Origin of the sequence: Ancylomarina salipaludis (assembly GCF_004122035.1) — a bacterium.
Classification (GTDB): domain Bacteria; phylum Bacteroidota; class Bacteroidia; order Bacteroidales; family Marinifilaceae; genus Ancylomarina; species Ancylomarina salipaludis.
Genome location: NZ_SAXA01000001.1, coordinates 57,672 through 173,014, shown reverse-complemented (window position 1 = coordinate 173,014; position 115,343 = coordinate 57,672). Strand labels below are relative to the sequence as shown.

The following is a 115,343-nucleotide window of genomic DNA, read 5'->3' as shown; positions in this document are numbered from 1 at the left end:
TGTTTCGTGCATTCCTCAGAAAAGAACCATTTACATGCGCGATGTGAGTGGAAAGAAAAGTTATATCAACCTTTATACTAAAGCGGTTGAAGTTACTGAAGCTTATACGATTCAGCCAAGAGATTATATTTACATTAGAGTTTTAACACCTGATGAGGCTGTGGCTAGTCTGTACAATTTGGATGCCGGTCAAATGAATATGAATACCATGGGAGACCCTAGTTCTTTAAAGTTCCAAAGCTATCAGGTGAGTGATGAGGGTGATATTGATTTTCCCTACGTTGGACAGATTAAAGTGGTTGATTTAACATTAAAGGAGGTTAAAGTTAAAATGCAGGATATCCTTAAAAAGCATATTGACACTTTCACACTTCAGGTTCAATTGACGAATACGCAGTTTACAATTTTGGGAGAAGTGCATTCGCCAGGACAGTATAATATGAATAAGGATCAATTAACCATTTTTGAAGCGATTTCTTTAGCCGGAGATTTAACTATTTACGGTAAACGAAAGCGTGTTCGAATTGTACGTCCCACAACAGAAGGGACTAAAACGATAAATGTTGATTTGACGGATTTGAATCTGGTGGATAGTCAGAATTATTACATCCAGCCTAATGATTTGATTTATGTAGAACCTATAAAAGCTAAAATGTTTGGTTTTGGAGAAACCTTCTCTTTGGGTTTAGTAACCAGTATTATCAGTTTCTTTTTATTGGCCAATTCTCTTAAGTAAACTCGAACCGTATTGTTTTTTCTTAGGGAGTCATTTTTGTGTTCCATTTAGAATTTCTATTTAAACAAAGATCATGTATCATTCAAATAATCATAATAGATCAATCGCTGATGACGTATTCAGTCTTAGGAATGTTTCAAAGACAGAAAAGCCAAACATTAAGAAGTGGATTTATCTTTTTTTGAATAAGTGGATGTGGTTTGTGTGCTTCATCTTTATTGGGCTTTTGACAGCTTTCTTAATAAATAAATATACGACACCTGTATATAAAATCAATTCAACAGTTCTGATTAAGAGTGAGTCTAAGGGGCAATTGTCAGACGAAATGGCAATGATGAGTGGATTTTCGACTCCGGATATGCAAAATTTTGAAAATCAGGTTATTTTGTTGAAAACTGAATCTCAGATATTGCAAACACTGGAGCAGTTGGATTTTAATGTGAGTTATTTTTCCAGAAAAAATATTGATATAGAGGAATATAGCGCAGATAATATTTTTGATGCAATCAATGCTTTTTTATTTTCAACGGGGCAGCATGGGACTCATGAATTTTATTTAGACAAACCGTTTAAAGTTATTTTAGATCCGACTCAACCTCAGCTTATTGATGTGGAATTTCATATTAAAAAAGGAGAAGATGGGCAATTAAGATTGGTTGCCAAAGGTGAGGATCTGGTTGTTCATAGTTTTTTAAAGGATGAAGATGTTGATGAAGTCAATGATTTTAATTTGGATGAAAAGCTTGAATTAGGAAAAGTGATTGTGGGGAAGAATTTTGGTTTTTCAATTGAAAGTTTGTGGCCAGATTTTCTACAGTTAGTCGATGAGAATGATTTTTTCTTCGTCATTCGTGATAATAAACGAATGATTGAGGATTTCAAAGAGATTGATGTCTCATATGCAGCAAAAGGGGCATCAATTGCCAATATGTCAACTACAGGAACCTGCCTTGAAAAATCCATAGCTTTTCTAAATAAATTAATGGAAGTCTGGATACAGGATGGTTTGGATCAAAAGAATCTGATAGCGAACAATACAATCTCATTCATTGATCAGCAACTCTATGGTTTAGGTGATACTTTGGGACGAGTGGGTGCTAAGCTTCAACGTTTCAGAACTTCCAATAAGGTTGTGATGCCAACTGTTCAGGTCGAAGCGGCATATACGAGATTACAAGAAATTGATGCTGAGTTGTTGAAATTAGAAATGCAGGCATCCTATTTCAAACGTCTCAAAGGTTATTTAAATAAGAGAGAGGATTATAATAATTTAATTTCACCAGCATCAGTGGGATTGGAACAGACTGTTTTAAGTGAATATATAACTCAGTTGGCAACAGTTCGTTCAGCATTATTTCAGTATAAAGGGAAAGAGAAGTTGAATAACCCGTATTTGGAAAAATTGGAGAGGCAAGAGGCAACTCTTTTAGCTACTTTGTATGAAAATATCAATTCGCAACAAGAATATATTAGTCATCAGCAATCGGTTTTAAATAAACAAAAGACCAGTATTTCGAGAGAACAGAATTTGCTTCCAGGTAAGGAGCAACAATTTATGAATATCAAACGAAACTTTGATCTGACGAATAATCTTTATACAATGTTATTGGAAAAACGCGTTGAAGCTCAAATTCAAAAGGCGTCTAACCTGCCGGATAACGAGATTATTGAAAGGGCTTATTTTAAGGAGATAATCGAGCCTAAAACAGTTCTTATTTTTCAATTGGGAACTTTATTTGGGGTATTGCTACCAGCCTTATTCATCTTTTTAAAAGAATTTTTTAATAATAAAATTCAAACTAAAGAGGACATTGAAGAGATAACTTCTGTACCTATCATTGGCAATATCGCTCTTAGTAAGAAAGATGCAGGAGTGTTAACACAAATGTATCCACGCGATCCAATAACCGAAGCTTTTAGAGCCATGCGTACGCGTATGGATTATTTTAAAAATGGAAGTGATAAACAGACCATACTTGTCACTTCATCGACTGCCGGAGAGGGGAAATCGTTTTGTGCAGTTAACATCGCGGGAATTCTTGCACTTGCAGGAAGAAAAACGATTTTACTTGGCTTTGATCTTAGAAAACCCCAACTGGGAGAATACTTGAATATGTCGGATGAATCGGGAATAACCTCCTATTTAATAGGAACCAATAATCTAGATGAAGTGATTCATCCTACGGAATATAAAAATTTAGATTGTATTGTTTCAGGCCCTCTGCCACCTAATCCTGCTGAATTGATTGATTCAAAGCAAACACGGATTTTGTTTGAGGAGTTGGAAAAACGCTATGATTGTATCGTAATCGATACAAGTCCTGTTGGGATTGTAACTGATGCTTTGCTATTAAGTCCTTACGCCAACACAACAATTTTTGTTGTTCGTCACCAGTTTACTCATAAATCATTCTTAGAACATAATATGAAATTGTTGGGAGAAGCTAAAATCAACAATCTTGGACTTGTTTTAAATGGGATTAAAACGGCAAGGTACGGTTATGGTTACAGTTATGTTTATGGCTATAGTTTAAATAAAGAATATATCAATAGTTGAAAGTGAATATTTAAAACGATTTTCTTTATGATAGTTAACGTGCTAATTATAAGGATATAAATTTAATCACCTATGAAATATTACATTCCATAATGAGTCAGTTAAAGAAAGGTGCTTTACTTTCATATTTATCAATAATTCTAACCAATATCGTTGGTTTAGTACTAACCCCGTTTATAATCCATAAGTTAGGTGATGCAGAATATGGTTTATATACGCTTATTGGAGCATTTGTTGGTTACATCAGTGTTTTAGATTTTGGTCTGAATAATGCGATCATTCGTTTTGTTGCTAAATATCAGGCAGAAGGGGATAAAAAAGGCGAACAAAATTTTCTGGCCATAAGCATGTGGATCTATGGTGCAATTTCTCTTTTAGTTGTTTTATTGGGCGTTGCATTATATTTCTCTTTAGATGTCATGTTTGGCGATTCGCTAACAGATAGTGAGATTGGTAAGGCCAAGATCATGTTTATTTTGTTGGTATTCAATATGGCAATTACTTTGCCCGGAGGTGCATTCTCTGCAATTTGTTCTGCTTATGAGCATTTTGTGTTCCCCCGAATGGTAAACATCTTGCGTTATTTAGTTCGTTCATTACTTGTTGTCGGACTATTATTATTAGGTGGTGATGCCATTGGTCTTGTTGTCTTGGACACCCTAATGAATTTGATGGTTATACTATTTAATAGCTATTATGTTCTCAAAAAATTAAGGGTGACTTTCAAACTTCACAAGTTTGAAATGGGATTTGTGAAACAAATATTCTCATACTCAATTTGGATATTTGTTTTTGCAATCGTACAACAATTTCAATTGCGAGGCGGACAGGTTATTATAGGTATTAAATTAGATTCTGTATCTGTGGCTATTTATGCAGTCGGTATATTACTGGGGAATTATTACAGCAGTTTTTCAGGCGCAATATCCTCCGTTTTTTTACCTCGTGCAACTCAAATGATGGTTGCCAATGCATCAGGAGCCGAGTTAACTTCAATGATGGTCAGGATAGGACGTTTATCACTAATCGTACTATTGGCAATACTAGGCGCTTTTATACTTTTCGGCCAACAGTTTATCCTGTTATGGGTAGGCAGCACCTATCATATTGCCTGGAAAATTGGATTGGTTATTATGCTTGCGTATACAATACCTCTGGCTCAAAACTTTGCCAATTCGTTGCTTGAGGCAAATAATAAATTTTATTTCAAAGCTCTTGTTTACCTTTTATTTATTACGCTGGGAACAATCCTCGGTTGGTTTTTAATAGACTCATTAGGAATATTAGGTGTTACTTATGGTATTGTTTTAGGGTGGTTAATTGCCCTTGTTGTGGTTAATGTTTATTACAGTAGAAAATTGAAGTTAAATATACTGACATTCTTTAAGGGACTTCTAAAAAGGATATTACCAACATTTTTAATTATTCTGATAATTGGTTCTTTTATTAGAGAATTGCCCGGAACAGGTTGGTTAAATTTTGGAATTAAAAACATTTTATTCCTGGCCATTTATGCTTTGTTTATGTATCTGTTTGCAATAAATAGTTCAGAAAAGACCATTATTATAGATCTTTTGAAAGATTTAGTTTTGAAGTTTAAGTGGCAGGTTAAGAGTTGAGTACAGAGAGTTGTTTCTCTGGTTTATGTGAGAGTTTGAACTGTTGTTTTTAGTCGAGTCAAATTATTATCTTAATCTTATTTGTTATGATTAAAGTGGGCGGGGTTTATAAAAGTATTGATGGGGAAAAAATTAAGATTGCCTGTGATTTTTATTCTGATGGTAATAAACAAACATTATGGTTTGAAACTGCTTCAGAATTTGAAGATTATATTTCGATCGAAACTTGTAACCCATTTTTTATAATCCTATTTCTTATTGCATTTCATAATCAGGTGGATATCGAATTCGAAACACCTGTATCCAAGCGATTGTATTATGGACTTACAAAATATTTGCAGGAAATTAATCTTTTGGATCAGGATAAATTAAAAAGAATAAATGTAAAATGTGAACTTGTAACAACTCGGTATGAGAGTAATGGGATTGCAACCGCCATGTCATTGGGTGTTGATTCGTTCTATTCTTTACTTGAGAAAAATAATTCATTTGACGAGATTACCCATTTAGCGCTTTTTAATGCAGGAGCTTTTGGTCAGTACGAAGGCGAAATAAGCCGGCGATATTTTAATGTCATGAAGAATATTGTTCAGGATTTATCTGATGAACTGTCTTTGCCATTATTATGGGTTGATACGAATTTTAATGAAATTCTGAATATCCCCTTTGGGGTAACCTGTATTTATAGAAACATTGCTTGTGCTTTACTGTTTGAGAAGAAGATTGGCGTTTATTACTATTCTAATGCTGTTCCATTCCAGGATATGCAGGTTTTTTGTGATAGCCCCGAAGATCAGGAGCTTGTTCTCTCATATGGATTATCTACCGAATCACTGGAAGTTAGAATGTCCGGATTGTTTAAAAATAGAGTTGAGAAAACCAACGCAATAACAGATTTTGATATCACAAAGAAATATTTAAATGTCTGCATCGTAACATCAGAATATGAAAATGTAAATGAGACAGGTGGCACAATTGAGAATTGTTCAAAATGTTTTAAATGCAGAAGGACTATGGTCACTCTGGATATACTTGGCGAGTTATCCAATTACAAAAATGTATTCGATCTGAACCATTATAATAAAAATAGAAACAGGTATTTAGCCGAAACATTATACCACTTTTACAGATCAAGAGAAGTGTTTTCAGCAGAGATAATGAGCTTAATACGCGAGAAAAAATTTACAATCCCTCTTAAGGTGTATTATTATTTATTCATTCGGGGATTGCAGCCTGTTTTGAAATTTGCAAAGTTGAAATAGCTCATGCTTTATATTCTTATACTCTTAGTTATAATCTTGTTTACCCTTAATGTATTTCCCCTCTTAAAAAGGAAATATAAGAAGGAGAGCATTCTCAAATTTCAAGAGCTTAAACAGATTAAAGACATAGTCATCAGAGCATCGAAGAGTATGTTGTCTTCAAATAAAGTGCAGATGTCTTTTAATGATGAAGAGAATTTATATGTTTTATTGGCAGGTTTGAAGACTAAAATCCTAAATAGAGGAAATACCTATCAGTACTTTAATTTTCCAAGAGCCTGGTTAATGATTGGTTTGCTCGATGAATATGAAAAATCAGGTGAAGCAAATATATTAGCTAATGTAGAGCAACAGAGCGAAAAACTGATTGATAAAGATGGACGCTTACTTTTTAAATTTAATAAGATTGACCAGTCACTCTTTGGGGTGGTTTTCCTGAGGCTGTTTAAAATTACAGGTCATTCTAAATATTTGAATGCTACCAATGAAATCTATCAACTGATTTGTTCTGATTTTCTACTTGAGACCAAACAATTGGTTCTTTACAGAAAAGAGTCGAAGGTTTGTTTTGTAGATACTTTGGGAATGGTTTGCCCCTTTTTGTACGAATACAGTGAGCTTGGAAAGTGTCCTGAGGCGTCAGAATTGGCTGATAAGCAACTTGATTTTTATATTGATAATGCTTTTGAAAATGAAACACATCTACCATTTCATGCCTATGATTTAGAAAGTGGATTAAAAATAGGACCTGTGAATTGGTCTCGGGGTTTAGGCTGGTTTTTAATAGGTCTTTCTTATGCTATAAAATACTCAAATCAGAAAGATAAGAGCCAAAATAAAACTTTTGAACAACTATACGATACGATTAATAATAAACTGGAAAGCTTAAAAGTAAAGGGATTGTTCTGGCCTCAGTTTTTTGGGCATACCAATGATAATTCAATTGACACATCTGCGACGCTAATGTTTTATTATTCCAGAATGATAGCTTCCCGCAAGGTGGATTTCAAAGAATTTAATGTTTTGCTCCAGGGCTCGATCAATAAAAAAGGATACGTTTTTAATAGCACAGGCGATACCATATATATTAATAAATATTCAAGACAAAAAGGTTATTCTGAAATAACTCAGGGCCTTTTGGTATCGATTCTTTCAAATATTTGATTGTTATGAAAATAGGAACTCTAACGCTGCCACTTTGGTACAATTACGGAGGAATTATACAGGCTTATGTTTTACAGCGAATATTAGCTGAACTAGGGCATGAAGCCAGTTTGATCGATTTTCATCATCCTATTCCATCTTCGTTTCAATTGTTTCGGAATAAACTGGTAAGAGGTGTTAAGAAGTATCTTTTTCAAAATGGCAATACAGTTATTTACCCCGATTATTATCAAAGACAAATTATTTCGAAGCATACATTAGAGTTTATCAATAAGGAAATACAACCCATTACCGAAAAAGTTTACTCTTACGATGAGTTAAAAAAAATAGAGGCTGATTTTGAAGCTTTTATTGTAGGAAGCGATCAGGTTTGGAGACCCAATTACACACCTAATATTGAGAACTATTTTTTAGATTTTACTGATAAAATAAAAATCGCTTATGCTGCGTCTTTGGGTACTGATGTTTGGCAATATTCCGAAGCTCAACATGAAATTTGTAAATCGTTAATTCAGAAATTTAGAGCGGTATCGGTCAGAGAAAAATCAGCTTTATCCATTTGTAAAGACAAATTTGCAACCGAAGCCATACAGGTTTTGGATCCGACGATGCTCTTAACGAAACACGATTATCTCGAATTGTGCAGCAAGTATGATACACCTCCAAATACAGGTAATCTTTTTACTTATATATTGGATGAATCTGATCGAAACAAAACGATTATTGATCAGGTATCTGAGGTTTTGAATTTGCAAGCTTTCAGAGTGATGCCCAAGCCTTTTGACGATCAATTTCAGAAAGATGATGCTGCTTATGTGTTTCCACCTTTAACTCAATGGTTGAAGGCTTTTGATGATGCTGAATTCATTGTCGCTGACTCGTTTCATGGTTGTGTGTTTGCAATAATTTTTAACAAACCATTTATAGCCATTGGCAATAAAGAAAGGGGATTGACCAGGTTTCAGTCCTTATTCGAAATGTTTCATTTAGCAGATAGATTGATTTTATCGCCCGATGATCTTACTGAAGATTTGATAAATGCACCCATCGACTGGTTGTCGGTAAATGCCATTTTGGATGCTAATAAAAACAGTTCATTAGAATTTTTAAAGACCAATCTCGAATAGATTATGATGTCTGATTCTGTCGCTATTTCTATTATTGTTCCGATTTATAATGCTGAAGAGTTTCTGAAAGAGACTGTTGAAAGTATATTATCTCAGTCGTTTTCAGAATTTGAACTTCTTCTGATAAATGATGGTTCAACAGATCAAAGTCAAAATATCTGCGAAGCATTTATGGAAAATGATAAACGGGTCAGGTTGGTAAATAAGGCAAACGGAGGTGTTAGTTCAGCTCGTAATGTGGGAATTAAGAATGCTCTTGGAACCTATATCTTTCATGTTGATGCGGATGATATTTTGCGCCCCGATGCTTTATTAAATCTGTACAACGAAGCGAGCCGTACCCATGCAGATATAATCGTTGCGAATTATATTTTGAGAACCCTGAATAATGATGAAAAAGTCATAAAGCATAGAGTTGTTCATTCTGCTGAAGAATTTTTGAGGGGAATGCTTTTGGGGGAGTTTCATGCCGGTTTGTGGAATAAACTAATTAAGACAACCTGTTATGAAGGCTTATCTTTTGATGAGGATGTCAGCTGCATGGAGGATAAGCTGATTTTAACTCAAATTTTACTTAAAAGTCCTCGTATCTCATTTTTGGATGATGAGGTGTATATCTACATACAGAGAAGTTCATCTCTGACCAATAATATAAGTTTAAAAACACTTTCAAGTATCGAGAAGGTCATTGAGCAGATTGATAATTTGCTGAAAGACAAAAAACTATTTGAGAAGTCTTTGGCTAAGATTAAACTGGATTATAAGATCAAGCTACTTAATAACAGTCATATTTTAAAAACAGAACAGGTTAAGAATAAATTTAAAGAGGTTAATTCCAATATTTTAAATCGAGATATGATACCTCTTTATTATAGAGTTTTGTTGTGGTTTGAGTTTCGCAATATTTCTTTCCTAACACAAGTTTTTAAAATCTTACGATAAATATCCTGAGTAGAGAGTCCTGTGTCTTTTGTTTCATGCGTACTCTTAAGATTTATTAAATGAAAAAGCGATTCGTGTAAAATGGATTATTATGATCTTTTTAACTGGATTCTGATCGGATGCATCATCTTGTCATGTTTGGCTCTGATGTTTAGTCACAAATCTTATGAAGAGAGTGTTGTGAGTAAAGTTCTGATACTCTCATTCTGCTTGTTATGTATATTTTATTGGGGCGTTAGACCGAGTTTTGTTGGTACCGATACTGGTTATTATATAAGGCGATTTAATTTTGCGATAAGCTATTCATCTTTAGGTGATTATTTTAATTATATAAGCGGCGACTATTTTTTTGGATTTATTGTTTATTACATTTCGCGTTTGGGGAGTATTACTTTCTATTTTATTTCGATAGCTTTTTTTACAATGCTGGGCTTTTATGTGTTTTTTATGAAGCTCGCAAGGTATCATACCCATGCCATACTAGCTTTACTGATGGTTGCCAGTATGTTTTCATTTCCAGGTATGCTATCCAATATTATAAGAAATGGTCTTGCAATTTCGTTCTTTTTACCTTGTACTTACTATACTTTACAGAAAGATTATAAATATGCCGTTTTATGGGGATTAGCTTCTATTCTTTCTCATGAAAGCATCTTGTTACCCATTATTGGCTTGTTAGTGATTCATTTTGTGCGCTTGCCATTAAAGTATTATTTGCTTGGTTATTTGGCTTGTTCACTAATGGCTTTTGCAAATATTGGTTTGCATTCGTTTGGTTTCATCTTTGATTTTGATATCGAAAAACTAAACCATTACATGAATGCAGAAATTGATATTTATAAAGTCGGATTTCGGATTGATTTTTATCTCTTTAATACGCTATTCTTGTTAGTTTTTTTGGCTCTGAGAAATAGCAGTATAGCCTTTGATCGTTACTTAAAGCTTTACATTTTTTTAAGCTCTGTATTTTTTCTTTGTTTTCATATTCCTTTTTCAGATCGGTTTGGGATATATAGCTGGGTTTTTATTCCCATAGTCCTGTTTTTAGGTACTGAACATTACAATCCCAAGTTTAGATTTGCTTTTTCGACCTTGGCGACTTTCATGCTTTATTTTATAAATCAACTGGTTTATATGTATATGAATGTTCCAACACCAGATAATTAAACTTTGGGCGAGTATTTAGTTTTGGCTGTTTAGAATAAGGAATACAGACTTCTCTTCTGTTAAATTTAATATTCTATATTATGATTAAATTTCCTAAGAAAAAAGAGATTTTTGAATCTAAGTTTTGGAGTTTCCTATTTAGAATTTACTTCAAGATTGAGACTTTTCTGAGTAATGATATTTTTTATGCGAAAAAAAAATACAGAAAGGTCTATGGACGAAAACTCGATCTGAGAAAGCCCCAATATTTTCACGAAAAATTGCAATGGCTTAAATTGTATGATAGAAAAAACATTTATATACAATGTGCCGATAAGCTGGCTGTCAGAGATTATGTGAGGGAACTTGTTGGCGATGAGTATTTGATACCAATTCTTAGAGTTTATGAATCCTCAAAAGAACTGGATTATAGTAATCTGCCAGAGGAACAATTTATTTTGAAATGTAATCATAACAGCGGATCATATACGATTGTCAAAAATAAAGATGTAATTGATTGGTCTCTTCAACGAACCATCTTCCATAACTTGCTAAGACAGAATTATTACGAGCAAGGCAGGGAGTGGCAATATAGGGATATCAAGCCCCGGATTATTGCTGAAAAATTATTACTCAACGAAGATGGCAGTATCCCTTTTGATTTTAAATTGTTTTGTCTTAATGGGCATGTTGAATTGGTACAAGTTGATTTGGATAGAGAAGAGAATCATACCCGCAATTTGTATGATCTTGATTGGAATTTATTGCCTTATACGTATTGTTATCCTAACGGAAGACCGGTGAAAAGACCCGAACGATTTGATGAAATGGTTCGTTTAGCAGAACGGCTTTCTAAAGCTTTTCCCTTTGCTCGTGTCGATTTTTATTATTGTCAGGGGAAGGTATTTTTTGGGGAGATTACCTTTCATCCCGAAGGTGGCTTTGGCGTCTTTGATGATGATGAAGTCGAGTTGTCTTTAGGCAAAAAATTGTGTTTGGAATATACAAATAACTAATCGGTTATGATACCCAATAAAGTTAATTCAATTTGTTGTATTGGTGCAGGTTATGTTGGTGGTCCGACGATGGCCGTTATAGCCAAACAGTGTCCGCATTTAAAAGTCACAGTTGTAGATGTAAATAAGGATCGAATTGCAGCCTGGAACGATGAATGTCTGGATAATCTGCCCATATATGAACCAGGGCTTAGCGAAGTTGTAGCTGAAGCCAGAGGCAGGAATCTGTTCTTTTCTACTGATATTGTCAGTGCGATAAAAGAATCTCAAATGATTTTTATATCGGTAAACACACCGACCAAAACTTATGGTGTAGGAAAGGGAATGGCAGCCGATTTAAAATTTGTTGAACTGTGTGCGAGGCAGATTGCTGAAATTGCAAATGAAGATAAAATTATTGTTGAAAAATCGACCTTGCCTGTACGCACAGCTCAGTCGATTAAGCAAATTTTGTCAGCTTATCAAAATGGTTGTCAATTTCGTGTTCTATCCAATCCTGAATTTTTAGCGGAAGGGACTGCCATATCAGATTTGCTGAATGCGGATAGGGTTCTGATTGGAAGTGAGGATGATGAACTGGGAAAACGAGCTGAAGAAGCCTTGGTTGATATTTATTCCCACTGGATTCCTAAAGAGCGAATCATTAGAACCAGAATTTGGTCAAGCGAATTGTCTAAGTTAACTGCAAACGCTTTTCTGGCACAAAGGGTTTCATCAATTAATGCAATATCTGCTTTGTGTGAACAAACAGGTGCCGACGTTGACGAAGTTGCACATGCAATCGGAATGGATAGTCGAATCGGATCTAAATTCCTTAAAAGTTCAGTTGGTTTTGGCGGGTCTTGTTTTCAAAAAGATATACTGAATTTGGTGTATTTATGCCGTCATTTTAATCTTCCGGAAGTTGCTGATTATTGGGAACAAGTCGTTCATTTAAACGATTATCAGAAACATCGGTTTTCGAAAAAGATAATTGATACGCTTTTCAATACAGTTTCAGGTAAAAAGATTGCTTTTTTAGGTTGGGCATTTAAGAAGAATACGAATGATACGCGCGAGTCGGCGTCAATTTATATCGCTGACGAACTGCTGCAGGATCAGGCAGAAATACATATTTATGATCCTAAAGTCAGTGAACAACAGATCTTTTCTGATTTGGAATTTTTGCAGAATAACAGGAGAGAGTATCATTTGAATAATACAAGTCAGTTCGAGGCGATGAGTATGGATAAAATAAGAAAATTGGTTCATGTGCATTCTGATCCTTATGCAGCTATGCATAAAGCTCATGCGATAGCTGTATTAACTGAATGGGATGAGTTTAAGACTTACGATTGGCAAAGAATTTACAAGGATATGTTAAAACCTGCTTTCACATTCGACGGTCGGAATATTTTGTCGAAGAGGATGTTGGATGAGATTGGTTTTGAGACCTATAATATTGGAAAAGGCGATTAACCAGATTGTGTTCATTTTTATTTAAACGTGTTGTGATACAATGGTATACTTGAATGAGGAGTGAGAAAATATCTTTTGATATAAAAGGCATAAGCGTTGTACGGTATGAAAAGAATTTTACATGTGGTTGGAGGAATGAATCGGGCAGGAGCAGAGACCATGCTGATTAATTTGTTTAGGCATATTGATCGGAGCAAGTTTCAGTTTGATTTTATTTATTTCACAGATGATGAATGTGATTACGACAATGATATTTTGGCATTGGGTGGTCGGATTTTTAGAATTACAACGACGAATGCACTTGCTAAAATGTATCAGTTGTATAAGATTTTAAGAAAGCAAGGGCCATATATAGCCATACATTCGCATACCAACTATAATTCATTTATGTATCATATACCTGCTTGTTTGGCAGGGGTAAAGAATCGAATTACACATTCGCATTGTTCCAATTCTCTTTATTCTAAAAGCAGAAGTGGGAGAGCATATTTGCGAGTGTCTGAAAGATTGAATCAGTGGTTTACAAATCGGTTTATTGCCTGTGGTAAAGCAGCTGGACAATTTTTGTTTCCTAAGGTAGACCAATCGAAGATTACGATTTTACCTAATGCCTTAAATTTAAATACTTACATAAATCCGGATTTGAATCAGTATTTGAGTATCAAGGATGCATCTTTAACGGGTGAATCTACCCCTTTGATTGTTCAGATTGGTCGTTTAAGTACGGTTAAAAATTTTGATTTCACGATTGATTTCGCTGCATATTTGAAGGGTATTGGAAAGCCATATCAATTTGCATTTCTTGGTAATGGAGAATTATGGGAAGAGCTTTCTCAAAAAGTAAACAAGCTCGATTTGAATGATTGTGTTCACTTTATGGGTGTACGAGAGGATATTCCTCAGATATTAAATGAAGCTTCTTGTGTGATTATGCCTTCTCTGTTTGAAGGTTTCCCGGTTGTGCTTGTCGAAGCTCAGGCTTCTGGAACCCCATGTTTAATTTCCGATACAATATCCAAGGATGTTGACTTTGGTTTAGGGTTAGTTCATCGGTGTTCTTTAAACGCTTCTTTTAAGGATTGGGATATGGCCTTAGATCGTGTTTTGGCTGGCTCAACGGTTTCTAAGGATGAAATTGAAGAGGTTTTAACTGAGAAGGGCTTTTCGGTTACGAAAAGTGTCCGGCAATTGGAAGGTATTTATGAAGCATAACTCAAAAGTTTTAGTTTCTATTGGGATTCCGTTTTACAATTCAGAGGCATATCTGGATTTTGCGATACGATCGGTATTGAATCAAACTTACACGCATTGGCAGTTGATTTTACTAGATGATGGTAGTAAGGATTCTTCTCTTTCAATAGCAAAAAAATACCAGTCTGATCCCAGGGTCACTGTCGTTTCTGATGGGCTAAACAAGGGGCTTCCTGCCCGACTAAATGAACTCTCATTATTGGCGGAAGGGAAGTATTATGCCAGAATGGATGCCGATGATATCATGTTTCCCAATAGAATAGAAACTCAGGTGAAATTCCTGGAAGAAAATCCAAATTTGGATGTCTTGGGATGTTGTGCCATTTCTATTGATACTCAAAATAATATCGTGGGGAAACGTAATTGTCAGAAAAAAAATGGGTTTTCGAAACAGGAAATTATTCAGAATGGCTGTTTCATTCATCCTTCAGTTATGGGCAAGAGATCCTGGTTTGTTAAGAACACCTATAATATAGAATACCGAAGATCTCAAGATCTTGAATTGTGGATGAGAACGGTGGACTCCAGTGATTTTCATGTTCTCGATGAACCGATGATTTTTTACAGGGAGGTAGGGGTTCCAACTTTTAAAAAGTATTACCAATCCGTACGTGTAGTTTTGAGTATTTACAATAAATACATGGATAGAAAAAAAGTCCTTTTCTATTTTAAACTGGTGTTGAAGCTGCTTATTTATTTTCTGTTTTATGTGGCGAAGCAAACAGACTTTTTAATTAAAAAGAGGTCTGAAAATTTAAGCAATACGTCTAATTATTACGATATTCTGCATAGGAGTACTTTATGAAGAAGCCGATTTTTTTAATTGTAACAACTGTTCCGCAATCGCTGCAGTTTTTTCGTGGACAAATTCAATTCCTCAAACAAAAATTTGATATAGAAATACTGTCTAGTTCAGGAGAGTGGATGACTAGAATTTGTGAAAGAGAAAACGTGAAGGGGCATGTGGTTGAAATGGAGAGAGAAATCTCAATTTTCAAAGATATTTGCAGCCTGTTTAGGATGCTTGTGACCATGCATCGAATTCATCCTGATATTGTTCACGGCAACACACCCAAAGGGGGATTTATCTGTATGCTTTCAGCTTTTTTGTTGAGAATTCCAAAGCGTATCTATTACATTCATGGATTGAGATATGAGGGGACAACAGGATTGAAGAGAAAGCTGTTAATGAAGATGGAAAGTTTGTCCTGCTGGTTTGCGACGGATATTATTGTCGTTAGTAAAGGAGTGATGAAGAGTCTGAAAAAGGATGGTATCACCAAAAAACAGACGAATTTAATTCATCATGGTAGTATTAATGGTATAGATAGTAGTCAGTTTTCTTTAGAAACCATTAAGGATGTCAAATGTATAAGAGAACAATTTGGGATTCCACATGATGCTTTCGTTTTTGGTTTTGTGGGGCGTATTGTAAAAGATAAAGGCATTAATGAGTTGATTAAGGTTTTTGTTGATCTCAATCAAAAATATATGAACGTTTTTTTGTTGCTGGTTGGGAAAATTGAACTCAAAATAGATCCAATTTCGCTTGATAACCAAGAGGAAATTAAAAGCAATTCTCATATTATTTATGCGGGGGTTCAATCTGATGTCAGGCCATTTCTCCGAGCAATGAATGTGTTTACTTTCCCGAGTTACAGAGAAGGATTCGGAATTTCGTTGATGGAAGCTCAAGCTATGGAGATCCCGTGTATTTCATCAAATATTTCGGGTTGTAATGAAATTATCCAGGATATGGAGAACGGTTTTCTTATTGAGCCAAAAAATGAGATTGGCTTGTTTAAAGCCATGGAAAAATTATTATTAGATACCCACTTATATACTTCAATGAAGAGGTATAGCCGTAAAAATGTTGTTGCCAAATATGAACAACAAAAAGTCTGGCAAAAAGCATTGGAAACCTATACGTATATTGCTAACTATTAGAGTTTATCGTGTGTTTTTGGTTTTGATGTTTAATTGAATTTTATAAAATATTTCGAAGTCATATTTTTTCGTATCAATAATTTCGGGTATGTCCACTAAAGAAATTGGTTCAAATTTTCATACGTATACTTTTTCAAAAGAAACGGATTTTATTACTTGCCACGAGAATGCTTACTATTATGGCTGTGGCAGATGTGCTGTTAATGCATTGATTAAATATCATCTGAAAAAAAAACTTTGGAAAAGGCTTTTTGTCCCTGAATACTACTGTTATGAAGTAATTGATTCTATCAAATCAACAGGTATTGAAATTGTATTATATCCTGATTATCCTTTAGCAAATGACAATGCCTTGATAGAGGATATCAAATTTCGGGAAGGAGATGTCCTTTTAAGAATGAATTATTTTGGATTGCGAAATTTCCGGGATAATTCTACTATTGATGCAATTGTGATTGAGGATCATTCGCATGATTTGTTCTCAGATTGGGCATATAAAAGCAATGCTGATTGGTGTGTTGCATCATTAAGAAAAACAATCCCTATACCTGACGGAGGTATTCTGTGGTCAACTAAAAATGATATTTCATGCATTGAAGAACCCATTTCAAATTCAGATCATGCTAAACTTTCTGAAGATCGTTGTTTGGCAATGAATATGAAGAAAATGTATTTAGACTCTGTTGGGAATGTTGATAAAAAAGGATTTATGGAGATATTTCGTCGTACAGAAATGAAATTGGGGAGTTGTAAATGTCCGGCATTGTCATCTGTTTCCAAAGAAATAATTAAAAATATTCCAATTTCTATTGTCAAAAAGAAATATGATAATTACAGCAGGCTGGCTAAGATTCTATCTCTGGAAAAATGCACGATTTTAAAAGGCGAAAATCATGCATCACCTTTTTCTCTTGTTTTACTCTTCAATTCAATGGATGACAGAAATGCTATTAGAGAAGCATTAATAAAGAACAAGATCTATTCAGCAGTGCTTTGGGAAATAAAAAGTGAAAAGGCGAATCATGATATTATCAGTTTTTCGCAGAGAATGTTGTCCCTGCCGATTGATTTTCGTTATTCTGAATCTGATATATTCTGGATGAGTCAAATTGTGAATAATGAGTTGTTGAAAATATAGGTGATGATTTTTGTATGTACTTGAGATATTTTAAGCCAGTATTTGATTTCACGATAGCGTTTGTCTTATTGATTGCACTTTCACCTATTTTTCTAATCATATATTTCCTGTTGCTTTTAACAGGTATCCACAAGCCATTTTTTTTACAAGAGCGTTCAGGCTATAAAGGTCAATCTTTTTTGATTATCAAGTTTAGAACAATGACAGATAAAAGAGATCGTTCAGGTAAATTATTACCAGATAAAGATCGTTTGACTTTTATAGGAAAAATCATACGGAAATTATCGTTTGATGAAATTCCCCAACTCATAAATATATTAAAAGGTGATATGAGTTTAATTGGCCCACGCCCCTTATTGCCCAGATATTTACCTTATTATACAAAAAAGGAAAGTTTGAGACATACAGTCAAACCCGGTATGTCAGGTTTAGCTCAGATCAACGGGGGAAATACTCTCGACTGGGACACAAGATTGGCTTTGGATATTGAATATATTACTGATATCACTTTTAAAAATGATTGTATAATTCTGTTAAAAACAATAAAAATGGTTTTGTTCTCTGATGGAAGCTGTGTTGATCCCAGATCAGTTATAAAAGATTTAAATGATGAAAGGGGAGGTGACATTAATTAGTACAAATTAAGTAGAGACTTACTCTTGAACTGAGTACTAAGATTTGTTTTTTATGAAAATTCTTTTTTTTGGCATACACGAAATTGGACAAAGGTCTTTGGAAAAGCTACTTTGTAGAGATGAGGTTGAAATTGTTGGTGTTGTCACCAAATATGATACTGTTTTTCAAACATATTCGGTTTCTGATTTTGCAAAAAAAAATCATTTACTGTGCTATTCTTTAAGGTTTATCAACTGTCAGTATGTTTTTAATTTATTCAAGAAGCTTGAGTTTGATTTAATCGTAGTTGCAGGTTTTCATTTAATCATTCCGGAAGAAATTTTAAACTTAGCAAAAACAGCAGCTATCAATCTACACGATTCTCTACTGCCCAAATATAAAGGACCCAATGCATCCAAGTGGTGTATCATAAATGGAGAGAAAAAAACGGGTGTTACAGTTCATCAGATGTCCGGTAAAATTGATGAGGGAAAGATTATTGCACAAAAGGAAGTTGAAATTTTGCCTGTTGACACAGCGGGAACTCTTTTTAGTCGATTGGCTTCTATTGGATCTGATTTATTGGTTGAAGTGGTGTCTTTAATACAGAAAAACACACTCAGTTATCTTAATGTTAATGGAGCATCTCCTACTTACTATTCTTATCCAACAATAGACGATTTGAGAATAAAATGGAATTTATTGAGTGCTAATCAAATTTATTGTTTAGTAAGAGGACTGAATCCAAGTCCCGGTGCATTTTTCTTTTATAATAATGAAAAGTATAAGGTTTTTGAAATGCAGATATTATCCTCGAAATCTCACTTAAAAGAAGGAACTATTATAGAGTTGTGTGATGATTATTTCATTGTGAGTACGTTGACATGGAATGTTAAGATTAATAATTTAAGAAAACAGATCCATTCCGCTTATTCAATAAGGGAGTTTATTGATGAAAACCGTTTAAAGGTTTTTGATATTCTGATGTAAGTTATTGTATTCTAACCTAATGTTTTAGTTATGTATGTATCAGTTATAAAGCCTGTTATGGATTTCATTCTAGCCTTGTTTCTTCTTGTTTTATTTTCACCTCTTCTTTTAATCGTGTACATACTGATTGCCCTTAAAGGAAATGGTAACCCGATCTTCTATCAGGAACGACCAGGACTTCATGAAAAACCTTTTAAGATCATAAAATTTAAAACGATGACTGATGAAAAAGGAGCAGATGGAAACTTACTACCTGATGAAGCTCGTTTAACGTCTTTGGGAAGAATAATCAGAAAAACCTCAATCGATGAACTTCCGCAACTAATTAATGTGTTAAAAGGGGATATTAGTTTAATTGGTCCTCGTCCTTTGGTGATGAGGTATTTACCCAGATACAATAAAGAACAGGCACGGCGTCATAACGTAAAACCAGGAATTACAGGTTGGGCGCAAGTTAATGGACGAGATGCAATTTCCTGGAACGAAAAGTTTAGTTTAGATATTTATTATGTAGATCATGTCAGCTTTGGCCTTGATTTAAAGATATTTTTCAAAACAATTATTCTTGTTTTGCTAGGCAAAGATGAAAGTCCTGCAAATTCAGATATAATGGAGGAGTGGTATGGTAACTAAAAATAAACAATACTTATTGTATGGAGGTAGTGGACATGCTAAAGTCATTGCCGAATGTATTGAAGCGAACCATCAATTAGTGGGAGGTGTTTTTGATGATAATCCGGATTCAAAAGGATTAAAGAATTTACCTTTTTTGGGAGAGTATAAGATTAAAAATCATAATCATCCACTGATTGTTGCTATAGGTGACAATAAAATTCGGAAAATGATTGTCGAAGAGGTTAAAAATCTTTTCGGATCAATCTGCCACCCATCCTCGTGTATTTCACCAACAGTAAAAATTGGTGAAGGAACTGTCGTTTTTCATAATGTTATTCTTCAGGTTGATTGTGTTGTAGGCTCGCACGTTATTCTTAATTCAGGAGCTTCAATCGATCATGAATGTAGTTTAGGTGATTTTGTGCATATATCACCCAAGGCCACTTTATGTGGGAATGTGAAAGTCGGAGAAGGGACTCAAATAGGTGCCGGAGCGACAATACTACCGGGAATCAGGGTAGGCAACTGGGCTACCATTGGGGCTGGTGCTGTGATTATAAGAGACGTGCCTGATTTCGCTATTGTTGTTGGAAATCCGGGTCGGATTATCAGGTATTATGAACCTGCAAATAACAAATTTTGGCCTTTTGGCGAATCCATTAGAACCAAGTAGGATTGGTTTCAATAATTTTTTTAGAACGGTTTCTATTGTGAGGAAACATAAACAACACGTAATTATTATCTGAATAAAAAAAGATGAAAATACTTTCGGCTAAAATAGAAGGTGATTATTTGACTTGGTTAAATATTTGGAGGCAATGGGATGGTAAAGAAATATTTGCTCACCCTGATTATCTTAATCTATTTGATGATTATTCTCATGCGATGTGTGCTGTGGTTTCTAGGGATAATCAAATGGTCATATACCCTTTTTGTTTGAGAAGTCTTTCTGGGGATCTTAATATAAATATGGATGGTATTTCATATAGCGATATTATTTCGCCATATGGTTATGGGGGCTTGTATCAGATAGGTAATGGTAATTTTGAATATTTAATCGAAGAGTTTTATTTAAAGTTTAATGATTGGGCTGTTTCACAAAATGTGATTAGTGAATTTATTCGTTTTGATCTTTTTAGTCAGAGTCGTGAAAAGTATAATGGCGAAATTTCGTACAATAATGATAATGTTGTTTGTGACTTAAGTAAAGGCAAAGATGTCATTTGGAATGAATTTAAAGCAAAAGTTAGAAATAACGTGCGAAAAGCAGTTAAGAGTGGAATTAGCCTAAAATTAGACTTTAGCGGAGAAGATATTGAAGCATTTCTTGAGATCTATTATGCAACAATGGATAGGCGTCAGGCTGAAAAACAATATTATTTTAAGAAAGAGTTTTTTGAACGTATCCATGAAAAGCTAAAAGGCAACTTTGTTTATTTTTTGGCTATTAAAGATGATAAGCTTGTTTCAGCAGACCTGGTTTTAATCTCTGATCTACGTATTTATTCATTTTTATCAGGAACTGATAGCGATGCCTTTCAATATCGCCCCAATGATTTTATTAAATATCAAATCATTAACTGGGGGGTTGATGCGGGAAAAACGGATTATATCCTTGGTGGTGGCTATAAACCAATGGATAGTTTATTTAATTATAAAAAGGCCTTTGCTCCTGAAAGAATTTTACCTTTTTATGTTGGTAAAAAAATATACAATCCTGAAATGTATGATCTTCTTGTAGAATCTAAAGAACAGGAACTCCTTGATAATTTTAATGTCGTAGATAAAAAGTCAGAGTTTTTTCCATTGTATAGAAGGAATGGATAAGAGAAGTCTATCTGACTCGATTCAATTTAACTCAGTCTAAACTTATTTGTATGCAGAATAGAATATGGCTTTCATCACCTCATATGGGAGGTCGTGAGATGGCTTATGTGCAAGAGGCATATGATATGAATTGGGTTGCTCCTTTAGGGCAAAATGTGGATGAATTTGAGAAATCCATTGCTGCCTATACGCATTCGGCCTATGCTTCAGCTTTAAGTGCCGGAACCGCTGCCCTTCATTTGGCTTTAATACTCCTTGGTGTGGGAAGAGGAGATGAGGTGATTGCTCAGGATTTTACTTTTTCAGCCACAATTAACCCCATTTGTTATTTGGGGGCAAAGCCTGTGTTTGTCGATTCTGAAATAGATACATGGAATATATGTCCTGTGGCGCTCAAAGAAGCTATTGAAGATAGAATTTCAAACGGAAATAAGCCCAAAGCAATCATTCCTGTTCATTTGTACGGGATGCCGGCTAAAATGAAAGAAATTCATGATATTGCTGATTTTTATTCCATCCCAATTATCGAAGATGCGGCGGAAGCCTTAGGTTCCAGTTTGAAAAGTAAGATGATGGGAACTTGGGGGAAATTGGGTGTTTTATCGTTTAACGGGAATAAAATAATAACCACATCAGGAGGAGGTGCTCTTATTTCTGATGACTTGAATTTGATAGAAAAATCACGGTTTTTAGCGACTCAAGCTCGGGATAATGCCTTGCATTACCAGCATAGCGAAATAGGCTACAATTATCGGATGAGTAATATTGTAGCAGGTATTGGCAGGGGACAAATGGAAGTTTTAAATGATAGAGTTGCTAGACGAAGAGAGATAAATGCCTGGTATAAATCTTTATTAAAGGATGTGGCTGGTATCCGTTTCCAAATGGAACCCAATGCTAATTTTTACTCCAACTATTGGTTAACAGCCATTATTGTTGATCCTAAAATAACAGGTGGGATTACTAAGGATGATATTTATTTGGCTTTGGAAAAAGAAAATATTGAATCTCGTCCACTTTGGAAACCCATGCATTCCCAGCCTGTATTTTTTGATTTTCCTTTTTACAAGACTGGCGTTTCTTCTTATTTATTTGAACATGGTTTATGTCTCCCTTCAGGGAGTAATATGACCGATGAGGATTTGGCACGCATAGCTAAAACTCTGAAGGCAGTACTTAATTTTTAAAGTGCAATAGATTTTTATAGTTGTATCGTTGTAATCTGCCCCTCTCTTTTAATTTTCTTGTAATCATTCAGATAGATAATCTGTTTTGGATTATAGATTTTGTTTTTCACTGTACTCCCTCTTTAAGGGACAAAGCTTTCTACCTTGTCAGTTTATTATGTTATGAAAAAAAAGCTGTTTGATTTATTCAATAGACGTATTCTTTCTCCATGGTGGATCTATGTTATCGATCTGTTTCTGGTGTCTTTAGCTTTTATTATTGCTTATGTTGTTCGTCTGAATTTCAATTTGCCAAATATAAGCGTCTGGGACTTTTTGGTTGCTGGAGGGTGTTGTATAGGTGTTTACGCATTTTGCTTTTTGATTTTCAGTTCGTATAAAGGAGTTATCCGACATACCGAGCTTCGTGAATTGATTCGTTTGATTTATACCACGTTCAGTGCAGTAGTCTTACTTTTTATATTCGATTTTATTAATCAGATATTTAAAGGAGGAGTGATACATGTCCCTTATCTCGTTCTTGTTTTGCAATTTATATTTTCTCTGTTTTTTCTCACTGGATTTCGATTATTGGTTAGAGAAGTATATGCTTATCTCTCTAAGGTTGATAAGACTAAAAAAACCATAATTTATGGTGCAGGCGATTTGGGATTATTGGCATTGGAGATCTTGAATAAAGAAAGAAAAGAAAATTACGAAGTTGTTGGTTTTGCAGATGATGATAAAAATAAGTGGGCTACCCATTTGCGAGATATTCAGGTGAGTAGTTTTCCTAAAGCTTTGAAAAATGGAATGAAGAAAGGTGTGACGATGCTTGTTTTGGCTGTATCCAAAATGAGAAAAGAGAAAATCAGTGAAATCACAGAGCTTTGTTTGGAAAATAATTGGGAGGTAAAAGTATTACCCGCATTTGATGACTGGATTAATGGAAAGATGCCCCCTAAAAGTGTTAGAGATGTAAAAATTGAGGACCTTTTAGGACGAGACGAAATTCAGTTGAACTTGCAACGAATTAGTCAGTGTTTAACAAGGAAAACAATTTTAATTTCAGGGGCAGCAGGTTCAATTGGTTCCGAAATTGTAAGACAGTTGCTTCGATTTCCGGTTGGTAAATTGGTGCTTCTTGATCAGGCTGAATCTGCATTATACGACTTGGAACAGGAACTTAATTCCAAATACAATAAAGCATCATTCGAATTGGTGATTGGCGACATCTCAAATTCTGTACGAATGAGAAGAATTTTTGAACATTTCACTCCTGAAATTGTCTTTAATGCTGCTGCATATAAACATGTTCCCTTGATGGAGAATAATCCTTATGAGGCTTTAAATGTAAATGTAGGCGGGACTAAAATTTTAGCAGATTTATCCGTTGAGTTTGGTGTAGAGAAATTTGTTATGATCTCTACAGATAAGGCTGTAAATCCAACAAATGTGATGGGCGCTTCAAAGCGGATCTGTGAAATTTATATTCAATCCCTGGCTCAGCGTGGTGATATTCAAACGGCATTTATAACAACTCGTTTTGGGAATGTTTTAGGGTCAAATGGGTCGGTTGTTCCTTTGTTTAAAAAGCAAATCGAACAAGGTGGGCCTGTACGGGTAACACACCCGGATATCACTCGTTATTTTATGACTATTCCTGAGGCCTGTCAGTTAGTTTTAGAAGCTGGATGTATGGGGCAAGGAGGAGAGATCTTTGTTTTTGATATGGGGGAACCTGTTAAAATCCTCGATTTAGCTAAGAAAATGATTCGTTTGGCAGGCTTAAAATTGAATGTGGATATTCATATCAATTTTACCGGACTGAGACCGGGTGAGAAATTGTATGAAGAGTTGCTGGCAACTAATGAAAACACACTACCTACGCATAACGATAAAATTATGATTGGTCAGGTGAGACCTCATAAATATGCTGAAGTGAATACGGCCATTTCTCAAATTCTGTATTATCTGAATGTTGAAAACAATGAGATGATCGTAGCCAGAATGAAGGAATTAGTCCCTGAATTCAAATCGAATAATTCTGTTTACGAATTGTTAGATGCTACCAGTCACGAAACCGAAGATAAATTATTTCTTTTTTCAAATCCGAAAACAGAATCCAAAGAAAACGGAACTCAGGCTGTCAATTCAAATACTTTGAATAGGAGACGATCCAATATGGATTGGTTAACTAAAAAAGAAGTGCCCGTTGAAGTGGCCAGAAATAGTATTGTAAAACTTAGAAAAGAAAAGCTGATAGATCCCAGTTTATTAAATAATCACGACTTAAGAAATCGTTAAAATATAAGATAATGGATAAAAAAGATTTGACCTTAGGACGAAGAATTTTATTTATACTGTTAACAGTATTTTTTGTAATAATTATAATTTCTGTGTTAGGTGAAGTTTTGGTTCGTAATTTTTATCCTCAAGTGATAATGGGCCCCAGAGTGAAATATTCTGAGAAATATGGTATAATCTGGCCCAAAAATCAGGTGATAACGAATGAAATGCCGGGTCGGTGGAAATTTACCTATACAACCAATGAGGAACATTCGCGTGGAAAAGTTTTGGGTATATCGAATGTATATAATAAAGATAATATTGTTGTTTTAGGAGACTCCTATTCTTTTGGACAAGGCGTTAATGACAATGAGGACTATCCAACAATATTAGATCAAAAATTACAAGATCGGTTTAATGTTGTCAATTTGAGCGTATCGGGTTGGGCTCTGACCCAAGAAATAAGGCGATACTATGAATTTGGACAGTTATACAATCCCAAACTGGTTATTCTTCAATTTTGTGAAAACGACCCTTGGGGAAACTTGTATTTTAAAGTGACTGATATTGAGGATGGAAAGTTCGTTTTTCATAATTCAAATAGTTCTGCAAATAAATTGAAAAGATTACTGTCAAACTCAGTTATTCAATATAGTTGTCTTTATAGCTTGGGACGATCCTTATTTAGTGGTTCATTTTTAAATAAAAAGATGCTTAATAATGCTATGGGTGAAACCACCCAAGAGGATAGGAAAAGGATCAAAGATAATCGAGAGAAGTTTTATTCTGATTTGTTGGATCTTTTTTCCAAAGATTTAAAAGCTAAAGGTGTTGATTTGTTGATGATTGCTCCCAACCGGGAACTTGATCTTTTTCCGGGAATTAAAAGAAAGGTAACCGAATTGGATTCTTTGGGCTTTCTGACTTACTATGAAACGGAAGATTGGTTCGATGCTAATATCGATTACAGTTCACCGGAAGGACATCGTTGGGGAACGAAAGGGCATTATGTAATAGGTCAGCATTTGGCAGAAATTATTAGTTCTAATAAATTATCATCGAAATAAATATGAAGATAAGTGATTTTAAAACTTGTTGGACCAGTTCCGAAACAGACCTTAAACAATGGGATGCATTTTTAAGAGATAATCCGCGAGGTCATTGTCAGCAGGTGAGTCATTGGTTGTCATCATTTAAAATATACTGTCTGGATTTTGAGTTATTGGTGGTAAAAGATTCTAACTCGAAAATCGTTGCCGGGCTTGGAGTCGTAATTGTAGGAATTCCTTTTTTTCGGGTTTTGGTTGCTCCCAGCGGTCCGATTATATCGTCGGGATTCGAAGATTTATTTGAACCGATATTGAAATTGTTTTTAGACAGAGCAAAAGATAAGAAAGTATTTTATTGTCATATTAATGTTCCGGTACTTAAGAATAATGTAAGCCTTCTCGAAACATATTGTTTGAGTAATATTCCTCAGGAAAGTATACTCTTTACAGGGAAAGTCGGCAATGAATTTATACATGTTTATGGTATTAATGGGTTAAGACCTGTCTTTATTAAATACGATGAAGAATCCAGTCCTTATGATTATGTATTCAGCAAGTTTAATTCAAATACCAGAAGAAATATTAAAGCGGCATATAAAAATAAACTTGAGTTACGGTATGCAACGTCTGAAATTGATGTAACAGCGGCTTATGATGTGATTGAAAGGAATGCTAAAATTCAGGGATATGATATCAGATCGTGGGCAGATTCCAAGCGTATGATTATGGGAATGATTCAAGAAGGTTTGTGTCTTGTACCTTGTTGTTATTCTGACGGAGTTCTAAAAGGTGCCTTAATTGTTTTTGATATTGGTCAGCGATTAACCTATGTATATGGTGGAATTATTAGAGAAGAAAAGGATTTGAAGTTAGGGCATTTCATGCACAACGAAATGATTAAGTTGAGTATAGAAAAGGGCTATAAATTTTATGATATATCTGTAAATGGAAGTGAGGGAGTCACTCGCTTTAAAAAAGGCTTTGCTGGCAATCATGTCGAATTTATAGGAAATAGATACTGGGTTTTAAATAAATGGAAATTCTTCATTTATAAAAAGTTCAATTCTCTCATTGTTAGAAATAAATTTCTAATTGCTAGAATATTAAAGTGGCGTGTGTTTTAATCATAAATTTCATTATCATGAAAAAAAATATTTTATTAGTTGCGTTTTCGTTTTTAGTTGTTGTTTCATTTTTGTCTTGTCAAAAGCATAAAAGTGGAAATGATGATCCGGGAAATATTCCAGGAATGGGTGATGCCGGAGGAGAATTAGAGGTAGAAGACACTTTGTCTTTTCCTATTGAATCGTTTTTTGTAGGAGATATTGCTGGCTGTGAGGCTAATATCATACCAGCAGATAATCCTGTAGGTTCAGGAGGAGAATGGGTTATTTTAGATGTTTCAATACAGAATATAACTGGTAATGGCGCCGATTTTTATCTGTTGGGTGGTAGTGTTATTGAATGTCAAACAGAAGGGTATCAACATGCTATTTGTATCCAAAGGATTGATATTTTTGTTGAAGCTGAAACAACCAAGACTTGTAAGTTATTAGTTTACTGCATAAATAAAGGCAGGAGTGGCAGTAGTCCGGATATCACATATTTAATCAAAGGTGTTTCAAGTTCAAATCGGATGATGAGACTTGTTGAAGCCTTAGCGAATAAAAAAATTGATATCAGGGATTATTTACCTGACAATAAGAATGAATTCAAGGAAATCTCTAAGGAGATTCAAGATATTGTTTGGGCAATAACCAATGGTTCTGGTTTGAGTGATGAGGATTGGACCTTTATCAATTCATTACCTCTTATTGAAAAATAAATTTACCCGAATCAAATTAAAATCTATTATAAAATCTTACCTGCACATAGGGTTGGGATATTAATATGACCAAACCTCTTTGATCAATATTTCTTATTGTTTGGGACTTCTCTTTTGGAAATCTATGACTTCTAAATCCTTAACGATAGAGATACAGACCTCCTCAGCTAAATACCCTGATGAAAGACTAGCGTCTTTTAAATTTAAGCTTATGATACATGACTGTCATAAAGCCGGGTATGTTTTTTTAAGATTATCGGTTGTATTGATTAGACTTTAAGAAATCAATATGTTAGGTGATTTTTGTTGTTATTCAAACTTTTATGTGTTTAAATTATGAAGAAAATTAAATTTCTTTTTGTTGCATTGTTGAGTGTCTCAATTGCATTTGTATCATGCCAAAAAGACGACTCTAAAAATAATAGGGGGCAACCTGGGCACATCCCTGGAATGGGAAATGCGGGAGGCAAGTTAGAAGTTGTAGCTCCTTTTGTGCTGCCGGATGGGATTTCATTAGTCGGCGAGATTAGAGGATCTAGTGAAAATCCGGGCGTGGGAAACAGTCGTCCTTATGCCATGGATGTTAAAAAGTTGAAAAGCGATTATATAACTACTTTAGGTTCCGGTGGACAATGGCTGGCACTCGACTTAATTTTCTCTAATGCAACTTCAGTAAGTAAGGATGTTGTTATCCCCGCTGGATGTGTGTTTGAAGCTCAGCAGGAAGGTTATCAGCATGGTATTGCCTTGCAGGATGTTCGGATACATGTGTTGGGGAATGATCAAATTCAGATCAAATTATACTTGTACTGTATTAATAAAGGAAAGGAAGGGAGTTCGACTGTTGTGACTTACGTGATTCGAGGTGTTTCGACATCTGAATGGATAATGAAACTCGTTGAAGCATTGGAATATAAAATGATTGATGTGAGTGAGTTTACTCCGGAAGAAATGGAAGAGTACAACCGAATTACGAATGCCATTCAAGATATCCTATGGGGAATTACCAACGGATATGGTGTTAATGATAGAGATTGGGATTTTATCAATGCACTGAGAGATAAAATTAATGATGTTTCACCTTGATATTCTATTAGATAGATTATGACGGGAAATCTTTTTAATGTTTTTTTTAACCAACTAAATATAATAGCTATGAAGAGAATCTTTAAGTATCTGGCTCTGTTTCTAATAATTGGAGCAGTTGTTGTCGGATGTAATAAACAAAGTTCAGATGAGATATCGGAATTTATAGACTCGTCTGATGTTATGACACTAAAAAATGGATTTGTTGGTGAATGGATGCCAATGGAAAATCCGATGTGGTGGTATAGCGATGGAACAGGAGATATTGAGATGTGCAAAGAAGAAATGGTGTTGCCTTTCTTTGATGCAGGAATGGTGCATTTGTTCAATGACGAAAACTATATGTATGTTCAGGTTCAGGCAGAAGAAGGCTGGGGAATTCGTTATTTCTCAATGAATATATGGCCTATCGAAGATCCTGATATCAATTTCGACTATGCTTCCTTTCCATATCAAATGACTTTCCCATATGGAGAATTTCCAAATTCAATGGTTTACAAAATTCCTTATGATGAAGCATGGGGGGATTGTTTTATATTGAATATAAAATTGTTATTAAGAAATGCGGATGGAACATGGCATTTCTGGTGGTTAACCAATGACAATGTAGAAAACAGCAGGGATTTTTATCTCGAGTATTGCTGGAATGATTGTGATTGTACACCGGATGGTTATAGAACACAAACTCAAGGAGGATGGGGATCTAAACCTAGTGGGAATAATCCAGGTATGTATCGTTCAATGCATTTTGATGATACGTTCCCTGCAGGTTTAACTGTAGGAGGAGACTATACCTTACTTCTGAATTCATCACAGGCTGTTCAAGATTTCTTGCCTTCGGGTGGTACTCCGGCAGCTTTAGATATGGATTATGAAGATCCTACAAGCAAGGAGTTGAAAAATGCTTTTGCAGGGCAGGTTGTTGCATTGACATTGAGTGTTGAATTTGATAAGAACGATCCTGATTTTTCAGAATCAGATTTCCTATTGGAAGACTTAGTCTTTGCTGAAGGAACCGGTTTTGAAGGTTATACCGTAGGTGAAATTTTGGCTGATGCCAATAAAGTTTTAGGCGGTGGCGTTTCGGATTATGGATTTAGCTTGAATGCTTTACATGAGATATTAGATGCTGTGAATAATTCATTTGTTGACGGAAATGTTAATGAAGAATATTCCATTTTAGTTTGTCCATAGCGATTTGTTATGTGAGAATTTAAGGGGCTATTTTATAGCCTCTTTTTTTGTGCCTATATAGCACTGAAGTTTAGTTTAAATTCATGAATGAGAGCATATAAAAACCGATTTTAATAGGAGTTGAATGTTGTCATATTCTACAATATTTGTGGCTTAATTCCCCAAATTGATGTTTTTAAAAAGGGTTTTAAATATAGATCAAAATAGATTTTGAGTGGAAAATGGTCTCATTATTAATGATTTAGATGGTGGGTTTGATTTAGGATAACTTTCCAAAGAAAATGGAATGGAAATTGAAATAGAGGATGATCAATATTGCATATGAAATTTAAAATCAGTGTCTATTTATTCAAACTTTTAAGAAAATCATGGATTAAATTCATCAACAATTAATAGGACTTAATGTAATAAAAATGGCCATTCGTAAGGACTGAGTTGTTTCGGTGAAAATTTATTGTTTTTTGTTTAATGACTAGTGTGAATTATAATTTAAACTAGTTTGAATTTTTTTTGAGAAGGATTAGAAACATTAAGTGTAGTTGAAGGATGTGTTGCTTTCATAATGTTTTTAGTATAGATGTGTAAATTTGTTTACGCATTTGTATAGATGTAGATTTTTGATATTGATTTTAATGAAGATTTCATTATGCAATATGGGCTAATTATCAGTTAGTAATTATTGTTTAAAAACTTTATTAAGATTATTATGAAGAATCTAATTTATCTGTATTTTATTTCCGCGATTTTATTTGCAGCTTGCGATGAGGCTATAAGCATCGAAGAAGAAATTGTCACACCACCCAAAGAAGAGGTTATTCCGGACCCGGATGATAATGAAAATGGTAATGAGAATGTCGTTGGAGAAAAAGATCCTATCTCAGTAATGCCATACAGTCAAATCCCTGATAAAGATTATATTATTGATTTAGAACGTTGGGATATTCCAAATGATGGTACCGATCCTGTAAAAACGACTGATAATTTGCAAGCTGCTATTGATTGGGCTGCCACTGAAGGTTATGGGAAAATTCATTTACCAGCAGGACATTATTTAATTGGGAAGTTAGGAAATGCTGTTTTTCAAAGGGGTATTAATTTGAAAAGCAATATGGCATTTCTATTGGATAAAGATGCCATTATTGAGATGGCTCCCAATGACAAATGGAATTACTATGTTATAGAAATTAAGAAACAATCCAATGTTGTAATTTCCGGAGGAACAATAATAGGTGATCGTGATAATCATACATATACGCCTAACAAAAATGGAAGCGTTTATCATGATGGTGGTCATTTGATTGCCATTATTAATGAAAGTGAGAATGTAACGGTTGAGAATGTAGAATTGAGTAAGGCTACTGGTGATGGTATTCTTCTTCAGGGATACGAAGGTGAAGGCTCTTTTGTAAAGAACATTGAAATTAGAAAAAACAATATTTTTGAAAACAGAAGACAAGGCGTATCTATTGTTGGAGGCGTAAACGTATTGATTGAAGAAAATGAGATTCATCATATCAATGGAGTTGCGCCACAATATGGTATTGATGTTGAAAGTGAAATTTATTTTAGCGAAGACATCAAAATTTTGTCCAATTACTTTCATCATAACAAAGGCGGAGATATTGTCAATTTTGATGCGAAGAAATTGCTTATTGAAGACAATGTTTTCGAGGAAGGTGAGGGGAATTCCTATGTTGGCCCGGGAATTGTTTATTACAATAACACCGAGCAGATCATTCGTTTTAATACGATTACACATGTTGCTACTGATGCAGTAAACAAGGATAATGGTATTATTATGTATTCGAATGGTGAGCCCAAAACCAATCATGATGTGACTTACATATATGAAAATACCTGTTCAAATTGTGGTTTTTACATGTATGATGGTGCTGACTTGGAAATTCGAGATAACACATTAACAGAGGGGCATTTAATATTCAAGAATATGACTAATCTGACACTTCAAAATAACAAGGTAACACATCCTGATAAATGTAGAGCTATGATATTTAAAGGAGTTAGTGGTGATGCAAGTGGTAATACATTGAATGGCGACTCAGTTTTGATTCCATTAAATTCAGAGCCTATCGATGGTTATGGCTGTGATATGTAGGGGGATTAAATATATATTCTGGTTAAGAATAGGTATTTAATAAGATTAACTATTCGAAAGCTGAAAAAAGCATCAAGGTTTAAGGATCTTGATGCTTTTTTTCATGCAAAATGTCCCAGATTTAATAATATTGTGAAGCTTCTTGAGATTACAGTACTAAAGTCTCATAGGTCGTTCGACACACATAGGCACTATTATTAAAGGGTAAAAACACTAATAGCTGTGATTCCATAAGAGCTAGACCATACTACTAAAGGGATCACACAATTTTATCTTAATGCTTATAAAAACCATTTTTTTGATACTGGTAATGGGGGGATCTCATTTCATATAATGAGTGAAGTTTATTCATAAAAACATTTTTTATGAAGAGTTTAGTTCTATAGAATTTAAACATAAGGAATTTCGTTATTTATTTTTAAAAACGTATATTATAGATCAATACTAACCAAATTAGTAGTAAATATATTGATGTATTGAGAGAGAAGAAGGCTGTTTTATTATATTAATGAAGGGATTTTGTAGATGATTTTCTTAAATCATACCCCTCATGAATCTTCAGGAATTAAGGTAGCTTGTGTTGTAGGAAGCGGATATATATATAAGGAACCTAACTCTATAAGTGTTCTGTTTAATTCAAGAGCATACATTGATATGGGGTAGATTTTAAATTTATTTAATTGATATACCGAATAACATGAAGAACGTTAATGCTTGGAAAGCATGGTTATTATTTATCATGGCTTTATTTTTCTCGCTTATTGCTGCATTTCTTGTGAAGTTTGAAATTGATAAAAAAGATGAAGCTGAATTTAGGTTTGAATGTAATGAGATCAGTAGTAAAATAGATTTGCGATTGCATGCTCACGCACAACTACTTCGTAGTGGAGCTGCTTTTTTTGATTCTTCAGACACAATAAGTCGAGAGGATTGGCATAATTTTATAAAACAGTCTAAAGTTAATTTGAATTTGCCAGGAATCCTGGGAACAGGATTTTCGATGGCAATACCTTCAGATAAATTATCGGAACATATAAAAGAAATCAGAAATGAAGGTTTTTTAGATTATAAGGTATGGCCAGAATATTCTCGTGAGATTTATACGTCCATCGTTTTTCTTGAACCTTTTTCGGGTCGCAACCTTCGTGCTTTTGGTTATGATATGATGACTGAGCCGGTGAGAAGGGAAGCCATGGAACGTGCCCGCGATATGGATATTGCTGCCCTTTCAGGAAAAGTACTGTTGGTTCAGGAAACCGATAAAGATGTTCAAGCTGGTAATTTAATGTATGTGCCAGTATACCAAAAAGGAGTTACACTAAATACTGTTGAACAACGCAGAACTGCAATTAAAGGTTGGGTATATAGTCCATATCGGATGAATGATCTGATGCTTGGTATTCTGAGTAAGTGGGAGCAGGTTGATAACAAAAAAACATTTTACTTACATATTTTTGATGGTGTAAATTGCACCTCTAAATCCTTATTATATGAATCTCATCCTATCGAAGAGCAAAAGAAATCGGAAAGGATACGTTTCAGCTTAAAGGTCCCGATAAATTTTAATGGTCACCTGTGGACGTTGGAGTATTCACAGCGAAAAGAAAATATGATTATTGAGTATATGGCCTCATGGATCATATTTCTTGCGGGAGTAATTATTAGCATATTAGTATTGTTGCTCACTAACTCAATGCTTAGTACAAAATTTAAGGCTCAAAAGATTGCAGAGGTATTAACCTCCGAATTAAAAGAAAGTGAACGCTTACTGAAAGAGTCACAAGAGATAGCACGCTTGGGAACTTATTCTCTGGATATAAAAACGGGGATGTGGAGGAGCTCAGAAATACTCGATGCTATTTTCGGGATTGATGAAAATTATACACATTCAATTGAGGGATGGAGTGCTATTATTCATCCTGATTATAGAGAATTGATGCTGGATTATTTTCAAAATGAGGTTATTGCTCAGAGTCTACCTTTCAATAAAGAATATAAAATAATTAAAAACAGCAATAAGGAAGAACGTTGGGTGCATGGTTTGGGTAAATTAGAATTGGATAGCAATGACAATCCTATCCGGTTAATAGGAACAATAAGTGATATTACTGAACGCAGACTTGCTGAGGAGCAATTAAATTTAAGTCGAGAACAATACCGAAGCTTATTTGAGAATTCACCACTCGGGATCTACCGATCAACTCCTGATGGGGAAATTATTAATGCCAATAAAGCTCTCTTGACAATGTTGGAATATGAATCATTGTCTGAATTACAAAATAGAAATCTTGAAACCGAAGGGTACAGTGAAGAATCCACGATTAGCCGTAAGCAGTTTGTCGAAATGATTGAAAGAGATGGTTATGTAAGAGGTTTGGAGGAAAGTTGGACAACTAAAACTGGGCGAATCATTCCAATTCGGGAAAATGCACAAATCGTTAAAGGAATAAATGGTAAGGTATTTTTTGAAGGTACTGTGGAAGATATCTCCGAACGAAAAAAAGCGGAATTTGAAATTCAAAACATAACCAACCGTCTAAAACTTGCAACAAGTGCTGCCAATATTGGAATTTGGGATTTGGATGTCGTCAACAATACGTTGTTTTGGGATGATTCGATGTACAAACTATATGGAATTTCAGCCGAAACCTTTTCTGGTGCATACGAAGCCTGGGAGGCAGGTCTTCATCCAGACGATTTGTTAAGGGGGCGTGAAGAAATACAGATGGCTTTAAAAGGGGAAAAAGAGTTTGATACTGAATTCCGTGTGCTTTGGCCTGATAAGTCTGTTCATTACATAAAAGCAAATGGTTTTGTTACTCGTGATGTCTTAGGAGAGCCTATTCGTATCATAGGGACAAATATGGATATTACTGAACGTAAACTCGCGGAAAAACAGATCCGCTTGAGTCAGGAACAATATTCTATCGCTGTTGAAGGCTCCAATGATGGTATCTGGGATTGGAACACAATTTCCAATGAGGTGTATTATTCACCCCGATGGAAAAACATGTTGGGGTATAACGATGAGGAATTGGAAAACACCTTCAGTACTTGGGAAAGTTTATTGCATCCAGAAGATTATACCCAGGTTTTATCTGTTATTCAAGCTTACTTTGATAATGAGATTCCGGAATACAATGTGGAGTTTAGGATGAAACATAAGGATGGAAGTTACAGGTGGATACTTGCCCGTGGGAAAGCCTTGCGAAATAAAGACGGAAAACCTTATCGTATGGCTGGCTCACATACCGACATCACATCTCGAAAAATGGCTGAAGAAGAGATTAATAGATTAAATGAGCACAACCAATTAATCCTAAATTCTATTGGAGAAGGAATTTACGGACTGGATCTGGAAGGTCGAATGACCTTTGTAAACCCGGCAGCGGCAGCTATGATAGGAAAACCGGTTGAAGAACTCATTGGTAAACAAGGTCATGCTGACCACCATCACACCCGACAGGATGGATCTCAATACCCTCGTGAAGACTGTTTGATTTATAATGTTTTTCGTACAGGGGTAGCTAGTCATGTGGATAATGAAGTGTTTTGGCGGGCGAATAACACAAGCTTTCCTGTTGAATATACATGTACGCCAATAAAAAAAGACTCAGGAAATTTGATAGGAGCAGTTGTTGTATTTAAAGATATTACTGAGCGTAAACAAGTCGAGAAGGAATTGAAAGAAAGTGAAAAACGCCTTCGCACAATTATAGAAACATCTCCTGTTCCTATCGTTATCTCAAAGCTTTCTGAAGGGATTATTGTGATGGCAAATGAAAGCCTTGGTAAACTCTTTAGAATTTCGTTATCGGATGCGATTGGACAGAAAACACCTGACTTTTATGCAAATCCAGAGGATAGAAATAAACTGGTGGAGAAATTAATGAAGGATGGCATTGTGGATAATTATGAAATTATTTTAAAAAAATCAGATCAGGAATTATTTTGGGGTTCAGTATCGCTTAAATTAATGACCCTTGATAATGAAGAGGTCTTAATAGCAGGATTTCATGATATCACAGAAATGAAAAATGCTGAGGAAGAAATTCTGAAACATCGTGAGCATCTTGAAGAAATGGTCTCTGAACGAACCCGGGAATTAACCATTTCACAGCAACAGTTGGAACAAAGTCTTAAGGATATTACAGATTATAAATTTGCCCTCGACGAATCAAGTCTTGTTGCTATTACCGACTATAAGGGCGTTATTAATTATGCGAATGATATTTTCTGTAAAACTTCAAAATACAGTCGGGAAGAACTCATCGGTAGAACCCATAGAATTATCAATTCGGGTTATCATTCAAGTGATTTTTTTAGTGACTTGTGGCGTACAATTTCAAAGGGGAAAGTTTGGCGAGGCGAAGTTAGGAATAAAGCAAAAGACGGTAGTTTTTATTGGGTTGATTCAACAATCGTACCCTTTCTTGACAAGCAGGGGAAGCCGTATCAGTACGTATCTGTTCGATTTAATATTACAGACAAAAAACGTTCAGAAGAAAATCTAATCAAAGCCAGGGATGCAGCTAATTCTGCTAACCAGGCTAAGAGTGAATTTCTGGCTAATATGAGTCACGAGATTCGTACTCCGATGAATGCCGTTATTGGATTTTCTGAACTTTTATCTAAAACTGTGAAAGATGAAAAACAACGCTCACAGGTAGAGTCGATCCGTAGCAGTGGGAAAAATCTGTTGAGAATTATCAATGACATTCTGGATCTTTCGAAAATTGAAGCGGGTAAAATTGATATCAGACCTTTACCTGTTAATCTTTATAGTTTAATTAGTGAAGTCGAAAATATGTTTGCCCCCAAGGTGAATGAAAAAAAGATTGATTTCTCTATCGAATATGAAAGTACAATTCCCAAATTACTTCTTCTTGATGAAGTTCGTCTGCGTCAAATTTTGTTCAATCTCATTGGGAATGCTCTTAAATTTACTGATATGGGACATGTTGTTTTAACGGTTGATGCACAAAGGAATATAAACTTGAAAGATAATTATGACCTGATTATACATGTTGAGGATACAGGAATTGGTATCCCGACTGATCAACAGAAATTGGTTTTTGAGCCTTTCACCCAACAAGCAGGACAAAGTGCAAAATATGGGGGTACTGGTTTAGGTTTACCCATAACAAAAAAATTGGTTGAAAAAATGGGTGGTACAATTCATCTTGAAAGTGAAGTAGGTAAAGGGAGTAATATAACTGTAAAGATTCCAAACATATCTACTTCTGAGACTGAGATTGAAGCATCAGAGAGTCTGTTTGATCCAACTATCATAAAATTTAAAGAAGCGAAAATTTTGCTAGTTGATGACAATGAATTAAATCGAGAATTGATAAAGGACATGTTGGAACATTCTCAGCTTGATATCTTGGAAGCCGAAAATGGTGAAGAAGCTGTGCAGTTAGCAAGAATAAATCTGCCCAATTTAATCCTGATGGACTTGCGTATGCCAGTAATGGATGGTTATAGGGCCACCGAAATACTGAAGCAAACTAAAAAAACTGAATCAATCCCGATTATTGCAATTTCTGCTTCTGCAAAAAGAGTGATAACTGGAAACAGAAATAAAGAAATGTTCAATGAGTTTTTAATGAAACCATTGGATGCTTCTGAATTGTTTGACAAGATGAAGAAATATCTCACATACCAAGTTAAAGAAGAAGTGGTGACCGTTGATTCCAGACAAACTGAAATTGTACTGACTGAAGAACAATTAAATCAGATACCTGAACTTATATCAGTTCTTGAAAATAAATTTGGCCCTATTTGTCAGGAGGCTATTAAATCCCAGATGATTGACCAAATCGAAGAATTTGGTAAAGATTTAATTAAACTAGCTGAAGAAAGTAGAATTGAATATCTTAAAGATTATGCAAGCGAGGTTTGTCGTTTGGCGGAAAATTTTGAGATTGACAGATTATTGAAAACTTTAATGAGATTCCCGAAAATAGTAGAGCAACTTAAATTGAAAAGATATAACCTAAAACCTTATGGAAACAATTAGCAATAATAAAATTAAGATACTTGCAGTTGACGATAATCCTAAAAATATTCAGGTAATTGGTAGTATCCTGCGCGATGAGGGCTATTCTGTTGGATTTGCATATGATGGTCAGCAAGCCTTAAATCTTTTAAATAAAACAGAAGATTTTGATCTGGTCCTTTTAGATGTAAATATGCCCGTAATGGATGGTTTCGAGACCTGTAAAGCCATGCGTAAAAACGAAAGGATGAAGGAAATTCCTGTTGTATTCCTGACTGCACTTAACGAATCTAAAGATGTGGTTAATGGTTTTCAAGCTGGTGGGCAGGACTATATAACCAAACCTTTCAATTCACAAGAAGTGTTAGTGAGAGTGAAAACACATATCGATCTGAAAAGGAGTAAAGATCAACTTAAAAAAGTAAACCAATGGCTTGAAGATAAAGTAGAAGAACGCACCAAAGAACTCCGGAAAGCCAATAGTGAACTTGAAGAAGTCAATCAGGAATTAGGTGTTTTAGATAAAGCAAAATCAGACTTTTTGTCCCTTATCAGCCATCAAATAAATACACCTTTAAATGGTATTATTGGTTTTATTACAGTGCTGAAAAATGAACAGGTCGATGCTAATGTTAAAGAGATGTTACATTATCTTGAACTTTCTGCCAATCGGCTTCATCGGTTTGCTAAAGTCAGTTTGAAAATTACTGAGCTACGCATTAAAAAGCAGCCTCTTCAAAAAAGAGAAATTAACCTAAACGAATTAATTGAAATGACCAAATTTACACTTTCGGAACAAATTAAGACAAAAAGAGTAAATGTCGTTTTTGATGGTAATATTGATAATGCACATATAAATGGTGACCCAGAGCTGGTTGAATTTTGTTTTGAAAGTATTCTTGATAATGCGATTAAGTATTCTCCTGATGACGGGATTGTTCGTGTGAATATAGATTCTGATTCAGAAAAAACAACCTGTTCTTTTACTGATCATGGTGAGGGGTTTAATCCACAGATATTAAAAAACATGTTTAAACTTTTTGTTACAGGCTCTCAGTATGATGATGAAAATACTGGCCTCGATCTAGCTCAGGTGAAACTTATTATGGATGCTCATGAAGGAGAAGTTATCGCGACTAATAATGAAAAGAAAGGAGCCACTCTTGTATTAATTTACCCCAATTAAAATGAGATGAAAGTGACTGAATAATCTGTACGATTGACAGGATATAGGCTCATTAATCATCCTATAAATCGCTATAATGATATTGTTCGATATTATTAGGCAGCTCTTGTAAAAATGTTCCGGCTTATGAATTGCAGCTACATCTCAGTTATTCCCAATAAAAAAAGCAGCATGTGAAATGCTGCTTTGCTTGTTTTTACTGGCGGAGAGGAAGGGATTCGAACCCCCGGCACCTTGCGGTACACGAGCTTTCCAGACGTGAAATGTGCTATTGTATAATTCCTAAATATTTGCTGTTATTTGCTTACTTGTGTTGTAAATGCTGCGTTTACAGTGCTTTGTGTTGCTTTTGTTTTTTCTTTTATAAAGAAAGAAAATGTATATTTATGAAGCATTTGTTGCAACCATGTTGCAACCGGGATTATTTAAAGCTTTAAATATGGCATCAGTAAAAATTGTTTTTTATAAGCACAAAGTTCTTGACGATGGAACATCTCCTATCGTATTACAAATAATTCATAAACGGATACGAAGGATTCATTCACTCAAGTATTCATGTAAAATTGATGAATGGGATGATAATCAGAAAATAATAAAATCAAAGGATAAAAGCCAAAAGCATTTTATTCGGGAAATGAATATGCATTTTGAAGAGTCTCTTCTCAAAGTGAAAAAAATAATTCTGGAATTAGAACGTGAAGCTAAGAATTATACCGTTGACGATATAATTTCTAAACTAAAAGGAGTCGACTCAGCATCGGTTTTAGATTTCATTGAGAAAAGGATTGAAGAACTTTACAAGCAGAAAAAGGATGGAAATGCCCAGGCGTATAAAAATCATTATGGAGTTATAGGTCAATTTATAAAATCAAAAGATTTTACTTTCGATCAGATGACTTACAAGTGGCTGAAAAAATTTGAAACTTACTTGATCTCCAGAGGAAATAGCACAAATGGAATTTCATTCCAAATGAGAACGCTTCGTGCTATTTATAATCGGGCAATAAAAGAAAAACTGGCAAAGAAAGAGAATTACCCTTTTGATGATTATAAAATACATAGCACCAAAACTCAAAAGAGAGCACTAAAGAAAGAGGAGATAATTAAAATTCGCGACTTGGATCTAACAGGAAAACCTGCTGTCGAACGAGCAAGAGATATATTCATGTTTAGCTTTTATTGTATGGGCATGTCTTTTGTCGATATCGCCTACTTAAAAGTCGAAGACATTCGAAATGGGCGTTTATATTATTCAAGACAAAAGACTTCGCAGCAATATAATTTTGAATTGCTTCCCCCCGCTATGGAAATCATTAAAAAATATTCAGACTTAAGGAATCCGGATGAGTATGTTTTTCCTATTATAGATCCCGATAATGATGATCCATATAGGAGTTATCAAACTCAAAGACAAAAAACAAACCACAAATTGAAAGATGTAGCTAAGCTTCTCGAAATCTCTACTTCTTTAACTTCTTACGTGGCCCGACACTCCTGGGCAACTATAGCAAAACGTTCCGGCGTTCCTACTGCAGTTATCTCTGAGGGTCTGGGTCACACTACCGAAAAAACAACCCAAATCTATCTGGATAGCTTCGAGAATGAAGTTTTAGATGCAGCCAATAGATTGATTACCCTTTAGCTTGTACAATTGTTTATCAAATTTATAACAGAATAGAATTTGATTTTTGTCGCAAATTATTGCTATATTTGCGACAGAAAAGCTATGTAACTATGTGTGATTCTATAGAATATAAGATCTTACAACATTTAAAAAGATCGAAAAAAGGTACTATCTTCTTAACTGATGATTTTTTGCAATATGGAAGTGCTAAAGCAGTTTCTAAAGCGCTTGAACGTCTAGTTAATAAAGAGGAGGTAGAACGGATCGCTCGTGGTGTTTATTCACGTTTGGCAACTGATCCATTTATTGGAAAAGTACGTCCTTCTATCGAAAATGTTGCTCAGGCCATTGCAAAAAGAGATAAAGCCCGTATCATTCCAACTGGATCAATGGCACTCAATGCTTTAGGTTTATCTACACAGGTGCCTATGAAAATTGTGTATCTCACTGATGGTTCTCCTCGTACACTGCAAGTTGGAAAAAGAACGATAAAATTTAAAAGAGTGTCGCCCAGAAGCCTTTCAACGAAAGGCGTTATTAGCAGTCTAGTAATACAAGCTCTAAAAGAGATTGGTAAAGGGAATGTGACGGATAGTGAAAAAGAGATAATTATGAAACATTTACTCAATGAGGATGTTGAAAAATTAAAACATGATATTCTGTTGGCACCTGAATGGATAAGAATAATCATGAGAAAAGTTCTTGTTCAAGAATAACCTTTAACAATTTCTCTTCCTGGATTTCATTGAGTTTTAAAAATAACGACAAATAGAACAATAATGCGTAAATGGCATCAATTACCACTAGGAACAAGAATTAAGGCTTATACTGATATTTCATACGATGTTAAACTCCCGGCTTTCGCCATCGAAAAAGACTGGTGGGTTGTGCAAACACTTGCCATAATTTTTGAAATGGAAATTGGAAAGCATCTGGTTTTTAAAGGAGGAACCTCTTTGAGTAAAGCCTGGAATTTGATAGAACGGTTTTCTGAAGATGTTGATTTGGCTGTTGATCGAAGCTTTTTTGGTTTTAATGGAGAATTGACAAAGAGGAAGGAAATCACTAGACTTAGAAACGAATCCAACAAATACATTACAGAGAAGTTTTTTCCGGAACTATCAGTTAGGTTTATCGAAAAGGGATTAACAGATGTTAAGTTAGCCTTGGTTGATGCCAAAGACTCTGATCAGGATCCCCGTATTATAGAAATTTATTACCCCAACGTGATTCCCTCTCCAGGTTATATTCAGCCTAGAGTTCAAGTTGAAATCGGCTGTCGTTCTCTGAAAGAACCGTTCTCTGTTCGTTCATTCAAGTCCTTAATCGATCAAACCTATCCGGATACACCATTCGCTCAAAAACCGATTAATATTCCAACTGTTAATCCGGAGCGAACATTGCTTGAGAAAGTGTTTCTGTTGCACGAAGAGTTTAAACGCCCAATCGAAAAAATAAGAGTTGATCGTTTAAGTCGACACCTTTACGATGTGTATCAATTGTCTCAGACTGAGTTTGCAGATAAGGCAATCGCGGATAAAACCTTGTATGAGACCATTGTGAATCACAGATATCGTTTCGCTAAACTTGGCGGTGTCGATTACAATCTCCATCAACCCCAAACGATTTGTATTATACCGATTCCTGATGTTATAACCCTTTGGGAAAAAGATTATAAAGTCATGCAAGAGCAAATGATTCATGGTGCATCTCCATCATTTAAGGAACTGATTGAAAACTTAACGAGTTTCAACCAAAAGATCAATGGAATAGATTGGAAGATTGAGGGGAAATTCAAAAGCTTGTTATAGCTCATGAGTTGATAACTGCCTGATATACTGACTTGTATTTTTGGGGTTTTGAAAAACTTTGTTAAATTAAGTGACTAAAAATCACTTATATGATCAAAGATTCAAGCTTAATGGCCTTGGAGAATGAATTGTCTAAGACCGATATTGTTTTTAAAAATGAAGGTGGTATATCCACATTGCATTTCAACAGTTTTTCCAATCCGAATGATTTTAAGGGAAAATTAGAACGTCTCTACCTAAATTTCTCAAAAGAATTAAGTCAAAACTTAAAAGAATTGACAACTGGAGATTCTCGATTGCATCATTTGGAAATGATATTGAGAATTTTCGTTAGCCTTCAAGACAAATTAGGCTCAAATCTGACAGTACTTAATTCGCCTCAGGAGATCACAGTAAAGTCTGAAGTGGATCCAACCTGTATTTATACAAAAATAACGGACGTTCCGGATTTGATTTCATACTTCTGTTTTCAAAAGAATACCATCCTGGAATCAATCAGATTGATCAAGACCTACAGATTAAAATTTAGAAAGAACTCCAATGAATATTGGAAAGATATTTTAAAAGATTTTTATCCCCATTACTGTCGGTTGAGAGATGAATTGAGTGAGATTGTTTTGATCGAGGATAAAATGCAATTTTTAAAAGATCAGCGAAAAAGGCTTGATCTGGTATTTCAAGAGCAGGGGATAAATTTATTTGATTCTCCTTTAAATCTGTTCTTTGAGTTTCGTATTGATGCTCTTAAAGATTTGTACATCTCATCAAAACTAAATCCAGATTCAAGACCTAAACCAATAGAACAACCTCTGAAATGGATCGGAGATAAGGTGAACTTTGTTGAGTTGATCTTATCAATTGATTTATTAAAAGTTGTGGAATTTGTTGATGGTAGCCCCGTTTCAAGGAAAGAACTTTTCAGACGATTCGAAATCTTTTTTGATTTACTACACATTAACGATTTAGGAAGTCGAATCCACAAGTTAAAAATGCGTTGTGAATGCACTTCATTTCTCGATAAATTAAAAGAGGCGTGTGAACGTTTCCTAAATGACAAATAATGAGATATTTGGTGTGATTTTAGTGTTATGTTTTATATTTTAAGGCGTAACTGTCTGATAATCATATGCAGGTTGCATATAATCCTGAATTTGGCGAAGCAATTCGGTGCAAGCCTGCGAAAATCAAACATAGAGCAAAAAAAAATAAAGCGAGCGATCACTTGTTTTTAGGGATCTATAGCCTTTTTCCTTAAAAGCGATAAATTTTTTTTATAGGCAACCTGCATAATCTTTTTCATTTCCTTCTTTAAACTTGTTGCATCCATCCGCTGACTGATGTATTAGATTTCTGTAACAAAGACAGATATACGGTCACTGAGCGGTGTCGAAGTGTAATTATTAATTTGTAAATTTTTCGTTATGCATCAAGAACAAGAATTAGTAAAAGTCTTCTTAGAACTTACCGACAAGGTGAAATCCATTGAGACCCAACTCAAGCAGATTTCCCTAAATGAAAGAAACCCTTTGGGTGACATTTATCTGGATACCGATGAGGTTTGCGCCTTACTCAAGATCTGCAAACGCACCCTTCAAAAGTATCGCGATGAGTCCAGTATTTCTTTCATTCTGCTTGGAGGCAAAACCCTCTACAAAACCAGCGACATCAAAGAAGCCCTGGAAAAGAACTACCAGCCCGCACTGAACTCTTAATCAGCTATTCTTTTTTAACCATCTATCAATTTAACAGTTCGTCAATTGTATATTGACTTTTCAACCTTTTAACCTTTAACCTTTAACCTTTATCCTTTGGGACTTTATCCTTGCTTGTCTTTAACCTTGAATCACTTTAACCATGTTACCATTGACCAATGCCTATTGACTGATAACCGACAACAAGTTTTTTTTGGACTCTTTGACCTTTAGACTTTTCAGACTATTGGACTTTTCGTCTCTTGGACTATTTGACTTTTAAGACCTCTCAATAATTCATAATTCCTAACTCATAATTATTAGCTGTCATTCATAATTGTTTCGATGAAACCCATGAACATCCCCATAGAACTCCTGGTCTTTGCCCTTTCCAACCAAAAGGTCAATCCACTGCGACTTTTCTTGTACTTGAAAAGCCAGGGCTCGGGCTATGTCAAATGGGATGTTGAGTTTAAGGAAAAAATACTTTCAGACCTCAATCTGAAATCACCCAAAACCATAGAGGCCAATCTCACTTGGCTTTTAAAGAACGGCTGGGTGAGCATGAATACCAAACGAGGCTCTGTTCGCGTGGTGGGGTATTTAGTTCTGGCTAAAAAACTCCATTTTCAGTGTGCAACAGGTGCTGTTTGTGAACTACAGAATTTAAAAAACTTCCGCCCATTCATCTATGCAGCGGTGGTCACCTATTACCTTCATTACAAAGATAGGATAGCAAGGCAGTCGGCACGAAAAAAAGGGCGTACCACTACGAATTGTCGCTACCGTGATCTTCCAGCCGATTATCTGGCTAAGGTTCTGAATTTAGGAAAATCCACCATTGTCCGTTACCGGCAAAAAGCATGGGATGCAGGCTTTATAAAAATGAAACATCGCTACCAACCCCTGCTTCTGCCCATCGAGGAACTTGAGTTTTGTCGCATCTATGGCGATGAGGAAGCATGGCAATTGGTTATACACAACAACCAAGTCAAAATCCAGCTTTCCAACGCCATCACATCCTACATTCATTTGCGCACAAAACCCAGTCTGAAAAAGCATATTCAGGCAAGGAAAAAAGTGGACCCGTTATATGAAGGGTTTTAAAGGGAACGCTGCGCCCAGCAGCTTTTCCCTTTAAAACCCATCCCGACCAATCGGGAACAGATTTGACCTTTATTTTTTTTAGCAGTGAAACAGTTAAGCAATATATCAGTCATTCATTTAACCTTTCTCCTTTAACCTTCATTGTCCGCCGTAGCAGTTTTCTGCGAAGGAGGCCTTTAACCTTTTTCGACCTTTCGACTCTTGGACTTTTCCCCCGAGGCTTCGGGGTTTTGACCTTTCAGACCTCTCAATAATTCCTAACTCATAATTCTTAACCGTCATTCGTAATTATTAATTCGTAATTCATTTGCCATGCAACCAATTAACTATTGACCAATGCCTATTGACCAACAACCAATAACAGTTAATTACCAAATCATCACATCATCTTATCCTCAAATCACCTCATCATGAAATCAACAATCAAAACCCACCTCCACAACCTATCCCAACAGATAAATATCCTAATCAGCTTCTTTCTTGAAAACGAAGCTCTCTTATCTCCAGGCCTCATTCGAATCCTGGATCAAGCTCAATTGGAGTTAAAAGATCTTTTAGACCTCAAGTTCGAACTCGAGAGAAAGGTGGCCCTGTTCGAAGCCATTCAAATGGTGATACAACATCCCCGATATTTCATGTCTGATTCACCCAAGAAGTTGGTTGAAGCCTATTCTCAGGAAAAGCACTTCCGACGCTTCTCACCGGTCCTAAACACCTTCATGGTCTATGCCAACGACATCGCCAGAGAGATGCTCAACGCCAATCACCAGCTTGTTGAGAGCTTACCACCTTTGTATCAAAACATCCTTTCTAAGAGTCGAAGAAACAGGAGAGAGGGCTTTTGTAATACCCTGCATCAAATTGTCTACGAACAAGCCTATCCAACCAACCTAACCAAAGAATGTCATCGGATCTCTAACTTTATTACTGAGCAATGCCAGTCAAATAAATCATTTAAATTAATTGGATCAAGTTTAAATCAGAATATTTGAACATAAATTTCTACTAATGAAGCTTTGTCATATTCATATTTTGTTAATTTTGAATTCACCCTCTTAATTCAAGGAAAATAGCCTTGTATCTGAGGTGATAGCTACATATTGTAATTAAAAAATCAAATCCAATGGCAAAATCAAAGTCAAAACTTATAGCTGAAAAGACAATTTTCGCAGCCTTCAAAATCTTGAAAGAAGCGGGTGGCGAGATGAGAGGAAGAGATGTGGTAGATAAAATTAGAGAGACTCTTGATTTTAATGAATATGAGAAGCATGTGTATGAAAAGACGGGATATGTACGTTGGGAATCAGCCTTGCAATTCTATTCAATAGACTGCATGAAGGCAGGCTATCTTAGAAAGAAAAAGGGCCTTTGGATATTGACAGATGAAGGTCGGGCTGCAATAAAACTAGGACAAGAAAAACTATTGGAAACAGCATCAAAGAAATATCGTATTTGGGATGCAAAGAGAGTTAAGACAGATCAAAAACAAGATGATGTGGAGACCGATGACCTTAATGGAGAACAATCCCAACAACAACGTGCTCTATTAAATCAGTACGAACAAGATGCGAGTGTTGGATTACGTGCCTTTATTCTTAATAAAAACCCTTATGAATTTCAGGATCTTGTTGCTTCTCTATTGAATGCCATGGGATATCATATTTCTGATATCGCTCAGAGAGGACCAGATGGAGGTATTGATATTATAGCTTATACCGATCCTTTAGGAACTCAGCAACCACGAATTATTGTGCAGGTAAAACACAAGCCTAATGATTCGGTTTCTTCTGACGAAATTCAAAAGCTTTCGGGAACACTTAAGAGGACCACGGATGTGGGTATCTTTGTGACTTCGGGGCAGTTCTCAAAACCTGCTATAAAGGAGGCAAGAGGCTCTAGAGAGCATATTGAGTTGATTGATTTCGACAGGTTCATAAATCTTTGGGTTGAGTACTACTATAAAATGTCAGATGAGCAGAAAAACATGCTGCCATTACACCCAATTTACTTTCTTGGAAGTAATGAATAAGATGTTTTAGTTTTTATAAGAACAGATACTTGAAAATTGAATGATTAAACCGATGAAATTAGCAGTAGTAATATTAGGAGTACAGAATTCAGGAAAAACCGAAACCTTAAGAAAAATCGTTAAAAAATATACAGGCTTACCTCAAAAGCAAATGAAAGCTGGATGGCGTTTCCTTAGTATTTTTAAAGAAAAGATATGGGAATTAAAATTACATGCTTTTTTTGTGCCTGCATCACCCTCTGAAACTAAATATAAATTGGAAGATCGAATTTTAGATTTAGGACACTCGCCAGAAATAATTTTTCTTGCTGAACAAACTGATGGAGAAAACAGGAAAAGCACATTTGATTTTTTAGAAGAAAATAAATACAAAATATTGGACTTTGAATTATCCAATAAAAATGGTGGTGGAATCTGGGATCGATTCACTCCAGAAAGCAAAGAGGAAAAATTAGATACTAGAACCAAAGAAGTCATTACCAGACTAAAAGAAGAAATTAAAGCAGTACTTCTTAAAAAAAACTAACCCAGAATATGGCGCAAAAAGAAGCTAAAGCACGAATCAAGATCAATAAATTATTGGAAGAATCAGGTTGGCGATTATTGGATAATGGACAAATCAAAGCCAATGTGACTTTCGAAAACCATATGAAAATCACCGAAGAACTTTTAAATGACTTGGGTGAAAATTTTGAAAAAACGGAATCAGGTTATGCTGATTATGTTTTGTTGGATGATAAAGGATTTCCCGCAATTATTTTAGAAGCCAAATCTGAAGATAAGAATCCATTGGTTGGAAAAGAGCAAGCACGTAGATACGCCAAATCTCAAAATTGTCGTTTCGTGATTTTGTCAAACGGAAACTTGCATTATATGTGGGATGTTACCAATGGTAGCCCTTATATCATCACCAAATTTCCTTCTCCTGATTCAATTGATGAGTACAGTAAATTTAAACCAAGTAAGGATAAATTGATTAATGAGTTAGTGGATGATAATTACATTGCCACTACTCAAATGCCAGAATACGCAAAGGCACCTCTCTATCAGAATACTGAAACGAGAGTAGAGTTCTGTAGGGAAAATAACCTACGCTTCCTTAGAAACTATCAAAAAAGAGCAGTTCATGCTATTCAAAAAGCTGTAAGTGATGGTAGCAATCGTTTTTTGTTTGAAATGGCAACAGGTACAGGTAAAACATTAACGGCTGCAGCTGTAATAAAACTTTTTCTGAGAACAGGGAACGCGAGTCGAGTATTGTTTTTAGTCGATCGTTTAGAGTTGGAAGACCAAGCCAAAAAAGCGTTTGTTAACTATCTGAAAAATGATCATACAACAGCTGTTTACAAAGAAAATCGTGACGATTGGAATAAAGCTGATATCGTGGTGACCACTGTTCAGTCTCTACTTTTTAATAATAAATACCAAAGAATATTTAAGCCAACTGATTTCGATTTGGTGATTTCGGATGAAGCGCATCGTTCCATTGGAGGAAATGCCAGAGCCGTATTTGAATATTTTATAGGTTACAAGCTCGGATTAACGGCAACGCCTAAAGACTATTTAAAACGTTTCGATAAATCAAAGTCTGGAAGTAGAGATCCAAGGGAATCGGAGCGCCGATTGCTTTTAGATACCTATCGCACCTTTGGATCTGAGTCTGGAGAACCGACTTATCGATATTCTTTACTCGATGGTGTGAAAGATCCCGAAGGTCCATTCTTAATTAACCCACTGGTAGTTGATGCACGCACAGAAGTTACGACACAATTACTATCAGACGGAGGGTATGCCGTGATGGATTTTAATGAAAATGGTGAAGAAGAGGAGGAAGCTTATTTCAAAAGAGATTTCGAGAAGAAATTCTTTTCTGAAGATACCAATCGTGTTTTATGCCAAACATTTTTAGAGGAAGCCTTTCGTGACCCGATTAGCAATGAGATTGGAAAAACAATTTGTTTTGCTGTTAGTCAGAATCACGCAGCTAAATTAACTCAGATATTAAATGTATTGGCGGATAAAATATGGCCTGGAAAATACAATTCTGATTTTGCAATACAAGTAACATCCCAAATAAAAGACGCACAACAATTCACAATTAACTTCACCAACAATCAATTGTCTGGGAAAGCCAATTTCGAAGAGTGGTACAATACATCAAAGACAAGAGTTTGTGTAACTGTTGGGATGATGACCACGGGTTACGATTGTACTGATTTATTGAATTTGTGTTTAATGCGTCCAATTTTTTCACCAACCGATTTTATTCAGATAAAAGGACGTGGAACACGAAAGCATGCTTTTAATGAAGAAATAACCAATACAAACATGCAAGAGCAAATCGACTTACATGAAAAAAGTAGATTCAAATTATTCGATTTTTTTGCCAATTGTGAGTATTTCGAAAAAGAGTTCGATTACGATCAGGTCTTAAAATTGCCTGTTCAATCTAATTCAGAAAGAACAAATGGAGAACCTGTAGGTACAATTCCTGAGTTTGAGAATCATGATAAAGATTTTGTACAAACGCTTCAGGAAACAAAGATTGGGTACAATGGGATGAAAATCGATCGTATGTTCTTCGAGAAATTCGAAGATGCTGTAAAAGATGATGACTTTGTAAGTGAAAATGTAAAAGCGGAAAATTGGGATGTGGTAATCAACCATATCAACCAGGAGATCATGAACAAACCAAACGAATTTTTTACTTTAAACAAGCTGAGAAAATCCGTTAATGCAGACAGACGAATCTCACTCCGTGAAATATTGGAATACATTTTCGGAATGATTCCTAAGTTCAAATCAAAAGATGAATTATTGGATGAAGAGTTTACCAAATTGATTAGTGTTTTGAATGTAGAAGAAGATGTAGATTTTGGTGCTTTGAGGTATTTTTTCAAATCCTATATTATCGATGGGAAAGTTCGGGATATTATAGAAAACAAACGCTTTGCAGATCTGAATGTTAATCCATCTTTAAACATGGTTGACTACAAAGCGGTACCAAAAAAATGGAGAACCATCATACCCGAATATGTAAAAGATTACGTTTCTTTGAATCGTTTTATGAATTAATCGCAAAAGAAGAATGCTAGATAGTACCACAAAGAGAAGAATCGATTCAGCAAGGGATATTTTGGTAGGAAAAGTTCCTGATCCAAAATCGCAGGTAGAGCAAATCACCATAGCCTTAATTTACAAGTTTATGGATGATATGGATAATGAATCGGAAGAGTTGGGTGGAGAACGTACCTTCTTTAAAGGAGATTTTGAAAAATACGCCTGGCATAAGATTTTCGATCCGCAAAATGGGGGGTTCGACATGATCAGCCTTTATGCCGAAGCAATCGATAAAATGGACATCAATCCCAATGTACCACAATTGTTTCGTGATATATTCAAAAATGCCTATTTACCTTATCGCGATCCGGAGACATTGCGTTCTTTCTTAAAAGAGATCAATAAGTTTGAATATGAGCACAGTGAGCGTTTAGGGGATGCTTTCGAGTATCTGCTATCTGTAATGAGTTCTCAAGGCGATGCAGGTCAGTTTAGAACACCTCGCCACATAATTGATTTCATGGTCGATGTCATCGATCCGCAAAAAAATGAATCGATAATGGATCCAGCCTGTGGTACTGCAGGATTTTTGATCTCGTCATACAAACACATTTTAAAAAATAACTCTTCCAATTTCAATCCTGAAACAGAAGAGAAACTATATGCCAATCAGCATGCCTCAGCAACCGAAACGGTTGTAAATGGCAAGCAATACCGTGGAGATAAACTAACACCAGATGATAAAGTACGTTTAGCTAGGAATATTATTGGTTACGATATTTCGCCCGATATGGTGCGTTTATCTTTAGTGAATATGTATCTGCATGGCATTACAGAACCCTACATTTCAGAATACGACACTTTAACCAGCGAAGACAAGTGGAACGAATATGTAGATGTAATTTTGGCAAATCCGCCATTTATGTCTCCAAAGGGTGGAATCAAACCGCATAGCAAGTTCAGTATTCAAAGCAAGCGTAGCGAAGTGCTTTTTGTGGATTATATGGCAGATCACTTAACGCCTAATGGTCGTACCATGGTAATTGTACCCGAAGGTGTTATTTTCCAAGCAGGTACGGCATACAAGTCTTTACGTAAAAAACTAGTTGAAGAAAATTATTTAATAGGTGTCATCTCTTTGCCTTCAGGTATTTTCAATCCATATAGTGGGGTTAAAACCTCTATCCTTTGGTTTGATCGTTCTTTGGCAAAAAAGACAGATAAAATCCTTTTCCTAAAAGTGGAAAACGATGGTTTTGATTTGGGTGCACAACGTCGCCCAATCAAACTAAATGATCTGCCTGGAATTGCCCAAATCATCAAATCATACAAACAAGCTTTAATTGAAGATAAAGAGTTTATTTTGGAAGAGAAGGAAGGCTTATTGGTTGAGAAGGCAAAAATTGCAGAAGATGGAGAATACAATTTAAATGGTGGAAGGTATAGGTCAAAAGCAAAAATTCAAAGTTCGTTTAAGATAGTTGAAATTGGAGAAATTTGTAGTCTAATTAGTGGCGGCACTCCTTCAAAAAAAGAATCAAAATTTTGGGAGAATGGGGATTTTCCATGGATATCATCAAAATTTATTGATGATAAAGGCAATATTACAGGTTTTGATTTAATAACTAGATGTGCAATTGATGAATCATCTACTAAAGTAGCTCCTAAAGGTTCGACTGTTGTAATAACACGTGTTTCTGTTGGAAAGACTGCTTTTGCCCAGTTTGACTGTGCTATTAATCAGGATTTGACAGCTTTAGTCGTTAAAGATAAAAATGTAATTCATGAAGAATATCTATATTTAGTATCTTCTAAGATAGCTTCTATAGTTGAAGCAAATGCTGAAGGTATTGGAGTTAAAGGTGTAACAAGGAAATTTCTTGAAAAAATCCAAATTCCCCTTCCACCTTTAAATATCCAAGAAGAAATAATAGAAGAAATCCAATCCTACCAAAAAATCATAGATGGGGCTCGCCAAATTGTAGATAACTACAAACCTACAATTAACATCGATCCTGAGTGGGAAATGGTGAAGCTTGGAGATATTTGTAAACCAGAATATGGTTATACTGATACTGCAAAAGATTCTGGTGATGCAAGATTTATAAGAATAACGGATATTAGTTCTACAGGAGAATTAATTGAAGTTAATCCTAAATTTATATCACTTTCAGCAGACTCAGAAAAATATGTACTCTATAAGAATGATGTTTTGGTTGCGCGAACTGGAGCAACTTTTGGGAAAAGTATGATTTTTCAAGAATGTGGAACTCCTTCTGTTTTTGCGTCTTTTCTTATCCGATTAAGATTTGAAAAGTTAATCAATCCGAAGTATTATTGGGTTTTTGCTCAGAGCCAATACTATTGGGATCAGGCTAATAGGTTAGTTACTGGAGGAGGACAACCTCAATTTAATGGTAACGCAATTAAACAAATTATAATTCCTGTTCCACCAGCTGAGATTCAAGAAAAAATCATATCTCAGGTAGTTGAAGAATTAGCATTGGTTAATCAAAACAAACGCCTAATCGAAATCTTCGAACAAAAAATAACAGATAAAATCAATTCCGTTTGGGGTAACTAACCCAAATTAAAATACTTGGTGCTCTCACTCTTTTGTGAGGGTACCAATAATAAAAACTAACAACCATAATAATGAGTTATACACCACCACAAAAAATTGAAAACATCCTTGATGCCTTAAAACTAAGATCAAAAATCAATCCTGTGGATCTCTACTATCCTCAATTTCCAGATAAAAAAAGAAAAGCAGGTGTCGCTTACGGAAAATGGATTGAGATAATGAAAGAAATTAAGAGTGAAAATTCATTTCTATCCAGATTAGACAAATGTGTTTATACGGTTACATCAGATTCAGAAGAAGAAAGAAAGGCATTCCAAAAATGCAAAGATGACTATTACGAAATCATCAATGAAATCCATGAACTTGTAACCCGCAGATAAAAACAACCTGTCAGCGTCTTTCAGACCTGACAGCGTTTTTTTTTTATAATATGAACCGAAAGAACCTCTTGTCACTTCACGAAGCCATGGTAGTTGCCTTAATTACTTTTCCTGGTCGACAAGCCTCTTTCGAACAAATAGCAGAATTTATTGAAAAGCGTAACTTATTTCCTATTCGAAGAGGAAATATTACGCTTTCAAAACAAATAGAATTAAGAGCAATCCAAAGCAAGGGGAGATATCATCATTTATTTGAGGATTTGGGAGAGGATAGGATTCGTTTAAGAAATTTTTAATATCAGATTCATCTTAATTAATGAGTAATAATATCAAACCTAAAGCTTTTATCAGCTGTAGTGTTCGCGACGAAGATAAAAAATTCAATTTAGCAGTAGAAAAAATAGTCCGAAAGCATGGTTTTGAACCTTGTGGTACGGTAGGCAGGTACGTGAATTATGCAGAACCTGTTCCTGTTTCTATGAAAAAGGAAATTGAAGCATGCGATATTTTAGTTGTTGCTGCACCCCCTAGATTTAAACAAACAGAAATCTCTTCAAGTAATACGAACATCTCTGTTCCGGAAATGATTTATATAGAATCAGCAATGGCATATTCCAATGAGAAACCTGTAGTCGCTTTTATACAGGAAGGAGTATCTCCAGGCAATTTTATTTCTAGTATTACCCAATATTTTACTGTTGATTCAACAACATTAAAGGTGAAAGAAAAGAAACAACTTAAACCTTTCTTTACAGATTTACACAATAAAGTATCTGAAACCATTAAAGAGAATAAAAAAGAGACTGCTCTTGTTTTGGTAATATTTGGATTTGTTGTAATTGGTATTTGTACAGCAGCAAATTGGGTATATAAACAATTCAAACCTAAAGAGTAATGGAAGAAGCCTATCAAATACTCGATTATCTACCACAACGATTTAAAAACCCTAAAGAACAGGAATATATTGAGTTTTTGTGGAAATCTTTTGAGTCAAACTACAAAGAAGAAAACTATCAATTTGCTTTAATGGCTTATCATATGCTCTTCATGAGTTTTGTCTATTTCAATGTTTGGCAAATAAAGAACAATACGGAAGATGATTTTCAAAAATCATTGATTGGATTTGCTGATAGAATAGAGAAGAACTTCAACAATGCCTCTTCACCTTTTACCTTTAGCGAAGAACAGGAAGCTAAAATCTTTTCTTTCCTAAAGTTAATTGGAGTGGGAAAAGAAAAAATAGGTCAGTACAAGAAGCTGGTAAATGACCGTAATGATATCGCTCATAGTAATGGTAATATTTACTATCAGTCAACTGATGCTATAGATCAAAAGATTCATGATTATTTGCGATTTGCTGAAGAGATTCAGTCACACTCTAATGATTTAATTCAAGGATGTTTCACGAAATTCTTATTAGAAAGTGTTGACATAGAAGAACGTGAATATCCTGATGATAATGATCAGATCAATGAAATATTGATTAATGAACACTACTTATCGCAAAAAGACATTCAATTCTGTGCCAGCGTAGATATTACAAAATTTGAAGGATATGAAAACTCAGAATCCATTCAGAATCTATACAACAAACTAAAAGAAGATTACATTGAAGAAGAATAAAATCGTAAAATACATTTGTTTAGCATTTATAATCATTGTTATACTATCTCTATGGTTATCTTTTAGAAGCGAGGTAAAAAATGATTTCCATTCTTTTCCATATGAATTGAATGAAAATGAATCATTAAGTACGTTATCGTTACGTTCTCTTGAATCAAATAAGTTGTTATTAGATATTACATTAGAAGACACCAAAAGAGTAATTACTAATGTTCATCTAACTTCTTTTAATATTAATTCAGGAAAGAATAACTTGAAAATTCATTCCAAACAAATTGCACTTCCATTCCATTCTGAATGGGCTAATGGAAAAGGAAAATATTATTTCAAGGATATTGAAATTTACATTCCTACAAATCAATCATTTTATCCTTTTTCTTCAGTTCAAACTAATTTGCAGATTTCATTTAAAGATTCTGATAACAACTCTTTTGCTTCTAAAGAATTGATTTTGGTAGATTACTTACTCAATCATACTATTGAAGTGAATAAGCAATTTAAAGATCCATTCACAGAACAAACTAAAGGAAAAATAGCTATAGATTTAAAAAAGGGGGAATCTGGTTTTAGTATTGTTTTTAAATACTTATTTGCTTTTAGGTTGTTAGTAGGCGCGGTATTAATCATCTTATTCAGTGGCTTAATTTATATAACCTACACCACAATAAAATCCAAAACAGTAGAACTTAATCAGTTAATAATTACGATTACCATATTTTTAGGAATACCAGGTTTAATATCCTATTTAAAATTTGACAGTAACGGGGTAATGAATGGTGTTGATGTATGGATCATAATGGTAATTGTTTGGATACTAATTCTCTTTTTCCTACAAATAAATAAGCTTGCAATACTCAGGCACACGAGTAATCATAAAAGTAAAAAAAATGAAATTTTTCGATGATTTTCCATATAATATAAAAAATTCAAAAGAATATTATAACGTTGAAATTGAATTTCCTGCATATATTCCTGGATTAGGAAATGAAAAACTTTATTACCATGTTATGGGTTCTAGAGATATTGCAGATTATCTCGAAATGGTTAGGGATGGTAGTGTAGGAGATCAACATATTGGAGCACGAAGCTTTAAAATTGTTCAGCTTAAGGCAATAAGAATTTTTGATTTTTCTAAAGTAAGTGATTTTAATTCTCTTGATAACTATGGTGATTATCAGGAGGAATATCGTAAAGCTAAAAAGGTTGATTTAACTCCTCTAGAAGTTTATGAAAGCTTAGGTCGAGATGTTACTAATGACTTTAAAATTGACCTAAGAAAATTACATAACGTTTCAGGACAAACTAAAGAACAACTTATTGATGAGATAGAGAGCCATTTGCACCCCGAACAAATATCCAAACAGATGTCTAGTGGAGAATCTCGTACTTCTGGTCAGGGTAATGTATTAACTGACGCTATTGAACCATTTACATCTGGGAATGGTCAAGGAGAATCGCAAAATAATGATCCTCTTTACACAGAGTTAGAATTCATAAAATATAATTCATACAGTATAAAAGATTCCAAGCTACCTCCAGCATTCCAAGTAGAACAAATTGCTGAAGTTTTTGCTGATCACATTACAGAATTCAAAAAAGATAATGGACAAATGCTTTGTGTTACTGGGAAATGGGGGCGAGGTAAAACCTATTTTATTAATAAACTATGCGGTAAGTTAAATATCGATTATGAAACAGCAACTTCAGAAGATAAATCAAAATTTCACTTTGTAAAATTCCACGCTTGGAAATACCAGGACACGCCTGCTATTTGGGCTTATCTTTATAAAACTCTGATTTATTCATATACAGATAAAATTAGTAAAATTAGCTTTTGGAAACCTAGACAATATAATAAAAGTAAATATTGGCAGATATTTAAATTAACTGTTGCATCCAAAGGACATTGGAACACTTGGCTTAAATCAACTCTTTTAATTTGTTTTTCTTTTTTATGGTACTTCATTTTTTCTTTCAATGAAAAATTAGAAGCTTTCAAAGAAATAAGTCTATTGTTTGGAGGAACATTAGCATTATTACTTTTTATTTTCAAGGTGTTATCATTTCGTGCAAGTACTAAAAAGCCATTAAAAAATCTTCTTCAAAGCTTTAGTAAAGTTCCATCTTTTAATCAACTTTTAGGCTTTCAGGCGGAGATCCAAACTGAGTTAATACATCTTTTAAAAGCTTGGATAAATAAATCAGACGAGAAACGATTATTACTTTTTATAGATGATCTTGATCGTTGTTCGGAAGATCGAATGATTCAAATTGTCGATGCCTTGCGAGTAATGTTAGAAGATCCTGAAATAACAAGTAGAATGATCGTCTTGGTAGCGGTAGATGAAGAGAAATTAAAAAAGGCTATTCGTCATAAATACAAAGATTTATATAAGGATGATGAAGTGGAACTGGTGAAGCTGGAAAATGAATACATGGACAAACTTTTCATTTCAGGAATTAAATTAGCTTCACTAACAAAAGTAAATCGAGTCGAATTTTTCGAAACAATTTTGAAAGATGAAAATCATCCATCATTTAATGAAGATTCTAATTCTTCTGACTCTTCAGTTGAAGGAAATTCTTCAGGAGCAGAGAGAGTAAGAGCGACCTCTGATGGTGGTGCTACTTTCTCTCAAACTTCGGAAGAGTCTATCGGTAATAGTGGACATCCCAATACCTCACTTCCATTAGAAGAAGAATATGTTGAATTATCTGAACATGAGATAGAATTATTTAAAATAGAATTAGAAAAGAAAGAGGATTTAAGCCCTCGCCAAATACGTATTCTTTACTATCGTTATCGTCTGGCAAGGAATTTATGGGCAAAATCGCACCCGGCTGAACAATTTCCCTCAGAAGCAATTGTAACAAATCTATTTTTAGATAAACCTAAAATAAGCGAAGCACAAGGGAAAGATATTTTAGAAATGGTAAGGGCATACTAAAAAAATCCTGTCAGATATTAATCTCCTGACAGGATTCTTTCTTTTAACCTGACAGAGTGCTCAGCACCTGTCAGAGTTAATTTTGATCATGCTTATCTTAATTAACTTTTATGACAAGCTTCACAGCAATGCGCACATCCATCAGCTTTATTATAGTAATTCTTTGCTGCGGCCACAGCTGAAGCGCAACCATAATGAATTCCTAAATCGATCTTATCAGAAGGCATCCAATAACATCCTTCTTTATGTACTTCATGATCGCCATTTGGCTGTTGATTGTTATTCACGTAATATCTTGGCATTTTTATACATTTTACCATTTTCTGACTAAGTATCAGGTCTAGTCAACTAACCTATAAATCACATTTATTTTTCTTTCCGGACACCTTTAAAAGGTTTTCCGTCTTGCTTTACGTCCATAAAACGTCCAGTTTCAGTATCTCTTTTGACATATTGCTCCGTTTTAGGATTATAAGTCTGAGATCTTTTCCGAACTGCTCCATTTCTGTGTCCATCACCTTTAGGAGGATTTGTAGCCATATCTTAAAATTTATGGTTTCAAAAAGTAAAGTAGCTTACTTCAAGCAATTGTGATTTCTTTTTTACTTTCAGTCAAAAATGATATTTTTGTGTCGCTAAAAACAAAAGTCTTAAGTGACTAAACAGCAGACCAACACAATTTCTTCGGTCTGCTGTTATTTTCCAAAATCCTTGCCACAAATCAAGACTGACAGACTATAATGCTGCATTTTTGTTAAATGCACTATGTTTAGGGCTGAGTTGTCAATTGTCGTTGATGTTAAACAAGATTATTATTATGATCATTTGTCAGGTCTTAAATAGTTATCCTGACAAACTGTCTTTATGTAAATAATAAGGATGTTTTTGTCTTTTATTTATGGTTCTATACGCAATAGGTAGTTTGTAGAATAAAGCCTTGAGTCTTTCCCTCAAAGTGTGGTCACTGAGCGTCGTCGAAGTGGGGTATCAATAAATAGACTTAACCTGTCAGCGTTTTTTTCCCCCACTGGTGCGAGATTGTATCTCGTACCCTGCGAAGCAGAAAATCCACTTAATTCAACTTCAGTTGTTCCTAAGCCTCATCCTTTCTACTTTTAAACTAAAGAGATCCCACAGGCATTTGTCTCAGTCTTGCTAGCTTATATTCTTATCATCGTATTTTCTCCTTTTGGTATTTAGAGGGGTGCTTTTATGAGATTTTCGGGGTCTCACTTTTTTGTTGAGGCTCCGAATAAATTTCATAAAACCTGTCAGAGTCTATTTCCGACCTGACAGCGTTTAAAATAAAACCGAATCAATAAAACTCAAACTGTCCCCTTTAGAGTATAAAATTAATATCATAGCCTCACTATAAGTATCTCAAATTTGGGATCTAGCTTTTGTTTGAAAACTTCAGGATTTTGAGTTGTTGCTTTTTATCTGAATTTCTTCTTTATCCAATTTAAAAGATTAGACTGTTCACTTATCCCTATTTCATGTTCCTCTTTATTAGAGTAGACTATGAGATCCTTATGGCGTTTCATCTTTATGCCGTTCTCAAAAACAATATAACTTCGATTAATTTCATTAAAATCAATATGCTTCTCTCTTAACAGATCCTTCGCATCTTTAAGAAGTAAATTAACTTCTTTATCTGCTGGTTGATCAGTATAGTGCCAGGAAGTGTATTTGCCTTCCGCTTTTAAATAAGATAAATTGGACGGATCGATATACAATTGCTCCTTTTTCCCATTGGGAATAATAATCTTAGATGATACACTGTGATGAGATTCAGTTGTGTTATTTAGCTTGAGACATATCTTTTTCAATATTTCATTATCAATGGGCTTATTTAGATAGCCTTGAATTGTTGCAATGCCATCATGATTTATAACCTCTTGTATGGGATTTAGATGACTTGTAACAAAAACGATTTGAGCTTTGTATTTGATTTGATCAAGCACATCTTTCCCATTAAGCCCAGGCATGTCATGATCTAGAAAAATGACATCAGGCTTTGTTTGATTTATCCTTTGGATAGCCTCAAATGGATCGTCAATTAAAGCTGTTTCTCTGAGAAATGGATATACCTTGAGCTTCTCACTTAGCTCTTCTAAGAAAATAGCTTCATCATCAACGGCAATATAATTTAAACTCATCATACGGTCAGTTGTAATTTTGCGATATAGGTATTGTTATGGATGGTATTTGAAATATTGTACGTATTACTCGACTGATCAAGAAATTTGCTGTATTCCTGATCACCTAAGCCACCTAATAATTTTTTTTGGTTCATCTCAGGATGCATAGGTGTTTCAACACTGTATTCAAATATGTTCTGCCGGGATGTCAGATTGATTTTTAGTGCTTTTTTCTTAAAATACCCATGCTTAATTGCATTGTCAATATAATTGAACAAGACTGTAGGTGGAACTTGTATATCCGTGCGATTTAACTTGGTTATTATATCTACCTTAATGTTCTTATTCATCTCAATTAATGAACAGAACTTTTCAAGATGTGATATTTCAGTTTGCAGGTGAATATTCGAGATGCTATGGCTGTAAATTAGATAGTTTAAGATATCAATGAGGAGCGTAAGACTTTTCTCTAGCTTGTCATTGTATGTGTTAAGGTTCAACTTCAGATTGTTTAAGGTGTAGAGTTTAAAGCCAAACAATGAAAAACAATTTTTAATACTATAATCTTCTATTCTAAGCTTTGATTCAATAAAAGCGCTGTTGATTAAATTTTTTAGGAAATGAGGAGAAAGGCGATAAGCATGAAGTTGATTCTCGCTTGCTTTAAATTTCTCCTTTGCAAGCAGGAGTTCTTGGTATGCCTTTGAGTATTTATCTTGATAGTTTGTATTCTTCTCCTTGAGGTCACAAATTTCTTTTCGAAGCTGATTTTCGGAGTTTTGATACAATTCGATTTGCTTTTGATTCTCATTAACCTGCATTTGCAATTTATAGCGCTCAGCTTCTATCTCTTTAAATTTTTGCTCAAAAGCTAGTTTTTCACTTTCCAAATTCTCCGAATTTGAATCAGCAAATTTTCGTCTCAAATAGGATATTACAAGAAGAATTAAGAGGACAATAATTATGATAGCATACCCATTCATGTCCTGTGCATCATCAATTAAACGCTGAAAAAATCTCAAAATATGCATTTCATTCTTTTTTTATGGGGATTCATTCCTTTTTCAAAATTGACTCAGATGGCTTAGCTAGTTTTGAATTGTCAGGAGGATCAAAACTAGTATAAAATCACATTTTTTAAGTTAAATTTTAAAAATAAAATTATGAGTAAAACAAATTCTAATTCAACTTCAGGATCTAAGTCTAATTCAAGCACAAGACCTGCCAATGGGCCAAGTACAACAGGTAATCCTTCAGGAAAGGGTAGAGGAAATAATTCTCCTAAAAAGTAATTATTACATCAATTTTTAATCTTTAAAAAAATAGAAAACGATGTCATTAAATTCAGATTACGACTACACTCAGGATGAGCTAGATAATCATTCAAATCAATTAAATCCAAATAATGATGCCTATGAATCGAGTAGGAATCATGATTAATTCTCAGATTAAAGCTCAAAAAATGAAAACCGCAGCAATTCTGTTGCGGCTTTTCTATTACAGTCATTCTTATAAAGACCTTAAAACACTTCGGTTTCTATCTGTGATTCATTTTTGGCCCCACTGGTGCGAGATTGTATCTCGTACCCTGCGAAGCAGAAAATCAACTTAATTCAACTTCAGTTGTTCCTAAGCCTCATCCTTACTTCTTTTAATCTAAAGAGATCCCACAGGCATTTGTTACAGTGTTGCTAGTTCATATTCTTATCATCGTATTTTCACCTTTTGGAATTTAGAGGGTTGCACTTTTAGTATATTTTCGGGGTCTCACTTCAGTTGAGGCTCCGAATGAATTTAAAACTATACCCGAAAAGGTATAATTTACCTCACGAAATATATTTTTATACCCGATAAGGTATAGTTGTACTAAATTTTGCACACATGTCATTATCAATATTTATAAAAGAAAATTACTGAACCTAACTCAACAAGATCTAGCTGAAAAAGCAGGAGTTGGCTTGAGATTCGTTCGTGATTTAGAGCAAGGCAAATCAACTTTAAGAATGGATAAAGTCAACCATATCTTAACCCTTTTGGGTCAAGAGTTGGGGCCTGTACCACAAATAAGGAAATGAAAAGGAAATAAGGCGTTCTCTCCTCGGGCTGCTGCAAAAAGTTCGCCAGGGGTTTCCAAAATCCTACCAGCTGTTCCACTGTTTTAAAACCTCATCTTTTCTGCTTTTATTTCTAGAGATTCTACAGCCCACAGACATTTATTGTTGAATATGCTGTATTGAAGGATTAGATTTTAAATAATCTTATTCTCTAATTATAGTGATTTCTAAGCATAATATTGTTTTTCTGATATCATGCTAAAACAAGAAAATTCCTCAAGTGAATTATACTTGTAAATCTAATCACTGCCCATGATTAGGTAGTAATCAATAAATGAAAAGTATAGTTTAGTATTTTATATGAATTTACACTTTAGGTTTTACTCTTTATGTTTATGAATTTAAAGTATTTCTTTCCAGTATAGATGCAAGTTTGATTCAATTTTCATGAATATATAAATATTTCACTTCTTATATTATTGATATTAATATGTTTAGTGTTTAAGGATAGTCTTATGCTTAAAATATCCTCCTTTTTGCTTAAAATATCCACCCTGTGTATTGTTATTAATGCCAATTTCGACAAACATATAGTTCAGTATGGTTAGTGTTTGTGTTATTTGGATTGTTGATTTATGCTAATTAATGTTTTGTATGAATACATCTTATTGTAATTGTATTGGCTTGTTAGATAGTGATTAATCGTTGTCGTTACATTTAGTTTGTTATGAGGTAATATTTATATGAAAAGATTCTGAGTTTTGTGTTTGAATGCTTTATCAATATTCCATTGTATTAAGGAAAGGTAAATGTTTAAGTTATGAGTTATAGGGAGTATGTAAATAGAATCGAGTACCTAAAGTATCTCATTAACAATAAAAGAACTGGTACAGCGCAAGAATTAGCGCTGAAACTTGGTGTTTCACGTAGAACTGTTTTTGATTATTTATCACACCTAAGAGATGAAGGGCATCGGATATGTTATTGCCGAAAAACAAGAACTTATTGGTTTTTAGAAGACAATAATAGATGTTTAGTTGGTATTTAAGATAAATCACAAGAGTGCAATGGAAATGCACTCTTGTGATTTATTTTTGAACTGAAGTAAATGTTTTTATTGATTTGTTATAGAGGAATATGTTTAGGCATGAGTGAGGGAATTAAAAGTATAGTAGAAAATAGAACACTAAGAGTTGAGAATATGCTTTTATTAAACTCAAGTTTTATAAAGAATATTGGGTTGATGCATGGTAAGATGGGAATTTCTATATTTTTTTATCACCTCGCACAAAAATCTAGTCAGGATATTTATCAGAATTACGCAGAGGAATTAATTGATGAGATTTATGATGAGATTAATGATTCAGCATCTATAGATTTTGAGAATGGATTAGCGGGTATAGGGTGGGGGATAGAATATTTGGCTCAAAATGGTTTTATTGATGCAAATACAGACGACGTTTTAGAGGAATTTGATAGACTTTTATTTGAAGAAATAAGTAATGACACTTCGAAAAAGGTAGAATTATTAGATGGATTGATTGGAATAGGATTCTACTTTCTGAAGCGAGTTCAGAATTTAAAAGGAGATAGCTCAAAAACTAGTTTAAATATACAGGCATTAATCCACTTGTTTGAATTATTTGATAAAAAATTGACATGTCAACAAATTGAAGAATGGTTGTCAGATGATATAGGCGTTTCTGGAAATAACGAGTTTCTAAAAAACGAATTAGTTAAAGTTGATGTAAAGTCAATTGTGAAAGAGTCTTTCGATATAACTTGGAATTACACAGTTCTTCTCTGGTTTCTGATTGAAGGATACAATCAAGATGTCACCAACTTGAAGGCGAAGGAATTGATTTTACGCCTACTCAAACCGCTTATTGATCATAGACATTGGCCAAAATTGTACGGTAAGCAATTGTTAATTCTACTATGTATTGAGAAGTTGAAATCTCAATGTCAAAATATCTATGATGATCTTCATGATTTTCATTGTCGTCTTGAGCTCGAGATGTCAAAAGTCAGCCCAACTATATTAATTAATGTGTTCGACAAGAGTGTCAATAATTTAAGGTTTGGACTTGTTGGGGTAGCTTGGGTTTATCAACAGCTATTCTATTTGACAAACAAAATTGATTATCAACGTATGTCGAATTTCCTTCTAAAAAATAAACGGAGTTTAGATAGTCAGGAAAAGCTTTTCGAATTTGCAAATGGTCAACAATCATTGGGTGTGTTAGAGGGCTTGATGGGGATTCATGTTTTTACTCATTTATATAAATCAGTATAATTTCAATTACAGTGTTAAATAATAAGCTATGAGATTTTTTTTGTTATTAACGGTATTGTTATGTTCTGTTTCAGCAGTAAGTTCCCAAGTAACTTGGGACAAAGAGTACGATAAATATCTTTTTCCAATTGAAACAACAGATCCGAATGTTGCAACTAATGATGATCTTATAATAATTGACAATGTTCTTGGTGGTAGACAGATTGTCGCATTAGGTGAGGCAACACATGGAACAAAAGAGTTTGTAACAACCCGGCATAGATTAATCAAGCGTTTGATCACAGAACACGGCTTTAGAGTTTTTGTAATGGAAGATGACTTTACGAGTTCTTTAGAAATTGATCAACTCCTTACAGGAGAAGTTGACGGTGATATTACGAAGGTTATATCTAAAAACTGGATGGGTGCTTGGAGGAATAAGGAAATGGTATCTATTCTGAATTGGATAAAGGAGTTTAATAAAAATCGAGAAAAAGAAGAAATGGTGAGGGTATATGGATGTGATATGACCTGGTATTCATTTGCAGCAAAAAAGATGTTGTCTGAGCTGAGAGTTAATAATTTACTATCAAGAGATATTGAAATAGGTTTAGTAAGCTTGATGAAATACGACAGACGTAAAAAAATGAAAAAGTCTCAAAAGCAAACGATCAATAAAATGCTTGATTTATTACAGACTTTATTCTCTGATTTGGATATCGAAAATAATAAACAACTAGGAAAGCTCAATATTATGTCGAAAACTCTAGTTCAAAGTCTTGACTATTATTCTTCAAAAGGATTTATGAAAACAATTAAACGTGACAAGTATATGGCAGAAAATTGTAAATATATATTCCAATTAGAGAAGCATAAGAAAATGATAATATGGGGACATAATCAGCATATTGCAAATAAATCAGATAATTCAGCAAAACCACCTATGGGCAGTTATCTGAAAAAACAATTTGTTGATAAATATTATGCTCTCGGTTTTGCATTCTTTAAAGGTGAATTTACAACATATAACCCCACAGAAAGAAAAAGTATGGCTTGTCCAGCTGGTGAACCCAATGTGAATTGTGTTGATGTAGCTTTCGCCGATGCACAGTATCCAAATTTCTTTATAGATTTTATGAATCCTATTGTGTTAAAGCATATGCCAAATTTACTAGTCAAGAAGGTTTTGTCACGAAGTGGAGGGGCACTTTACTTTCCAGTTGATGACAACAGAAATTATCGAAAACACATTCTTAGTAAAAGCTATGATGGTTTGATATTCATAAGGAATAGCACTGCAACAACTCTTATTCCATCCAGCAACTAGATTTCTTTAGTCTATGACATTAATGATCATAGATAATGAAATTAATGTAAAGGCAATGGCAGTGATTAATACTGCTTGTTTATTAATAATTTCTAAAATTTAACAAAATGAAAAAAAAGCAATTAAAAAAATTAAATCTTAAAAAGACTGTAGTTTCTGAACTTTCAGACAATGATCAGTCAGAGTTGATGGGGGGACTTTCTTCTAATCGAAATTGTACAGGGTTTTTATGCTGTGATCCATATTTCACTGAGTATAATAATGATATATGTCAATGTCCTGGAAGAGACCCATATTCATGTCCAGTAGGAGGATATTAATTCCTGAGTGAAAAGAAAACAATTAAAGAAACTAAGTCTTAAGAAGACTGTAGTTTCAGAACTTTCGAATAACGATCAGTCGGAAATTATGGGTGGTGGTTCATCCAATAGAAATTGTACAGGATTTTTATGTTGCGATCAAACTGCGTCTTTTACAAATTGTGACGCCTGTCTTTGTACAGCACATGATCCTTACTCTTGTCCTACAGGATCGTACTAGTAACGAAAAGAAGAAGTTGAAAAACTTCTTCTTTTTTAATGGCATAGTTGATTTCATCTCTTAATTTAAAAATAAATAAGTGAGCTTAATTGAATTTGAAAATTTTGTATTTAGAGTACCAATAGAGCCAGTTTCTATTCTTAATGATGTATTCAGAATCGATAGTGTTGATAAGAATAAGATAAATAAAGCCTTGTTTCGTGAGGCCTTATTTCTAGCTACTCCAGAACTATCAACAAGGCTAACGAAATGGTTTAAAGATGATGTTAATACTCTGGAAAATTTTGGGAAACTTGATTTTTCTTATTTGAAATATCTGATTCGAATGAGTACACGGTGCACGCCGTTTGGATTATTTGCTGGCTGTAGTGTGGGAAAGATTGGTAGTGTAAATGATATTGAACTTAATGAAAAGGATAAATTCCAGAAAAAGATCCGTTTGGATATGGATGTCATTGGATCTTTATGCCAGGGCCTAAAGAAGCGAAAGGACGTTTTTTCTTATTTAGTATATCATGTGAACACCAGTCTTTATGAACTAGGTGATAGCTTACGCTATGTAGAGGTAAGCTACAAGGGAAGCCGTAGAAAATATCAACTCAGTTCTGTTGAAAGTGACGAGTATCTTCTGTTGATATTGGATAAGGCGAAACAAGGGAAAAGAATTGATGAATTGCTATGTTTATTAACTGATGAAGGGTTTGAGGAGGAAGAGGCTCTGGCCTATTTACATAGCTTGATTGATAGCCAGTTGCTGGTTAGTGAATTAGAATTACCGGTTATAGGGGATAATGCATTAAAAGATGTAATACATGTTATTAGAGATATTCCTGTATTAGGTGCTGTATGTGCTGAGCTTGAAAAAATAAATGGTCATTTGCAAAAAATATCTGAAATTTCACCTGGTGTAGATATTACCACTTATCAGACGGTTAAAAGTGATTTATCTCCACTCATAAAGAATCTAAATAGCAAATATTTATTTCAATGTGATTTATCCGTAACACCGAAACAAGCCACTGTAGATAGTAAGATATTAGATCACTTGAAAGATGCTTTTGGAATAATTAATAAACTATCTATATATCCGGAAAATGAATATTTAAATGCGTTTAAGAAAAAATTCTACGAACGTTATGAGGAGGAAGAGGTACCTTTAGTTGAAGCTCTGGACACCGAAAGTGGTATAGGTTTTGGACGTTTAACGGCATTGCTAACAGATGTTAACAGTTTAGTAGATGATTTGTATATGAAACCCCAGCAACAAGCTACTCAAGTTGCACTTGATAAGATTCAACTATTTCTAGTGAATAAATATGATGAATGTATTAAGGATAAATCTCTTGAAATTGTAATACAAGAATCTGAATTAAATGATTTTCCTGAAAACTGGAGTGACCTACCAAAGACGATGAGTGCTATGGTGGAAATTTTGGATAAAGGATCAGAAAGCAAGGAGCCTTTAATACATGTCGGTAGCTTTGGTGGTTCAACAGCTGCAAAACTTATGGGACGTTTTTGCCATTTGAGTCCTGAAATAAAAGAATTGGTTGAGGAAATTGTAAGTGTGGAAGAGAAAAATCAGGATGTGCTCCACGCAGAAATTGTTCATTTGCCAGAATCACGCGTAGGTAATATTCTTGTCAGGCCTGATATTCGTCAATATGAAATTCCCTATTTGGTGAATAGTCTTAAGGATCTAAAATCAGTCATCAATATTTCGGATATCATGATTTCTGTTAATAATGGTGAAAGAATTGTTCTCCGTTCCAAAAAGAATAATAAAGAAATTAACCTTTTTAACACCACGGCTCATAATTTTTCTGGGGGCTCTTTGCCTATATATCAATTTCTCAGTTCTATGCAGAATAATGGAAAAAGAAGCTTTGTTTCTTTTGGATGGGGAGCTTTCTTGACTAGAAAACCATTTTTACCTAGAGTTCGTTATAAAAATATAATAATTAGCCTGGCAAAATGGAATATATCGAAAGATGATTATGTTAATATTCCTGATGTCAATGAAAAGAACTTTATGGAAGAAGTTAATAGGCTGAAAAAACGTTTAAATCTACCCAATAAGTTCTATCTGATTAAAGGAGATAATAAGTTATATATTGATATTTCCTTATCGATATATGCAAAAATACTTTTTATGGAAGTGAAGAAAAATCCCTTCACTATCGAAGAGTTTTTATTTAATGAAAAAAACTCTCTTGTGACTAGGGATGGCAAAAGTTTTACCAATGAATGTATTTTCTTCTACAAAAACAATTCGAATTGAAATGACATTAAAACTTGAGAAACGAAGATTCTTCCTGGGAGATGAATGGTTATATTATAAATTATATGGTGGCCCAAAATTGTTGGAAGATATATTGGTGAATGATATTTATTCAGTGCTAGATGATTTGAAAAGTAAGGGTGAGATCGAGAATTACTTTTTTTTACGTTTTGCTGATCCTGAATACCATCTTAGATTAAGACTTTTTATTCCCCAAAAGGAAAATCTTGGGAAAATTATTTTGGTTGTAAATCAACTTCTATCAACATACGTTAGTAATAGATTAATTCATAAGGTTGAAAATGAAACATATGTTAGAGAGATTGAACGTTATGGAAAGAATACAATTGGATTTTCAGAAGAGCTGTTCGGATATGACAGTGATTTAATATTGAAATATCTGAATAAACAAGAAGGTGAAAAACAAGATAAATGGCGATGGTTATTTGGTGTAAGACTTGTCGATAACCTTTTAAATAATTTTAATTTAACTATAGCAGAAAAGAAGTCTCTTTTTGATCGACTTAGTCATGCTTATTTACAAGAATTTTCAGGAGGCAAGGTTCTTAAATTGCAGTTAGATAGGAAATTTAGAAAATACAGGCCTATGTTAAATTCCATACTTGGTCCTGATGAGTATTCTGATGAAAATGATGTGCTTATAAGAGACTTTCTAAATGTAACTAAAAATCTGTGTGAAAAAATAATTAGAACTGTAAACCTTGAAGGATCTGATTCAATGTTGGTTAGTTTATTGAATAGCTATATACACATGCATTATAATAGATTGATTCGAACTAAGCAACGTGCAAGTGAACTTGTGATATACTATATGTTAAGTAAATACTACGAATCGTATATGGCTCAAATGAAATATAGAAAGCGTAACTAATATGAGTAAATTCCCTGTATTTATACAACGCGATGCAACAGATTGTGGCCCATCTTGTTTAAAAATTATTTCTAAATATTATAAACAATATTTGGAAATTGATTTTTTACGTAAAATTACTCATAAGAGTAAATTAGGGGTTTCACTCTTGTCTATAAGTGATGCCGCAGAGAAAGTTGGATTTCGAACTTTAGCTTGTAAAGTTGATTTTGATCAAATAGCAGAAAACGAATTCCTTCCATGTGTTGCACATTGGAACCAAAACCACTTTGTGGTAATTTATAAAATCAAAAAAGGGAAAGTATTTATTTCTGATCCTAATATTGGTTTGGTTGAGTATAGCAAGGAAGAATTTCTAAAGTGTTGGGCAACCAAAGATGAAATAGGAGTAGTTCTTCTGTTCGAACCTACTCCAAAACTTTACACAGATGAGTTCGCAGCAAAGAAGAAAAAAAACTTTTCTTTTTTGTTGGATTACATTCTTCCCTATAAGAAACTTATCTATCATTTATTACTTGCATTTCTAGTTGGCAGTGGCTTAAGTCTCATCTTCCCATTTTTAAGTCAGGCCATTGTGGATATTGGAATATCATCTCAGGACTTAGATTTTGTGATCGTTATATTGATTGCACAGGTAATTCTTGTTGTAAGTCAAACAAGCATAGGATTTATAAGAAATTGGATTATGTTACATGTAAGTGTGCGAATAAGTATTTCTTTAGTGTCTGATTTCTTAATAAAATTGATGAAGCTTCCGATTAGGTATTTTGATACAAGAATGATTGGTGATATTAGGCAGAGAATTGATGATAATGAGCGGATTCAAACTTTTCTAACTCATAGTTTGATTAGTATGTCTTTCGGGTTTTTCACTTTTATTATATTTAGTTTTGTTCTGGCAATCTATAAAATTGAGTTGTTATTAATATTTTATTGTGGGAGTGCATTGTATATAGCATGGATATTATTGTTCATGAAAAGAAGAAGAATGCTGGATTATAAACGTTTTTCTGTTTTAGCTTCTGAACAGAGTAATATTTACCAGCTTATCACTGGTATGCAGGAAATAAAGTTGAATAATTGTGAGAAGGAGAAGAGGTGGGAATGGGAACGAATACAAATGAAATTATTCAAGGTGAAAACAGCTAGTCTCATGTTGAATCAAAATCAACAGGCAGGTTCCTTACTAATTAACCAATTAAAAAATGTATTGATTTCTTATATTACTGCGAGGAGCGTCATAACTGGAGAAATTTCGTTGGGTATTATGGTTGCAGTCCAATATATCGTTGGACAATTAAATGCACCAATTACTGAGTTTATAGGCTTTCTTCAAGCTGCCCAAGATGCTAAAATGAGCTTGGAGCGTATTGGAGAAATTCATGAAGAGGAAGAAGAACTTGTCTCTGAAGTGAGAAACTTGGATATATTTGAAGGTAGTAAAGATATAGTTATTAATGATCTATCATTTACCTATGATGGCCCTCATAGTCTTAAGGTGTTAGATAAGATATCTTTAAAGATACCCAATCAGAAAATGACTGCTATTGTTGGTGCTTCCGGTAGTGGTAAAACGACTATGTTAAAATTGCTGCTAGGCTATTACAAATTAAGCCCTAATACAATTCAGCTTGGGGATATGGATCTGTTCCAATATAACCTAAGTAAATGGAGAGAAAAGTGTGGTTGTGTAATGCAAGATGGCATAATTTTTTCTGATACAATAAGAAAGAATATAGTGATTAAAGAAGAGGAGGTGGATGAAGCCAAATTCATTTCTGCTATTGAAACGGCTAATTTACATGAGTTTGTTAGTCAATTGCCCTTAGGTTATAACACTAAAATAGGTCAAGAAGGAAAGGCTTTGAGCGAAGGTCAGAAACAAAGAATATTGATAGCAAGAGCTGTATATAAAGACCCTGATTATTTATTTTTCGATGAAGCTACAAACTCTTTAGATGCACAAAATGAAAAAGAAATTGTAGAAAAATTAAATAGTTTTATTCTTGGTAGAACGGTAGTTATTGTTGCTCATAGATTAAGCACTATTAGAAATGCGGATCAGATTATTGTATTGAATAAAGGAAAAATTTCAGAGATCGGATCACATTCTAACTTACTTGATCAGCAAGGAGATTATTATCATTTAGTCAAGAATCAATTAGAATTTCTGGAGGTATGAAATTAAAGAAAAATGATCCCTTCCAAGGTAGAAGTGAGGTGGTTCAGGAAGTTCTGGGACATGCTCCCAATAAGATTATTATTCGTAGCAATCTTGTTATGTTCATTATTATACTTGTTCTTATTATAGCTTGCTTTTTTATTAAGTATCCTGATAGTATTGAGGCACGTGCAACTTTATTGTCTTATTCTCCTCCCATTGAGGTAGTTGCAAAAAGTAGTGGGAAATTATGTCATTTATTCTATAAGGATGGTGACTTTGTCGACGCAAATGGATTGATTGGAGTGATTGAGAGTGCAACTAGCTTTCGGGATGTTATGGATTTAAAAGTGCTACTTGATACCATTGATTCTACTTTTCGAAGTAGAAATAATAAGTTGAATAATAATTTTAATCTCGGTAGTATGCATGTGCATTATTCAACTTTTGTTAAACGCTTAAATAAATTAATCGATTTTAAACAAGATATTAAGTTAAGGGTACAAATAGATGGGTTTGAGAAACAAAAGCAGAATAGTGAGAGGTATAAGCAAAACTTGCAGAAGCAGTTCGATATTTTAAGTGATGAAATTGAGATCAGAAACAAGTGGTACAGAAGAGATTCCATTTTATTTCAGGGTGATTTTATATCAAGTAATACGTTCGAAACTTCAAAGTTGCAATTTGTTAGTAATCAGAAAGCTCTGCATTCAGCAATTGGGCAAATATTACAAGTAGCTGGAGAAGAAAAAATGATAGATAACAAGATTTTGGAAATAACGGCCGAATATAAAGACCGCTTACGGCAATTAATTGCGGATGTTGAAGAAAGTTACATCATATTAAAATCACAAATAGATATTTGGGAAGAATTATACTTATTAAAAGCTCCAATAAGTGGTAAGCTTACTTTTACTAACGTATGGAGTAAAGAGCAATATATTAATGTGAGAGAAAAGGTTTTTACGATTGTACCCACTGATGATAATGTTATAGTGGGGAGGGTGTTAATACCCGTATCCGGAGCTGGTAAAGTGAAAAAAGGCCAATCTGTTATTTTAAGGTTGGATTCGTATCCATACATGGAATATGGTTTTATTAATGCCAAACTGGAAAAGTTTTCTTTAGTACCAGTAAATGAAGGAGGTATATTTTACTATATAGGTGAAATTCAATTACCAGATAGAATGGTGAGTAATTATGGGAATGATTTGCCTTTTATTCAAAAATTACAAGGTAATGCTGAAATCATGGTTAATAAAAAAAGATTAATCGAACGATTTTATGAGCCCATTAAAAATATAATTAATAAATAATTTCAATAATATATGAGTAAACTTAAAGAAGATATAGGTCGAGAAATTGATCGCATACTCTCAAACTATTTGACTGCAAGTAAAGAATATACTTGGAATGAAATTAATCTTTATGGTGGTATTGCAGGTCAAATTCTTATGTTAGGTGTAGCTGGAATTGTTCGGAATAACGCGAATGAATCAAATAAGCTCTTTGAAGATATTGAACATTCAATGGATCTTGTTGAAAAATATTTCCAACAAATTAATCCTACATTCTCAGGAGGTTTATCAGGTTGGGCATGGGCAATTCAATTTTTAGATAAAAAAAATATTGTTGATATTCCAGAAGGGTTTTTTATAGAAATTGATAATATGTTAGAAATTAAACTTAATAATTTCTTAGATAATGACGTGTATGATCAATTAAATGGTGCTTTAGGTATCGCAAGGTATTTTATCGCAAGGGGTAATCGTGATGTCCTAATTAGAGTTATCGATTATCTGGATAGGAAAGCTCATAAAATTAATAAGGAGGTTATTTGGACCCATGTTCCTTGGTATGATAAAAAAAATCCCTTCTATGATTTTGGGCTCGCACATGGTGTACCTGGTATTTTACATGTTGTTTCTAAATGTCATCAGTTGGGTATTAAACAAAACAAATGCTCGGAGCTGATAAGAGGCGGATTGAATTTCTTGTTTAATAATATTCAAAATGTAAATGAAGTTGGTTCATATTTCCCAAATAAAATAGAAGTATCTCAATATAAGCAAGGAAAATCTCCATTGCAATTGAGTCGTTTGGCTTGGTGTTATGGAGATTTGGGCACTTTTTATATTATAAATGAAATTTCAAGACAAATGGGACTTGAAGAATATTATCGAGAATCTGAGAATTATTTGTTACAAACTACACATAGAAGAACTTTTGAATCTACTCATTATTATGATGCCGGTTTTTGTCACGGTACGTCTGGAATTGCTCATCTATACAACAGGTTGTTTTTGAAAACTAAGAATATGCAATTTCATGAAGCCAGTGTTTTTTGGTTCAAGAAAACTCTGGAATATGTAACGAGAGATTCAGGTGATGGCAATTATAAATATTTACTTGGTAATTTTGAAGATAGGAAATTGCAGGAAAACAATCAGTTATTAGAAGGAGATGCCGGTGTAGCACTTTCGTATTTAGCATTCCTTTATCCAGATTTATGTGTATGGGATGAATGTATGATGCTAAATTAGAAATTTTATGAATGTTTTAATAGTGGTTTATCCTTTTTCAGGCGCGATGAGATATGTAGAGGAACTTACCTCTTTTCTGATTACAATTAAAGATATCAAAATATATAAGTTGCACCTTTGGTCTCAAGAAAAAAATGAATATTGTGTCGATTCTATTAAAGGAATTAAGGAAGTATATTTCCCATATCCAAAATATAAGTGTAATAATGTTGATAAATATTATAACAGAGTTATAGATGTCTTAGTGAAAGATTTTGACTTTGCTTCAGACACTATTTGTCATATAAATTCTTCTTATCATTTAGATTTTGGAATATGTGTTAAAACGCGATGTAAGTTTAAATTAATATTCACATTGCATTTTTTACATAAGGATCATACTTTGGGTGCATTGAAATATACTGACTCCAATGTGGTAGATCGTTTTGATGGAATTGATGTTGAAAAATTCAAGAAGTATGATAGAATTATTTGTGTAACTGAGTTTGCTAAAAAAATGTTAAATAATAAAAGTAATATTCCTAGTAGTAATGTTGTTACCGTTTATAATGGTTTTAAGGGTTATTTAAATATACCTGAGAGTGCAAGTAAAGACAAAATAAAATCTGATTTAGGGATTTCTAATCATGAGAAAATAATATTGTATGTTGGTCGAGTTATTGTAGATAAAGGAATAACACAATTAATTAAGGCATTTCAACTTTTAGATGATTGTATGGATAATTGCAGGTTGGTTGTTGTTGGCGATGGAGATTCAAATCTTATAGATAAGAATATTGAGAAGATTGTTTGGACAGGGAAAATTAGTCAGGAAGAATTGGCAAAATACTATACAGTAGCAGATATTGGTATTATTCCTTCACATTACGAACAATGCAGTTATGTCGTTTTGGAGATGATGAGTATGAAACTTCCTGTTATTATGTCAGATATTCCTGGTTTAAATGAACTGTCGAGTAATGGTTCTTCAGCATTTTTATCGAAAATAAATATGGAAAATAATATAATTGATGAGGTAGAGTTAAGTAATAATATAGCTCATTTATTAAAATACGAACAATTTAAGACTAGTTTGGGTGAGAGAGGGTATAAAGCTTGGGTGTCAAAATACACTTCAAATAGAATGGGGGCTGAAGTTTTAGATATTTATAATGAAACTATTTCTTAATATATGATAGGAATCGATAAGCTTAGTGGAATATTTTGGGGTTTAAAAATTTGTCAATTTTCTGTTTCAAAATTATTTTTAATTTGAGTGGAATAGGAAATATGGCGTTCTCTCCTCGGGCTGCTGCAAAAAGTTCGCCAGGGGTTTCCAAAATCCTGCCGGCTGTTCCACTGTTTTTTAACCTCATCCTTTCTGCTTTTTATCTAAAGAGATTCCACAGCCATCAGGCATTTGTAACCTAAAGTTGCTGGGCAGATATTGTATTTCGGAGTCTCACCTCAGTTGAGGCTCCGAATAAGTTTTTGTGCTCAGTTCTATTAACGCAACCCTGTCATACTTTTCGCGCTCCGCCCTTCGTCGTTCACAGCAATTCCCGGCCCTTTTGTCTCGTGTTTGTGTATAAGTTGTTTGATTGGTTTAAGTGAGGGAGGAGAGATGCTTAATGGCTTATTATTTATTGAAAGATTCACCAGTCAAAAGTGCCTCCATTGCTCACTTTAGGCTCGCCTGCTAGGTCGGCCGCTATCGGTTTTGTCATCTTTTTTGTTGGTATATACATTAGTGTTTAATTCAATTCAAGAAGGTCGGCTGTGTTTCTGAGCGAAGTCGAAGAACAAAAAAGCCGCCAAAGCCCGCTGGCTGTCAATCACATGTGCCTTGTTTTACTTGCCAGTCACGGCCTCCCACTCGCAGACGGCTCGCGCCTTTTATGAAGCCTCGGCTCAATGACCACCAACTAACCCCACCACCACCCATTTTTAATGCAGGCATTAAAAACAAAAAAAATGAAATAATAGTAGGTCATGTTTGTTGTAGCAGGTAGAATTCTCTTCATTTGACCTTTCTGACCTTTCTGACCTTTCTGACCTTTCTGACCTTTCTGACCTTTCTGACCTTTCTGACCTTTCTGACCTTTCGACTTTAATCAGGGATATTTTCCTCCTACCTGATAAACAAGATATTCCCTTGTCAGTAGCAGGGGTATCCAATTCCTCACGCACGAGCTTTTTAGCACCCCCAGCAAGTCAAGGTCGGGGCCTTCGGTTTTATCCGATTTTTTTCTTCAAGTTGTTTCTTTGTTGATTACAATACTTTGGTAGATTATTGAAATGTTTACTGCCGATACAGTATTGATGGGGCTTTGAAAGCGGAGTGCATCAGAGCTCCTTATCAATTCGTAATCGGTAAAAAATCAGATAAAAACCTTGACTGGGAAGCCCGTATCGCGGCAATTTAAAAGATGTTTAACAGGTAGCAGCAAAAGATCTGCAGGTGATTTTAGCCGTTGATGATTTCCAGAGCAATTTGCTTGCCCTGATTCTCAGCCTCCGCAATCCTTAAGCTCAGCTCTTTCTCGAGACTCCCCTGAATCAACTCTTTTGTAACCCGGTGTTTGGCGATCAGAATGCAGCCTTCTGTATCCGTGTGCCGGTTCCCCCCATGAAAACGTATGCCTTTAAATTGGATGCCCATGGCATTCACGCTCCCGTCACTTTGATTGAAGATCAGGGGCATCATCCTTTCATACTTGGGGCTGTAACTCAATTTGACCTGATATTGGTAGGCGGGTAGGGCGGTATGCCCTTTCACCTTGATGCCGAATGCCCGGACGGTATCCTCCAGGGTGTAGCCAAAAAATTGACCATCGATATACATTTTCCCCACAGTGGTTTGACTGGTAAATTCGTCTCGAATTATCCGTAGATGTAAAATTTCATGTGCTTTCATAATCAGACAATTATACAATTTGATGCAATTGGATGCAATGCGCTGTAAATCAACTCTATAGTTGTGTTTTTCGACATTAATGTATGTATTTTAAGTCTATGTTTAACCCTTAAAGCCCTTGAAAATGAAAAATATATCTTCTTTTTTGATTGGCACAGCATCAACCCTGGGCATGGCTGAATCCATCGGTATTCAGCCTGATGTTCTGGATGCGGCACAAAATATCCCCGTCGACAGCACCGAAGCCATCGTTTCGGTTGTTGGTGGAACGGTTTCGACCATTGTCATTGCTCTATTAAAGCGACTGTGGTCGAAAAAAGATAGAAAACGTGAACGCAAAAAGCGCGATCGTGGAGACAAAAAGGAGTAAGGACAAGTAGGTACCAGCTCCGTACCTGTCTCAATTCTATGTTAACTAATCAATTACTAACCCAAATTTTAAATGTCATGGGAAAATACACTCAAGGGATCCTGGGCCCATTCTCAGGAAAAGTGGGTGCCGTTGTCGGCAGCTCATGGAAAGGCGTGAATTACATCAAATCACTGCCTGGTCCAAATACCTCGAATACCGAAGCGCAGCAACAACAGAGAAGCCGCTTTAAGTCGGTGGTCAGCCTGGCCTCATCATTGATGTCAAGTCTGATCCGTCCGGTATGGAATTTAGTCGGTGGTAAGATGACCGGTTACAATCTCTTTGTGAAAACCAACATGCCAGCTTTTGATGAAAGCGGAACTTTGGTGAACTATTCTGATTTTCATGCTTCCCTGGGCGCTTTGCCACTTCCGGAGAACTTGACGATTCAGGATGATGCCGATGTGGTATCCGGCATTGAATTGTCCTGGAAAGACGACAGTGCTGTCGGTGTTGGCAATGCGGATGACAAACTGCATCTGTTGGTGATGACAGCTGATAAGGTTCACATCTTAAACACAGCTTCCGTTCGTTCGGATCAGTCAGCCGAAATTACCTTGCCGGCTCCAGCGGGCGAGGTGCATGTGTATGCTTTTTTCGGTACCGCAGAGGGTGGCCAATTTTCACCTGATCTTTACTCTAAGATCCTTTTATCTTAGAATCTCTCTAAATTCAAACTATTTTAAGCTGCTTCGCTATGCGTGGCAGCTTTTTGTTTTTTAGGCGTAAAAGTGAGAAAATTGTTGCAACTATGTTGCAACCAGAAGTTATTCCCAATAAAAAAAGCAGCATGTGAAATGCTGCTTTGCTTGTTTTTACTGGCGGAGAGGAAGGGATTCGAACCCCCGGTACCTTGCGGTACACGAGCTTTCCAGGCGCGCACAATCGACCACTCTGTCACCTCTCCAGTTTGTGAGAACAAAAGTAGAAGAAAAATCGGCATTACAAAACAGGAATGATGAGAAATCTGGTTAAATATGGATTAAAATGCAGCCCAAGTTCTTATTGGTGGCTATAATTTCTTCAATTTTCGTCATAAGATTTGATTAGAGAGTCGTATAAAGCATTGAATATCTTTCAAGAGATAATTGTATTCTGACGATCTCTTATATCTTTGCAGCTTGAAAATAAATATGGCTTACTGATCGTGATTTGAAATGAAGATCAGGTTTAAAAATAAAAAGAATGATTTCAGTTGATGGTTTGGCGGTAGAGTTTGGTGGCACTACCTTATTTAAAGATATTTCCTTTGTTATAAATGAAAAGGACAGAATTGCCCTAATGGGGAAAAATGGGGCTGGTAAATCAACGTTGTTGAAAATTATTGCTGGTGCTGATAAACCCACCCGTGGACGTATTGGTGCGCCTAAAGACGCGGTAATTGCATATTTGCCTCAGCATTTGATGACCGATAATACGAGAACTGTATTTGAGGAAGCTTCACAAGCTTTTTCCAGAATATTTGAAATGGAAAAAGAAATTGAAGAGTTGAATTTGGAGATGGCTTCGCGTACCGATTATGAGTCTGATGAATACTATCAGTTAATTGAGAAAGTTTCGTCTTTAAGCGAAGTTTTTTATTCAATTGAAGAAATCAATTATGATGCTGAAGTAGAAAAGACTTTGCTTGGTCTTGGTTTTATGCGTGAAGATTTTACCCGCCCAACTTCGGAGTTTAGCGGGGGCTGGCGTATGCGAATTGAGCTTGCGAAAATTCTGCTTCGTCAACCAGATTTAATTCTTCTGGATGAGCCGACCAATCACCTGGATATTGAATCGATACAATGGTTGGAGAATTTCTTAATGAATTCGGGCAAGGCGGTAATTGTGATTTCTCACGACCGTGCTTTTGTCGATAATATTACCACTCGTACTATTGAGGTGACTATGGGGCGTATCTACGATTATAAGGTTAATTATTCGGAGTATTTGGAGTTAAGAAAAGACAGACGCTTGCATCAGCAGAAAGCATATGAAGAACAACAACGAATAATTGCCGATAATCAGGCTTTTATTGATCGATTTAAAGGAACATATTCCAAAACCAATCAAGTTTCATCCCGTGAAAAGATGCTTGAAAAGATGGAGATTGTTGAGATTGATGAAGAAGATACATCTGCATTGCGTTTGAAGTTCCCACCTTCTCCACGATCAGGAAATTACCCGGTTATTGCAGATGGATTAGGCAAATCGTATGGCGATAATTTAGTGTTTGCTGATGCTAAATTTACCATTGAACGTGGTGAGAAAGTAGCTTTTGTTGGTCGAAATGGTGAAGGTAAATCGACATTGGTTAAGGCTATTATGAATGAGATTGATTTTGAGGGATCTTTAACTTTAGGGCACAATACCATGATTGGTTATTTTGCTCAGAATCAAGCGTCATTATTGGATGAAAATCTAACAGTTTTCCAGACGATTGATGATGTCGCAGTAGGTGATATTCGAACTAAGATTAAAGACATGTTGGGGGCCTTTATGTTTGGAGGTGATAATTCAACTAAGAAGGTTAAAGTGCTTTCAGGGGGAGAACGTACGCGTCTGGCTATGATTAAGTTGTTGCTCGAGCCTGTCAATCTTTTGATTCTTGATGAGCCGACCAATCATCTTGATTTAAAAACCAAGGATATCTTAAAGGATGCACTGATGGCTTTTGATGGTACATTAATACTTGTTTCTCACGATAGAGATTTCCTAAATGGCTTGGTTGACAAAGTGTATGAATTTGGAAATAAAAGAGTGAAAGAACACCTTTGTGGTATTTCAGAATTTCTTGAAACCAAGAAAATGGAAAACCTTACTGAGTTAGAAGTCAAGTAAGCGTTTTCTTTTATATAAGACTAATGAGCTTGCAGAATATATTTCTGCAAGCTTTTTTTTTTTGTTCCTGATATTGAGTTAATCATTGAGCAAAAAAAAAAGACCGTCAATACAGACAGTCTTTTTTGAAATATTGTTTTCAGTAAATTATTTTACTGAATCCATGTACTGGATTAATTCACATACTTTAGTAGAATATCCCATCTCGTTATCATACCAAGTAACAACTTTTACGAAGTTTGGAGACAATTGGATACCTGCTGTTGCATCGAAAATAGAAGTACGAGTATCACCGATAAAGTCGTTAGATACAACAGCATCTTCAGTGTAACCTAAAATACCTTTGAATTCGTTTTCTGAAGCTTCTTTCATTGCAGCACAAATTTCTGCATAGTCAGCACCTTTTTCAAGACGAACTGTCAAGTCAACAACAGATACATCAGGAGTAGGAACACGGAAAGACATACCAGTTAACTTACCATTCAATGAAGGAATTACTTTACCTACAGCTTTAGCAGCACCAGTAGAAGAAGGAATGATGTTTTGACCAGCACCACGTCCACCTCTCCAATCCTTAGCAGAAGGACCGTCAACTGTTTTTTGAGTTGCAGTAGTCGCGTGTACAGTAGTCATTAAACCTTCGATAATTCCCCACTTGTCGTTCAATACTTTAGCTACAGGAGCTAAACAATTAGTTGTACAAGATGCGTTAGAAACGAAAGTCATATCGTTTGAGTAGTCTTTGTTGTTAACACCCATAACGAACATTGGAGTATCATCCTTAGATGGAGCAGACATGATCACTTTCTTAGCACCTGCGTCAATATGACCTTGAGCGCTTTCTTTAGTTAGGAAAAGACCAGTAGATTCAACTACGTATTCAGCACCTACAGCACCCCAGTTAATGTCAGCTGGATTTCTTTCAGCAGTAACACGTACAACATTTCCGTTTACGATTAACTGACCATCTTTAACTTCAACATCACCGTTAAATTTACCGTGAGTTGAGTCATATTTTAGCATGTAGGCCATATAGTCTACATCAATAAGGTCGTTAATAGCTACTACTTCGATGTTACCTTTAGCAACAGCCTGACGGAAAACGAAACGTCCGATACGGCCAAATCCGTTAATACCAATTTTAATCTTTGACATTGTGTATAAAGTTTTAATTTATAAACCCTTTGTTTCTTGAATGGCAAAAGTAGAGAAATAAATATGAAAACGAGAGAAAAAAGTGAAAAAAAAACAGATGTTTTTTGATCATATCCGAGTTGGTGTTTGTTGTAAATCAGCTTGTTGTTTAAATCTGTAACGATTGCAATTAAGTGAAATAAAGGCAAAAAAAAATCTCATGAAATGAGATTTTTTATTCTTTATACCAATTTTAATGTTTTTTGCGTTTCTACTTTAGTGTATGCAGGACATTTTTTGTCAGTCGCACAAGAACTTAAAACGGTTCCTACCAAAAGAAGTAGGCATAGTGCATAAAGTAATTTTTTCATAGTGTTATTTTTTTCGAATCAGGCTCAAATTTAATATTTCTAGTTTAGACACAAGGATTATTAGAGAAAACAAAGCAATTTTGTTTAATAATTCGTAAAAGATAATGATATTCTTGCAACTACAGAAATTATCAATCATTTTTGAATTGAATTTTTGTCATAAGAATCTGGTTCTTCGTTTAAATAATATATGGACTCATCAAACTTTAAATTCTATTATTTCTTAAGAATAAGCTTTTTAATTCTGTTTCTGATCTTGGAAATTGGGGTTTTGTTTTCGCAAAATCAGGCTCATTATATACATGTTTCAGGAAGTCAACTTTCAATTTTTAAAAAGCAGGCTAAGCAATTGGCACGTTATCGTTTCGATGATGAAATAGTCTTAAAGCTAAAACTTGAAAACTTAAAATCTTATTTTATTAAACACGGGTATCTAGAGACGAATGTGGATCGTAGTTATAAAGTTGCTGATACACTTTTTGCTGTATTCCACTTGGGGAAATCCTATGTTTGGAAAGATCTAAAATTGATTTCGGATAAGAATTTTGCTTATGAGGGCATCGATTTTGATTTAGACGAACTTCAGTCTTATTCCATAAATGCCGGAATGAAGAAACAGATTGTGATTCTCGATTATTGTTTGGATCATGGCTATCCATTTGCCACTTTAAATTTATCCGAAATTAAAATTGACGATGGTGAAATTAGCGGTATTTGCAATTTGAACCTTCATCAAGCTGTTGTTTGGGATAGTATGCTGATTAGGGGGAATGTACTTATTCATCCAAAATTTATTGAAAATTATCTTGATATAAAGCCAGGTGAGGCTTATAGCGAAGAAAAATTCGAAGCAATTTCCGGATTAATAGACAAACTTGAATTTGTATCAGAAATTAAACCTGCTGAACTTGAATTTTTTGATGAAACGGCCAAGGTTTATCAGTATTTAAAAAAACAACCAGCAAATCGGTTTGATGGTATTGTTGGTTTTCAAAAGAATAATAAGACGGATAAATTTGAACTTACCGGGGAGGTTAATTTGGCTTTAGTCAACTCTTTTCGTAGGGGCGAACGGATTCATTTTAATTGGAGAAAATTGGATGAGAGTAGTCAGCATCTGAAAATTGCCTTTGAGTATCCTTATATTTTTAATTCAAATTTTGGAACTGATTTTGGTTTCCAATTATTGAAGCAAGATAGTTCTTATGTGAATACTAATTTGAGATTGGGTTTGAACTTTCAACAGGGCGCAAACAGTTGTTTAAAATTATATTACCAGTCGAAAGCTTCAAAATTAATATCGACTAAACAATTCGTGGGTTTGACTGTTTTGCCTGATTTTGCTGATTCAAAATCGAATTTTTTGGGTTTTGAGTATGATTATGAGAGATTTGACAGACAATATAATCCTCTTAGGGGGTGGAAACTGATTTTTGATGTGGCTGGCGGGCAAAATCGAATTCGAAAGAACAGGAATATCTCTGATGAGCTTTACAAGGATATTGAGCTGAATACACGAATTCTGGAAACTTCTTTGAGTTTGTCCAATTATATTCCGCTTGTTTCAAAATTCGTTTATCATTGGCAGTTGATGGGGGCATGGATGGAACGAAAAAACTATTTTGAAAACGATCTGTTTCGATTGGGTGGTTTGAAAAGTATAAGGGGATTTAACGAAGATGCCTTTAGAGCGTCGAAATTTGCAATTGCTAAACAGGAAATTCGTTTTGTTCCAAGTCGAAATACAAGCATTTACCTTTTTTGTGATTACGCATGGTATGAAAGGGAAATTCAAAGTAAGATCGTATCGGATCGCCCCATAGGTTATGGTTTTGGTTTTAATTTTTCAACAGGTTCCGGGATGTTTTCGTTAAATTATGCTTTGGGTAGGCAGGATGGGCAGTCTGTAGACTTCAAATCGGCTAAAATCCACTTTGGTTTTATTTCGAAATTTTAGATTCTGATTTTAAATCAAAAATGGCTGAACACGTGAATGAACAGCCATTTTAAACATCAAACTTCAAATTATTAGTCGCGATTTTGTCAGTACTCTGATTTAAAATCAACAGCCAAAACTAGTCATAAGTTTGGAGTTTGTTAGTCATTGAAAATAAGTTGTTAAACATGGCGCAAACGTTTGAAATTATTCTATATTTGCAAGTACATTAAGGTAGGTGGGCTTTGTTTTTGATCTAACTACCATGTGATGCGAATAAATATTTATAAAAAAACACCCACTAAAATAGTGAGTGTTTTGTGTTATAAGGCATTTAGTGACTGGGAATTGTTTTTTACAGATCAAATAGGTTTTTATAATCGGTTTTGATTAATTCATCTACTTTTTGGTAGAAAGCCTCCAATTCTTTTTTATTAAGCCCTTTCTTTCTCCAATTTTGAAGGTTTAGTTTACTTAATTCAAGTATTTTATTCTCTGTTTTTTCCAATTGTTGTACAATTCCGGTTTCCTCTTTATTGTAGGCAGCAGTGGTATTCATATAATCTTCACCGGCTCCTCTTGATACTGGGAAAAATTTCTTTTTTAGTTCTAGAGTTTTGCTGCATAGTTCAGCATTCTGGTCTTGTTTTGCAGACAGAGTTGCTGGTAAGTTAATATTCTTTATGCTCCAGGTTGGAACGGCAACCGAAGCCAGAGGAAAACCAAGCAAAGTCCACATGGTTGTTAGCTTGGGATCTTCTTTGTCTTTTACCCCCTGAATAACAAAGGATGATGTTGAGATATAACGATTAATACAATCTTTTACGACGATAAAGTTTTTCTGATTTTCAGATAAATTTTGATAGGACTTCACATCGTCTTCAGTCAGGAAATTTTCAAGCGATCGGCATTGGTTTTTAAGAATGAAAGTTGGATCAAGTTGATTGGTTCCCGCAGCAGCGAAGAATTCTTTTTCTGCATTCATATAACGAATGTAACCATAGCCTTCGTTCTCTCTACCAGTAAACGAATAATTTGCTCTGATGATATAGCCATTGGGAGCTGTTTTTTTATCGTTGGCATCAAATTTCACGAAGCCTTCATCATTTGTTTCAAAATATGCAGCGCCGCCTTTTGCATCTATAACACCAAAATTGGCTTCCAAACCCATTGGTTTTGGAAGGTTTGAAAGTAAGTTTTCAAAATCTTCAAGTGTCTTGCAGCTTTGCAGGGCTTTTTTCATGATAATACCTTCCTGATCTCTAAATGTAGCATCATTATTCGATCTGAGATTGAAAGAGGCTGAGTTCATAATTGCAAAGCCCATCTCGTTATTGCCACCCCAGATTTGCTCACCATTAGCATCGTTCGAATTAATTAGACCAAGGTAGGTGAATACACCATCATTGAAAAGGCGCAGTTTGTTTTGATAGCTTTCAGAGTCGCGATGTTTCCATAAAATAGGGCGTCCATCCTTAGTCGATTTTCCGGAAATAACTGCCGTGGTACAGGCCATAGAGGATCCATAAGCCAAGCCTAAAAGGAAGCTTAAAAGAGTGATGTGTTTAATCAATTTCATTCTAGTGTGAGTTGGTAGTCGAAAGTTTTGGTCAGATTTTCGATTGTGTTAGTTATCGGTTTTGTTTGTTTGGTTGAGTACATAGTTACAGAAAATAATACTCAACAGCGTAATTCCTGAGTTGGCCCATTGGGGCAGATCTGCAGGGAGGTAGATTTTAAAGGCAAAAATTAATAGAATGGCAATTAGAGTGCCCATGAAAAATGAAGCAATTAGATTTTTTTTGTTTTCGGTAAGAGCTTCGTTTCCAATCTGTTCAATTTCATCAATATCAACTTTGAAATTAAGCATGGCTTCGTTAAAAGCTTCGGCTTCTTTTGTGAAATACAGTTTTGTTTTTGGGGATGAAAATTGACCCGCAGAGCTGAACTTGTATTTTGCCAAAAGATCGTAATCCATTTTTTCAACTTTAATCACATCAAGTCGAACAATAGTACGCCATTTTAAGGGATTAAGTGAGGTGAAATTTCCCCACCATGATCCCTTTTTCAATGTCATTCCGTATGCATTCGCATCAATTAGCGTATAGCCTCTTGTTTCGTAATATTTAATAATGTCTGAAACGAGAAGTTTCTTGTTACGCTTGATGTTGCAAGTGCTCAATTTTTCCATAATTCAATTTTATTGATTACGAAAGATACTTAAAAATTGTGGATGGTTTCTATTATTTTCTATTGACGTCCCGGGCAGATGCCTGAGCTGAAGGCATGATCAAAATATCATTGATTGAAACATGTTCCGGACGTGTTGCTATAAAAAGTAAACTGTCCGCAATATCTTCTGCTTTCAATGGAATAAAACCTTCATAAACTTGTTCCGCTTTGTTTTCGTCTCCTTTAAAGCGAACAAGAGAAAACTCGGTTTCAACCATACCTGGAGCAATTGAACTTACTCGTATGTTGTGAGGTAATAAATCGATTCTCATTCCTTTGGTGATGGCTTCAACTGCATGTTTTGTACCACAATAAACATTTCCACCAGGATAAGCTTCCTTGCCGGCAATAGAAGAGATATTGACAATTAGACCTTTTTTTCGGGCAGTCATTAATGGGCTGACACAACGTGTTACGTAAAGCAGACCTTTTACATTGGTATCGATCATACGATCCCAATCATCAATTATACCTTGCTCAATAGGAGAAACGCCAACTGCCAAACCAGCATTGTTTACCAATACATCGATGTTTTTCCATTTTTCAGGTAATGCATTTATTGTTTGTTCAACATCTTCGTAGTTTCTGACATCAAGACAAAGACTTAATACTTCTTTATTGAATTTTTCCTTAATTTTTTTTGCCAGATTTTCTAAATTTTCAAGACGTCTGCCAGCAATAATTAAGTCAAATCCGTTCTCGGCTAATTTTAGCGCACAGGCTTCACCTATACCTGCTGAAGCACCCGTTACTAAAGCTATTTTATTCATATTGTGAGTTTTGTTGTTTTTTTCAGATCTCATTTATACTGTAAATATTAAATACAGAATCAGAGTTTTCGAGCCCTAAATTTAGAAACAAAGTCTCTAATTGATGTTAGGGTTCATTATTTTTTTATAAATTTAGTTAATCATCAAGCTTTCCAAACATAGATGTCTTGTTTTGAGATATGTCTGTTATGAGCGTGTTTTGATCTTTTACAATACTTATTTAAGTAAATAATAACAATAGATGTCAAATCTTGTTAATCAGATGAAACGAGCCATGATTAATTAGGTGTTAATTTGGCGACTTCCGTGTGCTGTTAATATGAAAATTATAAACACATGAAAAACAAAGCGAATACACTAAAGATTACGGAAAATTTAGAAAGCTATCAGGATGTTTTAATTGCAATATCCGAAAAGATGGGACGAGACCTGAATGAATTGGAGTTGCAAATTTATTCTGCCATGTGGGCTGAAACGATTTCCTACAAAAGTTCGTATCAATGGATTAAATCTTTGCCAACCAAAGATGATCGGGTTGTAGTTGCTGCTGGTGTTGCAAATTCAGGAGCTATTGACATTGGTAATGGTTTGTGTTGCGTTTTTAAGATGGGAAGTCATAATCATCCTTCGGGAATTGACCCATATGAAGGGGCGGCAACTTGTGTCGGAGATGTTATTCGTGATGTCGTTTCTCTCGGCGCGAAACCCATCGTTTCGTTGAATTCTTTTCGCTTTGGAAATCTAAATTTAGACAGAACGCAATGGCTGTTGGACGGAGTGAAAAAAGGTGTTTACGATTATTCGTCTTTACAATACGTTAAAAATATCAATAGTGATATTTGTTTTAACGCCTCTTATGATTGTAATCCTTTGGTTAATGTCATGGTTGCCGGTCTTGTTCACAAGGATAATCTTATATCGGATAGAAAAATTTGTGTTGGCAATGTTGTTTTTATTGTTGGCAAATTAACCAGTGATGATGGTGTTTCGATTGATATGGAGAGTGTTGATGTTGCTAAAAGTAGCCCGGATTTATCGAGTGCTCTGATAAAATCGATTTTGGAATTGACCAAGCAAAATGCTCTTTTGCATGTAGAGAATATGGATATGGCTGGTATTGTTACCGCCTCTGCTGCAATTGCTGCCAAAATTGATTACGGTATTGACATTGAATTGAATAAAATTCCTTTGCTGAAGGATGATCTGACCATAGAGCAAATCATGTTGTCGAGAACTCAGGAAAGGATGATGCTTGTTGTTGACCAGTCGAAAGTTGAAGATGTTAAGAATATTTTTAATCGATCAGAAGTGCTTTGTACACAAATTGGGACTGTTGTTGAGAATGAGACTCTGACATTTTTTGATGAAAATGATGTTGTTGCTGAATTCTTTCCTGAAGATTTAGTAATGGGTTCTGCACCTTTACAAAAGGAGAGGGTATATGTCCCTTCTGTTGAAGTTAATCACAGAGATTTTTTAGAGAAAATTCCTGAACCGGATGATTATTGGAAATTGATAAGGCATCTGTTAAAAGACAAAAATATAGGTGTTAAATTACACATTCAGTTGCACAATCAAATCGAAGAAGATCATTCGCCATCTGATGCTATTGTTTTGTATCATAAGGATGTTGCTCCTATGTGTTTCACGATTTCGGGAAACTCAAACTATTGTAATTCCAATGCCTTTGTTGGAACACAGATTAATATGGCTATGGCTGTCAGGCGGATTAGCTGTTCGGGAGGAAAAGCGCTTGCGATTAATGATTGTCTGAATTTTGGAAGCTTGTTGGATGAAAAGGTTTATGCTCAGTTGGTTGAATCAGTAAAAGGTTTGACTGAAGCCTGCAAGTTTTATGAAACGCCTGTTTTAGGTGGTAATGTTAGTTTCTACAACGAGAGTACTGTGCAGGGACGTCGCATTCCAATTCAACCAACTCCCGTTATTGCAATGTTGGGTATAATGGACACGCCTCAGGATCATACCTCATATATCTTTAGACAAAAGGGTGATATGATATTCTTAATCGGGCAGTCTCGTAATGATATTGCAGGGTCTCAATATTTGCAATGTATTAATAAAGGGGAGCCTTTGGGCATTCCTCATTTCTCTCTTTACGAAGAGAAAAAAGTGAATGAATGTGTGCAAAAATTGATTAAGCAAAGGTTGATTGTCTCTGCACATAGCGTTGATGAAGGTGGTTTATTTTTTAATCTGATTTCATCGGCCATGCCTTTAGGTTTTGGTTTTGATATAACTTCGCCTGCCGAAGTCAGAAAGGATGCTTTCTTGTTTGGTGAATCGCAATCTCGTGTAGTGGTTTCGGTATCTATGGAAAATGAAGACGATTTTATAGATGCGATGATGGAGTTTGGGGTATCATTCTCGACTCTGGGGCATGTTACAAAAGGAGAATTGCGAATTGATGATATTCCTTTTGGCTATATTGATGAGTATAAAATTGATTTTCAGCTGAGTTCTCCTTTTGATTGATTGAATACATGTAAATAAAAGTCAGTTTTGTAATCGGCTTATCTCGACAATTAATATATTTGCGTTTGGTTTCTCAACTTTAGTTTGTTGAGAGCATCTCAACTATCAGATTTATTAATCTTCAGAAAATATATTTTAGTGGTCAATCCATATAAAGATTTAGATAAAGGGAAGAAGGCTCAGGTTGCCTTAATGTTTAATAATATTGCAAGGAAATATGATTTCTTAAATCATTTTCTGTCTCTGGGAATCGATAAATTGTGGCGTAAAAAAGCCATTAAATTACTCCGGTCGCATCAACCTAAGCGTATGCTTGATATCGCAACAGGTACAGGTGATTTTGCTATTGCCGCATTAAAGTTAAATCCGGATTCGGTTGTTGGTATTGATATTTCTACAGAGATGTTGGCTGTTGGGCGTGAGAAAATTATTAAAAAAGGCCTGCAAAATAAAATATCGCTTTTCGAAGGTGACTCTGAAAATATACAATTTGGTGATAACTCATTTGATGCAATTACAGTAGCTTTCGGTGTGCGTAATTTCGAGAATCTTGAAAAAGGGATTGGCGAAATGTATCGTGTTCTTGATAAGGGAGGTAAGTTGGTTGTATTAGAGTTCTCAAAACCTCGTAAGTTCCCTATTAAGCAAATTTATAATTTTTATTTCTTTAAAATTCTTCCTTTTTGGGGGCGAATTGTTTCAAAAGATGTCTCTGCTTATACTTATTTGCCTGAATCTGTTGAAAATTTCCCTGATGGAGATAAATTTATACAAATCTGTAAATCATGTGGGTTTGATACAGTTCAAGAGCAAAGATTAAGTTTTGGTATTGCTTCGATTTATATTGGAACCAAATAGAACAATAATATTCAGATAATTGGGTTATTTACTGAAACAACATATTATAATTTGAAGAAATCACTTGTTATATTATTGCTTCTATTATCGTCGGGTTATATTTATTCACAAGGGGTGTATCGTCCCGGGGGAATTTTAAATAACCAAAGAATCGATCAGAAGCGTTTGCATTTTGGCTTTACTTTGGGCTTGAATGCCATGGATTATGCCATAAGGAATTCTGCCAAAGATAATATTAGAGCCGAACAAGTGACATTCTCACCTGGCTTTTCAGTAGGAATCATTTCTGATTTGAAACTACACGAGGATTTTTCTTTACGTTTTCAGCCTGGATTGGAATTTGGACAACGCACAATCTTATATTCAGATGACGATGATTTAAAAACGCCAGCCAATGAAAATATTCTTGAGAGTGTTGTCATAAATTTGCCATTATTATTAAAGTACAGAGCAAAGCGCCTGGATAACTATCGGCCCTATTGGGTTGGTGGCTTCAGTTATAAAATGGATGTTCAGGCACCCGGCCATTTAGACCCTGAAAACAATGTTATGGTTAGTTTAAAGCCTAACTTTTTTTGTTTGGAACTGGGAGCGGGAATCGACTTTTATTTGCCGTACTTTAAATTTGCGACTGAATTAAAATTATCTCTTGGTTTGCAGGATATTCTGAATCACAAACTTGATCCGGAAAACCCTGATGCAGACTTTTATACTTATTCTATAAACAGGATGAGTTCGAAGGTGGTGACACTTTCATTCCATTTTGAATAAAACACACCTTTTTTTAACATATCAATATGCTTACCGAAATTAATTTGGTTTTAAGTCCACGTGATGCTTCTGATGAAAGTTATTACAAATCCCTAGTAGCTAAGGATCTGAAGATTAACAGCGACAGGATAACCGGCATTCAAATATTGCGTCGTTCAATAGATGCTCGTCAGCGAAATATTAAAATAAATATGCGTTTTCGTGTCGCCTACGATGAAGCTTTCCCTGAATTGAAATTGTCTGATTTCACCTATCAGAATGTATCAGATAAGAAAAAGGTAATTGTTGTAGGAGCAGGGCCTGCAGGTTTATTTGCTGCTCTTAGACTCATCGAATTAGGTTATTGTCCCATTGTGCTAGAACGCGGGAAAAGCGTTGAAGACAGAAAAAAGGACTTAGCTGCAATTCATAAAAATAGAATTATTAACCCGGATTCGAATTATAGTTTTGGTGAAGGGGGAGCAGGAACATTTTCTGATGGCAAACTTTATACCCGTTCGAAAAAACGTGGAAATCTGAAGAAAATTCTTGAAGTATTACATTTTCATGGTGCTCAGGAAGATATTTTGATTGATGCACATCCCCATATTGGTACGGATGTGCTACCGAAAGTTATTGTTAAAATTAGAGAAAGTATTATCAGTTCTGGTGGTGAAGTGCGTTTCTCGGCGAAAGTCAATCACTTGCTTGTAAGCAATGATAAAATTTCAGGTGTTCGGATTGAGACTGGTGAGGAAATTAATGCTGAAGCTGTGATATTGGCAACCGGGCATTCGGCTAGAGATATTTATTATTTACTTGATTCACAAAAGATCGGGATCGAAGCAAAATCTTTTGCAATGGGGGTTCGTATTGAGCATCCTCAGAAACTGATTGATCAGATTCAATACCATAATCCGGAAGGGCGAGGAGAATATTTGCCCGCGGCAAGTTACAGTTTTGTACACCAGGTTGAAGGACGAGGAGTGTATTCTTTTTGTATGTGTCCAGGTGGAGTTATAGTGCCGGCAGCAACTGCTGATAATCAACAAGTGGTGAATGGTATGTCTTCTTCGCGACGAAATACGGCTTTCGCCAATTCTGGGATGGCAGTTGAGATCCTGGAAGAGGATTTGGTCGATTTTAAAGAACACGGTGCTTTGGCAGGTCTTAAATTCCAGGAAGATTTAGAGCGGCTTGCTTTTGAAAAAGGAGGATCGGACTTGACTGCTCCGGCTCAGAGAATGCTTGATTTTGTGAAAGGTTTTTCCAGTTCAGATCTGCCTGTTTCATCCTACCAACCCGGATTAAAAAGCTCAGCAATGCATGAATGGTTGCCTAAGCATATCCGATTCCGTCTGCAGGAAGGTTTTAAAGCCTTTGGGGAGAAATCTAAAGGATTTTTGACTAATGATGCCGTAATTCTTGGGGTCGAATCCAGAACTTCATCTCCGGTAAGAATTCCTCGTGATAATAAAACTATGCAGCACGTTCATGTTTCAGGCTTATTTCCATGTGGTGAGGGTGCAGGTTATGCAGGGGGAATTGTGTCAGCGGCAATGGATGGCGAACGCTGTGCTGAAGCTTTTCATAATATGATGCTTGAATAGATTTTCAAGCTTTAAATTTTGTTCATAAAAAAAGCTTCCAAATTATTTTGGAAGCTTTTTTTTTCGCACGGGCGGAGAGACTCGAACTCCCGACACCTGGTTTTGGAGACCAGTGCTCTACCAACTGAGCTACGCCCGTTTGTGATTGAGGCTTTATCCTCATTGTTCGCTGACAAAAGTAGAACAATTTTTGGTACCTGCAAGCACTTTCCGGAAAGAAAGAATAAGTTTTTTACGTTCTGTAAGTGTTGATTTTCCTAGTGTTTTAAGAATGAGCTTTTTAGTTTGAAGAAACACCCGGATATTTTTTTTGAAAAAAAAGACTAGGCTATTTTCAATTTAAAGTGTTAAATTATGACTTAAAGATTCAAACGGATTTGTTATTAAAAATTACTGATATGAAAGAGTCTAAAAAAGAGTACAGTAATGGTGAAATTACAGTGGTTTATCGAACAGATTTATGCATTCATTCGGAAGTGTGTTCTAAAGGTTTGCCCGATGTTTTTCAACCAGGTTCTCAGCCTTGGGTGAAAATTAATGCGGCAACTAATGAAGAAATTATGCAACAGGTGCAAAAGTGCCCAACCAAAGCACTCTCTTTTTATGTGAATATGCCTGAAGAAGAAAACAAAAATGAAGTTATGGCTCTTGAATCGGGATTAAAAGTTCAGGTTTTGAGTAAGGGGCCTTTGTTGGTTGAAGGGATTATAACATTAGTTGATGTTACCGGGAAACGTGAAGTTAAAATGGGGGAAACCTATTTTTGCCGATGCGGAGGCTCATCAAACAAACCTTTTTGTGACGGAACGCATAATAAGAATGGCTTCGAAGGTTAATGAAAAAGCCCTGATATGAACTATATCAGGGCTAAGTTTTATGTGTGTTGAGATTCTATTTCTCTTTGTTTTTTAAAATCTGAATTCTTAGAGCATCGGCTACAAGTTCTGCTGCAGCTTCAAAAGAATTCGATTGTTTTCTTGCGAAAAGTTCATTTCCGGGTACATTCACCTTTACTTCGACAACTTTATTAGCTTTTGGATCTGAATTTTCGATATTTAAAATGACATTGTAGTCGCAAATATTACTATCAAATTTATTTAATTTACTCAACTTCTGATTAATAAAAGCTTCAAGTTTCTTATCAGCTTTAAAACCTACGGATTGCATCTTCATATTCATCACAATTCCTCCTATATTTTATTGCTCAAGAGAGCATTAGTTAATATTTCGTTAAATAATAACCGATCGGTGATAAATGCGCACATTCGGCTTGTAATAGCCATTTTGATTAATCTTTCTACACTGAAAGTAGGTAAAAAAAGTCAATAAAGAAAGTAAAATTGGGTATTTATTATGATGAAAAAATAAGCTTAAAGCTTAAGCGCCTAATTTATAGATATGATAGCCTGATTTTTTTTCGAAAGTTTTTTAAATATTCAGTTATTTTTTGTTCTCGGCACCATTTCTGGAGACAGAATTTATGACATGATAGAGTTGGTCATCCAGAAAATAATTTTCGAAGTCGGCAATAATATCATTAAAAATAGGCAGTGTTGGTCCTTCCATTATAAGCAGCATATCGCCTAGCTCGTGATTCGCGATTCTGATGGGAACATATACGGCTCTTTTTCCGGATTTGAGTTTAAATTTTGTGATTGTATTTGACCTGAATTTCAAAATTTCTTCTCCGGAATTCTTGGTGTAGCTTTTACAATTGTTGAAATGAAAATTGCCACCAATAACATTTGCTCCCGGGTAATTAAAGAAATCAATAATGAAGTCGGCAACCTCTTTTTGAAAATCATCACAACTTGTATATGTTTCTAAGGCAACCTTATCTTTTATATGATCAAATTTTCGGGAAAGTTTATAAGGAATGGAGAGTATGGTGTAGAAATAGATGCCTGATACAACCGCTATAAGTGTCCCAATAATAGAAGCTGGAATTTGCCATACACTTACACCCATTAGTAATTCGATACCATACCACGAACCGATTGACCACATTAGAACCCAAAAACTCAAAAGGAGTTGCAAAGAGAATTTGTAGATAATCTCGAAAGAACTGAACATGATATTAAGAATTAAAGTGACTAATGTGTTTTAAAGTTAAATTGATAATCAAAAAAAAGAAAATATTTTACCAGTTTGATGTGAAATAGTTGGCTATTTCTTGTAACCATTCGCCTAAGCCTCCGGGTTGTCGCAAATATTTAATAAATGAGCCAGCAGTTTCTGCAAGATAAGATTTACTACCTGTATAATACTCTGCTGCTCCAATTGCATACAGAATAAATACCGCATAGAGAATCCCTAAGATCAAGACATGGCGTTTTTTTAGAGTTTTGCTGAAGTAAAAAATTCCAATTGTTATCAGAGTGACGATCAAGAGCACTACCCGAATATCAACCAAAGTGGCACCCGCTTCGGTGAATTCAATTTTTTGTCCTGTGATTAATAGAAACAGGGCAAGAGGTAACCCCAGACTAATGGATATGTCGAAAATGTTTGACCCCAGGATATTAGCCAGAGAATCATCGTAGTTTCCTTTTTTAGCATCTCTGATTGAGATAATCGTATCGGGAACACTACTGGCTGCCGCGATTAAAATTAGTGCGACAAAGAGTGGGTTGATACCCAGAGCATCTGAAATACCCTTGCAACCTTCAACTAAGCCTGCACAGGCGATAGCGATAACCAGGGTGGAAGCAATTAGTAATAACCAGCTTCGGCTTTTCCTGCCCGTTTTCGATTTTAAAACGTATTGTAGACACTTCCCCTCTTCTTCTGGAGAATCGCTTTGTTGTTCTGGTTTTTGCCCATTTTTCATCGAAAATATTGTATACACTATATAAACAAGATAAAAAAGGGTGAATGCCCACCCATGCCAATGCGTAATGTATTTGCTTGAAAGTAGTATGATTAGGAGAATTTCTGCCGCGATCAAAAATAAGCCATCTCTCAGGATGACTTTTTTGCTTATTTTCAATCCAACAACCCCAGGTACTGTTGCCAATACTGACCCAATGACGAGCATGGGGATTGCGATACTATTGAAAATGGCAGAACCCGTATTGCCACCTATACTGGCTGCTAAATCTCGTGCTAAATTGGCATGAGAAGCAAATGCCAGGAAAAATACGGTTGTTAAAAGTTCGGGGATAGACGATCCTATTGCATTTAACGATGCTCCTTTGACGCCTTCACTCATGTTTCGTCCCAGATAGTCTGTTGCTATTTCAAAAACATCACATGCTTTGGCAATGATCATGGAGCTGAGGATCATAATAGATAAACCACCATACCAGGTATGGAATGCAAGATTGTATAAATCCATGTCTTTTTTTAGTTGATTGCAGGTTGAGTTGTATTTACACCTCGAAAATAATGGTATTTTTTCAATTAAAATCAGTCATGTCCGTATTTAATTTAGTGTGGTGATCTATTTGTTTTGTCTACTTACGACTTTAAAATTCCCCTTATTTTTATCTGGTATTTCGTGGCATGTTTTTTTTCTCAGACCTTTATAATTTAAATAATCTATGAGAGAGTTGGGTTCATCGGTAATGATAATATTAGCTCCCAGATCAAGAGCCCAATCCCATTTCTTTTTTTGATCAATATGATTTTTTGTTTCGCCTCTGTAATTGATATTTTCGTTTGGCGTAGTGCTTACCCATATTCGACATGATTTCTTTTTCATTTTGTTGATCAGAGGCAGTAACAAAGAATCCGCTGGGCTTAATCGGATATCAAAGGCAATAGGTTCATGTTTTTTGATGAATTTTTCAACACGATAATCCAGATTCTTTTTATGATTATCAATCTTTGGAATATAGATGAGTTTGTTCTTTGAACACTTTTTATGAAGTTGAGTTCTCCAAAAATCAGTTTTTGTTTTTATGATGACTTGATTGAGTGTTTGGGTTTTAATAAGGAGTTTAGTGATTTCTTTGAGATGCTTTGTGCATTTATCCAGATTGAGTAAAACTTTACCTTTTGTAAGAATCAGAGCTTCTTCAAGAGTGGGTATTTTGTTTGAAGTTGCTTTTCCGGTGCGATCAGTAATAAATAGTGTTTTTAATGAATCCAGAGTCCAATGCGAAACTTTGCCGGTTCCGGTTGTTGTTCGTTCAAGCGTTTTATCATGGATCAAAACAAAGCGATTGTCTTTGGTCATTCTCACATCTATCTCTATAATGTCTACACCAACAGCCATTGCATCTTTAATGGCTTGAATGGTATTTTCAGGTGCCTGAGTCCAGTTTGCTCTATGCGCAGCAACCAAGACATACTCATCATTATTTGAATGTATTATTTTAAGAAGAGAATCTACTCTGGTCTCGTGATTTTCGGCTGAGTTAATTTTTTTTTGAATGTTGCTTCCTGTTGAGAACGTGTGCTGGAATATAATCAATAATATGAGAAGGTGTGTTTTCATATTTCTCTTGGAATTTAGGATGAAATGCCTGCCAGTTTCTAATTTGTAGGCTATATACTCTTAAATTTAAGATTTATATGTCAATAATAACAGTGTATTATGATTTGTTTGACTGATGTCCTTTTTTAACCTTCACAGGGTAAATAATAATCTTTTAAAGGATTAATAAGTAGAATTGGATTAGGATAGTTGCGTATATAGTGTTTTATCTTTTTTGAATTGAATCTGAGAAAGAAAACACCTTGCGTTTTCCCAGTCATCAAAATAACAAGATCTGATTCCTTGGTTGAAGGGTTTTTAAATGCTTCTTCGTCAATTTGTTTACTCGAAGTTTCCGATTTTAATATTTTATAATCGAAATTAAATTGAGTGAACATTTTCTTTGTGAATAAGAGCGTATTTCTGATGGTTTTCATATAAATATCATCTTTTTCCTGGGCGGGAATAAGATGAATAATAGCTTTGTTGAATCGTCCAAAATAGCTAGCCCAAATCATCTTCTCTTTTGATTCTTTTTTGTGATCTATAGGAATTATAATGTTTGAATAATCAGCTTTGTTCGATGTTTTATTACCAAGCAGAATAGTAGGGATTTTTGCTTTTAAAACCCAATTAAAAATATTGTTCTTAAGGAAAATTTTGAAGTCGGTTTTTTCATCAATTTGTATAAGCATAAAAATAATATTAAGTTTTTCTATGCATGAGTTTGGTTCATGATCTGATTGACTAAGCTTGATGAAACTAGCTTCAGGAGTATCCGAAATGTAATCTTCTATTTCAGTTTGTTGCAATTCTTTTTTTGAATAGGGGGAAGAAGCCATCAAAATTTTAGCATTGAAAATTTTAGTGAGTGCCAGAGCATGATGTAAGGTGTTTTTATTCGGATTTAGATTCTGAATAAGAATCAATATATGTTGGTCTTTTTTGTACATTAATTAGAGAAAAAAAGTATTAAACTTATGTGTTTTTTGATGCTTATTAATTGGCCAAATTATTAACTTAATGAAATAAAACAAATGTGATGTGTGAATCTTTAATGATTAAAATGGTTTTTGAAGTGTATTTTGTTGAGTATATCAATATAATAATTCAAATGGCTAAATATGAAATTCAATTTTATAAATCATACAATTTTGATTCAGTTTTAGTTCAGTTTAGTTTAATTTTAAGGGATGTCTAAGAAAATAAATAATTCAGTAAAAATGAGGTGTTCGGTGTGTTTTTTAGCAGCTATTATCTTCAGTAAGAAAAAGATTTTTATTAAGATCTAATTTACAGGAGTTTTCCAGATTCATTCTCAATAAAAGCTGCTGTGAAGCATAGTTATTTAGACTAAATATGTATTTTCTGTTTTTCGTTCTATTCAAGCTATCTCCGTTCATATATCTTACTCTATTTCTTATCTTAGCATCATCGTTTGTGCGATCAATTAAACATAAATTGCTAGTTTGGAATGGTGAAAGTCTCTCAGATATTAGATGAATTAAATGCCAAGCTTGTCTGTGGTAATACAGATTTAAATCAGGATATAAATTTTGGTTTTGCTTCAGATCTTATGAGTGATGTTTTGACGATTGATTCTGATAATTTACTGCTTGTTACAGGTTTGAATAATTTACAGACAATTCGAACATCTGAGATGTCTGATATCCCTTACATATTATTTGTTCGTGATAAAAAAGCCTCTGAAGAAATGAAAAGTTTAGCTGAAGAAAGTGGTATAACCCTAATTGAATGTGGTTATTCTATGTTTCGGGCTTGTTCGATATTGTGTAAGATGGGTTTAGAGCCTGTTTATTAATTCTGACTTATGGATTTTAAATTTGATATAGAAGGAGGTAATTTTTCAAAGGCAGGTTCAGCTTCAAGCGATGTGAAAAAAGTTTTGAAAAAACTGAATGTTGATCCAAAGCTTATCAAGCGAATTGTTGTTTCCATTTATGAAGCTGAGGTAAACGTTGTTGCCCATGCCTATGAGGGAGAAATGAATGTTTCGATTTTCCCTGAAAAAATAGTTGTTCGAATTGTAGATAAAGGCCCGGGTATTCCTGATATCGACTTGGCTATGCAAAAAGGTTATTCTACGGCCTCTCCGGCAGTTCGTGAAATGGGATTTGGCGCAGGCATGGGACTTCCTAATATAAAGAAAAACACCAATGAACTCAATATTAAATCAGAGGTAGGTGTTGGAACTGAAGTTGAACTAATTAATTATTTAAATTAGTACAGATGGAAAAGCTCCCCTTTTATCATGCACTAAAAGTTGTCGAAAACGTTTGTATTGGCTGTACGCATTGTATGAATGTGTGTCCAACAAAGGCAATTCGTGTGAAATCGGGGAAAGCTGATATAAATAAGCATGCGTGTGTTGATTGTGGAGAGTGTTTAAAAGCTTGTCCGGTTAATGCTATAATTGTTGAACAAGACGATTTCAATCAAATATTTAGCTATAAGCAACGAGTAGCTATTCTGCCTACCGTTTTATTAGGTCAGTTTCCTGATGACATTACTGAAGAACAAATTTATGCCGTAATTCGTGAAATGGGTTTTACTCATGTGTTTGAAGTTGACGAGGCTGTTGATCTTTTAATTGAAGGGACTAAGGAATATATGCGCAAACATTCCCAAATGCGCCCATTTATTTCCAGTTTTTGTCCTGCTGTTGTTCGTTTAATACAAGTTAGATTCCCATCATTGGTTGAAAATATCGTTAGACTAAAGCCTGTTGTTGATATATCCTCACAATTTTATCGTAAAAAGTTGATCGATGAGGGATATAAGAATGAAGAAATTGGAATTTTTTATGTGACCCCTTGTGCTGCTAAAATTGCGGCTGTGAAATCCCCCGTTGGCGAAGATGAAATGTTGATAGATGGTGTGATTAATATGGATTTTATCTATAATAAAGTTATGCTGAGTATTAAACAGACAGGTAAGGAAAAACAGGCTGTCTCCAATTACCGTCATTTATCAACGACTAGTATAGACTGGACACTAACAAATGGTGAAGCTTCTCAGTATTCGGGGCGTTGTTTGGCTATAGATGAAATTCATAATGTGATTGCATTTTTGGATAAGTTGGAAAACGAAGAGATAACAGATGTTGATTTCCTTGAACTTAGAGCATGTGACAGAAGCTGTGCAGGTGGGGTTTTAAGTACCGAAAACAGATTCTTAGCCGTTGAACGTCTGAGTAAGCGTGCTAAAAAAGAAATAAAAAGACAGGCAGAGACAGAGGAGATGTATTCGACTTATCGTCCCTATTTACTTAATAATATAGCTATTTCAGAAATTGAGCCCAGGTCAATTTTAAGTCTGGATGCGGATATGATGGTGGCTATGGATAAAATGAAAAAGATTCAGCGAATCATGCGTGTTTTGCCAGGTATTGATTGTGGTGCTTGCGGAGCACCAAAGTGTAAAGTACTTGCTGAAGATATTGTTCAGGGGCATGCTAAGATGACTCAATGCGTCTTCTTGCAAAAGATGCTGACCAAAGAAGAGTTGATCAGTCCACAGGAATCTTTTGATATTTCAGAAGAAACATGGGGAAAAGGTCGTTTTGAGAAAAAGAAATTTAATAGCTAATCAGAAACTATGAAAGTAAGTGATATTGTAAGTGAGTTAGGCTTAAAAGTATGTTCCGGAGAACAAGGTCTTGACAGAGAAATTAAGGGGGGCTATACCTCTGATTTGTTGAGCGATGTTATGGGAAATGCTGATGCTGATCAGGTTTGGGTCACTTTACAAACTCATAAAAATATAATGGCCATCGCTTCACTGAAGGAGTTGGCTGCTGTTATTTTAGTTAAAGGTTACGAGCCCGAAGCTGATGCAGCAGAGCAAAGTAACGTGGAAGGGATTCCAATTTTGTCATCAGAAGAAGAAGCTTTTGAGTTGACAGGAAAACTTTATAAACTAATTAGTGACTAATAATCATGCGAGTCTTTCGAGTCGATTTACATACACATACTGTACTTTCTCCCTGTGGAGATCTTGAAATGAGTCCGGTAAATATTGTAATGAAGGCTAAGGAGCGAGGTATCGATATTTTAGGAATAAGCGATCATAACACAACTCTTCATGCACCTTTAGTTAGGAAAATAGCTGCTAAGGAGGGGGTTATGGTGATGATGGGAGCCGAGGTGACAACAAAAGAAGAGGTGCATTGCCTTTGCTTTTTTGAGACCGAAGAGAAACTGGCTGTTTTTCAATCTTATCTCGAAAAACATTTGCCACATATTCCTTATGATAACAATAGGTTTGGTTATCAGGTTGTAGTTAATGAGGCTGAAGAAATTGTAAAAGAGGTTGAATGGTTGTTGATTTCAGCACTCAATCAAAGTATTGATCAGGTTGAACAAAAAGTACATGAGCTGGATGGTCTGTTTATTCCGGCGCATGTAAATAAAACTCAAAATGGCATTATCTCACAGTTGGGGTTTGTGCCTTTTGATTTAAATGTGGATGCACTTGAGATAAGCAAACATATTAGTAAAGAGTCATTCTTGGAAAAGAATGCGTATTTGAACAATAAAACATTTATACAAAGCTCCGATGCTCATTGTATTGATCTTGTTGGAGAAGTCTTTACAAAATTTCAAATGATGGAAACCAGTTTTAAAGAAGTAAAAATGGCTTTGAGAAATGAAGAAGGGCGATTTGTAGATTTATAAATTAAGAAGAAGTGAGGGATCTGTCAGAACATATTATGGATATTATTCAAAACTCGGTGAGAGCGAATGCAAGTTTCGTTGAGTTGGAGATATTCGAAGATGTGAAAAAAGACATCTACAAGCTGATATTTATTGATAATGGTTGTGGTATGTCGCCTGAGGTGCTTGCCAATGTTTGTGATCCATTTTACACTTCCCGAACAACAAGGAAAGTGGGTTTGGGTATTTCGCTTTTAAAACAAAATGCTGAACAAGCTGGTGGCGGACTTGATATTTGGTCAGAAGAAGGTAAAGGAACCCGACTTGAAGTGAATTTCTCGCATTCCAATATCGATAGACCTGTATTGGGAAATATTGCTGAAACTATGATGTTGTTGGTTGGAGCCAATCCGGAAATGGATTTTATATATAAGCACACAACATCCGAAGGTGAATATGTGTTTGACACCAGAGAAATAAAAGAAGTTTTGGAAGAGGTTGCTTTAAATGACCCAAATATTCTGGTTTATCTAAAAGAAATGATAAACGAGAATATCAATACGATTATATAAATTGAATTTTAGTTATTAACCTTTAATATTTGAGATTATGGCAAAAGTAAAATCTCTTGCAGATCTGAAGAGAATGAAAGAGGATCTTCAGTCAAAAATGGATCTTAGAGAAAAGAGTAATGCCCCTGATAGTATATTACAAGTTAAAGTAGGTATGGCTACTTGTGGTATTGCTTCGGGCGCAAAAGAGGTAATGAATTTCTTTATCGAAGAAAGTGCAAAGAGAGGAATTGCAGCTGTTGTTACCCAAACCGGATGCATGGGCTATTGTTATGCTGAACCAACTATCGAAGTAAAAATGCCGGGTAAAGATCCAATCGTTTTTGGCGATGTTGATGTAAAAAAAGCCGATGAGATTATTGAGAAATACGTTAAGCATGGTGAGTTGGTTGATGGAATTATTCCTGTAAACTATAATACTATTGACTAAACCTAACCCCAAACACTATTATGGAAAAGTATAAAATGCATATTCTTATTTGCGGAGGGACAGGGTGCCGCGCATCTAAGAGTGAGCTTATTCAAACAAATTTAGAGGATGCACTTAAAGCTAAAGGGCTTGAGGATGAAGTGCAGGTCGTAACAACAGGTTGTTTTGGTTTTTGTGAAAAAGGACCAATTGTAAAGATTCTTCCGGATAACACATTCTATATTGAAGTGAAGCCTGAGGATGCTACAGAAATTGTCGAGGAGCATATTGTAAAAGGACGTCAGGTAATGCGTTTGCTTTATACTGATCCTGACAAGAAAGAAACTGTAAGTGATGCGAAAAATATGGGTTTCTACAAGAAACAAATTCGTATTGCACTTAGAAACTGTGGATTTATTAATCCGGAGAATATTGAGGAGTATATTTCTCGTGATGGATATGGCGCATTGGGTAAGTGTTTCGAAATGACCCCACAGGATGTGATTGATATCATTAAGAAATCTGGTCTGCGCGGACGAGGAGGAGGAGGATTCCCAACAGGATTGAAGTGGGAGTTTGCTTCAAAGAATGAGGCGGATCAGAAATATGTTGTTTGTAATGCAGATGAGGGTGATCCTGGTGCATTTATGGACCGTTCTATACTAGAAGGAGATCCACATTCAGTACTTGAAGCAATGGCCATTTGTGGTTATACAATGGGTGCTGATAAAGGTGTGATTTATATACGTGCCGAATACCCATTGGCTATCGAGCGTTTGAAAGTTGCAATCGGACAAGCTCGTGAGTATGGTTTATTAGGAAAAGATATTTTAGGTTCTGGTTTCAATTTCGATGTTGAAATGCGTTACGGTGCCGGAGCTTTTGTTTGTGGTGAAGAAACAGCTTTGATTCACTCTATGGAAGGTCTTCGCGGTGAGCCAACTGTTAAGCCTCCGTTTCCAGCAGAATCGGGTTATAATGGCAAGCCAACAAATGTAAATAATGTTGAAACATTTGCAAATGTTCCTGTTATTATCAATAAGGGTGCGGATTGGTTCAGCGCTATTGGTACTGACAAATCAAAGGGAACAAAAGTGTTTGCATTGGCTGGAAAAATCAATAATGTTGGTTTGATCGAGGTGCCAATGGGTACCACGCTTCGTGAAGTGATTTACGAAATTGGTGGTGGTATTAAAGATGGTAAGAAATTTAAAGCCGTTCAGACGGGTGGACCTTCAGGTGGTTGCTTGACAGAGAGACATTTGGATACGCCTATCGATTTTGATAACCTGCTTGCAGTTGGTTCGATGATGGGATCGGGTGGAATGATTGTAATGGACGAAGACGACTGTATGGTGTCTATGGCAAAATTCTACCTTGACTTTACAGTTGAAGAGTCTTGTGGAAAATGTACCCCTTGTCGTGTAGGTAATAAGCGTCTTTATGAGCTTTTAGATAAAATTACAGAGGGTAAGGGTACTCGTGAAGATATCGATTTGTTACGAAACCTAAGTGCTGTAATTAAGGATACCTCACTTTGTGGTTTAGGTCAAACATCACCTAATCCGGTGTTGTCTACTATTGAGAACTTCTATGATGAATATATGGCTCACGTTGATGATCATAAATGTGTTGCAGGTCAGTGTAAAGCCTTAATGCAATATGTTGTTGATCCTGAGCTTTGTGTAGGATGTACGCTTTGTGCTCGTAATTGTCCGGTTGATTGTATTACCGGCGAGCGTAAAGAGGCTCATGTTATCGACGTTGAAAAATGTATTAAGTGTGGTGCTTGTATGGATAAGTGTAAATTTAATGCCATTAGCATACAATAAGGAGGATTGAAAATGGAACAAATGATAAAATTAACCATTGATAATAAGGAATTAGAGGTTGCTAAGGGCACCACTATTCTTCAAGCGGCAAAGGAGATTGGTATTGAGATACCAACACTTTGTTACATGCACCTTAACGATATGAATATCGAGCATAAACCTGGTGGATGTCGTATTTGTGTTGTTGAAGTTGAAGGCCGAAGAAATTTGGCTCCTTCATGTAACTCGAAATGTGAAGCGGGAATGAATATCAAAACGCATTCAATGAGAGTTTTGAATGCTCGTAAAACTGTAATGGAGTTGATGCTTTCTGATCACCCATTTGACTGTTTGGTGTGTGCAAAATCAGGAAACTGTGACTTGCAGACTATTGCACAGAATTTAGGTGTCCGTGAAATCCACTATAAAGGTGAGCAATCAACTTATAAGGTAGACTATTCGCCATCTATCATTCGTGATATGGATAAGTGTATCATGTGTCGTCGTTGTGAGACGATGTGTAATGATGTGCAGACTGTAGGTGCGCTTTCTGCTGTAAATCGTGGATTCGAGTCAGTAGTTGCTCCGGCTTTTGAAATGGATCTTCAGAAATCAACTTGTACTTATTGTGGACAGTGTGTTGCTGTATGTCCTACTGGAGCCCTTACAGAGAAAGATCATACAAACCAATTGATCAGAGATCTTGCTGATCCAAAGAAAACTGTAGTGGTTCAAACGGCTCCTGCTGTTCGTGCGGCTCTGGGTGAGGAGTTTGGTATGGAAGCTGGTACATTGGTGACAGGTAAGATGGTTGCCGCACTTCGTAACCTGGGTTTTGACAGTGTGTTTGATACTGACTTTGCTGCCGACTTGACTATTATGGAGGAAGGTACTGAATTGTTAGGTCGTTTAAGTGCTCATCTTGCTGGTGATAAAGATGTGAAATTACCAATCTTAACTTCATGTTGTCCGGGTTGGGTCAATTTCTTTGAACATCACTTCCCGGAGATGAAAGAGATTCCTTCGACTGCACGTTCTCCGCAGCAGATGTTTGGTCCTATCGCTAAAAACTATTTGGCAAAACAAATGGGTGTTAAGCGTGAAGATATGATTGTGGTTTCTATCATGCCTTGTTTGGCTAAAAAATACGAATGTCAGCGTGATGAATTCAAGGTTGATGGCGATCCTGATGTGAACTATTCTATCTCTACCCGTGAGTTGGCTAACTTGATTAAGCAAGCTAATATGGATTTCAAAACTTTACCTGAGGAAGATTTTGACAATCCTTTGGGAGAGTCTACTGGTGCCAGTGTTATCTTTGGTGCTACAGGAGGTGTGATCGAAGCTGCTGCTCGTACTGCCTATGAGGTTTATACTGGAAAAACACTTGAGAAAGTAGATTTCGAAGCGCTTCGTGGTATGGAGGGTATTCGTAGTGCAAAAGTTGATTTTGATGGATTAGAGCTGAATATTGGTATTGCACATGGATTAGGTAACGCTCGTAAGTTACTTGAAGAAATCCGTGATGGTAAGTCTGAATATCATGCAATTGAAATCATGGCTTGTCCTGGTGGATGTATTGGTGGCGGTGGTCAGCCATTACACCATGGTGATTCTTCTGTTCTGAAGAAGCGTGCTGCAGCTCTTTATCGTGAAGATGAGGGAAAAGCAATTCGTAAATCTCACGAGAATCCATACATTATTAAATTGTACGAAGAATTCTTGGGTAAGCCTTGCGGCGAATTGTCGCACAAGCTGCTTCATACACATTACTTCGACAAGCAAAATGAAATAGAGGTTGAATAGTATTACATAGATTTGAGAATTGGGATGTGGGGCTTTTGAAGCTTATATATTACTCACATCTCTATCGAATATCTCAGTCTTAAATATAAATATTATGGCAAAAATAAAATTGGCAAAGGACAAAGTTGAGAAGCTTATCGAAATTTGCAAATCATTTAATAATGAAGGCAGTGAGCTGATTAATGTGCTTCACAAAGCTCAGGGAACATTTGGTTATCTGCCGGCTGAAGTTCAGGAGGTTATCGCTCGTGAGCTTGGTGTTTCAGTAGCACATGTTTATGGTGTTGTTACTTTTTATTCTTTTTTTACAATGGTACCCAAGGGTGAGTTTCCGATTTCAATTTGCATGGGAACGGCTTGCTATGTGCGTGGTGCTGAAAAAGTGCTTGAAGAATTCAAGAAACAGCTTAAAGTGCCTATTGGGGAGACAACTGAGGATGGTAAATTCTCTATCTCTTGTCTTCGTTGTGTAGGTGCATGTGGTTTGGCTCCGGTAGTCACAATTGGCGAACGTACTTATGGTCGTGTTTCGGCTGGCGACGTTGCTGATATTTTAAAAGAATACCGAAACTAAAAAATAGGTTTATTCTATACCGAACGTCTCCGGAATTTTCGGAGACGTTTTTTTTTTGTTAAGATGAGGGACTTTGTATTGTGTTAAAAATAGCATAAATTTAATATGATAATTCAGGAGGGTAGCTTAAGTTAGGGTTTTATAGTTTTTACTTCAATTAGTTGTCATGTCTTTTAAAAAGAGTCTGAAAAGCTTTTTCTCTTATTCTGCTTCTGAAAGAAAAAGTTTAATGGTTCTCATTGCTATACTTTTATTTTTGTTTCTGTATCCGGTTTTTATTCCGGATAAAGTTGATGGTTGGAATCAAAGTTCGGAAAAACAAAAAAGATTAGATAGTCTGTTGGTTCTTTTGGAAAAGAAGTCAAAGAAAAAACAGGAGATATTTAAAACTCAAAATTTATTTTTCTTTGATCCCAATGCTATAGACAGCTCGCAGTTGGTATCTCTCGGTTTTACAAAATTTCAGATTAGCAATTTAATCAACTATCGTAAGAAGGGCGGAGAGATAAAGACTTGTGACGATTTGATGAAAATATATGGGATTACTGATGGGTTGTATAAGCGGCTACAACCCTATATTAGAATAAAAAAGAAACAACAGATCAGACCTGCAATTTCGAAGGTTAAACTTCGATTATTTGATCCCAATACAGTCTGTTATGATGATCTTTTAAGTTTTGGATTGACAAAGTTTCAAGCACAAAACATCTTAAATTACAGAAAAAAATCAGGAGTCTTTAAGCAAAAGAATGATTTTTTGAAGATATATGGAATTGATTCGACAGACTACAATAGATTGGAAAAGTTTATTCATATTAGTCCCACTAAAAAATCTGAGAATCAGCTTTTTGTTTTCGATCCCAATACCATTTCTGAAGCCGATTGGGATCGTTTAGGAGTTCAGTCCTATATCGTTACACGTATAAGTAAATATTTGACAAAGGGAGGCCGGTTTAAAAAGTCTGAGGATCTAATGGCTATTTATGGTTTTGATTCGTTAAAATATAAAGAATTATTACCCTTTATAAGGATTGAAACGATGAAGGAAGCTCAGATAGTTAAGCTGGATTTAAATAGTGCCGATACAAATCAACTCGTCGTTTTACCAGGCATTGGATCGTATTTTGCAAAAAAAATAATTGATTACCGGTCAAAGCTTGGAGGTTTTTATAATATATATCAGTTAGCCGATATTTATGGTTTACGTAAAAGCCGAGTCGATAGTTTAAGCTCGTATTTGTTATCTGATCTGGAAATTCAACGTTTTATAAATATTAATACAGCTACAGTTGAAGAATTAAATGCGCATCCATATATAAGCTTTCGGGAAGCGTCGGATATTATCCGTCTCAGAAAAAGAAAAGGGGAGATTTTAGACATGGAAAGCCTTTGTAAGCAGAAAATATTACGCCAATCGGTATATGAGAGGGTGAAACCTTATCTGATTTTAAAATAAATCTGTGTGAAATGACAAGTTTTTGACTTTAAGAATGGTCTAATTCCCTGTGTTTTGCACTAGATTCAATTAAAATGAAACTAATTGGTCAGATTTTTATAAATTTGTTTGAAATATCGTGAATGAATTAATAAGTTTGCGGCTCATTTAGAAATAATTAAATAAAAGAAGAAACTATGATTATTATTCCTATGAAGGAAGGCGAAAACATTGAAAGAGCCTTAAAAAAATTCAAAAGAAAATTCGAAAAAACTGGTGTAATTAAAGAATTACGTGGAAGACAAGTTTATGTGAAACCTTCTGTTAGAAAAAGAAAAGAGAAGATTCATGCAGTTTACGTTCAGCAAATGCAATTGAACGAAGATTAATTTCTTTTGAAAAAGGTTTCGATATCTTATTTTTATTTGTAATTTAGTTTATCTGGACTACGAATTAAAAGTGTATGAGATATAAGGAATCTTTTCTGTCTTATTTGCAGTACGAGAAACGATATTCTAAACATACTTTGGTATCATATGATTGTGATTTAAGTCAATTTTTTTCTTTTTTATCATCCTACGGGATTGAAGAGAGCGAAATTGTTGATTTGAATTTCAAAGATGTCAGAAAATGGATCGTTTTTTTAATGAATGACGGCTGCTCAGCCCGAACTGTAAATAGGAAATTATCTTCTTTGAAATCCTTTTTTAAATATTTATTGCGAGAATCGTTAATACAACACAATCCCATGGATAAGGTTGTTGGTCCGAGGCAAGGGAAGAAGCTTCCGAATTTTATTGCCGAAGACAGTATGCGACTATTGCAAGAAGTAGATTTTGGAGAAGGTTTTGAAGGGATTCGAGACAGACTGGTAATAGAAATGTTTTATCATACTGGCATGCGTTTATCTGAATTGATGAACTTGAAAGTGTCCGGTTTTGATCGTTCAGCCTCAGTCGTTCGGGTTTTAGGTAAAAGAAATAGGGAGAGAATTATTCCTGTTAGTAATAATCTCGAAACACTTCTTGATGAGTATCTGGAGCAAAGGTTGATGCTTTGTTCTAATGAGGATGGTTTTTTGATTTTGACAAATCAAGCAAAACCTGCTTACGAAAAGTTGTTGTATAGAATTGTGACAAAACATTTGTCTAAGATTACAACCCTTTCTAAAAAGAGTCCTCACGTGTTGCGGCACACGTTTGCAACACATTTACTTAATAATGGAGCTGAATTGAATGCTATAAAAGAGTTGTTGGGACATTCTAATTTGTCTGCAACTCAGATATACACTCACACAAGCTTTGAGAGGTTAAACGATATTTATAAACAGGCTCACCCCAGAGCTTAAAATTGGAGGATAGAGTATGAAAGTAAACATTCAGGCAGTCGGTTTTAATGCTGATGTTAAGCTAGAAGATTTCGTGAATAATCGAGTGAATAAATTACTTAAGCTTGATGACGATGTAACAAGCGTAGAGGTCTTTTTAAGAGCTGAAAAACCATCGGTTGTAGAAAATAAAGAAGTAGAGATAAAATTTAATATCCCGGGAGGTGATATATTTGCACAAAAGCAAAGCAAAACATTCGAAGAAGCAGTTGATTTAGCGGCAGATGCATTAAAACGCCAGATCACTAAGCGTAAAGAAAAACTTCGTGGAAAATAATTGGAAAAATTATTTGATAGTTTTGTTATATAGGTAAAATGTTTTTACATTTGCAGACCATTTGTGAGGGAAATGTATGTCCTAATGCGAATGGTCTGTTAATTGCCAGTGTAGCTCAGTTGGTCAGAGCAGCTGATTTGTAATCAGCAGGTCGTGGGTTCGAATCCCTCTACTGGCTCTTTGAATTGATTATTACTGGGGAGATACCAAAGTGGCCAACTGGGGCGGACTGTAACTCCGCTGACTTCGTCTTCGTAGGTTCGAATCCTGCTCTCCCCACAGTAAAATTTTCACAGTTGTATTTTATTTTACAGATTGTGAATTGCGGGAATAGCTCAGTTGATAGAGCATCAGCCTTCCAAGCTGAGGGTCGCGAGTTTGAGTCTCGTTTCCCGCTCAAAAGTTTTGCCGTTGTAGCTCAGGGGTAGAGCGTTTCCTTGGTAAGGAAGAGGTCATGAGTTCAAATCTCATCAATGGCTCATAAAATATAAAATATTGTTTTAATTGTTGTCTAATCATTAATTAACTTTTCGAGTTATGGCTAAAGAACATTTTGATAGGTCAAAACCACACGTAAATATTGGTACTATCGGTCACGTTGACCACGGTAAAACTACCTTGACTGCTGCTATTACAACTGTATTGGCAAAAAAAGGATTTTGTGAAATTAAATCTTTCGATTCTATCGATAATGCACCTGAAGAAAAAGAAAGAGGTATCACTATTAACACTGCTCACGTAGAGTATTCAACTGAAAGCCGTCACTATGCTCACGTTGACTGTCCAGGTCACGCTGACTACGTAAAGAACATGGTTACTGGTGCTGCTCAGATGGACGGTGCGATCCTTGTTTGTGCTGCTACTGATGGTCCTATGCCACAGACTCGCGAGCACATCCTTTTGGCTCGTCAGGTAAATGTGCCTAGAATCGTTGTATTCTTGAACAAAGTTGACATGGTTGACGATGAAGAGATGCTTGAGTTAGTAGAGATGGAAGTTCGTGAATTGTTGGATTTCTACGAGTTCGACGGTGACAATACTCCTATCATCGCTGGTTCTGCACTTGGTGGACTTAACGGTGAGCCAGAGTGGGAAGAAAAAATCATGGAATTGATGGATGCTGTTGATACTTGGATTCCACTTCCTCCACGTGATGTAGATAAGGCTTTCTTGATGCCAATCGAGGATGTATTCTCTATTACTGGTCGTGGTACTGTTGCTACAGGTCGTATCGAAACTGGTATTGTTAAAACTGGTGAAGAATTGCAAATCATTGGTCTTGGTGCTGAAGGTATGAAGACTGTATGTACTGGTGTTGAGATGTTCCGTAAGATTTTGGACGAAGGTCAAGCTGGTGATAATGTTGGTCTTTTGTTGAGAGGTATCGATAAAACGTCTATTAAGCGTGGTATGGTTATCTGTCACCCAAATACTATCAAACCTCATACTAAGATTAAAGCTGAGGTTTATGTATTGAAGAAAGAAGAAGGTGGACGTCATACTCCATTCCATAACAAATACCGTCCTCAGTTCTATATCAGAACTCTTGATGTAACAGGTGAGATTACTCTTCCAGAAGGAACTGAAATGGTAATGCCAGGTGATAACGTTACTATTAACGTTGAACTTATTACTCCAGTTGCTTGTGATTTAGGTCTTCGTTTCGCTATCCGTGAAGGTGGTAGAACTGTAGGTGCTGGTCAGATTACTGAAATTATTGAGTAATTACCATATAAAGATTGATCCGGAAAACGGATCAATCTTCTTTCTCTTACGGGTGTAGCTCAGTTGGTAGAGCACTGGTCTCCAAAACCAGGTGTCGGGAGTTCGAGTCTCTCCACCCGTGCAAAAGGATATTTTGTCTTATGAAATAAGTCTCACAAACTGGATTTATTTAGACTGTGAGACAACTTCCATGTGAATTAATAAAACTTTAATTGTAAGCACATGAAATTAGTTAATTATATTAAAGAAGTTTATATAGAACTTACTCAGAAAGTATCTTGGCCATCAAGATCTGAACTTCAAAGCAGTGCTATCGTTGTAATGGTAGCCTCTGTAATTATTGCAACTGCAATTTTTGTTATGGATTTGGGTTTCAAAAATTTGATGGACACTATATATAGTATGTTTTACTAATCACTGAGAATTTAAGATGGCTGAAATTGAAAAAAAATGGTATGTTCTGCGGGCTGTAGGAGGAAAAGAAAAGAAGGTCCAGGAGTATATCTTAAGTGAAATTTCTAATCTTGGACTTCAGGATTACGTATCACAGGTTCTCATTCCAACCGAGAAAGTGTTTGTGGTGCGCAACGGGAAAAAGATTAGCAAGGAAAGAATTTTCTTACCTGGCTATGTTTTAATCGAAGCAGCATTAACAGGCGAAATTCCTCACATCCTTCGTAGTGTTACGAATGTGATTGGCTTCCTGGGGGATACTAAAGGCGGCGACCCGTCTCCATTGCGACAATCAGAAGTGAATCGTATTTTGGGTAAGGTCGACGAACTTACTAATAAAGATGAGGAAATTAGTGTTCCTTATTTTGTTGGCGAGTCGGTAAATGTGACTGATGGACCATTTAATGGTTTTACGGGTGTGATAGAAGAGGTTAATGCAGAGAAGAGAAAGCTAAAAGTAATGGTGAAAATCTTCGGACGTAAAACACCTCTTGAATTAAGTTTCATGCAAGTAGAAAAAGAATAAAAAAACCTTTAGAAAAGTAAAACTATGGCTAAAGAAGTAGCAGGATTAATAAAGTTGCAGATCAAAGGTGGTGCTGCAAATCCTTCACCTCCAGTAGGACCGGCATTAGGTGCTAAAGGAGTAAATATCATGGATTTCTGTAAGCAATTCAATGCTAGAACTCAAGATATGGCTGGAAAAGTTGTTCCAGTTGTAATTACAGTTTATAAAGATAGCTCTTTTGAATTTATTACAAAAACTCCTCCTGTTGCTGTTCAGGTTTTGGAAGCTGCAAAATTGAAATCAGGTTCTGCTGAACCTAACCGTGTAAAGGTTGGTTCTATTACTTGGGAACAAGTAAGAGCAATCGCAGAAGGAAAGATGAAAGATTTGAATGCTTTTGAAGTAGAAAGCGCCATGAGTATGGTCGCTGGAACAGCAAGAAGTATGGGTGTCACTATTACTGGTGATAGTCCGCTTAATCAATAATTTTTAATACTGCATTTAAAATGGGTAAACTAACAAAAAATAAAAAGTTAGCTTTAGAAAAAGTCGAAGCAGATAAGATCTACACTATCGACGAAGCCGCAGCATTGGTTAAGGAGATTACCACTACTAAATTTGACGCTTCAGTGGATATGGATGTCCGCTTAGGAGTTGACCCTAGAAAAGCGAATCAAATGGTTCGTGGTGTGGTGACTCTACCTCACGGTACTGGTAAGAACGTTCGTGTTTTAGTACTTTGTACTCCTGATAAGGAAGAAGAAGCTAAAGCTGCAGGTGCTGACTATGTTGGACTTGACGATTATATTGCCAAGATCAAAGGTGGTTGGACTGATATTGATGTTATCATTACTATGCCAACTGTTATGGCTAAAGTAGGTGCACTAGGACGTGTATTAGGACCACGTGGTTTAATGCCAAATCCTAAGAGCGGTACTGTAACTATGGACATCGCTAAAGCTGTAAATGAAGTTAAGGCTGGGAAAATAGATTTCAAGGTCGATAAATATGGTATTATTCACTCTTCAGTTGGTAAGGTATCTTTTGAAGTAGATAAAATCAAAGGTAATGCTAAAGAATTCGTTGGTGTTATCAACAAATTGAAGCCATCTGCAGCAAAAGGGACTTACATTAAGAGTGTATACCTGTCAAGTACAATGAGTATTGGGATCCAAGTTGACCCAAAATCAATTCTTGACTAATCAAATTAATTTTTAATCGAGACCTTGGTAATCATGAAAAAGGAAGACAAAATTCAGATTATTGATAGCTTGACAGAACAAATCAACGCATCAAATCACTTTTATCTAGCTGACACTTCAGGAATGAACGCGGAAGCAACCTCTGCTATGCGTAGAGCTTGTTTTGAGAAGCAGATCAAAATGATTGTTGTGAAGAATACTTTACTTCGTGCTGCATTGCAAAATGCAGAAGTAGAGTGCAGCGATTTGACTGAAGTACTTAAGGGAGCAACATCTCTTATACTAACAGAGGTAGGAAATGCTCCTGCTAAGCTTATCAAAGAATTCAGTAAAGGCAAAGATTTACCAGCTCTAAAAGGTGCCTACGTAGAAGGTGCTATTTATGTTGGAGCAGGTGAGTTAGACACTCTTGTCGCTATTAAGTCTAAAGAAGAATTAATTGGTGATATTATTGCAGCATTGCAATCACCAATTCAGAAAGTTGTTTCTGCTTTAGAAAATGGTAAGGGTGAAGAATCTGACGCTGTTGAGGCAAAATCAGAAGAAGAGTAATATATTTAGAGTATTTAAATTTAAAAAATAACGAAAAATGGCAGATTTAAATAAGTTTGCAGAAGAATTAGTTAATTTGACTGTTAAGGAAGTAAGTGAATTAGCTCAAATCTTAAAGGATGAGTACGGAATTGAACCAGCTGCTACTGTAGTTGCAGGTCCAGCTGCTGGTGGTGCTGAAGGTGGTGCTGCTGAGCAAACTGAATTCGACGTTATTCTTAAGGCTGCAGGTGGTGCAAAACTTGCTATCGTAAAATTAGTTAAGGAATTAACTGGTCTTGGACTTAAGGAAGCTAAAGCGGCAGTTGACGCTGCACCAGCTCCATTGAAAGAGAAAGTTTCTAAAGAAGAAGCTGAAGCATTAAAAGCACAATTAGAAGAAGCTGGAGCTGAAGTTGAACTTAAATAGAAGCGCTAAGGCCTTTAAATAAGGTTATTATGGTTTAGAGTTTCATTCATTTGGAACTCTAAGCCTTTTTGTTGTTTATTATTGTTTAGGTTCAATTAATTTTAAGTAAATGTCTTCAAATACTATTAGTCAAAGAATTAGTTTTGCTTCAAATAAAGATCAGTTTTTATATCCTGACTTTTTGGAAGTACAATTAAAATCTTTTCAAGACTTTTTTCAGTTGGAAACAATTTCTGAAAAAAGAAAGAGCGAAGGATTATTTAAGGTATTTAGTGAGAATTTTCCAATTACGGATACACGTAATAATTTTGTGTTGGAATTTCTTGACTATTTTGTTGATCCACCACGTTACTCCATCGAAGAGTGTATTGAACGAGGCCTTAGTTACAGTGTGCCCCTTAAGGCTAAACTAAAGCTATATTGTACCGATCCTGAACATGAGGATTTTGATA

Annotated in this window: 104 protein-coding genes, 7 tRNA genes and 1 pseudogene (2 of these 112 cut by a window edge); 96 read left to right on the top strand and 16 right to left on the bottom strand. The window is 35.1% G+C overall.

Annotated elements, in window-relative coordinates; all coding sequences use genetic code 11:
* The 47 genes and pseudogenes from EO244_RS00765 to EO244_RS00540 all read left to right on the top strand — a co-directional run.
* Positions 1-736, top strand: partial view of a polysaccharide biosynthesis/export family protein gene (locus EO244_RS00765; RefSeq protein ID WP_129251982.1) — the 3' portion only. The gene continues 47 nt to the left of window position 1, outside the view; only the last 736 of its 783 coding nucleotides appear in the window; the start codon falls outside the window, past its left edge; its stop codon occupies positions 734-736.
* A gap of 73 nt (positions 737-809) precedes the next feature.
* Entirely contained in the window at positions 810-3,293 is a 2,484-nt protein-coding gene (locus tag EO244_RS00760; protein ID WP_129251980.1) for an exopolysaccharide transport family protein, read from the top strand.
* 92 nt (positions 3,294-3,385) lie between these two features.
* Complete coding sequence (locus tag EO244_RS00755; protein ID WP_129251978.1) at positions 3,386-4,912, top strand: lipopolysaccharide biosynthesis protein; 1,527 nt, start codon at positions 3,386-3,388, stop codon at positions 4,910-4,912.
* Between the two features lie 86 nt (positions 4,913-4,998).
* Positions 4,999-6,174 (top strand): hypothetical protein, encoded by a 1,176-nt coding sequence (locus tag EO244_RS00750; RefSeq protein WP_129251976.1) that lies wholly within the window; start codon positions 4,999-5,001, stop codon positions 6,172-6,174.
* A gap of 174 nt (positions 6,175-6,348) precedes the next feature.
* Entirely contained in the window at positions 6,349-7,338 is a 990-nt protein-coding gene (locus EO244_RS00745; protein ID WP_164977376.1) for a glycoside hydrolase family 88 protein, read from the top strand.
* A gap of 5 nt (positions 7,339-7,343) precedes the next feature.
* Positions 7,344-8,465: a polysaccharide pyruvyl transferase family protein gene (locus EO244_RS00740; RefSeq protein WP_129251972.1), complete on the top strand. Its 1,122-nt coding sequence runs from the start codon at positions 7,344-7,346 to the stop codon at positions 8,463-8,465.
* A 6-nt stretch (positions 8,466-8,471) separates the two neighbouring features.
* On the top strand, positions 8,472-9,407 hold the full coding sequence (locus EO244_RS00735; RefSeq protein WP_164977375.1) for a glycosyltransferase family 2 protein: 936 nt from the start codon (positions 8,472-8,474) through the stop codon (positions 9,405-9,407).
* A gap of 81 nt (positions 9,408-9,488) precedes the next feature.
* On the top strand, positions 9,489-10,574 hold the full coding sequence (locus EO244_RS00730; protein WP_129251968.1) for an EpsG family protein: 1,086 nt from the start codon (positions 9,489-9,491) through the stop codon (positions 10,572-10,574).
* A gap of 80 nt (positions 10,575-10,654) precedes the next feature.
* Complete coding sequence (locus tag EO244_RS00725; protein WP_129251966.1) at positions 10,655-11,569, top strand: ATP-grasp fold amidoligase family protein; 915 nt, start codon at positions 10,655-10,657, stop codon at positions 11,567-11,569.
* Positions 11,570-11,575: 6 nt separating this feature from the next.
* Positions 11,576-13,027 carry a nucleotide sugar dehydrogenase gene (locus EO244_RS00720; RefSeq protein ID WP_129251965.1) on the top strand — a complete coding sequence of 484 codons (1,452 nt, stop codon included), beginning with the start codon at positions 11,576-11,578 and terminating at the stop codon, positions 13,025-13,027.
* Between the two features lie 105 nt (positions 13,028-13,132).
* A complete protein-coding gene (locus EO244_RS00715; RefSeq protein WP_129251963.1) occupies positions 13,133-14,239 on the top strand; it encodes a glycosyltransferase in 1,107 nt (368 codons plus the stop codon).
* On the top strand, positions 14,229-15,083 hold the full coding sequence (locus EO244_RS00710) for a glycosyltransferase (protein ID WP_129251961.1): 855 nt from the start codon (positions 14,229-14,231) through the stop codon (positions 15,081-15,083). Before EO244_RS00715 ends, EO244_RS00710 begins: the two co-directional genes overlap by 11 nt.
* Positions 15,080-16,225 carry a glycosyltransferase family 4 protein gene (locus EO244_RS00705; RefSeq protein WP_129251959.1) on the top strand — a complete coding sequence of 382 codons (1,146 nt, stop codon included), beginning with the start codon at positions 15,080-15,082 and terminating at the stop codon, positions 16,223-16,225. The genes EO244_RS00710 and EO244_RS00705 overlap by 4 nt, the downstream gene beginning before the upstream one ends.
* A gap of 88 nt (positions 16,226-16,313) precedes the next feature.
* A complete protein-coding gene (locus tag EO244_RS00700) occupies positions 16,314-17,363 on the top strand; it encodes a hypothetical protein (RefSeq protein ID WP_129251957.1) in 1,050 nt (349 codons plus the stop codon).
* A gap of 14 nt (positions 17,364-17,377) precedes the next feature.
* Positions 17,378-17,998: a sugar transferase gene (locus tag EO244_RS00695; protein WP_129251955.1), complete on the top strand. Its 621-nt coding sequence runs from the start codon at positions 17,378-17,380 to the stop codon at positions 17,996-17,998.
* 52 nt (positions 17,999-18,050) lie between these two features.
* On the top strand, positions 18,051-18,968 hold the full coding sequence (locus EO244_RS00690) for a methionyl-tRNA formyltransferase (protein WP_129251953.1): 918 nt from the start codon (positions 18,051-18,053) through the stop codon (positions 18,966-18,968).
* 30 nt (positions 18,969-18,998) lie between these two features.
* Entirely contained in the window at positions 18,999-19,601 is a 603-nt protein-coding gene (locus tag EO244_RS00685) for a sugar transferase (RefSeq protein ID WP_129251951.1), read from the top strand.
* Entirely contained in the window at positions 19,591-20,256 is a 666-nt protein-coding gene (locus EO244_RS00680) for an acetyltransferase (protein ID WP_129251949.1), read from the top strand. The genes EO244_RS00685 and EO244_RS00680 overlap by 11 nt, the downstream gene beginning before the upstream one ends.
* A gap of 83 nt (positions 20,257-20,339) precedes the next feature.
* Entirely contained in the window at positions 20,340-21,410 is a 1,071-nt protein-coding gene (locus tag EO244_RS00675) for a GNAT family N-acetyltransferase (RefSeq protein ID WP_129251947.1), read from the top strand.
* Positions 21,411-21,460: 50 nt separating this feature from the next.
* Complete coding sequence (locus tag EO244_RS00670) at positions 21,461-22,597, top strand: aminotransferase class I/II-fold pyridoxal phosphate-dependent enzyme (protein WP_129251945.1); 1,137 nt, start codon at positions 21,461-21,463, stop codon at positions 22,595-22,597.
* 162 nt (positions 22,598-22,759) lie between these two features.
* Positions 22,760-24,883, top strand: coding sequence for a polysaccharide biosynthesis protein (locus tag EO244_RS00665; protein ID WP_129251943.1), 2,124 nt, complete (start codon positions 22,760-22,762; stop codon positions 24,881-24,883).
* A gap of 11 nt (positions 24,884-24,894) precedes the next feature.
* Positions 24,895-25,932 (top strand): SGNH/GDSL hydrolase family protein, encoded by a 1,038-nt coding sequence (locus EO244_RS00660; RefSeq protein ID WP_129251941.1) that lies wholly within the window; start codon positions 24,895-24,897, stop codon positions 25,930-25,932.
* A 2-nt stretch (positions 25,933-25,934) separates the two neighbouring features.
* On the top strand, positions 25,935-27,038 hold the full coding sequence (locus EO244_RS00655) for a lipid II:glycine glycyltransferase FemX (RefSeq protein ID WP_129251939.1): 1,104 nt from the start codon (positions 25,935-25,937) through the stop codon (positions 27,036-27,038).
* A 17-nt stretch (positions 27,039-27,055) separates the two neighbouring features.
* Complete coding sequence (locus tag EO244_RS00650; protein ID WP_129251937.1) at positions 27,056-27,739, top strand: hypothetical protein; 684 nt, start codon at positions 27,056-27,058, stop codon at positions 27,737-27,739.
* Positions 27,740-28,075: 336 nt separating this feature from the next.
* Positions 28,076-28,825 (top strand): hypothetical protein, encoded by a 750-nt coding sequence (locus tag EO244_RS00645; RefSeq protein ID WP_129251936.1) that lies wholly within the window; start codon positions 28,076-28,078, stop codon positions 28,823-28,825.
* Positions 28,826-28,894: 69 nt separating this feature from the next.
* Positions 28,895-30,019: a hypothetical protein gene (locus EO244_RS00640; protein ID WP_129251934.1), complete on the top strand. Its 1,125-nt coding sequence runs from the start codon at positions 28,895-28,897 to the stop codon at positions 30,017-30,019.
* Positions 30,020-30,725: 706 nt separating this feature from the next.
* A complete protein-coding gene (locus EO244_RS00635) occupies positions 30,726-32,135 on the top strand; it encodes a right-handed parallel beta-helix repeat-containing protein (protein WP_206734432.1) in 1,410 nt (469 codons plus the stop codon).
* A gap of 697 nt (positions 32,136-32,832) precedes the next feature.
* Positions 32,833-38,157 (top strand): PAS domain S-box protein, encoded by a 5,325-nt coding sequence (locus EO244_RS00630; RefSeq protein ID WP_129251932.1) that lies wholly within the window; start codon positions 32,833-32,835, stop codon positions 38,155-38,157.
* Positions 38,144-39,322 (top strand): hybrid sensor histidine kinase/response regulator, encoded by a 1,179-nt coding sequence (locus EO244_RS00625; protein ID WP_129251930.1) that lies wholly within the window; start codon positions 38,144-38,146, stop codon positions 39,320-39,322. The genes EO244_RS00630 and EO244_RS00625 overlap by 14 nt, the downstream gene beginning before the upstream one ends.
* A gap of 439 nt (positions 39,323-39,761) precedes the next feature.
* Positions 39,762-40,964 (top strand): site-specific integrase, encoded by a 1,203-nt coding sequence (locus tag EO244_RS00620; protein ID WP_164977374.1) that lies wholly within the window; start codon positions 39,762-39,764, stop codon positions 40,962-40,964.
* Between the two features lie 92 nt (positions 40,965-41,056).
* The gene (locus EO244_RS00615; RefSeq protein WP_129251927.1) at positions 41,057-41,662 is read left to right on the top strand and encodes a DUF6088 family protein; all 606 of its coding nucleotides are present in this window, start codon (positions 41,057-41,059) and stop codon (positions 41,660-41,662) included.
* A 63-nt stretch (positions 41,663-41,725) separates the two neighbouring features.
* Complete coding sequence (locus EO244_RS00610) at positions 41,726-42,757, top strand: nucleotidyl transferase AbiEii/AbiGii toxin family protein (RefSeq protein WP_129251925.1); 1,032 nt, start codon at positions 41,726-41,728, stop codon at positions 42,755-42,757.
* 89 nt (positions 42,758-42,846) lie between these two features.
* Entirely contained in the window at positions 42,847-43,818 is a 972-nt protein-coding gene (locus EO244_RS00605) for an RteC domain-containing protein (RefSeq protein ID WP_129251923.1), read from the top strand.
* Between the two features lie 360 nt (positions 43,819-44,178).
* Positions 44,179-44,469: a helix-turn-helix domain-containing protein gene (locus tag EO244_RS00600; protein ID WP_129251921.1), complete on the top strand. Its 291-nt coding sequence runs from the start codon at positions 44,179-44,181 to the stop codon at positions 44,467-44,469.
* Positions 44,470-44,793: 324 nt separating this feature from the next.
* Complete coding sequence (locus EO244_RS00595; RefSeq protein WP_129251920.1) at positions 44,794-45,555, top strand: hypothetical protein; 762 nt, start codon at positions 44,794-44,796, stop codon at positions 45,553-45,555.
* 410 nt (positions 45,556-45,965) lie between these two features.
* Positions 45,966-46,547, top strand: coding sequence for a hypothetical protein (locus EO244_RS00590; protein WP_129251918.1), 582 nt, complete (start codon positions 45,966-45,968; stop codon positions 46,545-46,547).
* Between the two features lie 131 nt (positions 46,548-46,678).
* The gene (locus EO244_RS00585) at positions 46,679-47,584 is read left to right on the top strand and encodes a restriction endonuclease (protein WP_129251916.1); all 906 of its coding nucleotides are present in this window, start codon (positions 46,679-46,681) and stop codon (positions 47,582-47,584) included.
* A 52-nt stretch (positions 47,585-47,636) separates the two neighbouring features.
* Positions 47,637-48,110, top strand: a complete 474-nt coding sequence (locus EO244_RS00580; RefSeq protein ID WP_129251914.1) for a hypothetical protein — start codon at positions 47,637-47,639, stop codon at positions 48,108-48,110.
* Between the two features lie 8 nt (positions 48,111-48,118).
* Positions 48,119-48,469 (top strand): annotated as a pseudogene (locus tag EO244_RS17175) (type I restriction endonuclease); the annotation flags it as partial.
* A complete protein-coding gene (locus EO244_RS00575; RefSeq protein WP_394343719.1) occupies positions 48,458-50,659 on the top strand; it encodes a DEAD/DEAH box helicase family protein in 2,202 nt (733 codons plus the stop codon). The pseudogene EO244_RS17175 and the gene EO244_RS00575, both read left to right, overlap by 12 nt.
* A gap of 13 nt (positions 50,660-50,672) precedes the next feature.
* Positions 50,673-53,228, top strand: a complete 2,556-nt coding sequence (locus tag EO244_RS00570) for an N-6 DNA methylase (protein WP_129251911.1) — start codon at positions 50,673-50,675, stop codon at positions 53,226-53,228.
* A 71-nt stretch (positions 53,229-53,299) separates the two neighbouring features.
* Positions 53,300-53,608 carry a hypothetical protein gene (locus EO244_RS00565; RefSeq protein WP_129251909.1) on the top strand — a complete coding sequence of 103 codons (309 nt, stop codon included), beginning with the start codon at positions 53,300-53,302 and terminating at the stop codon, positions 53,606-53,608.
* Positions 53,609-53,658: 50 nt separating this feature from the next.
* Positions 53,659-53,904 carry a hypothetical protein gene (locus tag EO244_RS00560; RefSeq protein ID WP_129251908.1) on the top strand — a complete coding sequence of 82 codons (246 nt, stop codon included), beginning with the start codon at positions 53,659-53,661 and terminating at the stop codon, positions 53,902-53,904.
* A gap of 20 nt (positions 53,905-53,924) precedes the next feature.
* Entirely contained in the window at positions 53,925-54,503 is a 579-nt protein-coding gene (locus EO244_RS00555) for a hypothetical protein (protein ID WP_129251906.1), read from the top strand.
* On the top strand, positions 54,503-55,231 hold the full coding sequence (locus EO244_RS00550) for a hypothetical protein (protein ID WP_129251904.1): 729 nt from the start codon (positions 54,503-54,505) through the stop codon (positions 55,229-55,231). The genes EO244_RS00555 and EO244_RS00550 overlap by 1 nt, the downstream gene beginning before the upstream one ends.
* On the top strand, positions 55,218-56,135 hold the full coding sequence (locus EO244_RS00545) for a hypothetical protein (RefSeq protein ID WP_129251902.1): 918 nt from the start codon (positions 55,218-55,220) through the stop codon (positions 56,133-56,135). Before EO244_RS00550 ends, EO244_RS00545 begins: the two co-directional genes overlap by 14 nt.
* Positions 56,119-58,179: a P-loop NTPase fold protein gene (locus EO244_RS00540; protein ID WP_129251900.1), complete on the top strand. Its 2,061-nt coding sequence runs from the start codon at positions 56,119-56,121 to the stop codon at positions 58,177-58,179. Before EO244_RS00545 ends, EO244_RS00540 begins: the two co-directional genes overlap by 17 nt.
* 101 nt (positions 58,180-58,280) lie before the next feature.
* Here the strand turns inward: EO244_RS00540 and EO244_RS00535 are convergent, their stop codons facing one another.
* The 4 genes from EO244_RS00535 to EO244_RS00525 all read right to left on the bottom strand — a co-directional run bounded on the left by EO244_RS00535 (position 58,281) and on the right by EO244_RS00525 (position 61,351).
* Entirely contained in the window at positions 58,281-58,481 is a 201-nt protein-coding gene (locus EO244_RS00535; RefSeq protein ID WP_129251898.1) for a hypothetical protein, read from the bottom strand.
* 64 nt (positions 58,482-58,545) lie between these two features.
* Positions 58,546-58,719 (bottom strand): hypothetical protein, encoded by a 174-nt coding sequence (locus EO244_RS16840; protein WP_164977373.1) that lies wholly within the window; start codon positions 58,717-58,719, stop codon positions 58,546-58,548.
* Positions 58,720-59,615: 896 nt separating this feature from the next.
* Positions 59,616-60,338, bottom strand: a complete 723-nt coding sequence (locus tag EO244_RS00530) for a LytR/AlgR family response regulator transcription factor (protein WP_164977372.1) — start codon at positions 60,336-60,338, stop codon at positions 59,616-59,618.
* A complete protein-coding gene (locus EO244_RS00525) occupies positions 60,338-61,351 on the bottom strand; it encodes a LytS family sensor histidine kinase (protein ID WP_129251894.1) in 1,014 nt (337 codons plus the stop codon). Before EO244_RS00525 ends, EO244_RS00530 begins: the two co-directional genes overlap by 1 nt.
* 132 nt (positions 61,352-61,483) lie before the next feature.
* Here EO244_RS00525 and EO244_RS17135 point away from each other — a divergent pair, with 132 nt between their 5' ends.
* From EO244_RS17135 to EO244_RS00465, 13 genes are all read left to right on the top strand, one after another.
* Positions 61,484-61,612 carry a hypothetical protein gene (locus EO244_RS17135; RefSeq protein ID WP_262707903.1) on the top strand — a complete coding sequence of 43 codons (129 nt, stop codon included), beginning with the start codon at positions 61,484-61,486 and terminating at the stop codon, positions 61,610-61,612.
* Positions 61,613-62,155: 543 nt separating this feature from the next.
* A complete protein-coding gene (locus tag EO244_RS17070; protein ID WP_317133210.1) occupies positions 62,156-62,395 on the top strand; it encodes a helix-turn-helix transcriptional regulator in 240 nt (79 codons plus the stop codon).
* 799 nt (positions 62,396-63,194) lie between these two features.
* Entirely contained in the window at positions 63,195-63,422 is a 228-nt protein-coding gene (locus tag EO244_RS17170) for a helix-turn-helix domain-containing protein (RefSeq protein ID WP_129251893.1), read from the top strand.
* Between the two features lie 60 nt (positions 63,423-63,482).
* On the top strand, positions 63,483-64,670 hold the full coding sequence (locus EO244_RS00510; protein WP_129251891.1) for a lanthionine synthetase LanC family protein: 1,188 nt from the start codon (positions 63,483-63,485) through the stop codon (positions 64,668-64,670).
* 28 nt (positions 64,671-64,698) lie between these two features.
* The gene (locus EO244_RS00505) at positions 64,699-65,976 is read left to right on the top strand and encodes an erythromycin esterase family protein (RefSeq protein ID WP_129251889.1); all 1,278 of its coding nucleotides are present in this window, start codon (positions 64,699-64,701) and stop codon (positions 65,974-65,976) included.
* Between the two features lie 107 nt (positions 65,977-66,083).
* Positions 66,084-66,296: a class I lanthipeptide gene (locus tag EO244_RS00500; protein WP_129251888.1), complete on the top strand. Its 213-nt coding sequence runs from the start codon at positions 66,084-66,086 to the stop codon at positions 66,294-66,296.
* A gap of 7 nt (positions 66,297-66,303) precedes the next feature.
* On the top strand, positions 66,304-66,516 hold the full coding sequence (locus EO244_RS00495; RefSeq protein ID WP_129251887.1) for a class I lanthipeptide: 213 nt from the start codon (positions 66,304-66,306) through the stop codon (positions 66,514-66,516).
* A 79-nt stretch (positions 66,517-66,595) separates the two neighbouring features.
* Positions 66,596-68,797, top strand: a complete 2,202-nt coding sequence (locus tag EO244_RS00490; protein ID WP_129251886.1) for a lantibiotic dehydratase family protein — start codon at positions 66,596-66,598, stop codon at positions 68,795-68,797.
* A complete protein-coding gene (locus EO244_RS00485) occupies positions 68,742-69,689 on the top strand; it encodes a thiopeptide-type bacteriocin biosynthesis protein (protein WP_129251884.1) in 948 nt (315 codons plus the stop codon). The genes EO244_RS00490 and EO244_RS00485 overlap by 56 nt, the downstream gene beginning before the upstream one ends.
* A 1-nt stretch (position 69,690) precedes the next feature.
* On the top strand, positions 69,691-71,871 hold the full coding sequence (locus EO244_RS00480; RefSeq protein ID WP_129251882.1) for a peptidase domain-containing ABC transporter: 2,181 nt from the start codon (positions 69,691-69,693) through the stop codon (positions 71,869-71,871).
* Positions 71,868-73,166, top strand: a complete 1,299-nt coding sequence (locus EO244_RS00475; RefSeq protein WP_129251881.1) for an HlyD family secretion protein — start codon at positions 71,868-71,870, stop codon at positions 73,164-73,166. The genes EO244_RS00480 and EO244_RS00475 overlap by 4 nt, the downstream gene beginning before the upstream one ends.
* A 12-nt stretch (positions 73,167-73,178) precedes the next feature.
* Entirely contained in the window at positions 73,179-74,393 is a 1,215-nt protein-coding gene (locus EO244_RS00470) for a lanthionine synthetase C family protein (RefSeq protein ID WP_129251879.1), read from the top strand.
* 7 nt (positions 74,394-74,400) lie between these two features.
* Positions 74,401-75,561 carry a glycosyltransferase gene (locus EO244_RS00465; RefSeq protein WP_129251877.1) on the top strand — a complete coding sequence of 387 codons (1,161 nt, stop codon included), beginning with the start codon at positions 74,401-74,403 and terminating at the stop codon, positions 75,559-75,561.
* Between the two features lie 1,278 nt (positions 75,562-76,839).
* On the opposite strand, the gene EO244_RS00455 is transcribed toward EO244_RS00465, so the two are convergent.
* Positions 76,840-77,289 carry a DUF5675 family protein gene (locus EO244_RS00455; RefSeq protein WP_129251873.1) on the bottom strand — a complete coding sequence of 150 codons (450 nt, stop codon included), beginning with the start codon at positions 77,287-77,289 and terminating at the stop codon, positions 76,840-76,842.
* Positions 77,290-77,413: 124 nt separating this feature from the next.
* Between EO244_RS00455 and EO244_RS00450 the strand changes: the two genes are divergently transcribed.
* Complete coding sequence (locus EO244_RS00450) at positions 77,414-77,659, top strand: hypothetical protein (RefSeq protein ID WP_129251871.1); 246 nt, start codon at positions 77,414-77,416, stop codon at positions 77,657-77,659.
* A 77-nt stretch (positions 77,660-77,736) separates the two neighbouring features.
* The gene (locus EO244_RS00445) at positions 77,737-78,360 is read left to right on the top strand and encodes a DUF6266 family protein (RefSeq protein WP_129251870.1); all 624 of its coding nucleotides are present in this window, start codon (positions 77,737-77,739) and stop codon (positions 78,358-78,360) included.
* 160 nt (positions 78,361-78,520) lie between these two features.
* Here EO244_RS00445 and EO244_RS00440 read toward each other — a convergent pair.
* Positions 78,521-78,608: transfer RNA gene (locus EO244_RS00440), tRNA-Ser, on the bottom strand.
* Positions 78,609-78,886: 278 nt separating this feature from the next.
* On the opposite strand from EO244_RS00440, the gene EO244_RS00435 reads away from it, so the two are divergent.
* Positions 78,887-80,521 (top strand): ABC-F family ATP-binding cassette domain-containing protein, encoded by a 1,635-nt coding sequence (locus tag EO244_RS00435; protein WP_129251868.1) that lies wholly within the window; start codon positions 78,887-78,889, stop codon positions 80,519-80,521.
* Positions 80,522-80,668: 147 nt separating this feature from the next.
* On the opposite strand, the gene gap is transcribed toward EO244_RS00435, so the two are convergent.
* Complete coding sequence (gene gap, locus EO244_RS00430; protein WP_129251866.1) at positions 80,669-81,676, bottom strand: type I glyceraldehyde-3-phosphate dehydrogenase; 1,008 nt, start codon at positions 81,674-81,676, stop codon at positions 80,669-80,671.
* 540 nt (positions 81,677-82,216) lie between these two features.
* Between gap and EO244_RS00425 the strand changes: the two genes are divergently transcribed.
* Positions 82,217-83,983 (top strand): ShlB/FhaC/HecB family hemolysin secretion/activation protein, encoded by a 1,767-nt coding sequence (locus tag EO244_RS00425; RefSeq protein WP_129251864.1) that lies wholly within the window; start codon positions 82,217-82,219, stop codon positions 83,981-83,983.
* 334 nt (positions 83,984-84,317) lie between these two features.
* Here the strand turns inward: EO244_RS00425 and EO244_RS00420 are convergent, their stop codons facing one another.
* From EO244_RS00420 to EO244_RS00410, 3 genes are read right to left on the bottom strand one after another with little or no spacing between them, the layout of a single operon-like run.
* Positions 84,318-85,541, bottom strand: coding sequence for a C45 family peptidase (locus EO244_RS00420; protein WP_129251863.1), 1,224 nt, complete (start codon positions 85,539-85,541; stop codon positions 84,318-84,320).
* Between the two features lie 48 nt (positions 85,542-85,589).
* The gene (locus EO244_RS00415; RefSeq protein WP_129251861.1) at positions 85,590-86,153 is read right to left on the bottom strand and encodes a hypothetical protein; all 564 of its coding nucleotides are present in this window, start codon (positions 86,151-86,153) and stop codon (positions 85,590-85,592) included.
* A gap of 52 nt (positions 86,154-86,205) precedes the next feature.
* The gene (locus tag EO244_RS00410) at positions 86,206-86,964 is read right to left on the bottom strand and encodes an SDR family oxidoreductase (protein WP_129251859.1); all 759 of its coding nucleotides are present in this window, start codon (positions 86,962-86,964) and stop codon (positions 86,206-86,208) included.
* 336 nt (positions 86,965-87,300) lie between these two features.
* On the opposite strand from EO244_RS00410, the gene EO244_RS00405 reads away from it, so the two are divergent.
* The 4 genes from EO244_RS00405 (at position 87,301) to EO244_RS00390 (ending at position 92,675) form a co-directional block, all read left to right on the top strand.
* Positions 87,301-89,457, top strand: coding sequence for an AIR synthase related protein (locus EO244_RS00405; protein WP_129251857.1), 2,157 nt, complete (start codon positions 87,301-87,303; stop codon positions 89,455-89,457).
* Between the two features lie 87 nt (positions 89,458-89,544).
* Complete coding sequence (gene ubiE, locus EO244_RS00400; RefSeq protein WP_241687918.1) at positions 89,545-90,315, top strand: bifunctional demethylmenaquinone methyltransferase/2-methoxy-6-polyprenyl-1,4-benzoquinol methylase UbiE; 771 nt, start codon at positions 89,545-89,547, stop codon at positions 90,313-90,315.
* Between the two features lie 51 nt (positions 90,316-90,366).
* Positions 90,367-91,086 (top strand): type IX secretion/gliding motility protein PorT/SprT, encoded by a 720-nt coding sequence (gene porT, locus EO244_RS00395; RefSeq protein ID WP_164977371.1) that lies wholly within the window; start codon positions 90,367-90,369, stop codon positions 91,084-91,086.
* A gap of 26 nt (positions 91,087-91,112) precedes the next feature.
* Positions 91,113-92,675, top strand: a complete 1,563-nt coding sequence (locus tag EO244_RS00390) for an NAD(P)/FAD-dependent oxidoreductase (RefSeq protein ID WP_129251853.1) — start codon at positions 91,113-91,115, stop codon at positions 92,673-92,675.
* A 66-nt stretch (positions 92,676-92,741) separates the two neighbouring features.
* On the opposite strand, the gene EO244_RS00385 is transcribed toward EO244_RS00390, so the two are convergent.
* A tRNA-Trp gene (locus EO244_RS00385) sits at positions 92,742-92,814 on the bottom strand.
* Between the two features lie 259 nt (positions 92,815-93,073).
* Here EO244_RS00385 and EO244_RS00380 point away from each other — a divergent pair.
* On the top strand, positions 93,074-93,511 hold the full coding sequence (locus EO244_RS00380; RefSeq protein ID WP_129251851.1) for a (4Fe-4S)-binding protein: 438 nt from the start codon (positions 93,074-93,076) through the stop codon (positions 93,509-93,511).
* A 55-nt stretch (positions 93,512-93,566) separates the two neighbouring features.
* On the opposite strand, the gene hpf (EO244_RS00375) is transcribed toward EO244_RS00380, so the two are convergent.
* From hpf (EO244_RS00375) to EO244_RS00355, 5 genes are all read right to left on the bottom strand, one after another.
* Entirely contained in the window at positions 93,567-93,848 is a 282-nt protein-coding gene (gene hpf / locus EO244_RS00375) for a ribosome hibernation-promoting factor, HPF/YfiA family (RefSeq protein ID WP_206734431.1), read from the bottom strand.
* A gap of 267 nt (positions 93,849-94,115) precedes the next feature.
* A complete protein-coding gene (locus EO244_RS00370; protein WP_129251849.1) occupies positions 94,116-94,748 on the bottom strand; it encodes a hypothetical protein in 633 nt (210 codons plus the stop codon).
* A 67-nt stretch (positions 94,749-94,815) separates the two neighbouring features.
* Positions 94,816-96,012 (bottom strand): sodium:calcium antiporter, encoded by a 1,197-nt coding sequence (locus EO244_RS00365; RefSeq protein WP_129251847.1) that lies wholly within the window; start codon positions 96,010-96,012, stop codon positions 94,816-94,818.
* Between the two features lie 105 nt (positions 96,013-96,117).
* A complete protein-coding gene (locus tag EO244_RS00360; protein WP_129251845.1) occupies positions 96,118-97,116 on the bottom strand; it encodes a glycerophosphodiester phosphodiesterase family protein in 999 nt (332 codons plus the stop codon).
* Positions 97,117-97,241: 125 nt separating this feature from the next.
* Positions 97,242-98,048, bottom strand: coding sequence for a hypothetical protein (locus EO244_RS00355; RefSeq protein WP_129251843.1), 807 nt, complete (start codon positions 98,046-98,048; stop codon positions 97,242-97,244).
* A gap of 521 nt (positions 98,049-98,569) precedes the next feature.
* Here EO244_RS00355 and EO244_RS00350 point away from each other — a divergent pair.
* From EO244_RS00350 to rpoB, 27 genes are all read left to right on the top strand, one after another.
* The gene (locus EO244_RS00350; protein WP_241687917.1) at positions 98,570-98,917 is read left to right on the top strand and encodes a hypothetical protein; all 348 of its coding nucleotides are present in this window, start codon (positions 98,570-98,572) and stop codon (positions 98,915-98,917) included.
* 9 nt (positions 98,918-98,926) lie between these two features.
* A complete protein-coding gene (locus EO244_RS00345) occupies positions 98,927-99,340 on the top strand; it encodes an ATP-binding protein (RefSeq protein WP_129251841.1) in 414 nt (137 codons plus the stop codon).
* A gap of 5 nt (positions 99,341-99,345) precedes the next feature.
* Complete coding sequence (locus EO244_RS00340; RefSeq protein WP_129251839.1) at positions 99,346-100,704, top strand: [Fe-Fe] hydrogenase large subunit C-terminal domain-containing protein; 1,359 nt, start codon at positions 99,346-99,348, stop codon at positions 100,702-100,704.
* Positions 100,705-100,713: 9 nt separating this feature from the next.
* A complete protein-coding gene (locus EO244_RS00335) occupies positions 100,714-101,049 on the top strand; it encodes a serine kinase (RefSeq protein WP_129251837.1) in 336 nt (111 codons plus the stop codon).
* A gap of 5 nt (positions 101,050-101,054) precedes the next feature.
* Positions 101,055-101,792, top strand: coding sequence for a PHP domain-containing protein (locus EO244_RS00330; RefSeq protein ID WP_129251835.1), 738 nt, complete (start codon positions 101,055-101,057; stop codon positions 101,790-101,792).
* Between the two features lie 11 nt (positions 101,793-101,803).
* Positions 101,804-102,343 (top strand): ATP-binding protein, encoded by a 540-nt coding sequence (locus EO244_RS00325; RefSeq protein ID WP_129251833.1) that lies wholly within the window; start codon positions 101,804-101,806, stop codon positions 102,341-102,343.
* 37 nt (positions 102,344-102,380) lie between these two features.
* Positions 102,381-102,773: a (2Fe-2S) ferredoxin domain-containing protein gene (locus EO244_RS00320; RefSeq protein WP_129251831.1), complete on the top strand. Its 393-nt coding sequence runs from the start codon at positions 102,381-102,383 to the stop codon at positions 102,771-102,773.
* A gap of 20 nt (positions 102,774-102,793) precedes the next feature.
* Positions 102,794-104,584 (top strand): NADH-ubiquinone oxidoreductase-F iron-sulfur binding region domain-containing protein, encoded by a 1,791-nt coding sequence (locus EO244_RS00315; protein WP_129251830.1) that lies wholly within the window; start codon positions 102,794-102,796, stop codon positions 104,582-104,584.
* 21 nt (positions 104,585-104,605) lie between these two features.
* Positions 104,606-106,369 (top strand): NADH-dependent [FeFe] hydrogenase, group A6, encoded by a 1,764-nt coding sequence (locus EO244_RS00310; RefSeq protein WP_317133207.1) that lies wholly within the window; start codon positions 104,606-104,608, stop codon positions 106,367-106,369.
* A gap of 94 nt (positions 106,370-106,463) precedes the next feature.
* A complete protein-coding gene (locus tag EO244_RS00305; RefSeq protein WP_129251826.1) occupies positions 106,464-106,943 on the top strand; it encodes an NADH-quinone oxidoreductase subunit NuoE family protein in 480 nt (159 codons plus the stop codon).
* A 166-nt stretch (positions 106,944-107,109) separates the two neighbouring features.
* On the top strand, positions 107,110-108,399 hold the full coding sequence (locus EO244_RS00300) for a helix-hairpin-helix domain-containing protein (protein ID WP_129251824.1): 1,290 nt from the start codon (positions 107,110-107,112) through the stop codon (positions 108,397-108,399).
* A 176-nt stretch (positions 108,400-108,575) separates the two neighbouring features.
* Positions 108,576-108,767, top strand: a complete 192-nt coding sequence (gene rpsU / locus EO244_RS00295) for a 30S ribosomal protein S21 (protein ID WP_129251822.1) — start codon at positions 108,576-108,578, stop codon at positions 108,765-108,767.
* A 74-nt stretch (positions 108,768-108,841) separates the two neighbouring features.
* Positions 108,842-109,726 carry a tyrosine-type recombinase/integrase gene (locus EO244_RS00290; RefSeq protein WP_129251820.1) on the top strand — a complete coding sequence of 295 codons (885 nt, stop codon included), beginning with the start codon at positions 108,842-108,844 and terminating at the stop codon, positions 109,724-109,726.
* A gap of 16 nt (positions 109,727-109,742) precedes the next feature.
* Positions 109,743-110,042 carry a ribosome hibernation-promoting factor, HPF/YfiA family gene (gene hpf, locus EO244_RS00285; RefSeq protein ID WP_129251818.1) on the top strand — a complete coding sequence of 100 codons (300 nt, stop codon included), beginning with the start codon at positions 109,743-109,745 and terminating at the stop codon, positions 110,040-110,042.
* 104 nt (positions 110,043-110,146) lie between these two features.
* A tRNA-Thr gene (locus tag EO244_RS00280) sits at positions 110,147-110,220 on the top strand.
* Between the two features lie 19 nt (positions 110,221-110,239).
* A tRNA-Tyr gene (locus tag EO244_RS00275) sits at positions 110,240-110,321 on the top strand.
* Positions 110,322-110,366: 45 nt separating this feature from the next.
* Positions 110,367-110,439: transfer RNA gene (locus EO244_RS00270), tRNA-Gly, on the top strand.
* Between the two features lie 10 nt (positions 110,440-110,449).
* Positions 110,450-110,521, top strand: a tRNA-Thr gene (locus tag EO244_RS00265).
* Between the two features lie 58 nt (positions 110,522-110,579).
* Positions 110,580-111,767 (top strand): elongation factor Tu, encoded by a 1,188-nt coding sequence (tuf, locus tag EO244_RS00260; RefSeq protein WP_129251817.1) that lies wholly within the window; start codon positions 110,580-110,582, stop codon positions 111,765-111,767.
* Between the two features lie 48 nt (positions 111,768-111,815).
* A tRNA-Trp gene (locus EO244_RS00255) sits at positions 111,816-111,888 on the top strand.
* Between the two features lie 101 nt (positions 111,889-111,989).
* Entirely contained in the window at positions 111,990-112,181 is a 192-nt protein-coding gene (secE, locus tag EO244_RS00250) for a preprotein translocase subunit SecE (RefSeq protein ID WP_129251815.1), read from the top strand.
* Positions 112,182-112,197: 16 nt separating this feature from the next.
* Entirely contained in the window at positions 112,198-112,746 is a 549-nt protein-coding gene (gene nusG, locus EO244_RS00245; protein ID WP_129251813.1) for a transcription termination/antitermination protein NusG, read from the top strand.
* Positions 112,747-112,770: 24 nt separating this feature from the next.
* Positions 112,771-113,214 carry a 50S ribosomal protein L11 gene (rplK, locus tag EO244_RS00240; protein WP_129251811.1) on the top strand — a complete coding sequence of 148 codons (444 nt, stop codon included), beginning with the start codon at positions 112,771-112,773 and terminating at the stop codon, positions 113,212-113,214.
* Between the two features lie 20 nt (positions 113,215-113,234).
* A complete protein-coding gene (rplA, locus tag EO244_RS00235; protein WP_129251809.1) occupies positions 113,235-113,930 on the top strand; it encodes a 50S ribosomal protein L1 in 696 nt (231 codons plus the stop codon).
* A 33-nt stretch (positions 113,931-113,963) separates the two neighbouring features.
* Positions 113,964-114,482, top strand: coding sequence for a 50S ribosomal protein L10 (gene rplJ / locus EO244_RS00230; protein ID WP_129251808.1), 519 nt, complete (start codon positions 113,964-113,966; stop codon positions 114,480-114,482).
* 37 nt (positions 114,483-114,519) lie between these two features.
* Positions 114,520-114,891 (top strand): 50S ribosomal protein L7/L12, encoded by a 372-nt coding sequence (rplL, locus tag EO244_RS00225; protein ID WP_129251806.1) that lies wholly within the window; start codon positions 114,520-114,522, stop codon positions 114,889-114,891.
* A gap of 109 nt (positions 114,892-115,000) precedes the next feature.
* Positions 115,001-115,343, top strand: partial view of a DNA-directed RNA polymerase subunit beta gene (rpoB, locus tag EO244_RS00220; protein ID WP_129251804.1) — the beginning only. The gene runs 3,470 nt beyond the window's last position; 343 of the gene's 3,813 nt are visible here — the first part of the coding sequence; it begins with the start codon at positions 115,001-115,003; its stop codon lies off the right edge, out of view.

What these genes read in the sequence shown, in the direction of transcription:
- EO244_RS00715 (WP_129251963.1), top strand. Translation starts at nt 13,133, where the DNA reads ATGAAAAGAATTTTACATGTGGTTGGAGGAATGAATCGGGCAGGAGCA.
- EO244_RS00335 (WP_129251837.1), top strand. Translation starts at nt 100,714, where the DNA reads ATGAAAGTAAGTGATATTGTAAGTGAGTTAGGCTTAAAAGTATGTTCC.
- EO244_RS00585 (WP_129251916.1), top strand. Translation starts at nt 46,679, where the DNA reads ATGGCAAAATCAAAGTCAAAACTTATAGCTGAAAAGACAATTTTCGCA.
- EO244_RS00570 (WP_129251911.1), top strand. Translation starts at nt 50,673, where the DNA reads ATGCTAGATAGTACCACAAAGAGAAGAATCGATTCAGCAAGGGATATT.
- nusG (WP_129251813.1), top strand. Translation starts at nt 112,198, where the DNA reads ATGGCTGAAATTGAAAAAAAATGGTATGTTCTGCGGGCTGTAGGAGGA.
- EO244_RS00670 (WP_129251945.1), top strand. Translation starts at nt 21,461, where the DNA reads ATGCAGAATAGAATATGGCTTTCATCACCTCATATGGGAGGTCGTGAG.
- EO244_RS00320 (WP_129251831.1), top strand. Translation starts at nt 102,381, where the DNA reads ATGGCAAAAGTAAAATCTCTTGCAGATCTGAAGAGAATGAAAGAGGAT.
- hpf (WP_206734431.1), bottom strand. Translation starts at nt 93,848, where the DNA reads ATGAAGATGCAATCCGTAGGTTTTAAAGCTGATAAGAAACTTGAAGCT.
- EO244_RS00700 (WP_129251957.1), top strand. Translation starts at nt 16,314, where the DNA reads ATGTCCACTAAAGAAATTGGTTCAAATTTTCATACGTATACTTTTTCA.
- EO244_RS00590 (WP_129251918.1), top strand. Translation starts at nt 45,966, where the DNA reads ATGAAATCAACAATCAAAACCCACCTCCACAACCTATCCCAACAGATA.
- EO244_RS00530 (WP_164977372.1), bottom strand. Translation starts at nt 60,338, where the DNA reads ATGAGTTTAAATTATATTGCCGTTGATGATGAAGCTATTTTCTTAGAA.
- EO244_RS00330 (WP_129251835.1), top strand. Translation starts at nt 101,055, where the DNA reads ATGCGAGTCTTTCGAGTCGATTTACATACACATACTGTACTTTCTCCC.
- EO244_RS00615 (WP_129251927.1), top strand. Translation starts at nt 41,057, where the DNA reads ATGTGTGATTCTATAGAATATAAGATCTTACAACATTTAAAAAGATCG.
- EO244_RS00345 (WP_129251841.1), top strand. Translation starts at nt 98,927, where the DNA reads ATGGATTTTAAATTTGATATAGAAGGAGGTAATTTTTCAAAGGCAGGT.
- EO244_RS00745 (WP_164977376.1), top strand. Translation starts at nt 6,349, where the DNA reads ATGTCTTTTAATGATGAAGAGAATTTATATGTTTTATTGGCAGGTTTG.
- EO244_RS00760 (WP_129251980.1), top strand. Translation starts at nt 810, where the DNA reads ATGTATCATTCAAATAATCATAATAGATCAATCGCTGATGACGTATTC.
- EO244_RS00605 (WP_129251923.1), top strand. Translation starts at nt 42,847, where the DNA reads ATGATCAAAGATTCAAGCTTAATGGCCTTGGAGAATGAATTGTCTAAG.
- EO244_RS00360 (WP_129251845.1), bottom strand. Translation starts at nt 97,116, where the DNA reads ATGAAAACACACCTTCTCATATTATTGATTATATTCCAGCACACGTTC.
- EO244_RS00310 (WP_317133207.1), top strand. Translation starts at nt 104,606, where the DNA reads ATGATAAAATTAACCATTGATAATAAGGAATTAGAGGTTGCTAAGGGC.
- EO244_RS00710 (WP_129251961.1), top strand. Translation starts at nt 14,229, where the DNA reads ATGAAGCATAACTCAAAAGTTTTAGTTTCTATTGGGATTCCGTTTTAC.
- EO244_RS00420 (WP_129251863.1), bottom strand. Translation starts at nt 85,541, where the DNA reads ATGAAATTGATTAAACACATCACTCTTTTAAGCTTCCTTTTAGGCTTG.
- rpsU (WP_129251822.1), top strand. Translation starts at nt 108,576, where the DNA reads ATGATTATTATTCCTATGAAGGAAGGCGAAAACATTGAAAGAGCCTTA.
- EO244_RS00645 (WP_129251936.1), top strand. Translation starts at nt 28,076, where the DNA reads ATGAAGAAAATTAAATTTCTTTTTGTTGCATTGTTGAGTGTCTCAATT.
- EO244_RS00405 (WP_129251857.1), top strand. Translation starts at nt 87,301, where the DNA reads ATGAAAAACAAAGCGAATACACTAAAGATTACGGAAAATTTAGAAAGC.
- EO244_RS17135 (WP_262707903.1), top strand. Translation starts at nt 61,484, where the DNA reads ATGAGTAAAACAAATTCTAATTCAACTTCAGGATCTAAGTCTAATTCA.
- EO244_RS16840 (WP_164977373.1), bottom strand. Translation starts at nt 58,719, where the DNA reads ATGGCTACAAATCCTCCTAAAGGTGATGGACACAGAAATGGAGCAGTT.
- EO244_RS00540 (WP_129251900.1), top strand. Translation starts at nt 56,119, where the DNA reads ATGAAATTTTTCGATGATTTTCCATATAATATAAAAAATTCAAAAGAA.
- EO244_RS00640 (WP_129251934.1), top strand. Translation starts at nt 28,895, where the DNA reads ATGAAGAGAATCTTTAAGTATCTGGCTCTGTTTCTAATAATTGGAGCA.
- EO244_RS00660 (WP_129251941.1), top strand. Translation starts at nt 24,895, where the DNA reads ATGGATAAAAAAGATTTGACCTTAGGACGAAGAATTTTATTTATACTG.
- EO244_RS00655 (WP_129251939.1), top strand. Translation starts at nt 25,935, where the DNA reads ATGAAGATAAGTGATTTTAAAACTTGTTGGACCAGTTCCGAAACAGAC.
- EO244_RS00480 (WP_129251882.1), top strand. Translation starts at nt 69,691, where the DNA reads ATGAGTAAATTCCCTGTATTTATACAACGCGATGCAACAGATTGTGGC.
- EO244_RS00600 (WP_129251921.1), top strand. Translation starts at nt 44,179, where the DNA reads ATGCATCAAGAACAAGAATTAGTAAAAGTCTTCTTAGAACTTACCGAC.
- EO244_RS00410 (WP_129251859.1), bottom strand. Translation starts at nt 86,964, where the DNA reads ATGAATAAAATAGCTTTAGTAACGGGTGCTTCAGCAGGTATAGGTGAA.
- EO244_RS00555 (WP_129251906.1), top strand. Translation starts at nt 53,925, where the DNA reads ATGAGTAATAATATCAAACCTAAAGCTTTTATCAGCTGTAGTGTTCGC.
- EO244_RS00510 (WP_129251891.1), top strand. Translation starts at nt 63,483, where the DNA reads ATGTTTTTATTGATTTGTTATAGAGGAATATGTTTAGGCATGAGTGAG.
- EO244_RS00750 (WP_129251976.1), top strand. Translation starts at nt 4,999, where the DNA reads ATGATTAAAGTGGGCGGGGTTTATAAAAGTATTGATGGGGAAAAAATT.
- EO244_RS00300 (WP_129251824.1), top strand. Translation starts at nt 107,110, where the DNA reads ATGTCTTTTAAAAAGAGTCTGAAAAGCTTTTTCTCTTATTCTGCTTCT.
- EO244_RS00610 (WP_129251925.1), top strand. Translation starts at nt 41,726, where the DNA reads ATGCGTAAATGGCATCAATTACCACTAGGAACAAGAATTAAGGCTTAT.
- EO244_RS00475 (WP_129251881.1), top strand. Translation starts at nt 71,868, where the DNA reads ATGAAATTAAAGAAAAATGATCCCTTCCAAGGTAGAAGTGAGGTGGTT.
- EO244_RS00680 (WP_129251949.1), top strand. Translation starts at nt 19,591, where the DNA reads ATGGTAACTAAAAATAAACAATACTTATTGTATGGAGGTAGTGGACAT.
- EO244_RS00500 (WP_129251888.1), top strand. Translation starts at nt 66,084, where the DNA reads ATGAAAAAAAAGCAATTAAAAAAATTAAATCTTAAAAAGACTGTAGTT.
- EO244_RS00340 (WP_129251839.1), top strand. Translation starts at nt 99,346, where the DNA reads ATGGAAAAGCTCCCCTTTTATCATGCACTAAAAGTTGTCGAAAACGTT.
- rplA (WP_129251809.1), top strand. Translation starts at nt 113,235, where the DNA reads ATGGGTAAACTAACAAAAAATAAAAAGTTAGCTTTAGAAAAAGTCGAA.
- secE (WP_129251815.1), top strand. Translation starts at nt 111,990, where the DNA reads ATGAAATTAGTTAATTATATTAAAGAAGTTTATATAGAACTTACTCAG.
- rplL (WP_129251806.1), top strand. Translation starts at nt 114,520, where the DNA reads ATGGCAGATTTAAATAAGTTTGCAGAAGAATTAGTTAATTTGACTGTT.
- rplJ (WP_129251808.1), top strand. Translation starts at nt 113,964, where the DNA reads ATGAAAAAGGAAGACAAAATTCAGATTATTGATAGCTTGACAGAACAA.
- EO244_RS00305 (WP_129251826.1), top strand. Translation starts at nt 106,464, where the DNA reads ATGGCAAAAATAAAATTGGCAAAGGACAAAGTTGAGAAGCTTATCGAA.
- EO244_RS00485 (WP_129251884.1), top strand. Translation starts at nt 68,742, where the DNA reads ATGGCAAAAGTTTTACCAATGAATGTATTTTCTTCTACAAAAACAATT.
- EO244_RS00730 (WP_129251968.1), top strand. Translation starts at nt 9,489, where the DNA reads ATGGATTATTATGATCTTTTTAACTGGATTCTGATCGGATGCATCATC.
- EO244_RS00425 (WP_129251864.1), top strand. Translation starts at nt 82,217, where the DNA reads ATGGACTCATCAAACTTTAAATTCTATTATTTCTTAAGAATAAGCTTT.
- EO244_RS00525 (WP_129251894.1), bottom strand. Translation starts at nt 61,351, where the DNA reads ATGCATATTTTGAGATTTTTTCAGCGTTTAATTGATGATGCACAGGAC.
- EO244_RS00560 (WP_129251908.1), top strand. Translation starts at nt 53,659, where the DNA reads ATGAACCGAAAGAACCTCTTGTCACTTCACGAAGCCATGGTAGTTGCC.
- EO244_RS00390 (WP_129251853.1), top strand. Translation starts at nt 91,113, where the DNA reads ATGCTTACCGAAATTAATTTGGTTTTAAGTCCACGTGATGCTTCTGAT.
- EO244_RS00450 (WP_129251871.1), top strand. Translation starts at nt 77,414, where the DNA reads ATGAAAAATATATCTTCTTTTTTGATTGGCACAGCATCAACCCTGGGC.
- EO244_RS00685 (WP_129251951.1), top strand. Translation starts at nt 18,999, where the DNA reads ATGTATGTATCAGTTATAAAGCCTGTTATGGATTTCATTCTAGCCTTG.
- EO244_RS00690 (WP_129251953.1), top strand. Translation starts at nt 18,051, where the DNA reads ATGAAAATTCTTTTTTTTGGCATACACGAAATTGGACAAAGGTCTTTG.
- EO244_RS00725 (WP_129251966.1), top strand. Translation starts at nt 10,655, where the DNA reads ATGATTAAATTTCCTAAGAAAAAAGAGATTTTTGAATCTAAGTTTTGG.
- EO244_RS17170 (WP_129251893.1), top strand. Translation starts at nt 63,195, where the DNA reads ATGAGTTATAGGGAGTATGTAAATAGAATCGAGTACCTAAAGTATCTC.
- EO244_RS00445 (WP_129251870.1), top strand. Translation starts at nt 77,737, where the DNA reads ATGGGAAAATACACTCAAGGGATCCTGGGCCCATTCTCAGGAAAAGTG.
- EO244_RS00565 (WP_129251909.1), top strand. Translation starts at nt 53,300, where the DNA reads ATGAGTTATACACCACCACAAAAAATTGAAAACATCCTTGATGCCTTA.
- EO244_RS00290 (WP_129251820.1), top strand. Translation starts at nt 108,842, where the DNA reads ATGAGATATAAGGAATCTTTTCTGTCTTATTTGCAGTACGAGAAACGA.
- EO244_RS00695 (WP_129251955.1), top strand. Translation starts at nt 17,378, where the DNA reads ATGTACTTGAGATATTTTAAGCCAGTATTTGATTTCACGATAGCGTTT.
- EO244_RS00735 (WP_164977375.1), top strand. Translation starts at nt 8,472, where the DNA reads ATGTCTGATTCTGTCGCTATTTCTATTATTGTTCCGATTTATAATGCT.
- EO244_RS00505 (WP_129251889.1), top strand. Translation starts at nt 64,699, where the DNA reads ATGAGATTTTTTTTGTTATTAACGGTATTGTTATGTTCTGTTTCAGCA.
- EO244_RS00355 (WP_129251843.1), bottom strand. Translation starts at nt 98,048, where the DNA reads ATGTACAAAAAAGACCAACATATATTGATTCTTATTCAGAATCTAAAT.
- tuf (WP_129251817.1), top strand. Translation starts at nt 110,580, where the DNA reads ATGGCTAAAGAACATTTTGATAGGTCAAAACCACACGTAAATATTGGT.
- EO244_RS00580 (WP_129251914.1), top strand. Translation starts at nt 47,637, where the DNA reads ATGAAATTAGCAGTAGTAATATTAGGAGTACAGAATTCAGGAAAAACC.
- EO244_RS00630 (WP_129251932.1), top strand. Translation starts at nt 32,833, where the DNA reads ATGAAGAACGTTAATGCTTGGAAAGCATGGTTATTATTTATCATGGCT.
- EO244_RS00365 (WP_129251847.1), bottom strand. Translation starts at nt 96,012, where the DNA reads ATGGATTTATACAATCTTGCATTCCATACCTGGTATGGTGGTTTATCT.
- EO244_RS00315 (WP_129251830.1), top strand. Translation starts at nt 102,794, where the DNA reads ATGGAAAAGTATAAAATGCATATTCTTATTTGCGGAGGGACAGGGTGC.
- EO244_RS00550 (WP_129251904.1), top strand. Translation starts at nt 54,503, where the DNA reads ATGGAAGAAGCCTATCAAATACTCGATTATCTACCACAACGATTTAAA.
- EO244_RS00465 (WP_129251877.1), top strand. Translation starts at nt 74,401, where the DNA reads ATGAATGTTTTAATAGTGGTTTATCCTTTTTCAGGCGCGATGAGATAT.
- EO244_RS00755 (WP_129251978.1), top strand. Translation starts at nt 3,386, where the DNA reads ATGAGTCAGTTAAAGAAAGGTGCTTTACTTTCATATTTATCAATAATT.
- EO244_RS00740 (WP_129251972.1), top strand. Translation starts at nt 7,344, where the DNA reads ATGAAAATAGGAACTCTAACGCTGCCACTTTGGTACAATTACGGAGGA.
- EO244_RS00650 (WP_129251937.1), top strand. Translation starts at nt 27,056, where the DNA reads ATGAAAAAAAATATTTTATTAGTTGCGTTTTCGTTTTTAGTTGTTGTT.
- EO244_RS00625 (WP_129251930.1), top strand. Translation starts at nt 38,144, where the DNA reads ATGGAAACAATTAGCAATAATAAAATTAAGATACTTGCAGTTGACGAT.
- EO244_RS00720 (WP_129251965.1), top strand. Translation starts at nt 11,576, where the DNA reads ATGATACCCAATAAAGTTAATTCAATTTGTTGTATTGGTGCAGGTTAT.
- EO244_RS00380 (WP_129251851.1), top strand. Translation starts at nt 93,074, where the DNA reads ATGAAAGAGTCTAAAAAAGAGTACAGTAATGGTGAAATTACAGTGGTT.
- EO244_RS00595 (WP_129251920.1), top strand. Translation starts at nt 44,794, where the DNA reads ATGAAACCCATGAACATCCCCATAGAACTCCTGGTCTTTGCCCTTTCC.
- EO244_RS00455 (WP_129251873.1), bottom strand. Translation starts at nt 77,289, where the DNA reads ATGAAAGCACATGAAATTTTACATCTACGGATAATTCGAGACGAATTT.
- EO244_RS00665 (WP_129251943.1), top strand. Translation starts at nt 22,760, where the DNA reads ATGAAAAAAAAGCTGTTTGATTTATTCAATAGACGTATTCTTTCTCCA.
- EO244_RS00635 (WP_206734432.1), top strand. Translation starts at nt 30,726, where the DNA reads ATGAAGAATCTAATTTATCTGTATTTTATTTCCGCGATTTTATTTGCA.
- EO244_RS00620 (WP_164977374.1), top strand. Translation starts at nt 39,762, where the DNA reads ATGGCATCAGTAAAAATTGTTTTTTATAAGCACAAAGTTCTTGACGAT.
- gap (WP_129251866.1), bottom strand. Translation starts at nt 81,676, where the DNA reads ATGTCAAAGATTAAAATTGGTATTAACGGATTTGGCCGTATCGGACGT.
- EO244_RS00675 (WP_129251947.1), top strand. Translation starts at nt 20,340, where the DNA reads ATGAAAATACTTTCGGCTAAAATAGAAGGTGATTATTTGACTTGGTTA.
- EO244_RS00415 (WP_129251861.1), bottom strand. Translation starts at nt 86,153, where the DNA reads ATGGAAAAATTGAGCACTTGCAACATCAAGCGTAACAAGAAACTTCTC.
- hpf (WP_129251818.1), top strand. Translation starts at nt 109,743, where the DNA reads ATGAAAGTAAACATTCAGGCAGTCGGTTTTAATGCTGATGTTAAGCTA.
- EO244_RS00705 (WP_129251959.1), top strand. Translation starts at nt 15,080, where the DNA reads ATGAAGAAGCCGATTTTTTTAATTGTAACAACTGTTCCGCAATCGCTG.
- EO244_RS00370 (WP_129251849.1), bottom strand. Translation starts at nt 94,748, where the DNA reads ATGTTCAGTTCTTTCGAGATTATCTACAAATTCTCTTTGCAACTCCTT.
- EO244_RS00535 (WP_129251898.1), bottom strand. Translation starts at nt 58,481, where the DNA reads ATGCCAAGATATTACGTGAATAACAATCAACAGCCAAATGGCGATCAT.
- EO244_RS00470 (WP_129251879.1), top strand. Translation starts at nt 73,179, where the DNA reads ATGAGTAAACTTAAAGAAGATATAGGTCGAGAAATTGATCGCATACTC.
- EO244_RS00350 (WP_241687917.1), top strand. Translation starts at nt 98,570, where the DNA reads ATGGTGAAAGTCTCTCAGATATTAGATGAATTAAATGCCAAGCTTGTC.
- EO244_RS00575 (WP_394343719.1), top strand. Translation starts at nt 48,458, where the DNA reads ATGTGGGATGTTACCAATGGTAGCCCTTATATCATCACCAAATTTCCT.
- rplK (WP_129251811.1), top strand. Translation starts at nt 112,771, where the DNA reads ATGGCTAAAGAAGTAGCAGGATTAATAAAGTTGCAGATCAAAGGTGGT.
- EO244_RS00435 (WP_129251868.1), top strand. Translation starts at nt 78,887, where the DNA reads ATGATTTCAGTTGATGGTTTGGCGGTAGAGTTTGGTGGCACTACCTTA.